This window comes from Klebsiella sp. CTHL.F3a (genome assembly GCF_019890895.1).
Taxonomy (GTDB): domain Bacteria; phylum Pseudomonadota; class Gammaproteobacteria; order Enterobacterales; family Enterobacteriaceae; genus Klebsiella; species Klebsiella grimontii.
On record NZ_CP082360.1, the window covers coordinates 284,021 to 399,363 of the forward strand.

The following is a 115,343-nucleotide window of genomic DNA, read 5'->3' on the forward strand; positions in this document are numbered from 1 at the left end:
ATTGGGCCAAACGTCAGCCCCATCAGGCTCAGGCCAATCAGCAGGAAGGCAAAGACCAGCAGCGGGTTACCGGAACCAAGCAGCGGTTTAAAGGCAAACAGCGCGAAGAGAATGATCAGGGTCGTGATCACAACCATGCTCTTACGACGACCAAATGCATCCGCCAGCAGGCCCGCAACCGGCACCATCACGCCAAAACCGATAACCGCCATCATCAGCATCCACAGCACTTCGTTACGCGGCAAACCGAGGCCAATCGGCGCGGCGGCGGTACTGAAGGTCATGGAGTAGACGGTCATGATGTAAAACAGCGTGTAGGTCGCCAGCATGATAAACGTGCCGAGCACCGTCACGCGGACGTGTTTGGTCAGCAGCGTGCCCAGCGGGATTTTGACCTGTTTCTTCGCGGCGGCAACCTTAGCGAATACCGGCGACTCGTGCAGCGAAACGCGGACGTACAGGCCGATAATCACCAGCACGGCGGAGAAGATAAACGGCATACGCCAGCCCCACTCCATAAACTGCTGGTCGGTCAGCAGCCAGGAGAGCAGCAGGAAGGTGCCGTTAGCGAAGAAGAAGCCAATCGGCGCGCCCAGCTGTGGGAAAGAGCCGTACAGCGCGCGTTTGCGCGGCGGAGCGTTTTCCGTCGCCAGCAGCGCCGCGCCGCCCCATTCGCCGCCAAGGCCGAGCCCCTGGCCAAAGCGCGCCAGCGCCAGCAGCACCGGCGCCATAATGCCAATGGTTTCATAGCCGGGCAGCAGGCCGATAACCACGGTGGAGATCCCCATCGTCAGCAGCGAGGCGACGAGGGTCGCTTTACGGCCTACGCGGTCGCCGAAGTGGCCAAAGACCGCTGAACCGATAGGGCGGGCGATAAAGGCGATAGCGAAGGTGGCCAGCGATTGTAGCGTCGCGGCGGCGGGATCGCCCTGCGGGAAGAAAATGTGCGGGAATACGATAACCGCCGCGGTGGCATAGATGTAGAAGTCGAAGAACTCGATGGCGGTACCAATGAGTGAGGCGACGACGACTTTATTGCGTGAGTTAACCGGTACGGTGTCCTGCGCGTTGTCGAGTGTTGTGGCTGTGGCTTGCATAGATCTTTCTTATTTTTTGCGAACGAAAGGCCATATAGCCACAGCCTTTGGGACATTTCAATCTGTAACAAGGGGCGAGAGAGGCGAAAAAAGAAGCAAAAAGTGAATAATTTCTGTGCCAGAAAAATAACTTCTATGAAATGCTTCACAAAATTCAAATAATGGTCGATAAAACCAGGTTTTGGTTAAATAAAAGTTACATGTTGGATTTATATGCTGAAATGCCAGGTTGGGCTGAATTTTGCGTCTTTTATTCAGCCCAGTGATGGTTTAGTCGTGGGCTTTGCCCGGCATCCGGCGGTCGTCTTTATATTCGGCGGTCGCAATCCATGCGGCGCAGAACAGCGTCAGGCGGGCGAAAAAATAGAAGAAGGCCATTATCCCCAACACCGACCCGAATGCCGCCCCAGAGGGAGATTTCACCAGCGCAGGTAGCGTCCAGGTCATGATGATTTTGATTATCTCAAAGCCGACGGCCGCAATCAGGGTGCCGCGAATCAGCGCCTTACGGCGAGGACGGTGGCGCGGGAGCCGCCAGAAAATCCAGAAAAACAGCAGATAGTTGGCGAAGATGGAAATCGCCAGGCCAATAAGCCGCCACGCCGGTTTCAGCCACTCAATGTAATCAAGATAAAGCGCCGAGATAATCATCTGCTGCGCCGAGCCGGCGATAGAGGTGATCGACAAGGTAATAACCAGCGCCACCAGCAGGCCGATCAGCGAGATAAAGTCGCGGAAATACTTTACCCAGATTTTCTCCTGATCCTGCGGCGTGCGCTCCCAGACATCGCGCGACTGGGCGCGAATGGCCTCACGCAGGTTGCCCATCCAGTTAATGCCGGAGTAGAGCGCCACCAGAAGACCCACGATCCCGACGGCGGTGCGCTGCTGTACGGCGGTGTTGATGGTATTTTTCAGCGTTGCGGCGAGTGTCGGATCGCTAACGTTCAGCAGGATTTTATCGAAAATGTCCTGTAGCAACGTGGGATGCGAGGCCAGCACAAAACCGGCGGCCGCAAAAGAGACCATCAGAATCGGGATCATCGATAAAAACGAGAAGTAGGTGATCGCCGCGCCAAACTGATTACCCAGCCTGTCGTTGAAGCGCTCTGCGGCGCGGATAATATGGGCGACCATATGGTTACGCTGAACTTTTTCCGCCGTTCCGGTGACGCTTTTCAGCGCCTGGTTGGCTTTTTTCGCCACGGTAGAGTCGTTTATCGCAGCCATCGCGCTTTTGTTTTTTTCCGGCTGCTGGCCCGGATCCTCGGTTGGGCGTTGAGCGTCGTTTTCCGGCGTCATAAATTATTTCTTCCTTTTTTACAGCGATATTCTTCAAAAATTATATACGTAAAATCGCGGATAAGGCGTACTGGAGCCACCCGTTGTATGAATCAGAGGGCGGTTGAAGCGCGCTCTTCTGCCATTGTGCGGAGCTACAGGAAGTTGATAACGTGATGTTATAGCTGGTTTTTCATTCTGATTCAGGCCTCATTCGGCATCCGGCAGAAAATATCGGCACGCTCTCAAATACGGATTTTTCATCAGGCGGACTAATCAACGTAGTTTTTCATCAGCCCGCCGAGCCACTCCATAAACAGATGTACCCGCCGCGAGAGATTACGCCGGTGCGGGTAAATGAGCGACACCGGCAGCGGTTCGGCGCGGTAGTGGGGAAGAATTTCGATCAGTTCTCCGCTGCGCAGCATTTCGCGAACGCCTACCCGTGGAACCTGAATAATCCCCAGTCCTGCCAGACACGACGCCTGATAGGTCTCGGTACTATTGACCGTAAGCACGCCGCCCACTTTAACCCAGCGAACCGCGCCATCGCTGACCACTTCAAATCCGAGAGGACGAACGCCCAGATTGCTGGCGTAGTGGATCAGCGCATGATCCGCGAGATCGTCCAGCGACTGCGGATAGCCAAAGCGCGTCAGATACTGCGGGCTGGCGCAGTTAATTTGCGTGAGCTTACCCAGCGGCCGCGCGATCAGCCCGGAATCTTTCAGCGTACCGACGCGTACCACGCAGTCAAAGCCCTCACGGACCACATCGACTAACCGATCGCTGCTGCTGAGCTCCAGTTCGATGCCCGGATACTGCTGCAAAAACGCCGGCAGCTGCGGAATGACCAGCTTTTTCGCGACTGCGACAGGCATGTCGATCCGCAGACGTCCGCTGATGCTGGAGGGGTCGAGCTGAAACATACCGTCGAGCTCATCAAGATTGCTCAGCAGGTCTCTGGCGCGTTCATAGTAAACCATGCCGTCCTGGGTTAGCTGCACCCGGCGGGTCGTGCGGTGCAGCAGGCGAGCGCCAAGGTGGCTCTCCAGCGCCTGAATCTGGCGCGATACGCTTCCTTTCGGCAGGCCAAGAGTGTCGGCGGCGCGGGAAAAACTTTCCAGCTCCGCTACCCTAATAAACAGCTGCATTGCGTGAATTTTATCCATCCCGGCGGCCTATTGTTGTTCAATAAGAAACAGTAAAACGTAATTTGCCATATTTATTGTTGTTATAGCAGCTAATAAGCTCTTCAACTATGCAAACGCAACCGAGAAGGGGTTTTCTGATGGCACAACGTATCGCTTTAGTCACCGGCGGCAGCCGTGGATTGGGAAAAAACGCCGCATTGAAACTGGCGGCGAAGGGAACTGATATTATTCTGACCTGGCGCAGTAACCGGCAGGATGCGCTGGACGTGGTGGCTGAAATTGAACGAACAGGCGTGAAAGCCGCGGCATTACCGTTAAACGTCGGTGATGTCGGCAGTTTCGACGCTTTTGCTCAGCAGGTGGCGGAGGTACTGCGGGAGCGCTGGAAACGGGATACCTTCGACTATTTATTGAACAATGCCGGAATTGGTCTGAATATTCCTTTTGCTGAAACCAGCGAAGCGCAGTTTGATGAATTAATGAACATCCAGTTTAAAGGGCCTTTCTTCCTCACCCAACGCCTGCTGCCGTTATTGCAGGACGGCGGGCGGATCCTCAATGTTTCCAGCGGGCTGGCGCGTTTTGCTCTCCCGGGCTACGCGGCCTATGCCTCAATGAAAGGGGCGATGGAGGTGCTGACGCGCTATCAGGCGAAAGAGCTGGGGGAACGCGGAATTTCGGTCAATATCATTGCGCCTGGCGCGATTGAAACCGATTTTGGCGGCGGCGTGGTGAGGGATAACGCCCAGGTTAATCAGCATATTGCCGCGCAAACGGCGCTGGGAAGAGTAGGGCTTCCGAATGATATTGGCGATGCCATCGCCGCGCTACTGAGCGATGACCTGCGCTGGATGAACGCTCAGCGCGTAGAAGTTTCAGGCGGGATGTTTTTGTGATTGAACGCCCCTCCATCAATGATGGCGGGGCAACGCGCATTTCATGCGTTTTCTTACTCCGTAACATACTTTCCTCACTTTGCCATCGCCTGCGTTTCCGGGTTCGTTTAAAATAGAGTAATTAATATTATGTTTTATTCTTTTCTTGCCTGGTAATTAAGGATTTCCTTAATTTAAATGTAATAATTATTGTGAATAAGTAATGGTATCAACAAGGCCTGTAACTATTCATTGTTATGATATTCAGTTAATCCTCTCTATCGGTAAAATGCCCCAGGCCAAACAGCGAGCGCTTATTTTACTTGCTGATATTCCCCTTCCCCCTGATTAAATCGGGCATTTCTTTGATGGAGAGAAATCCATGCAGGTAATTATGTTTGACAGGCAGTCGATATTTATTCATGGAATGAAAATTGGCCTTCAGCAATACATTCCTGAAATTGATCTTTTTGGCACCTGTCAGCCTGAACAGCTCTGGCAGACGCTGACGACGCACCCTGACGCGCTGCTCATTCTGGATGGTGATATGCACAGTGAGTTTTGCTGTTGGTTGTTGCAGGAAAAACAGCTTCGCTTCCCGCAATCTCAGGTACTGTTAATTGTTTCTGACAATAATAAGAACTGGCTACAGCGCGCGCTGTCTTACAATGTGCGGGCCATCGTGCAACGCGAGGAAGGTTTGCAAACTTTCGCTCAGGCGATCAACAGCGTACTGCAGGGGCTGCTCTGTTTACCGGGCGATTGGCTAATGACGGCGGATGCACGGGATAATAAATGGGTTCATTTAAGCCAGCGCCAGCGTGAGATTTTACAGCTGCTGGCCGCCGGTGATTCAAATAAAGAGATTAGCCGTACGTTAAATATTAGCGCCGGCACGGTAAAGGCCCACCTTGAGTCGCTCTATCGCCGGCTTGACGTGAAGAATCGTACCCAGGCGGCGATGATTTTTAATAGCATTAGCGAAACTTAATCGGTTCTGGCTTTGAATCGTGCGCACTCTTCGCGACGCTGTTCGCGTCCGCTGCGAATATTTTCCCATGCTTTAAGCGCCTCAGCGAACCGCTGCTGGTTAAGATGCGTCAAAACGAGATTAAGCGCCGGAGACGCTGGCCCGCAGCTAAAGGCTAAAGAGACCAGCGCATCATATTGCGCTTGATTAAGCGTAACCCGAAGGCTGCGCTTAAGCTCGCGCTGGCATTGCAGTAGATCCACGGTAAGTAAGGTCTCCGCGACCTCGCGCGTGAAGTGGCTGAACGTCTCGAAATCGTTGAGAACGTGGCCGTAGCCAATCACGCGCAGGCCGTTTTCGTCCCGATAGGGGACGAGCGATAATCCCTGGGCGCGCTTAATAAACTCGAGGCCCTGCAGGCTTAGCGGCGGTATCGTCGGGAACATTTATTGCCTTCCTCTGTTGTCGGCCTGCAGTGTAGAGGAAAAGTCCGTCGCGCCCTATTCGCCAGATGGCCCAGGCTAGTTGTAATCGCGGTGCAGCAGGCCAAAAAGCCAATCATTATGCCAGCGACCGTTGAGCCAGTAGCATTCGCGCAGCTCGCCTTCCTGATGAAAACCCACTTTTTGGAGCAGATTTTTTGACGCAAGGTTGCCCGCGGTGACGGTTGCCGTAAGCCGCCGGATGCCGCCCGTGGAGAAGGCGTAATCGCATAGCGCGCGCAGAGACTCATAGCCGTAACCCTGGCCCTGTGCATGGGGAGCGAACAGAAAACCCGCTTCAGCGCTGTCGGGGGCATGGTGATGATAACCGGTGAGGCCAAGGGGGGCGTGGGTATAGCGGTCGCGCACCACCAGGCACAGCCAGTGGGGCGCCCCCGGCGACCACGCGGGAAGCCGCGAATCAAAAGCGTCGCGAATTTCCGCTACCGGGCGAGGATCCGCGACGTAGAGCATGACCTCGGGGTCTTGCTGTAAGCTGAGAAAAAAGGGCCAGTCGTCAAGCTGCAGCGGCGAGCAGCGCAGGCGTGGGGTCATCAGTTCAGGCATGGCAGGGGTTCCGGCGAAAGTCGATGTCATGAACATAGCAGGACATCGACTCCTCGAATAGCGAGCTTTTACAAAGGCTCGCCGTACAGGCCGATAAGCCGGCGCACCACGCCGTTAGTCCAGCCGAACCCGTCCTGGAGGGGATATTCACCCCCTCCGCCTTCGTGGGGTGTGGCGCTGGCGATATGGTACTTTTCAATCAGCTTGTAGTGCTGTTTATAGTAATGATTCACCGTTTGCAGCCAGCTCTGCGCTATTTCATCGCCGAGCGGATCCTGGCCGTACATTTTAAAACCCTGTACCGCCATCCACTGCAGCGGCGCCCAGCCGTTGGGTTTATCCCACTGTTCGCCGCTTTCATATTCGGTCGCCATAATACCGCCCGGAGTGAGCAGGCGAGCGCGTACCGCGTCGGCGAGCCTGTCGGCCTGTTCATGGGTCGCCATGCCGACGTAGAGCGCGACGATGCTGGCGGCGGAAAACAGCGCCAGCTGCTCGCGGCGCCAGTCGTAATCGCGAAAACAGCCGCTTTCGTCATCCCACAGATAGCGGGTTACCGCCGCCCGGCGGTCGCTGGCCTTCTGGCGAAACGCGGCCTCTGTTTCCCGGTCGCCCTTGAGGCCGGAGAGGTTGGCGATGGTGTTCTCCAGCTTGAACAGAAAGGCGTTCAAATCGATGGGGATAAACTGGGTGGTGCGGATGCTCGCCAGCCGGGTGATATCCCGCAGCCAACGGCTGGAGTAATCCCAGCCGGACTCCGCCCCGGCGCGCAGGTCGCGATAGACCTCGTTTGGCGGGCGGCCGGAGTGTTTTGCCGTTTCGACATCTTCCCGCCATGACTCATCGCGCGGCGTATCGCGATCGTCCCAATAGCGGTTCAGCAGCGAGCCGTCCGGCATACGCACCACATGGCGGTAGGCCTGATTGGGGATCAGCGATTCCGCGCCGTCCATCCAGAAACTGTACTCCATCTGCAGATGGTCAAGGTACCGTTTAGCGCCGCGGACGCCATCTTCTTCAAACAGTTCAACCATCAGGGCAAACACCGGGGGCTGCGAGCGGCTGAGATAATAAGTGCGGTTGCCGTTGGGAATATGACCATAAATTTCAATCATCCACGCGAAGTTATCGGCCATACACTTCAGCAGATCTCCACGGCCGCTTTCCGCCAGCCCCAGCATGGTGAAGTAGGAATCCCAGTAGTAGGTTTCGCTAAAACGGCCGCCGGGAACAATATAAGACTGCGGCAGCGCCAGCAGCGACGACCAGGGAATATGATCCTGCGGCTCGCGGGTCAGCACGGGCCACAGGTTATCAATATGCTCTTTTAACGTTCGATTAGGATCGGAGACGTAATCCTCGGCGCGGCTATCCGGCAGCCAGAAGTGATCTTCAACGAACTGGCGGAGATCGAATCCGGGAGTGCGCCTTACGCGACGGTAGTGAATCAAAATATCCAGCGGGTCCTGCTTCGGCGCACAGTCGGGGAAGGTTTTGCTATCGGCGAAAATGCGTGACTTCTGGACGTGAGCGAACAGTTCCAGGTAGCGATCGGCAGGGGTCAGGGCATCCGAGGCGGGCAGCCCTTCGATGATCTCCGGTTCGGGTTCGGCGTCGAACATTTCATCCAGCTTTAACTCATACGGATCGGCTTCGTAGCACGGATCGTTTTCGATCCTGAGCTCATCGTCATCAACGTTGCGTAATTTCTGGCTGAACATAGTGGTACGGACCTCCGGATTGCGTCAGTAGAGGATGCCGGGCGCGCCCGACCTGTCTATTAAGCTTAGACATTCGCAGCGGGAAACGAAAAGAGAAGTGTGAGGTATATCACGCTTTTTTCTAAACCTTCAGCCCGGGGTTTGTGCTTTAACTATTTGACCTGGCGCATTAAAACCGTTTTAACCGCTTCGTATTGTGCCGAAAAATTCGGAGATTTCGTTTTGCAACAAAATCTAAATTTCCGGGCGCTTTAGCAATAAAGCTCTTACTCCCACGCGGCTTCCAGCATCTCCAGCAGCTGCTCGCTGGTTAGCACGACCGGGTTAGCCTTCATTGATGACGAGCTGCTGGCGGCGAGAGCCGCGGGTTCCAGCGCTTCGCGGGGGACGCCGAGCTCGCGCAGGTTACCCAGCCCGGCGCGCTGGCTCCATTCGCGCAGGCTCTCCCAGGCGTCGTTCGGGTCAACGTCCAGCCCCGCCGCCAGCCACTGGCGTACGTCGGCAAAACGCTGGCGGATTTTTTCGTCATTAACCTGGGTTTCATTGAGCGCCAGGCCGAAGGGGAGCAGGCTGCCGCAAAGCGCGCCGTGGGCGGCGTTGCTCAGACCGCCTAAGGGGCCTGCCAGACCGTGAATCACGCCGAGGCCGGCATTGGCTAACGCCAGTCCGCCGCACAGGCTGACCCATGCCATCTCATCGCGGCTATCCTGGCACTCTTTTAGCATCAGCGTTCTGAGCGCTTTGATGCCGCGTGGGATCGCCTCCCGGCAGAGAGCGTCGGTAAAAGGATTCGCCCGGGTGCATAGCCACGGCTCAATCACCTGGGTGATGGCGTCGAGACCGGAGGCGAGAGTCACCGCGCGCGGGGTATTGTCGGTGAGCGACGGGTCGACAATCGACAGGTCCGGCAGCATGCGGTCATCGCGCAGGCTGACCTTGCGCTGCTGCTCGGGGACGTTGATCACCGCGTTCTTTGTGACTTCCGCCCCGGTACCGGCCGTGGTGGGAATGGCGACGAACGGCAGCGGATTGGTTTCCAACAGCCGCCCGGAGCCCACCACTTCCAGATATTCGATAGCGGGCCCCTGAGCGGGAACCAGCGCCGCAATCGCTTTGCCCGCATCAATAACCGCGCCGCCGCCGAGGCTGACCACCGCGCCGACGCCTTTTTCCCGCGCCAGACGAACGCCCCGTTCAATATCCTGCAGGTCGGGTTCATGGGCGATAGACAGCGTGGTGACGTGCAACTGGTGAGCGTGGAGTTCGCTTAACAAAAACTCTGCGCGCTGCAGGCTGGCGCCGTGAACCAGCAGTATCTGCGCGGAGCGTCCAGCGAGCCAGGGCGCGGCGCTACGAGCAAGGCCGCGTCCAAAGCGGATATTGCCCGGTGTTAAAACGTTAAAAGAGGTCAACATGTCGGGTAACCTGTCCTGGAGAAAAATCGTGCAATCCACTATACACATTATCCGGGTGTACATGCGTCGCCGATGCAGTATTGTGAAACAACTATCTCTTTTGATTGAGGAATTGCTGAGAATGCTAAAAATACTGGGCAAACGCTCATCAATTAACGTGCGTAAAGTGCTGTGGACCTGCGAGGAAGCGGGACTTGAGTATCAGCAGGAGGATTACGGCAGCGGGTTTCAGTCCATCGAGACGCCTGAGTTTCGCGCCCTTAACCCGAACAGCCTGGTGCCCGTACTGCTGGATGATGACTTTGTGCTGTGGGAGTCGAACAGCATCTGCCGCTACCTGGCGCGCAAAGCCGGGCGGGAAGACCTGCTCCCTACGGCGCCGCGGGCTGCCGCCGAGGTTGAGCACTGGATGGACTGGCAGGCAACGGAATTTAACACGGCCTGGCGCTACGCCTTTATGGGGCTGGTGCGCAAGGACCCGCGCTTCCAGGACTCGGCGGCTATCAAAGAGAGTATCGCCGCCTGGACCCGCTGCGTGCAGATCGTTAATACGCAGCTGCAGCAAACCGGGGCATGGGTTGCCGGTCGCGAGTTTTCGCTGGCGGATATTGTCCTTGGCCTATCGGTGCATCGCTGGAAAATGACGCCGTTCGCGCATCCTGAAATGGCGGAAGTGGAGCGCTGGTATATGGCGCTGAATCAGCGGCCGGCGTTTAAGCGTCACGGCAATAACGGCGTGGCGTAGAGATAAAAAAAGAAGCTCCGGAGAGCTTCTTTTTCATGCGTGGTGCCCGTCTTAGCGCATCGTCACAAACTCTTCCGCGGCGGTTGGGTGGATCGCCACGGTATTGTCGAAGTCTTTCTTGGTTGCGCCCATCTTCAGCGCCACCGCGAAGCCCTGCAGCATCTCGTCCATCCCGAAGCCGATACCGTGAATACCGACAATCTTCTCTTCCGGGCCGACGCAGACCAGCTTCATGCGGCACGGCTGGCGGTGTGAAGTCACGGCGGTATACATGGCGGTGAAAGAGGATTTATACACTTTCACCGCTTCATCGCCGTACTGCTCGCGCGCCTGCGGCTCGGTTAAGCCGACGGTGCCGATAGGCGGATGGCTGAACACCACGGTCGGGATGTTGCTGTAGTCCAGATGTTCGTCCGGCTTGTTGTTAAACAGACGCTCGGAGAGACGACGGCCTGCGGCGACGGCGACCGGGGTCAGCTCGACGGCGCCGGTATTATCGCCGACGGCGTAAATACCCGGAACGCTGGTGTTCTGCAACTTATCGACGACGATATAGCCTTTATCGTTAGTTTCCACTCCGGTCGCGGCGAGGTTGAAGTTATCGGTCGCCGGTTCGCGACCGATCGCCCAAATCAGGCAGTCCACGGTCTGGCTGCGGCCATCTTCCAGTTCCAGGGTCAGGCTGCCGTCGGCGTTCTTCACTACCGCTTGCGGAATGGCGTTGGTGTGCAGCTGCGGGCCTTCGGCGTTCATCACCTCAACCAGCGTTTCCACGATCAGCGGATCGAAGCTACGCAGCGGCGCGTGTTTACGCACGAACAGGTGGGTCTCCGCGCCCAGGCCGTTAATCACGCCCGCCAGCTCAACGGCGATATAGCCCGCGCCGACAACCGCAACGCGTTTCGGCAGGGCCGGCAGTTCGAAGAAACCATCGGAATCAATCCCGTATTCGACGCCGGGAATGTTCGGATGGCTCGGGCGGCCGCCAGTGGCGATCAGAATATGATCGGCGGTTATCGTCTCGCCGTTGACTTCGATGGTTTTCGCATCGACAAAACGGGCGAAGCCTTTAATCACGTCGACCTTATTTTTGCCCAGCACGTTATCGTACGAGGTATGGATACGATCGATATAGGCGCTACGGCTGGCGACCAGCTTGTCCCAATCGAAATGATTGATCGTGGTATCAAAACCGTAATCCGGGCCATAAAGATGGATAGCTTCGCGAATCTGCGCCGCATGCCACATCACTTTCTTCGGCACGCAGCCGACGTTTACGCAGGTACCGCCCAGGTCTTTGGCTTCAATCAGCGCGCACTTCTGGCCGTACATAGCGGCACGGTTAATGGAGGCGATACCGCCGCTGCCGCCGCCAATGGCGATATAGTCATAATGCTTGCTCATGAGTCTTATCCTTAATGTCTGATTGGCGCGATTGTATACCTGAAATCAATAGTTTCCACCGATGACTGCGATTACTCAGGCACGATCCAGCTGACGGTGGTATGGCCGATACCGGTCGGCACCAGCTTTTTATGCAGCCACGGCAGAACGTTGTTCATCTGCTGCTCCAGCTTCCACGGCGGGTTGATGACGATCATCCCGGAGGCGGTCATTCCGCGCTGGTCGCTGTCCGGACGCACCGCCAGCTCGATTTGCAGAATTTTGCGAATGCCGGTGGCCTCTAACTCTTTGATCATGCGCTTAATCTGCGCCCGTAGCACCACCGGATACCACAGCGCATAGGTGCCGGTGGCAAAGCGTTTGTAGCCTTCATGAATACCGGTCACGACCGCCTGGTAATCGCTTTTGATTTCGTAAGGCGGGTCGATCAGCATTAGTCCACGGCGAGACACCGGCGGCAGCTTAGACTTCAGCTGCTGATAGCCATCGGTTTTTTCAACCCGGGCGCGGTCGTCTTTCTGAAACTCGGCGCGCAGTAGCGGAAAATCGCTGGGATGCAGTTCGGTCATCTGCAGGCTGTCCTGCTCGCGCAGCAGCTGGCGAGCAATCAGCGGCGAGCCGGGGTAGTAGCGCAGCTGGCCGCTACGGTTGAAGTGCTGAACGACGGAGATATACGGCTCCAGCTCGGCGGGCAGGTCATCCTGCTGCCAGATGCGGGCGATGCCTTCGAGATATTCACCGGTACGCTCGGCGTGTTCGCTGCTCAGCTGATAGCGGCCTGCGCCGGCGTGGGTGTCCAGATAAAGAAACGGTTTTTCTTTCTCTTTGAGCGATTCAATGATCAGGCTCTGAACGGTGTGTTTAAGAACGTCGGCGTGGTTGCCTGCGTGAAAGCTATGACGATAACTGAGCATGGATACGGTGATTCCGGGATTTAGACAAGATTACCGATAGTTTACCGCAGATCGGCCTGGATTACCGCCGCGCTGTTTCCATTCCGCTTAAAGCGTTGCAAAACATAACCGTGTCATAAAAGCGTCAAAGAGAAGGGCTAGCGTCACGTAAAGGCAAGGTAATGGTTTGAATAAAAGGAAAAATAATGAAACTGCACATCACGCTACTCGCATCGGCGTTAATGCTGGCGCTGCCGGCGCTGGCGAAAGAGGTTCCTTTGAATCAGGCGGCGGCAATCGCCAACGGCGTGACGCCAGCCGCCGCCAGCCCGGCGTTTGATGCGCTGGAGAGCCAAAGCCTGTCGCAGCTGCGCAACGCGCTGAAGGGCGATGCGGTAACTCTGACTCGCGACCAGCTCGAACACGCCAGACAGAATAAAACCCAGGCGGATACCGCATGGCTGAAGGCCAGCGGTTATGACTTCCAGGCAAAAGCCAACCAGCAGGCGGGTATTGCGCTGCTCTCGGCGTTCACTGCGTTGCCGAAGGCGGTAATTGAGCAAAATCTGGCGACGGTCACCGCCATCAATCGCGATGCCGTACAGACCTCCCGACATCAGGCGCTGGCGGATGCCGAGGGCATCAGCTATCTCTACTTCCTCAGCGATGCGCTGGGGCCGCGTCTCGGCAAAGCGTTCCTCGCCGCCTACGACAAAGGCGAGCTCGGTAAGGCGGCGGCGCTGATCAAAGCGTCTGAAGTGAGTACCGGGGCGGCGAAAAAACACTTTAACAACCCGCGCCCGTTCCTGATTCAGGGCAATACCATCCATCTGGTGCCGGACGATGTGGTCGTTAAGGACAATGAGCCCTATACCGCCGACGGCGGCTCGTTTCCGAGCGGGCACACCAACACTGGCTATACCGACGCTCTGCTGATGGCGGAGATGATCCCGGAGCGCTTCGACGCGCTAGTGACCCGCGGCGCCCGCTATGGCTATTCGCGCATCGTGCTGGGCGTGCATTATCCGCTGGACGTGATGGGTTCGCGGATGGTGGCGCAGCGCAACGTCGCCCACTATTTGAATGACGCGAAGTATCGCGGGCTGTTTAATGAGGCGCGCGACCAGCTGCGCGCCGCGCTGGAGAAGGAGTGCGGCACGACGCTGGCGGAGTGCGCGAAGGTGCCTGCAAAAGACGATCCGTATAGCGACCCGGCGATGAAGGCGTTTTATCGCTTTACCATGACCTACGATCTGCCGCAGCAGAAGGGCGAAAAACCGAGCCTGAAGGTGCCGCAGGGGGCTGAAGTGCTGCTGGAGGCTGCGTTACCGAATCTGTCCGCCGCGCAGCGTCGGGCGCTGATGGTCAAAACGGCGCTGCCCGCAGGGTATCCGCTCTCCGGTGAGAACGACGCTCAGCAGTTCTGGCAGCGGCTGAATCTGCCGGCGGCGTATCAGATGGCGAATAAAGCGCATTAAACGTAACGCGATTGGGGCTTGTCCCGGAGGCAGCGCTGTCGCACCTGTCCCGGCTACAAAGGCGATGCGGGGTTTACAGGAGCCGCTGTTCCGGTAGGCCCGGGCAAGCGTAGCGCCGCCGGGCGGTTTTATGTGGGCGTACCGGATGGGGTTGGTTTAAGGTCGATCTAGCTCTCTTTTGAGGATTTTACCGCAGGCAGAGCGCGGTTCATCGGTACCGGCAGCCAGGCGCGAATTAATAATCCGCCGCGTTCGCTGGAGCCAAGTTCCAGCTTACCGTTATGGTTATCGATAATGCGCTGAACGATAGCCAGGCCGAGTCCGGTTCCGCTAATCGTTCGGGCGCTATCGCCGCGCACGAACGGCTGGAACAAATGCTCACGCTGCTCCGGTTTAATCCCTGGACCGTCATCTTCTACCTGGAACCAGGCCCGGTTCCCCTCGCTGCCGCTGCTGACTTTAATCCAGCCGTTGCCATAGCGGGCGGCGTTGACCACCATATTCGCCAGCGCGCGTTTGATGGAGAGCGGATGCACGCGCAGTGGGATCTCGCCCGGCTGCAGATCGGTGGCGATCTCTCGCTCGTAGCCGCTCTCCGCCGCAATCACTTCCCCCAGCACCGCGTTAAGGTCCGTCAGCTCCATCGGCATCTCCTGACCGGTGCGCAGGTAGTCGATAAACTGTTCAATAATGGCGTTACACTCTTCGATATCTTTATTAATCGACTCGGCGAGGTAGCCGTCCTCTTCGCCCATCATCTCCGTCGCCAGACGAATACGCGTGAGAGGGGTGCGTAAATCATGGCTGACGCCGGCCATCAGCAGCGTACGGTCGTCCGCCAACTGCTTCACGCCAGCCGCCATATGGTTAAAAGCGCGGGTCACCGACCGCACTTCCGATGCGCCGTATTCGCGCAGCGGCGGGGGAATAATGCCTCGCCCGACCTGCAGCGCCGCGTGCTCCAGGTCGACCAGCGGTCGGTTCTGAATACGAATAAAGAGCCAGGCGCCGCCGATCGCCAGCAGCATGATGGCAAGGGTGTAGCGGAACAGCGGCGAGAAGTCGCCCTGGTGGATTTCGGTCAGCGGTACGCGCACCCAGATATTGGGGGAGAGCCAGGTTTTCAGCCACACCACGGGCGAGCTTTTATTCACTTCCACCCGCACTTCGGTCGGCCCGCCGAGCTGGTGCGCCATCTGCTGACTTAAGAATTCATAATGCTGCGCCCAGCGCAGGCCTGCGTCTTCCGCCGCTTCGTTGGAATAGAGCGAAATGCCCAGCTCGCGGTAAATCTCGCGGCGAAACGCCGGCGGCACCACCAGCTGGGTGCCGTCTTCCAGCTGCAGTTTATCGGTCATCAGCATACGCACTTCGTAGGCCAGAACCTTATTAAACTGCTGGAGACTGGGCAGGATCGCGAAATTCAGCACCACTAAATAGGTCGTCACCAGGCTGGCGAACAGCAGGGTGACGATCAGTAACAGGGTACGGGCAAACGAGCTTCGCGGCGAAAAGCGCACGCGTTTCATGCCTTAGAGCCGTCCGGGACGAAAACGTAGCCCAGGCCCCAAACGGTCTGGATATAGCGAGGATGCGCCGGGTCTTCTTCCACCATGCGGCGCAGGCGGGAGATCTGTACGTCGATGGAACGTTCCATGGCCGAATATTCACGGCCGCGGGCGAGGTTCATCAGCTTATCGCGGGATAAGGGTTCGCGCGGATGGCTCACCAGCGCTTTCAGTACCGCGAATTCACCGCTGGTCAGCGGCATAGGCTCATCTTCGCGGAACATCTCGCGGGTGCCGAGGTTCAGCTTGAACTTACCAAAGGCGATCACCGCCTCTTCCTGCGAAGGCGCGCCCGGCAGTTCGTTAGCCTGGCGGCGCAGCACGGCGCGGATACGGGCCAGCAGCTCGCGCGGGTTGAACGGTTTTGGGATGTAGTCGTCGGCGCCGATTTCCAGGCCCACGATACGGTCAACTTCTTCCCCTTTCGCCGTGACCATAATGATCGGCATCGGGTTGCTCTGGCTGCGCAGGCGGCGGCAAATGGACAGGCCATCTTCGCCCGGCAGCATGAGATCCAGCACCATGAGGTGGAAGGATTCACGGGTCAGCAGGCGATCCATCTGTTCAGCGTTCGCCACGCTACGAACCTGGAAGCCCTGCTCGGTCAGATAACGTTCGAGTAGCGCACGCAGGCGCATGTCGTCATCGACAACCAGAATCTTATAATTCTCTTGCATTGTTTATACTCCCAAAGGTTCACTGCAATTGTCAGTACGTATTCTCAAAAAAGCCCGGGTCGCCCACCAGCGAAATCTGGTATATATTCCAGGCTAAATTGTTACAAAGCATATTTAACAGCAGCTTAAGTATACATTTAAGCATAAGACACATTATTTATCCTGTTGCTATGATGACGTGCGACGAATTGTGCGCAGCATTGCACAAAGATCTGTAATCAGGAGCCGGAACCTTCGATGAAAACGCCGCTGATCACCCGTGAAGGGTATGAAAAACTGAAGAAAGAGATGGATACTCTGTGGCGCGAAGAACGTCCGGAAGTCACCAAAAAAGTGACCTGGGCGGCGAGCCTCGGCGACCGCAGTGAAAACGCCGATTACCAATACAATAAAAAGCGCCTGCGTGAAATTGACCGCCGGGTGCGCTACCTGACCAAGTGCCTTGAGCAGCTGAAAATCGTCGATTATTCGCCGCAGCAGGAGGGGAAGGTCTTTTTCGGCGCATGGGTGGAGATTGAAAACGATGCGGGCGAGACGAAGCGTTTCCGGATTGTCGGCTACGATGAAATCTTTGGCCGCAACGACTACATCTCCATTGATTCGCCAATGGCGCGCGCGCTGCTGAAAAAAGAGGTCGGCGATTTAGCTATCGTGAACACCCCCGCGGGCGAGGCGGCCTGGTACGTGAACGAAATTGAATACGTCAAAGCCAAATAGGCCCGGAACATTCCGAGAGGCTTTGGTCGCGGCTGGCATTTTAGCGTGTCAGTCCGTATAACTATCCCCCTGATTTTTGATCCTAAAGATGAATTAAACCGATGATGAATGATTCGCTCTGCCGCATTATTGCGGGTGAACTTCAGGCCAGAGCTGAACAGGTAGAAGCTGCCGTTCGCCTGCTTGATGAAGGGAACACCGTGCCGTTTATCGCACGCTATCGTAAAGAAGTCACCGGCGGTCTGGATGACACGCAGCTGCGTAATCTGGAAACCCGCCTCGGTTATCTGCGTGAACTCGAAGATCGCCGTCAGGCAATCCTGAAGTCCATCGGCGAACAGGGCAAACTGACCGAGGCGCTGGAAAAAGCCATCAACGGGACCTTGAGTAAGACCGAACTCGAAGACCTCTACCTGCCGTACAAACCGAAGCGCCGCACCCGCGGACAGATCGCCATTGAGGCAGGGCTGGAGCCGCTGGCTGAGCTGCTGTGGAACGAACCGTCCCACGACCCGGAAACCGAAGCCGCCAAATATATCGACGCCGATAAAGGCGTCGCGGACAGCAAAGCCGCTCTCGACGGCGCGCGCTATATCCTGATGGAGCGCTTTGCGGAAGACGCCGCCCTGCTGGCAAAAGTGCGTGACTATCTATGGAAAAACGCCCACCTGGTGGCGACCGTCGTCAGCGGTAAGGAAGAGGAAGGGGCGAAATTCCGCGACTACTTCGACCATCACGAACCGATCGCCACCGTGCCGTCGCACCGCGCGCTGGCGATGTTCCGCGGCCGCAACGAAGGCGTGCTGCAGCTCTCTTTAAATGCCGACCCGCAGTTCGACGAGCCGCCGAAAGAGAGCCATGGCGAGCAAATCATTATCGACCATCTCTGCCTGCGCCTGAACAACGCCCCGGCGGACAGCTGGCGTAAGGGCGTGGTGAGCTGGACGTGGCGCATCAAGGTGCTGATGCACCTCGAAACCGAACTGATGGGTACCGTACGCGAACGTGCGGAAGATGAGGCAATTAACGTCTTCGCCCGCAATCTGCACGACCTGCTGATGGCCGCGCCGGCCGGGCTGCGCGCCACCATGGGCCTCGATCCGGGTCTGCGCACCGGCGTTAAAGTCGCCGTTGTTGACGGTACCGGCAAGCTGGTGGCTACCGATACCATCTACCCGCATACCGGGCAGGCCGCTAAAGCGGCGGTGGCGGTTGCCGCGCTGTGTGAAAAGTACAACGTTGAGCTGGTGGCTATCGGCAACGGTACCGCTTCGCGTGAAACCGAGCGTTTCTTCCTCGACGTGCAGAAGCAGTTCCCGAAAGTGACCGCGCAAAAGGTTATCGTCAGCGAAGCGGGCGCGTCCGTGTATTCCGCCTCCGAGCTGGCGGCGCTGGAGTTCCCGGATCTCGATGTTTCCCTGCGCGGAGCGGTCTCTATCGCCCGTCGTCTGCAGGACCCGTTGGCCGAGCTGGTGAAGATCGATCCGAAATCTATCGGCGTCGGCCAGTATCAGCACGATGTCAGCCAGACCCAGCTGGCGCGTAAGCTGGACGCGGTGGTGGAAGACTGCGTGAATGCCGTCGGCGTCGACCTGAACACCGCTTCCGTCCCGCTGCTCACCCGCGTTGCCGGTCTGACCCGCATGATGGCGCAGAATATCGTCTCCTGGCGCGATGAGAACGGTCAGTTCCAGAACCGCCAGCAGCTGCTGAAGGTGAGTCGTCTGGGGCCGAAAGCGTTTGAGCAGTGCGCAGGCTTCCTGCGCATCAACCACGGCGACAACCCGCTGGATGCCTCAACCGTGCACCCGGAAGCGTATCCGGTGGTGGAGCGCATTCTGGCGGCGACTCAGCAGGCGCTGAAAGATTTGATGGGCAACAGCGGCGAACTGCGTAATCTGAAAGCCGTTGATTTCACCGATGAGAAATTCGGCGTGCCGACGGTGACCGACATCATCAAAGAGCTGGAAAAACCGGGCCGCGACCCGCGTCCAGAGTTTAAAACCGCCCAGTTCGCCGATGGCGTAGAGACCATGAACGACCTGCTGCCGGGGATGATCCTCGAAGGCGCGGTGACCAACGTCACCAACTTCGGCGCGTTTGTCGATATCGGCGTTCACCAGGACGGCCTGGTGCATATCTCTTCCCTGTCGAATAAGTTCGTTGAAGATCCGCACACGGTGGTCAAAGCGGGCGATATCGTGAAGGTCAAAGTGATGGAAGTCGACCTGCCGAGGAAGCGTATCGCGCTGACGATGCGTCTGGACGAACAGCCTGGCGACAGCAACGCGCGCCGCGGCGGCGGAAGCGATCGTCCTCAGGGTAACCGCCCGGCGGCGAAGGCCGCTAAACCTCGCGGTCGCGAAGCGCAGCCAGCGGGCAACAGCGCGATGATGGACGCGCTGGCGGCGGCAATGGGTAAAAAACGCTAGTCTCTTTCCGGCCCCTTTTCTGAGGGGCCGTTTCTCCTCTGCTCTTCGCCATATTGCGCAAACAAGCATCAGTATTTTCTTATAACCTCTTAATAAGCGCGAATTGCGGATAATGAGATTATTATTTTCATTTCATTAACCAATGACACCTTTATTAAACATTTGCTAAGCAGAAATAATGATTCTCGCTACGGCCTTGACAAAATAGAGTTTGCTCAATATCAACAAATGCTCAATTTCCTGTTTAAAAAAAGAATCGAGCGCATTATATGTATTGATGATAAAAACTATTCTCATTATCATTATTTCCATTGAATATTTTTTATTCTTCGTTGGCTACGGTCCCTGGCGCCGCGTTTCCGGCGCATACGGAAAACTCTCTTTTCAGTTGGCGATAAACAAGTAGGTCCTATGCAATTCACACCTGATAGTGCGTGGAAAATCACCGGCTTCTCCCGCGATATTAGTCCGGCATATCGGCAGAAGCTGCTGTCCCTCGGGATGCTGCCGGGGTCGTCTTTTAATGTGGTCCGCGTGGCGCCGCTCGGCGACCCTATTCATATTGAAACCCGACGCGTTAGCCTGGTATTACGTAAAAAGGATCTTGCGTTAATTGAGCTGGAAGCGGTTGCACAATAATGCCTGACCGGCACTAAGAGTATGAATATGAAAAAATTAACCCTTGGTTTAATTGGTAATCCAAATTCCGGGAAAACAACGCTGTTTAACCAGCTCACCGGCGCGCGCCAGCGTGTCGGGAACTGGGCGGGGGTGACCGTTGAGCGCAAAGAGGGTGGCTTCAACACCACCGATCATCAGGTCACGCTGGTAGACCTTCCTGGCACGTATTCCCTGACCACCATCTCCTCGCAAACCTCGCTGGATGAGCAGATTGCCTGCCACTATATTCTCAGCGGCGACGCCGACATGCTGATAAACGTGGTCGATGCCTCCAATCTGGAGCGTAACCTCTATCTGACGCTACAGCTGCTGGAGCTCGGCATCCCCTGCGTGGTCGCGCTGAATATGCTCGATATCGCGGAAAAACAGAACATCCGCATTGATGTCGACGCCCTGGCCGCCCGCCTCGGGTGCCCGGTGATCCCGCTGGTCTCCACCCGCGGGCGCGGTATCGAAGCCTTGAAAATGGCTATCGACCGCCATCAGCAGAATCAGGATATTGAACTGGTGCACTATCCGCGGCCGCTGCTGCGGGAGGCGGACAAGCTGGCGGAGATAATGGCCGCGGACATTCCGCCGCGCCAGCGCCGCTGGCTGGGTTTACAGATGCTTGAAGGCGATATTTATAGTCGCGCCTTCGCCGGAGACGCCGCCCACAAGCTGGACGTAGCCCTGGCGAATTTGAGCGAAGAGCTGGATGACCCTGCGCTGCACATCGCCGATGCCCGCTACCAAAGCATTGCCGCCATTTGCGATGCGGTCAGTAATACCCTCACTGCCGAGCCCAGCCGCTTTACCACAGCGATGGATAAAGTGATCCTCAACCGCTTCCTCGGCCTGCCGGTCTTCCTGTTCGTTATGTATCTGATGTTCTTGCTGGCGATTAATATTGGCGGCGCGCTGCAGCCTATTTTTGATGCCGGTTCCGTCGCTATCTTTATTCACGGCATACAGTGGATTGGCTACTCTCTTCACTTCCCGGACTGGCTGACGGTGTTTCTCGCCCAGGGGATTGGCGGCGGTATCAATACCGTGCTGCCGCTGGTGCCGCAGATCGGCATGATGTACCTGTTCCTCTCTTTCCTTGAAGACTCTGGCTATATGGCGCGGGCGGCGTTTGTCATGGACCGCCTGATGCAGGCGCTGGGTCTGCCGGGGAAATCCTTCGTGCCGCTCATCGTAGGTTTTGGCTGTAACGTCCCGTCGGTGATGGGCGCGCGTACGCTTGATGCGCCGCGCGAGCGTCTAATGACCATTATGATGGCGCCGTTTATGTCGTGTGGCGCGCGGCTGGCGATTTTCGCCGTCTTCGCCGCCGCCTTTTTCGGCCAGAACGGCGCGCTGGCGGTCTTCTCCCTGTACGTGCTGGGGATTGTGATGGCGATTGCGACCGGATTGATGCTGAAGCATACCATTATGCGCGGCGAAGCATCGCCGTTTGTGATGGAGCTACCGGTGTATCACGTTCCGCACGTGAAAAGCCTGCTCATCCAGACCTGGCAGCGCCTGAAAGGCTTCGTCCTGCGGGCAGGTAAAGTTATCGTCATCGTCAGTATCTTCCTCAGCGCGCTGAACAGCTTCTCGCTGAACGGTAAGATCGTCGATAACATCAACGACTCGGCGCTGGCGTCGGTCAGCCGGGTGATTACCCCGGTGTTTAAGCCGATTGGCGTACATGAGGATAACTGGCAGGCGACCGTCGGCCTGTTTACCGGCGCGATGGCGAAAGAAGTGGTGGTCGGGACGCTGAACACCCTCTACACCGCCGAAGATATCCAGAACGAAGCGTTTAATCCGCAGGCGTTTAACCTCGGCGATGAGCTACTGGCCGCGGTAGATGAGACCTGGCAGAGCCTGAAAGACACCTTTAGCCTGAGCGTGCTGGCCAACCCTATCGAAGCCAGTAAAGGCGACGGCGAAATGGCAACCGGCGCGATGGGCGTGATGGGCAGCAAATTCGGTAGCGCCGCTGCGGCGTACAGCTACCTGATTTTCGTCCTGCTCTATATTCCCTGCATCTCGGTCATGGGGGCGATTGCCCGTGAGTCGAGCCGTGGCTGGATGATGTTCTCGGTTCTGTGGGGGCTGAATATCGCTTACTCGCTCTCTACGCTGTACTACCAGACCGTCAGCTTTAGCCAGCATCCGCGCTATAGCCTGGTGTGCATTCTGGCCGTTGTGTTATTTAATATTGTGGTCTTCGGCCTGCTGCGCAGAGCACGTAGCCGGGTGGACGTCTCGCTGCTGGCGACGCGCAAAACGCCGTCGTCCTGCTGCCAGAGTCCGGCTGGCGATTGTCACTAAGGAGCGATGATGGCGTCGTTAATTGATGTGCGCGATATGCTGGCCCTGCAGGGGAGGATGGACGCAAAGCAGCTCAGCGCCCGCCTGCAAGCGCCGCAGCCGTTGATCGACGCGATGCTGAGCCGCCTGGAAGCGATGGGTAAAGCGGTGAAAGTGACCGAGGATGCCGATGGCTGCCTCTCCGGCAGCTGTAAAAGCTGCCCGGAAGGCAAAGCCTGCCTGCGGGAGTGGTGGTCGCTGCGCTGATGGGTATGTAAAGGTTGATTTCCCCGGATTGCGGCTTACGCCTTATCCGGGCTACACGCCTGTGCGGTTTGAGTCTGGTAGCCCGGGTAAGGCGTTTACGCCGCGACCCGGGAGATTCAATCATAGATTTGTACGGTTTTGGGGTGGGGAGCGCGTACAGTCTCACCGCGACGCCTCCGGGCCCAGGGCTGCAAGCGGGTCCTGAGACCCGCTTTCTGGCTTACTTGTAGACGTCCGCGTTAGCGTGAACCGTTTTCTCGTTCTTCTCGCCTGCAATCACCACGAAATAGGTGCCACCCAGCTCATCCGCTTTTTTCGACAGATCGCGCTTTGCATCCATCGGAGAGGTCGTTCTTGAGGTGGTAATAGAACCAATTTTGGTCAGGTTCATCTTAGCCACTTCGTCTTTTTGAATTTCCTTGGCGGCGAATGCGCCGAAGGACAGGGAGCCAATCACCAGAGATGCAACAATTCCTGTAACAAGTTTCATAGCCTCTACTCTCCATTAGGTTGTTTTTTTTAGGTCACGGGTCCGGCGTGAAATAGTCAACCCCCGCAACAACCTAAGTATTGCTGCACCTTGCGTTTTTACCACGTCCCGCTAAAAAAATTTATCGATCTCATGCTTCAGCTCAATCAGCGGAGCGCAAAACGTCTGCGGATGTGAAATGAATGGCGCATGGGCGGCTTTATCGAAGACAATCGACGTGCTTTTTGGCCACAGCGCATCGAGAACCGGGATGATTTTACGCGGCACCAGGCCATCCAGGCGACCGTACAGGCGCAAAAACGGCACGTCGAGGGTAGTCAACGGCTGGCGTAAATCGGCGGTTTTGAGGATCTCCAGCCCGCCGTTTAAAACCTCCGGCGACGGCATCGGTAGCGACAGTACCGTGCTCTTCAGCGCTCTCGCATCCTGACGCGCGCTTTCGGTACCCATGGTTTGCAACGCCAGAAAGCGTTCGACGGTGCGTTGAAAATCTTCGCTCAGCTGCTGCTGAAATCCGCTCAGCACGTCGGGCTTAATGCCGGGCCAGCTGTCGTGAGCGCTGAAGCAGGGGGAAGAGGCGACGGTGACCAGCGCCTGCACGCGATCGGGATGGGATAACGCGACCTGGCTGGCCACCAGCCCGCCGAGGCTCCAGCCTAGCCAGATCGCGCGATCCGGCGCTTTTTCCAGCACCCGCTGCGCCATCTCTTCCAGCGACATCGCGCCAAAGCCGCCGCTGCGGCCATAGCCAGGAAGATCGACGAGGTGCAGCGTAAAATGCGAAGCCAGCTGCGGCGTGATGCAATCCCACACTTTGGCATTCAGCCCCCATCCGTGCAGCAGCACAAGATGACAATTTCCTTCGCCCGTGGTCTGCCACGCGATCGTTTTCATCAGTTACTGTTCTCTTTCCACCAATATGAGGGGGAAATATGCTAACAGCACACAGCTTATGCTGGCTATGCCAAATGCCGCTAGCCATCGCCGACTGGGGGATCTGCTCGCGATGCGCGTCGGCGCTGCTGGCGTCTGAACCGCTGTGCCCGCAGTGCGGCCTGCCGGCCCAATCAAGCGCGCTGCCCTGCGGGCGCTGCCTGCAAAAACCGCCGCCGTGGCAGCGGCTGGTGACGGTGAATGACTATCGACCGCCGCTGAGCGGCCTGATTCACCAGCTGAAATTCAATAAGCGGCCCGAGCTGGCCCCGGCGTTGGCGCGTCTGCTGCTGTTGCGCATTCGCCTGCGTCGGGATCTTCCCCGCCCGGACCGGATAATTAGCGTGCCGCTCTGGCAGCGGCGCCAGTGGAAGCGGGGGTTTAATCAGAGCGACCTGCTGTGTCGGCCGCTATCCCGCTGGCTGGGCAGCGCCTGGCGTAGCGACGCGCTGACCCGTCGGCGCCGTACCGGCACCCAGCATCAGCTCAGCGCCAGATTGCGTAAACAGAATCTGAAAAACGCCTTTCAGCTTGAATTGTCGCTACAGGGTCACCATATCGCCATTGTGGATGATGTCGTCACAACCGGAAGCACCGTCGCCGAGATATCCCGCCTGCTTTTGCGAAACGGCGCCGCGACGGTTCAGGTATGGTGTATATGCCGTACCTTGTAGACCCCTGCTGATGGGCGTATTATAACCCAGTAAAATAGTCAACTATTAGGCCAACGCTATGATCCGTATTTCCGATGCTGCACAAGCGCACTTTGCCAAACTGCTGGCAAATCAGGAAGAAGGGACACAAATTCGCGTATTTGTGATCAATCCCGGCACCCCTAACGCCGAGTGCGGCGTGTCCTACTGCCCACCGGATGCGGTGGAAGATTCCGATACCGCGCTGAAGTTTGAACAGCTCACCGCTTATGTCGATGAACTTAGCGCGCCGTATCTGGAAGACGCTGAAATCGATTTTGTTACCGACCAGCTGGGCTCCCAGCTGACGCTGAAAGCGCCAAACGCCAAGATGCGCAAAGTGTCCGACGATGCCCCGCTGATGGAGCGCGTCGAGTACCTGCTGCAGTCGCAAATTAACCCGCAGCTGGCCGGTCACGGCGGGCGCGTCACGTTGATGGAAATCACCGAAGATGGCCTGGCGATCCTGCAGTTCGGCGGCGGCTGCAACGGCTGTTCGATGGTCGACGTGACGCTGAAAGAAGGGATCGAGAAGCAGATGCTAAACGAGTTCCCGGAACTGAAAGGCGTACGCGATCTGACCGAACACCAGCGCGGCGAGCACTCCTACTACTAATTATCCGCCCGGTTGCCTTTGCGCAGCCGGGCGGCTCCCCCATGTTACCGCGCAACATTCCCCGCTAAGCGACCCGGCAAAAACCCGGGAAAGAGTATGACTTAAGTCTCATATTTGAAATTTTCACCGCCCAGGTGATTCTCAAACTTCATATGTTACCCGTATCATTCACTTCAGGCGCCACAGATAAAAAAATAGCCAGCTATCCTTTCTCTGGGTAAGGATAAAGCCAGCTTCTACGGCGTCAGACATTTTTTGTTCCGGTCGGAACGGATGAAGTCAATGTTGAAACTATGACGTTACCCATAACAAATTAAGGCCAGGTAAATCATGCCATTAGTCATCGTTGCTATCGGGGTTGCCCTGTTATTGTTGCTGATGATCCGTTTCAAGCTGAACGGGTTTATCGCTCTGGTTCTGGTGGCACTTGCCGTCGGGCTCATGCAGGGTATGCCTCTGGATAAAGTTATCGTCTCCATCAAAAACGGCGTTGGGGGAACCCTCGGCAGCCTCGCGCTGATCATGGGCTTCGGCGCGATGCTCGGTAAAATGCTGGCGGACTGCGGCGGTGCGCAGCGTATCGCCACCACGCTGATTGCCAAATTTGGTAAACAACATATTCAATGGGCGGTTGTGCTGACCGGTTTTACCGTCGGCTTCGCCCTGTTCTATGAAGTGGGCTTCGTACTGATGCTGCCGCTGGTCTTTACCATCGCCGCATCCGCCGGTATCCCGCTGCTCTATATCGGCGTGCCGATGGCGGCCGCGCTCTCCGTGACGCACGGTTTCCTGCCTCCGCACCCGGGCCCGACGGCGATTGCCACTATTTTCCATGCCGACATGGGCAAGACCCTGCTGTTTGGTACGATTCTGGCGATCCCGACGGTTATCCTCGCGGGCCCGGTTTATGCGCGCTTCCTGAAAGGCATCGATAAGCCGATTCCGGAAGGGCTGCATAACCCGAAAACCTTCACTGAAGAAGAGATGCCGGGTTTTGGCGTCAGCGTCTGGACCTCGCTGGTCCCGGTTATCCTGATGGCGATGCGCGCCGTGGCCGAGATGGTTCTGCCGAAAGGCCACGCCTTCCTGCCGATCGCTGAATTCTTCGGCGACCCGGTGATGGCGACGCTGATCGCGGTACTGATCGCGATGTTCACCTTCGGTCTCAACCGCGGTCGTTCAATGGAGCAGATTAACGATACGCTGACCTCCTCGATCAAAATCATCGCCATGATGCTGCTGATCATCGGCGGCGGCGGCGCCTTCAAGCAGGTGCTGGTCGATAGCGGGATGGATAAATACATCGCCTCTATCATGCATGAATCCAATATGTCCCCGCTGTTTATGGCGTGGTCGATTGCTGCGGTTCTGCGTATCGCGCTGGGTTCCGCCACCGTTGCGGCTATCACCGCGGGCGGTATCGCCGCGCCGCTGATCGCCAGCACCGGCGTGAGCCCTGAACTGATGGTTATCGCCGTTGGCTCCGGCAGCGTTATCTTCTCCCACGTTAACGATCCGGGCTTCTGGCTGTTTAAGGAATACTTCAACCTGACCATCGGCGAGACCATTAAGTCGTGGTCAGTGCTGGAAACCATTATCTCCGTGTGCGGTTTGATCGGCTGCCTGCTGTTGGGTATGGTGGTGTAAGCCAGTTATCGCCTTAAAACGGGCCGGGTCGCCGCGATGCGAACCCGGCTTTTTTATGCGTGATGGCCACAACGGCCAGACTTATCGCAGTAATACCCGCCTGCGCGCGGCGCCTGACATTGAAATTCACCCAACTATCCCCCATTCTAGATCCCATGCTACAGCGCGGGACGCGCGCTTCATTCACCCTATTCAACAGGACTGCGCATATGACCAATCCATTACTGACGCCTTTTTCATTACCGCCATTTTCTGCAATCAAACCCGAGCACGTGGTCCCCGCGGTCACTAAAGCGCTGGATGACTGCCGGGCGGCGGTAGAGCGCGCGGTGGCGCAAGGGGCGCCGTATACCTGGGAAAATCTTTGCCAGCCGCTGGCGGAAGTGGACGATGTGCTGGGGCGCCTTTTTTCTCCGGTCAGCCACCTGAACTCGGTTAAAAACAGCCCGGAGTTGCGCGAAGCCTACGAACAAACCCTGCCGCTGCTCTCCGAGTACAGCACCTGGGTTGGGCAACATGAAGGTCTGTACAAAGCGTACCGCGATCTGCGCGACGGCGACCATTACGCCACCCTGAATACCGCGCAGAAAAAAGCGGTCGATAACGCGCTGCGTGATTTTGAACTCTCCGGTATTGGCCTGGCGAAAGAGCAGCAGAAACGCTACGGCGAAATCGCCGCTCGCCTCTCCGAGCTGGGCAATCAGTACAGCAACAACGTGCTCGACGCGACCATGGGTTGGACCAAGCTGATCGCCGATGAGTCCGAGCTCTCCGGGATGCCGGAAAGCGCGCTTGCCGCGGCGAAAGCCCAGGCTGAAGCCAAAGAGCAGGAAGGGTATCTGCTGACCCTGGATATCCCGAGCTATCTGCCGGTGATGACCTACTGCGACAATCAGGCGCTGCGTGAAGAGCTGTATCGCGCGTATTCCACCCGTGCCTCCGACCAGGGGCCGAACGCCGGAAAATGGGATAACGGCCCGGTGATGGCGGAAATTCTTGCCCTGCGCCATGAACTGGCGCAGCTGCTGGGCTTTGACAGCTATGCCGATAAGTCGCTGGCGACCAAAATGGCGGAAAATCCGCAGCAGGTGCTCGACTTCCTGACCGACCTGGCCAAACGCGCCCGTCCGCAGGGTGAGAAAGAGTTGGCTCAGCTGCGCGCCTTCGCCAAAGCCGAATGCGGCGTTGATGAGCTGCAGCCGTGGGATATCGCTTACTACAGTGAAAAACAGAAGCAGCATCTTTACAGCATCAGCGATGAACAGCTTCGCCCGTACTTCCCGGAAAACAAAGCCGTTAACGGCCTGTTCGAAGTGGTTAAGCGTATTTACGGCATTACCGCGAAAGAGCGTACTGACGTTGACGTCTGGCATCCTGAGGTGCGCTTCTTCGAACTCTATGATGAAAATAACGAGCTGCGCGGCAGCTTCTACCTCGATCTCTACGCCCGCGAACACAAACGCGGCGGGGCGTGGATGGATGACTGCGTCGGCCAGATGCGCAAGCTTGACGGCACGCTGCAAAAGCCGGTCGCTTATCTGACCTGCAACTTTAACCGTCCCGTCAGCGGTAAGCCGGCGCTGTTCACCCACGATGAAGTGATCACCCTGTTCCACGAATTTGGTCACGGTCTGCACCATATGCTGACCCGTATCGATACCGCTGGCGTCTCCGGCATCAGCGGGGTACCGTGGGATGCGGTCGAACTGCCGAGCCAGTTTATGGAAAACTGGTGCTGGGAGCCGGAAGCGCTGGCGTTTATCTCCGGCCACTACGAAACCGGCGAGCCGCTGCCGCAGGAGCTGCTGGAGAAAATGCTGGCGGCGAAAAACTACCAGGCGGCGATGTTTATTCTGCGCCAGCTGGAGTTCGGTCTGTTCGACTTCCGCCTGCATGCAGAGTTCAGCCCGCAGCAGGGCGCGAAAATCCTCGAAACGCTGGCGGAAATTAAGCAGCAGGTCGCGTTGATTCCTGGTCCGTCTTGGGGCCGCTTCCCGCACGCCTTCAGCCATATCTTCGCCGGAGGTTATGCGGCGGGCTACTACAGCTACCTGTGGGCCGACGTGCTGGCGGCGGATGCCTTCTCGCGCTTCGAAGAGGAGGGGATCTTCAATCGCGAAACCGGCCAGTCGTTCCTCGACAACATCCTTAGCCGCGGCGGTTCGGAAGAGCCAATGGTCCTGTTCAAACGCTTCCGCGGTCGCGAGCCGCAGCTGGACGCGATGCTTGAGCATTACGGTATTAAGAGTTAATCCTGTTGTGAAAATTTGTTTAATTGATGAAACGGGCGCCGGAGACGGCGCCCTATCCGTTCTGGCTGACCGCTGGGGGCTGGAGCAGGATGAAGACAACCTGATGGCGCTGGTGATGACGCCCGAGCATCTGGAGCTTCGCAAGCGCGATGAGCCGAAGCTTGGCGGCATCTTCGTCGATTTTGTCGGCGGGACGATGGCCCATCGGCGCAGGTTCGGCGGCGGCCGCGGCGAGGCGGTGGCGAAAGCGGTGGGCATCAAAGGCGACTACCTGCCGGATGTGGTCGATGCGACCGCCGGTCTGGGAAGGGATGCCTTTGTTCTTGCCTCCGTGGGCTGTCGCGTGCGGATGCTCGAGCGTAACCCGGTGGTTGCCGCGCTGCTCGACGATGGCCTGGCGCGCGGCTACGCCGATGCGGAGATCGGCCCGTGGTTGCAGGAGCGGTTGCAGCTGATCCACGCTTCCAGCCTGACGGCGCTGACCGATATCACCCCGCGTCCGCAGGTGGTCTATCTCGACCCGATGTTTCCGCATAAGCAGAAAAGCGCGCTGGTGAAGAAAGAGATGCGGGTATTTCAGTCGCTGGTGGGGCCGGATTTAGACGCCGATGGTCTGCTGGAACCGGCGCGACGGCTGGCGAGCAAACGGGTAGTGGTTAAGCGACCGGACTACGCGCCGCCGCTGGCGGACGTGGCGACGCCGAACGCGGTCGTGACCAAAGGCCACCGGTTTGATATATACGCCGGAACGGCGGTTGAGCCACAATCCGGGCATGTTTCTGACTGAAATAGCGTGCGTGCTTCCCCCGGGGGCGGCGCTCATCGCGCCTTGCCCGGGCTATGGGTTCGTGCGGTCTGGGGGGGGTAGCCCGGATAAGGCGTTAGCCGCAATCCGGGAAACCTTGTCGGCGGCCGCGTTTTTACGCGCTTTTTGTATTAATCATCCGGTTCAGCCACGGCACCATGATCGCCATGACCACCGTTACGCCCAGGGTCACCAGGCCAATTTTGCTGAAGACATCGGTATAAATCGGCAGCGTCTGTAGCGGGTCGGTAATATTGTCCGGTACGGCGGTGAAGGTCGCCACGTAGCCGCCCAGCAGGAACGCGGCGGCCTGCGTCAGGAACCACATCCCAAGAATAAAGCCCATCAGATGCTGCGGTACCAGCGCGGCGACCATCGCCAGCCCCAGAGCGCTAATCAGCAGTTCCCCCAGGCTCTGGAACAGATAGACCAGCACGATAAACCACGGCGAGGTCAGCCCCTGGGCATCGGCAAACCACATTCCCGCGGCGGCGGCCGTCAGAAAGCCTAGCGCGCACAGGAACATACCGAGGGTGAACTTCATCGGCATGGTCAAATCTTTGCCCTTATTACCCAAACGCGTATAGATAGCGGCGAGGATCGGACTGGCAACCACTACCCAGAACGGGTTTAGCGCCTGGAAACTCACCGGATTAATCGCGAAGCCGAGAATTTCATGGTGGACGTTGTTGATCGCAAAGAAGTTGAGTGAGGTGGGCATCTGCGCGTACAGAATATAAAACAGCACCGCTTCCAGCATCAGGATAAAGGCGACGAACATTTTGTTGCGTCCGGTCTTATCCAGCTTGAAGGCCTCGCGGAAGAAAAAAATCGTCACCACCACCGAGAGGATAATCAGCACCAGGTTGGCGATTTTGACGTTATGCATTAGCCAGGCGCAGAGAAAAATCATGACCACCGTTCCGGCCAGCACGTACAGCAGATTGCGCAGGCTTAGCGGCTTGCGGTCCGGCTCAGAGCCGATATCCTTCACCATTCCTCGACAGGCGAAGTAAACCAGCAGGGCGACGATCAGCCCTGCGCCGCACAGGTTGTAGGTCACCGCGTAGCCGAACTTATCGGCAATCACCGGCGCCAGCGAGAGCGACAGCAGCGAACCGATATTGATCGACATATAAAACAGCGTGAAGGCGCCATCCAGACGGGCATCTTTTGGCGGATAGCACTTAGATAGCAGGCTCGCCGGGTTGGCTTTAAATAGCCCGTTTCCCACCGCAATAGTCCCCAGCGCGATGAAAATCAAATTGGGTTGGTGCAGCGACAGGCCGGTCATAAAGTAGCCCGCTGCCAGCACAATCGCGCCCAGAACCAGCGTACGTTTCGTACCCAGCAGATGATCGCCGACATAGCCGCCGATGGAGATAAGGCCGTAGACCAGCGCGGCAAATGCGCCGAAGGTAATAAACGCCTGCTCCTGAGAAAAACCAAGCTGTTTAACAAAGAATACAGCCAGGATGCCCTGTACGCCGTAATAGCCAAATCGCTCCCATAGTTCCACAAAAAAGATCATGAAGAATGGGCGAGGTTGCTGCAGCAAGCCTGTCGGTGCGGTTGAATTCATCTTTCTTCGCCTTTAAGTCCTGTCCGGAAAAGTATGAACGCGTATGCCAAAACGCGCTGAAAAAGCTTTATTTTGCGTAATGATATGATGTTCATGGCTGTTAACAAATTATTATATGGGTAAATTGCCGGTGAAATGGTTGATCAATCTGGCATTGTGGTGATTATGTGGATGTATGTGCTTTTTCTGCGGTGGGTGAGGCGAGAAACAAAAACGCCCGCGTTAGCGGGCGTTGGTCATCAGCGAATTAAATAACGTCCTGTTATTCGTCTTCTTCGTCGCGCAGTGGGACAATCAGCATATCAACGTGAACGGTGTTGATAAGCTGACGCGCTGAGGACATTAGTTTGCTCCAGAAGTCCTGATGGTGACCACAAACCACCAGGTCCATATCATATTTTTTAATCGCATCAACCAGAACCTGGCCGAGATCGCCGCTGCCGCTGAGGGTCTCAGTGATCGGGTAGCCCGCGTTAGTCGACAGCTCGCTTAACGCGTGATGAGTCTCTTCAGAGATGCGTTTCTGCATGTCGCCCAGATTGACGTCAATAAGGCCGGTGTAGAGATCGGAGTAATTCACATCCACGTGGATCAGGGAAACTTTTGCATTGTAGGGACGGGCCATAGAAACGGCTTTTTCTACCAGTACTTTGCTTTCCGGGGACAGGTCTACTGCAATAAGAATATGTTTGTAAGCCATAGTGTTACTCCTTCCATAAGTTGTCGATGACCGTTGGACCTGACAGCCAGCGCTGCCGCTTCGCCCGCGTCCTGCGTGCTACATTCGCGGGGGCTAGTCCTTAAGGACCTAATTGTAGAAGATATTTCTACCTTATAGCGCCCCTCGCGATCCGTCAATCCACCTTGTTCAGCGAATAGTTAAACAAATATATCCGACTTATGCATTGATAATGATTAACGTTGTGGTAAAAAAATTAACTGATCTCCTACACTATTTAATGAGCCGGTCGGATAAATAAACGTGATCGGAATCGCACTCTTTTACTGTACAGTCGGTTTGCTATTGGGGAGCGGTAGTCCCGGAGGGAGCCTCCGAGGACGGGTCGCCGGGGAGGAGGTATGATCAGCACTATTGCGCTGTTTTGGGCCCTGTGTATCGTATGTGTAGTGAATATGGCACGCTACTTCTCGTCGCTGCGTGCATTGCTTGTTGTGCTACGTGGTTGTGACCCTTTGCTCTATCAATATGTCGACGGCGGCGGTTTTTTTACGTCGCACGGACAGCCCAGCAAACAGATGCGCCTGGTGTGGTACATCTACGCTCAGCGCTACCGCGATCACCATGACGATGAGTTTATCCGCCGCTGCGAGCGGGTTCGTCGGCAGTTTATCCTCACCAGCGCGCTATGCGGCCTGGTGGTGGTCAGCATGATTGCCCTGGCTATCTGGCACTAGCTTTACGGCAGGCAAAAAAAACGGGCCAGTTTCCTGACCCGTTTGTCTCTCTTCTGACTGATACCCGCTTAGATAAACTGCAGCGAGAGCCAGTACAGCGCACCGGACAGCAGAATCGCTGCCGGCAGGGTGAGCACCCAGGCCATCAGGATGCTGGTGACGGTTTTCTTCTGCAGACCGCCGCCATCAACGAGCATCGTCCCCGCTACCGAGGAGGAGAGCACGTGGGTGGTGGAAACCGGCATCCCGGTATAGCTTGCCAGACCAATCGATACGGCTGCGGTCATTTGAGCTGACATACCCTGCGCGTAGGTCATCCCTTTCTTACCGATTTTCTCGCCGATAGTGGTCGCCACGCGACGCCAGCCGATCATGGTGCCGATTCCCAGCGCCAGAGCAACCGCCATAATAATCCAGATTGGCGCATACTCGATGGTGCTCAGCATATCGGTTTTCAGCTTCTTCAGCAGACGCTTATCGTCAGCATTCACCTCCGGCAGTTTAGCCACTTTATCGGTGGTGTCGGAGATGCAGAGCATAATACGGCGCAAATGGCTACGCTGCTCAACGGAGAGCGTGTCGTAGCTTTCGGTGCCGGCCAGCATCGTCTTCACGCGGTCAAGCGCGTTGATGGTGTTTGCCGGGTGGCAGTGAAACTCGCCGTTAGCGGCTGCCCCTGCGTCCGGAGACGGAATGAGCTGCTCGGCGCCGGTCGCTTTCTTCAACAGCTCAGGGCGCTGCTGGAAGAAGGTTTCCACATTGTTGACCGCATCGCGGGTACGGGTGATTTCGTAGCCGGAAGCGTTCATATTGACCACGAAGCCCGCCGGAGCAACGCCGATCAGAACCAGCATCACCAGGCCAATGCCTTTCTGGCCATCGTTCGCGCCATGGGAGAACGCGACGCCAATGGCGGACAGAATCAGCGCAATACGCGTCCAGAATGGCGGCTTTTTCTTGCCGTCTTTCTTTTCACGCTCGGCTGGGGTCAGGTGGATACGGGCGCGTTTTTTGGTTCCGCTCCAGTAGCGACGCAGAATGAAAATCAGGCCGCCCGCCACAACCAGACCCACGATTGGCGAGATGATCAGCGAGCCAAAAATACCCATGACTTTCGGGATGTTCAGCGCATCTACCACCGACGTGCCGGTCATCAGCGCATTGGTTAAACCAATACCGATGATCGCGCCGATCAGAGTGTGCGAGCTGGAGGCCGGAAGGCCGAAGTACCAGGTGCCGAGGTTCCAGATGATTGCCGCCAGCAACATGGAAAAGACCATGGCGAGGCCATGCGCTGAACCCATGTTAAGCAGCAGGTCGGTCGGCAACATATGCACGATGGCATAGGCTACGCTGAGACCGCCCAGCAGAACGCCGAAGAAGTTAAAAAGAGCCGCCATCGCCACAGCAAGCTGCGACCGCATTGCGCGTGTGTAAATCACAGTTGCAACAGCGTTTGCGGTATCATGAAAACCATTGATCGCTTCGTAAAAAAGCACGAAAGCCAGAGCAAGCAATAATAATAGCCCGGTATGTAAATCCAGACCGGCAAATAAATGTAGCATAGGACGTTACGCCATTTTGAGGACATGAACGCGGCGCATTATCAGTGACTTTCGCGGCGCGGGCAAAGTGAAATATAGACTTTTTTTGATTTTCTTCCTGTTTAAGTTTTACCTTGTTGGGAGTATTCCTATATCTTTCAATAAGGTACATAAATCTGTTTTTTTCAGGCTGGTGCGACCAGAATGAAAAATTTACAATTCCCGACAATCGGGATATGAGGAATGTTGTGTGGAAAGGTTTGATGCCATCGTAATCGGCGCCGGAGCGGCGGGAATGTTTTGTGCGGCGCAGGCGGGGCAGGCAGGTTGCCGGGTACTGTTGCTCGATAATGGCAAAAAGCCCGGGCGTAAGATCCTGATGTCCGGCGGTGGCCGTTGTAACTTTACTAACATGTATATCGAACCCGCGGCATATCTCAGTCAAAACCCGCATTTTTGCAAATCTGCGCTGGCGCGCTACACCCAGTGGGACTTTATCGATCTGGTTGGCAAATACGGTATTGCCTGGCATGAGAAAACTCTGGGCCAGCTTTTCTGCGATGATTCCGCCGAGCAAATCGTTAACCTGCTGCTGGCCGAGTGCGAAAAAGGCGGCGTGCAAATTCGTCTGCGCAGCGAAATTATCGGCGTTGAACGGGATGATGAGGGCTACACGCTACAGCTTAACGGCGAGACGGTGGCGGCGAAAAAGCTGGTGGTTGCCTCTGGCGGACTGTCTATGCCGGGCCTCGGCGCCTCGCCGTTTGGCTATAAGCTTGCCGAGCAGTTTGGCCTGAAGGTGCTGCCGACCCGAGCGGGCCTGGTGCCGTTCACCTTGCATAAGCCGCTGCTTGAACAGCTGCAGGTGCTTTCCGGGGTGTCGGTACCCTCGACCATCACGGCGGAAAATGGGACCGTCTTCCGGGAAAATCTGCTCTTTACCCACCGCGGGCTGTCCGGACCGGCGGTACTGCAAATTTCCAGCTACTGGCAGCCGGGAGAATTCGTCAGCATCAATCTGCTGCCGGATTGCCATCTTGATGACTTCCTTAACGAGCAGCGTGCGGCGCATCCCAATCAGAGCCTGAAAAACACCCTCGCGATGCAGCTGCCGAAGCGGTTGGTTGAATGCTTACAGCAGCTGGGCCAACTTCCGGATGTCACCCTGAAACAGCTTAACGTTCGCGAGCAGCAGGCGCTGGTTGAGACGCTGACCGCATGGCGCGTCCAGCCGAATGGTACCGAAGGCTATCGCACGGCGGAAGTGACCCTCGGCGGTGTCGATACGAATGAGCTCTCTTCGCGCACCATGGAAGCCCGAAAGGTGCCCGGTTTGTACTTTATCGGCGAAGTGATGGACGTCACCGGCTGGCTGGGAGGCTATAACTTCCAGTGGGCGTGGGCATCAGCCTGGGCTTGCGCGCAGGCTTTAGCGGAACAGAAATAACCGCTTGCTCTGTATCCGCGGACCCGGCTCCGCCTTATCCGCTGATATTGTGCTGCTTTAATTTGCGCCACAGGGTCGTGGGACTGATGCCGAGCATCACCGACGCTTTGGTTCTGTCCCCGTCGGTTTTTTCGATGACATGGGTAATCAGCCGTTTCTCTTGTTTCTTTAATAAATCGGTTTCATCTGATGTCACGCCCGTGGCCGGGAAGTGAGAGCTCTCGTTGTCGCCATCCGGTGAAATTTGACCGATCTGCAGCAAAACGTCTTTGCTCACTCGATCGATGTCCAGCAGGACGATGAGCCGGTAGATAACCGCCTGAAGTTCACGAATGTTGCCAGGCCAGCTATAGCGATGCAAAAAATCCACCGCGTCGGGGGTGAATGTGATTTGCTTACCTTGCTGATAAAGCAGGTTCTGAATCAACAACATGATATCGCCCGGTCGTTGGCGTAAGGCCGGTAGACTCAACTCAAGAATATTAATTCTATAGTACAGATCCCGCCTGAACTCACCGCTGGCGACGAGCTGGCGCAGATCCTTATTGCTGGCGGTGATCAGGCGAAAATCGGCGGTGATCAACGTATCGCCCCCGAGACGAGAGAATTGCTTCTCTTGTAACACGCGCAGCAGCTTAACCTGTACCGATAACGGCGCTTCGCTGATTTCATCGATAAACACCGTGCCGTTCATCGCCATTTCAAACACCCCCGGTTTTCCGCCCTTACGTGCGCTGGTAAATGCGCCGTCGGCATAGCCAAAGAGTTCGCTTTCCAGAATACCCTCAGGGATGGCCGCGCAGTTAATCGCGATAAAAGGGCTATGGCTTCTGGCGCTATGGTTATGAATACTTTGGGCGAAAAGCTCTTTGCCTGTGCCGGTATCGCCTAAAATATGAATGGGAAGTTCGTGGCGGGCGCACAGTTTAGCTTTTTTTATGACATCGCGTATCGCCGGAGACTGGCCAATAATGTCGTCGAAAGACCAGGTTGTGGAAAAACCGCGGAGCTTACTTTTTTTGCTGATACTATTTTGCCAAAGCGAGCTTTCCTGGCTTAACCCCGTAATAACGGCATAAGATATTTTTGGGTTAGAAAAATGGCGCACGGAAATATGAATCGTTACGCCGTTAATGTCTATAGCCTGCTCTTTGATGTCTAATTCATTAATAATGCTGGCATAAATCTCTTTAAAGGCTTCTTTTTTGAATAGTTTATCTCCGGCTTGACATTGAAATAATTCAACACCGGTGGCATTGATATTTATAATTTCACCAAGCTGATCAATGCACATAATACCTTCACGCGCCTGATTCAAGGCTGAATGGCTCATGATTAGCTTGCTGTTTTCTCGATTAATGTATTTCAATAAACTATGAGATTCATTGATGGCCTGTTCAATGGAAATGTTATCGGTATCACCCATGATTGCATTGAGGTGATATTTTTGCGCCATTTCAGCAACGGTCAGGCCGCCGATTACGGTATGATAATTATTCTCCGAAAGATTCTTTATAACATTTTCAATATCGTGATGGTTGTAAACCTGACAAATTTTAAACTCTTCATTGGTCATGTTTTGGTAATGGCGCAAGGCGCTACAAAATTGCGGGAAGCCAACGGCGGCAATTTTTTGCGATTTGCTGTTGGCTTCTTGTAAGATGCGATAAACGCCATGAAAATCATGGGCGATTTCAACGACAGGGATAGTAATGTTGCTACGCAAGAGTGCGGCGGTACCGCCCCGGCTAATAATTATCTTAGTGCCGGATTGAATCATCTCATGGGCTTTGTCGAGAACATCTGAATAACGAAATTCATAGACGGGGATGTCGAGCTTTCTTTCAATAAGGACATTCATAATTCTTTGGGTTATTGTCCTGGAAACTGAAAAGATAACAATTTCATTATTATTCATGCATTATTCTCGCAGGCATCAGAGTAGGCAAGCCTTAGTATATGATGAGACCGAGGAGAAGCAATGAGGGAAGTCATGTTATGAGTGATTCAGAATAAAAGCCCTACGCCGATGTAGACGTAAGGCTTCATAATTAGCGATTAGAAGCGCAGGCGGCGATAGACGATTTGACCATTACACAGAGTTGCGCAGTTATCAATGTAACGGTCCCCTTCAATTTTAACGCCCTGAGTATCTTCAAAAACAATCTTCTCTTTTCGCAGCTTAACAATGGAAATATCAGCACAAGCACCGGGCGCCAGGGTACCAATTTGTCCCTGCATTTTCATTAAGCGCGCCGGCGTAGCGGTTACCGCGCGAACGATATCGAAGAAGGACATTCCCATGTTGAGATATTTCGACATGACGTGGAGCAGACTGTAGACCTTATCCGTCCGTAAGCTATTTCTCAGGGTGAGATCGGTACTAATGATATCCGGATAGAATCCCTGCTCCATGGCGGTTCTGGCAACGTGAAAATCAAAGTGGGCCACGCCGTTTGAACAGTCGAAGATAACCCCCCGGGTCTGCGCCTCTTTTATCGCCGCATAGACCTCGCCCTGTTCATTAAGAATCGAGTGGCCGGTACCGTGGAAGCAGTGTGCGTAAATATCATCGGCATTAAAATAACGGATCAGTTCATCGGCACAGAGAAGCGAGTCCGTGACGTGAACGCAAATCGTGGTATCCAGTTTACGCGCCAGGGAGACGGTAGAGAGAAGCGGGTCGCTGGCGTACTGTTTCCCTTTGGCGATATCCTGGCTGTAGCGTAGTTTCAAGCCGAGAATATTGTCTCTATTGCCATTTAGGGTTTGGGCTATCTTCTCTTCGTTGTAATTTGCCGGGTTGGTATTTTCCAGATAACCGGTCGGCCCGCCCCCAAGGGTGGAAAGCCCGACGTTGACCACGTTCAAATAGCTTTTGATTTTCACCATGGCAGGATGAATCACGCTGTTGCGAAAAAGCTGATAATTCACCCAGCCGCTGCTGCCGGCATCGACCATGCTGGTGACCCCGTTGGGCAAGCATACGATATCAGGGTTGACGCTGATGGCGGTTCCGCCGTGAAAAACATGACCATGGAAGTCGATTAAACCAGGCAGCACGATACAACCCGCGGCATCAATCACCGTTTCGGCCTGCAAATCGTCAACGGCATTTAAGTCCACGATGCGATTACCGATAACGCCAATATTGCGATTAATATAATCATGGCCTTCGAGATCGGCGACCAGACCGTTTTTAATCAGAATATCCAGTTTCATTTTTTGCTCCTGTTAAATGCCGATAAACTTCCAGTAGGGGATACCGATCAGGAAGAAGATTAATACGTTGACCACCACCATGATGGTGCCCAGCATCCAGAACGTTTTTTGCGGGACATAGCCGCTGGAGAACGTAAATACGCCAGCGCCGTTGCCGTAGTGCGTAAGCAGTGCGCCGTATCCTGCGGAGAAGGCCAGAGAAAGCGCCACGTACATAGGATGCGCCTGGGTCGTCATTCCCAGGGTAAAGAGTACCGGATAGAAAGAGACGACGAACGCGCTATTCGAGACAAAGAAATAGCGGACAGCAAGGCTGATAAAGACCAGGACGGCAATCGCGCTGATTTCATTCAGGTGCGACAGGTCGAGATAGTTTTTGATAACGTCCACCAGAAAGACGTAGAAACCGCCTTTTGATAGGGCAACCGCACATCCATAAAACGCGCCATACCAGACGAAAGTTTGCCAGGCCGATTTTTCACTCACCACGTCATTCCAGCTCAGCACGCCGAAAAGCAGCAGACAGGCGAGAAACGCCAGGCCGACGGGAATAAAGGCGATACCGGTGATGGAACCCGTCATCCAGCCGAGCACGCCCAGAACAAAGAACACGATCAGCAGCTTCTCTTCGCGTTTTACCGGACCCAGTTCACGCAGACCCTTCTCGGCAATTTCATTGACGTTATCGATAACTTTCAGTTCCGGCGCGTAGATTTTATACAGTATCCACGGCGCGAGCAGCAGCACCAGTCCGGCAGGCACCACGGCAGCTTTAAACCAGGTCATCCATTCGAGATTCACTTTCATGATCTCATTGGCCAGCGAGACGGTAATCGAGTTAGTCGCCATCCCCGTCAGAAACAGGCTGGAGGTTCCCATTGAGACGACGTACATCAGGATGGTCAGATAGGCGCCGATTTTCCGGCTACCGTCGTCGGGCTTAGAGCCCAGCGCTTCGGCGATGTTCCTGAAGATGGGATAGGTGATGCCTCCCGAACGGGACATATTTGAACCCGTTGCCGGGGCCAGTACGGTATCCGTTACCATCATCAGATATCCCAGGGTGAGGGTATTTTTACCGTAGCGTTTTAGCAGCAGATAGGCGATACGTTTACCCAGTCCGGTGATAACAAACGCTTTGCAAATAATAAAGGCGCTGATAATAAACCAGACCATAGGGCTGCCAAAACCGGCAAACAGGGGAGCAGGGTCGAGAACCAGAGAGGCAAACCCGAGAATAATCAGCATAATGACCGCATCGGTAAACGGGCGCAAAACCAGCCCGCACAGCATCGCCAGATAGATGCCAACCATATGCCAGGTCGGTGCGGAGACGCCTTCCGGGTGCGGTATTATCCAAAATAAAACGGGGAAAAAGATAATGGGCAAGAGTTTTAAATAAAGCATTTTTATTACCTTTGCTTTAATGCCGCGGCCCTTCAGGGCACCGCGGCCTGATATTATTTAATCAAATTAACGATACATGTCGTCGATAAACTCAACGCCTGTCTCATCCAGTGATTTTTTGACCCAAAGGCGATTCGCGGTGCCGTTTTTGGCGGCCTCTACTTTGCTGGCATCGAATTTTGCATACTCTTTGGCTTTATTCAGTACGGCTTCTGCGTCGCCGAGGGGGATTACAATCACGCCATCCGCATCGCCGACGATCAGGTCGCCCGGACAAACCGCGACGCCGCCAACGGCGATCGGCGTGTTCACCTCTCCCGGACCTTGTTTAAACGGGCCCGCGGGATTGGAGCCGGTGGCGAACAGCGGAAAATCGAGAACCGACAGCGCATCGATATCGCGGATAGGTCCATCCAGCACGATACCGGCGACTTTCTTCATGCAGTGGGCATAGGCCACCATGATCTCGCCCATCAACGCTCGCGAGCGGTCGCCTTCGTTGGAGACCACAATCACATCGTTCTCACCCGCCATATCCAGCGCGGCGTGCAGCATCAGGTTATCGCCCGCGCGAACTTTTACGGTGATGGCGAAGCCCGCCATAATCGGTTTTTTCGGCGAAGAAATACGTTTAATTCCGTTACCCAGTACGGCAATGCGGTTCATGGTGTCAGCGATATTCGCCGCCGGGAGCTGTTCAAATTCTTTAAGGAGATCGACGCTGCAGGCTGGACGTTTTAAAAAAATGCGGTTACCAATAGTCATGTTCTTTCTCCTTAAAAACCCGGGACCGGCCAGGACGGCTTCTTACCGGATAAGACTTCATCAATGCCAATAGCGGAATGGAGCGATGCTCTGTCGGTCGCTTCGATAGTGGCGGCGCCAATGTGCGGGGCAATCACGATATTGCTTAGCGAGAAAATCGGATCGTTGGCATCAAACGGCTCTTTCTTTAAAACATCCACGCCCGCCCCGGCGATAGCGTGGGTGCTCAAGGCGTGATACAGCGCTTTTTCATCGACCAGCTTTCCGCGTGCGGTATTAATGAAGTAGGCGGTGGGCTTCATCATGGAAAACTGTTTCTCACCGACAAAATCAGTGGTTTCCGCGGTTGTTGGGCAGTGCAGAGAAACAAAGTCGCTTTCTTTGAAAATACGGTCAAAATCGTCGGTAAGCTCTACGCCTTCGGGGATCTGCTGCTGAGTTTTATACGGATCGTAGGCGATAACTTTCATATTAAAGCCATGCAGCGCTTTTATTGCCACGCGTGAACCGATATTTCCCACGCCAATCAGGCCCAGCGTTTTACCATCCAGTTCCACTTTTGGCGTGCGCAGTTTTGCCCAGTAATAATCTTCAAGCATCTTTTCCTGTACCAGCTTAAAATTACGCGAGCAGTGCAGCATATAAAATATGGCCAGTTCGGCAACGGACATACTATTAGCAATGGGCGCATTTAATACGACTACGCCATGACGTTTAGCGGACTCCAGATCGACCGTATCGTAACCAGCACCATGTCGTGCAACGACTTTCAGCTTTTTAGCCGCCTCAAATACGCGATCGGACATTTTTGAAAGGCGTACGATAATACCGTCGCAATCCCCAATGTCGCGAATGATATCTTCTTCTTCCATCCCTGAGCCGTTAATCAGCTGATAACCGCGGCTTTCCAGATATTCTCTTCCTTCCGCCATGATTTCCTGCGGGAGTAAAATTTTGTAGGTCATTTAACTATCTCCAGTGTTGATTACGTGGAGGTAATTGCATGGGGTGTGCCATAAATTAATATTGTGCGAATTAAATTTTCAACTACATGATAAATATTCAGTTTTTTTATTTTTGTTTTTGCGGCTGAGTGATGCTCTTCACATATTAAGATAGTGCTGTGGGTTGGGATATTTAATTTTGAAATGGTTGAAATGCAAAATTAAATGAGGCGGCTATTCGCCTCACATTTTCTGTTGTTGATGCAAAGTAAAGGTTTGTTTGTATCCATTGACATTGTTCAGCGGACAACTTAAAACGTCAGGGTGACGTTTTCTCAAGGGGAATTATTGCCAGTGAATAAACTACAGCTGGAGATATTCATGCTTATGGTTCAGGAGGGGAATATTCATTGCGTATCTCAGCGGCTAAGTATTGAACCCTCTTCGATAACAACCAGCATTTGTGCGCTTGAAAATGCGCTGGGTTTCAATCTTATTAAGCGCGGCAGGAATATCAGAAAAGTTATCTTAACGGAAAAAGGGCACGCGTTTTATCGACTTGCCCCAGAGTTACTGAGATTGCTTAATGTGATTGCGGATATTCGGGCAGGAATAAAACAGCCCGGCAAATCTTTCCCGCCGGGCAAGATAATCAGTTCAGCCCAAGGAAATACTGGGCGATTTTGAAGTAGATAATCAGTCCGGTACCATCGATAAGGGTGGCGATAAACGGCGCTGAAACTACCGCCGGGTCGATACCGACGCGTTTGAGCGTCAGGGGGATCACCGACGATACCACCGCGCTCCACAGGGTAATACAAACCAGCGTCAGGCTGACGATCAGGGTGATCTCCATGCCGATGCCCATCATCCAGGCGCGCAGGCAGCCCGCCAGACCGAGCGTAATGGCGATCAGCAGCGAGGTTGAGACCTCTTTACGGATCACGCGCCCCATATCGCGCAGCCGCACTTCCCCGAGCGCCATGGAACGCACGAGGGTGGAGGTGATCTGCGTCCCGCTGTTGCCGCCGGTACCAATCAGCAGCGGAATGAAAAAGGCCAGCGCGATAGCTGACTCCAGCGCCTCTTCAAAATGCTGTAACACGCTGCTGGTGTAGGCTTCGGCGACAAAGAGCAGCAGCAGCCATACCGAACGTTTTTTCCATAGCGCCCACGGGCTGGTTTCCAGATAGGGCTTTTCCAGCGGCAGCGTTGCCCCCTGGCGCTGAGCATCCTCGGTCACGTCATCCTCCAGCAGATGCGCAATCTCTTTTTCCATCAGGCAGCCGACCAGCTCGCCCTTTTCGACCACCGGCACGAGATCGAGCCCGCGCTCGGCCAGTTCGGCGACCACCTGTGGACGCGGGTCGTCAGGCCTGACGCGAAACAGGCAGCTATCCATTAAATAACGAATGGATTGTGCGGCATCGCTCTCCTGCAGCAGCTTTTTTATCGATAAGCTGCCGCGCAGTTTTTTTCCGGCGACGACAAAAACCTGGCCGGGGATCTCATCGCTGGCCAGCTGAGAAACAAACAGCTCGCGGGCTTCATGCACGCTAAGATGTTCCGGCAGGGTGATGAAATCGGTACGCATGTACTGGACGATCGCGTCGCCGTCGAAAGCCGAGGTGGCGTGGTGTGCGGCGCGCAGTTGAATGGAAGACATGGTGTAATTCCCTATAAAAAATCACTCATAGGGGCGAACAAGACAGGATGAGCACAGGCAGATCCCTACGTCCTGGTTTTAGCACTGCACAACGTATCTGTCCGGCATGAACGCCGTCAGAAGTTACCTTGGCAACACCTTGATTCGATGGAAGCCTGTATTTCCCTGAGTGGTCTCTCTCGATACCAACAGGGCGGTAACTTATGTTTATGCAGGAGCCTCGCCATAACGAGATCGTTAAATGAGACGTGATTATTAGCGAAGTGAAATAATTAACCAAACGTATAATTCATGTTGTTTATTAATCGTTGAGAAAAACCGCTACGAGGCGCATGGGCCAACGAGCCAGCATGATAGCGTTAGCTCCGCTCGCGAGTTAAAAAGCCGTTTATCGCCGCGCACAGTTTATGAGTGGGGGGATTCCTTCTCCGTCGGCAGGCACTGCAAATGGCCGTGGCGCACGCCGCGCTGGGCGATAACGTCATCGGCAAAATGCTGAACGTCGCCCATATCGCCTTTCAACACGGCGATTTCGAGACAATCATCGTGGTTGATATGGACGTGAAGGGTGGCGACCGAGAGATCGTGGTGGTGATGCTGGGTGGAGACTAAACGGCTGGCGAGATCGCGTTTCTCATGCTCATAAACATAGGAGAGGACCGCGAAGCCTTGGGTACCTTGCTCCTGAGTGGTTTCCTGGGCCAGCGCGCCGCGCAGAATATCGCGGATGGCTTCGGAGCGATTGTGATAGCCACGGCGCTGGCTGAGGTTATCCAGCATGTCGAGTAAATCGTCATCGAGAGTAATCGTGATACGTTGCATCTGTTTTAAACCTTATTGCGGCGCACGGGAAAGGCAGGAAGTACCGCATTTTGTAACATGCGGCCGGCACTGGAAGAAAACGTTAATTTATCGCCCACGGCCTGTATCTCAACGATTTGCCCCTCATCCATCACCATCACCCGCTGGCAAAAGCGCTCCACCAGACGTAAATCGTGGGTGATAAACAGGCAGGCGGTGCCAAACTGCTGCTGGAGTTTTTTGAGCAGACCAATGACGTCCGCCTGGAGCACCAGGTCGAGGTTAGAAACCGCCTCGTCAAGGATCAGCAGCTTCGGTTCTACCGTCAGCGCGCGCGCAAGGCAGACGCGCTGCAGCTGTCCGCCGCTCAGCTGCGGGGGGCGTTTATCCAGCACGCTATCGTCGAGATCCACCGCTTTGAGCATTGCGCTTGCCCGGGCCAGCTGCTCCGATTTGGTCAGCGACAGCAGATGACGCATGGGTTCGCGCAACATTTCGCGTACCGTTTTACGCGGATTCGCCGCGCTGATGGCGTCCTGGAATACCATCTGAATATCCCGCCGGAACGCCTTTTGCTTAGCGCGATTGAGCCGGGAGAGCGGTTCTCCCCGCCAGCAGACGCTGCCCTCAGTGGGCGATTCCAGGCCGACGAGCAGGCGCGCCAGGGTACTTTTCCCGCAGCCGCTGCGTCCCAGCAGGGCTACGGTTTCGCCGCTTTTCAGCGCCAAAGATACCTCTTTTAGCACCTTTAAATCGGTATATTGATGGGTAATCGCGGATACGCTCAGTAATGTCATCAGGCCAGCTCCAGACCATAGAGGGCGAGATGCGCCGCCACCAGACCGCGGGTGATGCTGTGCTGCGGAGCGCTGAATATTCTTTCCACATCGCCCTGTTCCACGATGCTGCCGCTATCCATCACCGCCACATCGTCCGCCAGCCGCGCCACAACACCCATATCGTGGGTGACCAGCAGCATCCCGGGCCCGCGCTTTTGCATAATGCCTGCCAGCAGATCGAGAATGCGCGCCTGGGCCACCGCGTCCAGATCGGTGGTCGGTTCATCGGCAATGATAAACGGCGCCTCGCATAGCAGCGCCATGGCAATCATCATCCGCTGCAGCATGCCGCCGCTCATCTCGAACGGATAAAGCTTCAGGACGCGCCGCGCCTCCTCCAGCCCAACGGCTTCCAGCACCGCGATAAGCGCGGCGTCGTCTGCGGGTTTACCCAACGCCCGGCAGGTCTCCCGCGCGTGGGCCGCCATGGTGTGCAGCGGATTAAAGGCGCTGCGCGGGTTCTGCATAATGGTGGCGATTTTGCTGCCGCGCAGTTCGCCGGGAGAAACCGTCTGGCCGTCGGCGAGAATTGTTCCCGCCGTTTGCCGCACGCCGGGAGGCAGAATGCCCAGCGCCGCCGCGCAGGTTAGCGATTTTCCGCTGCCGCTGCCGCCAACCAGCGCCAGCACGCGCCCGCGTTTGAGCGTCAATGATACGCCGTGCACCAGCGGACACTCGGCCTGTAAGACGATGTTTTGCAATGTAATTTGTTGCGGCATTAGTGGGCGTGCTCCGCGATAAGATGAGGATCCAGGCGATCGCGGAGCGCGTCGCCCACCATGTTGAAGGCCATGACGGTGATAAACAGCGCCAGTCCCGGCCAGAACATTTGCAGCGGCTGGGTCCAGATATACTGGCGGGCGTCGTTAATCATCACTCCCCACTCGGCGGTGGGCGCGGTGACGCCGAGGCCGAGGAACGACATCCCGGCGACGTGCAGCATCATATGCCCGATATCCAGGGTCGCCAGCACTAGCAGCGACGGAATGACCGCCCCGGCCAGATGGTCGACAAATACCCGTACGTGGCCCGCCCCGGAAAGCCGCGCGGCGAGCACAAATTCGCGCTGGCGCAGGGAGATCGTCAGGCTGCGCACCATCCGCGCATACCATGCCCAGTGCGACAGGGCGATGGCGATAATCACGTTGGTCAGCCCGGTTCCCAGTACTCCTACCATAAAGAAAGAGAGGATTGAGGTCGGGAAGGTCATAAACATATCCGCGACGCGCATGGTGGCCTGATCGACGCGGCCGCCGATAAGCCCGGCGCTGCCGCCGACGATGAGCCCCAGCGCCAGCACCAGCAGCAGGCATGCCATCACCGAGCCAAGCGATACGCGGGTCGCCGCCAGCAGGCGCGAGAAGATATCGCGCCCCAGATGATCGGTGCCGAGCCAGTGCTGTCCGCCAGGCGGCAGCAGGCGCGAAGGCAGATCGATGGCCTGCGGATCGTACGGCAGCCACCACTGGCTGGTGAGCGCAACGATCGCCAGCAGGGCGATGATGAGCAAGGATATGCGGACTGACCCGCGTGAAGAGAAGAAGAAGTTCACGAGCGCGCTCCTTCATGGCGGCGAATGCGTGGGTCCAGCGCGGCGTTCAGCAGGTCAACCATCAGGTTACAAACCACAAAAACGATCACCATCATCAGGGTAAAACACTGAATGACCGGGTAGTCGCGGTTAAAAATCGCCGAGACGGCGTAGCGGCCCACGCCGGGCCAGGCAAAGATATTTTCGATAATCATCGTGCCGCCAATCAGCTCGCCGATGTGCATTCCCACGGCGGTAATCATCGGCAGCGAGGCGTTGCGCAGAATATGGCGACGCTCGGTTTGCTTAGCGTTCAGGCCGCGCAGTCTGGCCCAGGTTACGTGACGCTGTCCGGCGACTTCCAGCATGCTGGCGCGCAGCAGACGGGCGTTGATCGCCAGCGACATAAAGGCAATCGACACCGCAGGCAGAATGATGTGCTGCCAGCCGCCATAGCCCATCGCCGGCAGCCATTGCAGGTAAACCGAAAAGAACATCACCAGCAGGAAAGCCAGCCAGAAGTTGGGCATCGACACGCCGAGAAAGGCGATGATCCGCACAATAAAATCCGGCAGGCGGTCGCGGTGCCGCGCCGCCCAGATGCCGAGCGGCACGGAGGTGAGGAGGATCAGCACCAGCGCGGCCCCCGCCAGCTGCAGCGTGGCGGGCAGGAAGCTCAGCATATCGTCCAGCACCGGGCGCTGGGTGGCGAACGAAACGCCAAAATCCAGCTGCAGCGCCCGCCACAGCCAGCCGCCGTACTGGACGATAAGCGGCCGATCCAGCCCCAGCATCGCGCGGGTCGAAGCCACCATTTCCGGCGTCGGCGGCAGGTTTGACAGGCGCAAATAGTCCAGCGCCGGGTCACCGGTGCCCAGGCGGAGCATTAAAAAGATAATCACCGAGGCGGCGAAGATCATCGGTATCAGCAGCGCAACCCGCCGCAGCGCGTAACGTAACATCAGGGTTTCACCGGCTTAATCTGTTCAAACGGAATCTCAGACGCGATCGGCGCATAGGGGATCGCGCCCAGCTCCGGTCTGGCGACCACCATCATCGAGACGTAGCTGATGGGTAGGTAGACCGCATCGTTGTGCAAACGCGTGAGAATGTCGCGATACAGCGCCTGACGCCGCGTTTTGTCGGTGGTTTCCAGCACCTCGCCAATTTCTTTATCAATAATCGGTTTGTCGGCTAATCCCTGTTGCGCCTGAAAATCGGCGTGCGACGGCACGCGCATCGAACTCATAAAGGCGTGCGGATCGTAGGGTGCGCCCCAGGTACGGTTGAAAATCATGCCGAAGCGACCATCGCGCTGGCGGGCATAAATACTGCTCTCTTCCTCGCCGACCAGCGCCACGTCCACGCCAATCTGGCGCATATCGGCCTGAATGATTTCGGCCATCGATTTGCTCAGCGCGTCGGTGCCGATAAACGACAGTTCAACGTGCAGCGGTTGGCCGTTTTTCTCGCGAATATCTTTTCCCGCAGGCAGTACCCAGCCCGCGTTTTCCAGCAACGCCTTCGCCTGCTGCGGATCGTACCGACGCGGCTTCAGGCCAATATCGGCATAGGGCACGGTAGGAGCGAACAGCGTATCGGCAACCTGCTGAGTGCCGTACAGGGCGTTATCAATCAACGCTTTTTTATTCACCGCAAAGTTCAGCGCTTCGCGCACCGGGAGCTCATTAGTGGGGGCCCTGGCGGAGTTCAACGCCAGCATCACCGTCTCTATCGGCTGGGAAAGCTGGGTACGGTAGGCCGGGTTGTGGCTGAAGCGGGCAAAGGTGTCGAGCGGCAGCAGCCCTTCGTTGCCGTAGAGCAGATCAATATCGCCGGTTTCAAACGCCACCGCGCGGGTGGTCGGGTCCGGGATCACCTTGACGGTGATCTTTTGAATTTGCGGCTTTTCACCCCAGTAGCGGTCATTACGCACCAGCACGTCATACTGATTGAGTTTTGATTCCTTCAGTACCCATGGACCGGTGCCAATCGGCGCTTTAATGCCGCGCAGGGTCTCATTGTCTTTGAACTGCGACGGAGCGATAAAGCGGAAAGGGCGCGGCAGCGACAGCTCCTGTAAGAACGGGTAATAGGCGCTTTTCAGGGTGATTTGCAGATGGCTTTTGTCGAGCGCGTTGACATCGACGATCTGATTGACCAGCTCCAGCCAGGCGTGGCGCTGGCGGTTATCGAGCACCACGCGGAAGTTCTCCACGGCGGCATGAGCGTCAAACGCTTCGCCGTTGGAGAATGTTACATTATCGCGCAGGGTGAAGGTCCAGACTTTGCCATCCTCCGAGTGCGTCCAGCTCGTGGCCAGCCAGGGCTTCACCGAGCCATCCGCCTGATACTTCACCAGCGGTTCATACACCATGCTTTGGGCGTACATCTGATTGGGCGTGTAGAGGTGCGGGTTGAGCGGTCCCACGTTAACCGGCCATGCGGTGGTGATATCATTCGGCGCGGCACGGGCCAGCAAACAAACGCAGGCGAGTAGCGCCAGCAGCGTGGTGCGGATAATAGACAAGGCTTTTTCTCAGCGACAGGAAAGTATGACGATTTTAATGATTCATCATACTTTCGGCGTAAGCTGGATCAATATAGCGCCTGAAAGTATAAGAAAAAGATATAGTTCCTTTGGCTGTATGAGTTTACGAACCCGCCTGCAGCCTGGCTAAACGCAGCGCAAAGCCGGGAAGCATCAGCTTCGGCACATTTCCCGGAGGCGATGCTGCGCATCTGTCCGGGCTACCAGATCCGCAGACGGCGGGGAACCTGTAGAACCTGTAGCCCGGCTAAGCGCAGCGCGAGCCGGGTAAACAAGCCCATCAGGGCGTTCTGAACAGATCCAACAGCGTGGCGACCTGCTCATCAATGGGCGTTAAATCACGCTTCACGATCAGGTGAAGCGGCGTTGCCCGCCGCACGCCGTGTCCTAACGGTAGCGCCTTCAGTACCCCCTCTTGAAGCTGTGGGCGAATCCGCTCTTCCGGCAGCCAGCCGAACCCGACCTGATACAGCACCGCATCGATAGCGGCATCAATAGTGGAGAAGGTCCACGCGTCGCGGGCGGACTGCGGATCGTTGCTGCGGTCGGCGATGCGCACCAGCGGCCAGGGAGTAAGCGCGTTATCGTCCAGCGGCCCTTCAAGGGCGGATAGCGGATGATCGCGATGGGCGACGGCGACAAAATCAATATTCATCAGCCATTCGCCGCGGCCGGTAATATCCTGACGGCGTGTCAGCACCATCACGTCCGCCTCGCTGCGGGCCGGATGCTCTTCCTCAACGTTTTCCAGCACTTCGGTCAGCCTGACCTGGGTTTGCGGGTAGCGCTGCTGAAACTGGCGCAGAATGGCGAATAGCCGCTGGCGTGGGAAAATGCTGTCGACCACCAGATCCAGCCGGGTCCGGGCGCCGTCTCGCAGGGTGGCGGCATGGGTTTCGACGTAAGAGAAGGCCTGCAGTAGCGGCTTAACCTGACCGAGCAGCAGCTCGCCTGCCGGGGTCAGCACCGCGCGGCGGCCCGATGGCGTCAGCAGCGTGACGCCCAGCCGTTCCTGCAATAGCGCGAGATTATAGCTCACCGACGACTGGCTGCGGTGGGTCTCGTCCGCCGCCTTTGCGAAGCTACCCAGCTCGACAACTTTCTCCAGCAGCGCCCATTGTTCCAGCGTAGTCTTGTGCATAATCCATCTAAAAAGTGAATGAGTTTAATCCAAACATAGCGTTATTCATCCATTTTTTAAAGCAGTATGCTTGTTCTCAACAAACAAAGGAGAACAGATTATGAGCACATTCGACAAACATGACCTGAGCGGTTTTATCGGCAAACATCTGGTTTATACCTATGATAATGGCTGGAACTACGAAATTTACGTTAAAAACGGCACCACTTTGGATTATCGTATTCACAGCGGTATCGTCGCGAATCGTTGGGTGAAAGATCAGCAGGCTTACATCGTTCGCGTCGGCGAAAGCATCTACAAAATTTCCTGGACCGAACCGACCGGTACCGACGTGAGCCTGATCGTTAACCTCGGCGATAAACTGTTTCACGGCACCATCTTTTTCCCGCGCTGGGTAATGAATAACCCGGAGAAAACCGTCTGCTTCCAGAACGATCATATTCCGCTGATGGTCTCTTATCGTGAAGCCGGTCCGGCTTATCCGACAGAAGTGATTGATGAGTTTGCTACCATCACTTTTGTGCGCGATTGCGGCGCGGATAATGACGAAGTGATTAATTGCCCGGCTAACGAATTACCTGACAACTTTCCTGCCAACCTGTAATCATTTTGAAATAGTTTCGTGATTCGACTGGATTTTTTATATTTGCTGAACCATGTTTAAAGGCTGTTTATGAGAATCTGGTTGAGCATCCGTTTACTTTTCAGCAATGCGTTCCCGCTATTTCGCCGTCCGGCGGGAACGCTATAGCGCCTTTTTCTGCGATAAATTCCACTCTATCTCAATGATTTTTAACGAAATCATTATGCATATCTAATTAATATTAATTTCTTAATATTATCCTAAGCAAAGCTGACTAAATTTAATAACATCTGAATACAAAATAATGAAATGCGCCCTCGGGCTGATTTCGCTTTCATTTTCATTTTGTTTAGGTCAGCAGGTGCAGGATATTTCTTATCGACCCGGTTTTTCGCGGGTCATTCACAGAACAGGAACATGATGAGCGATTTTTTGCCGTTTTCGCGCCCGTCGATGGGCGACGCAGAGCTGGCTGCGCTGCGTGAAGTTTTGCAATCGGGCTGGATCACCACTGGACCGAAAAATCAGGCGCTGGAAGAGGCGTTCTGCACGTTAACCGGCAACCGTCACGCCATCGCCGTCAGTTCGGCGACCGGCGGCATGCACGTCACGCTGATGGGGCTGGGTATCGGTGCGGGCGATGAAGTGATCACCCCTTCCCAGACCTGGGTCTCCACGCTGAACATGATCTGCCTGCTCGGCGCGACCCCGGTGATGATCGATGTCGATCCCGATAACCTGATGATTACCCCCGAAGCGGTTGAAGCGGCAATCACCCCGCGAACCAAAGCAATTATCCCTGTGCACTACGCTGGCGCACCGGCGGATATTGACGCTATTCGCGCGATTGGCGAGCGTCACGCTATTCCGGTGATTGAAGATGCCGCCCACGCGGCGGGGACGTACTACAAAGGCCGTCACGTCGGCTGGCGCGGTACCGCCATTTTCTCATTCCATGCGATCAAGAATATGACCTGCGCCGAAGGCGGGCTGGTGGTGACCGATGATGACGAGCTGGCCGCGCGCATTCGCAGCCTGAAGTTCCACGGCCTCGGCGTTGACGCTTATGACCGCCAGACTCTGGGCCGCGCCCCGCAGGCAGAGGTGATTTCGCCGGGCTTTAAATACAATCTCGCGGATATCAACGCCGCGCTGGCGCTGGTGCAGCTGGACAAGCTCGCCCACGCCAATCAGCGTCGCGCCGCCATCGCGCAACGCTATCTGCGCGAGCTGGCGGATACGCCCTTCAGGCCGCTGGTGGCACCGTCGTGGGAGCATCAGCACGCCTGGCACCTGTTTATTATCCGCGTTGATGAAGCCACCTGCGGCATCAGCCGCGATGCGCTGATGGAAAGACTGAAGGCCATGGGCATTGGCACCGGCCTGCACTTCCGTGCGGCCCATACGCAAAAGTATTACCGCGAGCGTTTCCCTGAAGTTTCATTACCGCATACGGAATGGAACAGCGCGCGCATTTGTTCCATTCCGTTGTTCCCGGATATGACCGATGACGATGTCACTCGGGTCATTTCCGCACTGCACCAGCTGTCAGGACGTTGATATGTTTAGCTATCCTCCCGTGAAAAAGGTCTCGGTCGTTATTCCTGTGTATAACGAACAGGAGAGCCTGCCGGAGCTTATCCGCCGCACCGACACCGCCTGCGCGACGCTCGGACGGCAATATGAAATTCTGCTGGTCGACGACGGCAGCAGCGATGACTCGGCGCGGATGCTCACCGAAGCCGCCGAGGCCGAAGGCAGCCACGTGGTGGCGGTCCTGTTGAACCGCAACTACGGCCAGCACTCGGCGATTATGGCGGGTTTCAGTCACGTTACCGGCGACCTGATCATTACCCTTGATGCCGACCTGCAAAACCCGCCGGAAGAGATCCCGCGCCTGGTCGAGAAGGCCGACGAGGGCTACGACGTGGTCGGTACCGTGCGCCAGAACCGCCAGGACACCTTCTTCCGTAAAAGCGCCTCGAAGATGATCAACCGCCTGATCCAGCGCACCACCGGTAAAGCGATGGGCGACTATGGCTGCATGCTGCGCGCCTATCGCCGCCATATCATCGACGCGATGCTCAACTGCCATGAGCGCAGTACGTTTATCCCGATTCTGGCGAACACTTTTGCCCGCCGGGCGGTTGAGATCCCGGTGATGCACGCCGAGCGCGAATTCGGCGATTCCAAATACAGCTTTATGCGCCTGATTAACCTGATGTACGACCTGGTGACCTGCCTGACCACCACGCCGCTGCGCCTGCTGAGCCTGTTCGGCAGCGTCATCGCTCTGCTGGGCTTCGCCTTCGGCCTGATGCTGGTTGTGCTGCGTCTGGTGTTTGGTCCCCAGTGGGCGGCGGAAGGGGTGTTCATGCTGTTCGCGGTGCTATTTATGTTTATCGGCGCCCAGTTCGTCGGGATGGGCCTGCTCGGGGAGTATATCGGCCGCATCTATAACGATGTCCGCGCCCGCCCCCGCTACTTTATTCAACGTGTTGTTCGCCAGCCGGAAACGGCATCTCAAGAGGAAGATCGTTCATGAAAGCCGTAGTCTTCGCTTATCACGATATGGGTTGTGCAGGTATTCAGTCTCTGCTGGATGCCGGTTATGACATCGCCGCTATTTTTACCCATCCGGATAACCCTGGCGAAAACCATTTTTTTGGCTCCGTGGCGCGTATTGCCGCTGAGCAAGGCATCCCGGTATGGGCGCCGGAAGATGTGAATCATCCGCTGTGGATCGAACGTATCCGTGAGATTAAACCGGACGTGCTGTTCTCGTTCTACTACCGCAACCTGCTGTGCGATGACATTTTGAATATTGCGCCGCAGGGGGCTTTTAACCTGCATGGTTCACTGTTGCCGAAATACCGCGGCCGCGCGCCGCTGAACTGGGTGCTGGTGAACGGTGAAAGCGAAACTGGCGTAACGCTGCACCGTATGGTTAACCGCGCGGATGCCGGCAATATCGTGGCGCAGAAAAGCGTCGCGATCGGCGCGGATGACGCGGCGCTGGCGCTGCACCGTAAACTCTGCGCCGCAGCGTCGGATCTGCTGGCACAGGCGCTACCCGCCATCCGCGACGGTAAAACCGAAGAGCGCGTCCAGGATGAAAGCCAGGCGACTTACGTCGGTCGCCGTACGCCGGAAGACGGTCGCCTCGACTGGGAACATTCGGCCCAGACGCTGCACAACCTCGTCCGTGCGGTCTCCGATCCGTGGCCGGGCGCGTTCGGCTACGCCGGCGCAAACAAGTTTATCGTCTGGAAATCCCGCGTGCGCCACGATCTGGCCGCCGCCAAAGCAGGGACGGTGCTCTCCGTTGCGCCGCTGGTCGTCGCCTGTCAGGAAGGGGCGTTAGAAATCGTTACCGGGCAGACCGAGCGCGGCGTTTATATGCAGGGTACCCAGCTGGCGCAGGCGCTTGGCCTGGTTGCCGGCGCGGTGCTGAGCAGCAAACCGGTGGTGGCGATTAAGCGCCGTACCCGCGTGCTGATCCTCGGGGTGAACGGCTTTATCGGCAACCACCTGACCGAGCGCCTGCTGCAGGACGACAACTACGAGATTTACGGCCTGGACATTGGCTCCGACGCTATCAGCCGCTTCCTCGACAACCCGCGCTTCCACTTCGTTGAAGGCGATATCAGCATCCACTCCGAGTGGATCGAGTACCACATTAAGAAGTGCGATGTGGTCCTGCCGCTGGTGGCGATTGCCACGCCAATCGAATATACCCGCAACCCGCTGCGCGTATTTGAGCTGGATTTCGAAGAGAACCTGAAGATTATCCGCGACTGCGTGAAATACGATAAGCGCATCATCTTCCCGTCGACCTCGGAAGTGTACGGCATGTGTACCGACAACAACTTTGATGAAGATACCTCCAATCTGGTGGTCGGGCCGATTAACAAACAACGCTGGATCTACTCGGTTTCCAAGCAGCTGCTGGACCGCGTGATCTGGGCCTACGGCGATAAGAACGGCCTGAAGTTTACTCTGTTCCGCCCGTTTAACTGGATGGGGCCGCGCCTCGATAACCTTAATGCCGCGCGCATCGGTAGCTCTCGCGCCATCACCCAACTGATCCTCAACCTGGTCGAAGGTTCGCCGATCAAGCTGATTGAAGGCGGTAAGCAGAAGCGCTGCTTTACCGATATCAGCGACGGTATCGAAGCGTTGTTCCGCATCATTGAGAACAAGGACGGCCGCTGCGACGGGCAGATCATCAACATCGGCAACCCGGATAACGAAGCGAGTATCAAAGAACTGGCGGAAATGCTGTTGGCCTGCTTTGAACGCCATCCGCTGCGCGACCGCTTCCCGCCATTCGCCGGATTCCGCGAAGTGGAAAGCAGCGATTACTACGGTAAAGGCTACCAGGACGTCGAACATCGTAAGCCGAGCATTCGCAACGCGAAGCGCTGCCTGAACTGGGTGCCGACGGTGGAAATGGAAGAGACCGTGGAACATACCCTGGACTTCTTCCTGCGTACGGTTGAACTGACGGACAGCGGCAAATCATGAAACAGGTCGGCTTACGCATAGATGTCGATACCTTTCGCGGTACGCGGGACGGGGTCCCGCGACTGCTGGCTCTGCTGAGCCAGCACGGGATTCAGGCAAGCTTCTTTTTCAGCGTCGGGCCGGACAACATGGGGCGTCATATCTGGCGCCTGGTAAAGCCGAAGTTTCTGTGGAAGATGCTGCGCTCAAAGGCCGCGTCGCTATACGGCTGGGATATCCTGCTGGCCGGCACCGCCTGGCCAGGGCGCAGGATCGGCGCGGGTAATGAAGAAGTTATCCGCGCCGCCGCGCAGGAGCATGAAGTTGGCCTGCACGCCTGGGATCACTATAGCTGGCAGGCGTGGAGCGGCGTCTGGCCGCAGGAAAGGCTGACGCTGGAGGTTGAACGCGGGCTGCTGGAGCTGGAGCGGATTATCGGTCGCCCGGTAACCTGTTCCGCCGTTGCTGGCTGGCGCGCCGATCAGCGGGTGATCAAAGCCAAAGAGGCTTTCGATTTCCTCTATAACAGCGACTGCCGGGGGACCGGGCCTTTTCTGCCGCAGCTGGGGAACGGGGCGCCGGGGACCGTGCAGATCCCGGTGACCTTACCGACCTGGGATGAAGCGGTGGGAAACGCGGTGGATATTGCGGGCTTCAACCGCTATCTGCTGGACTGCATCCACCGCGACGCGGGGACGCCGGTCTATACCATCCATGCTGAAGTGGAAGGCATCGCCTTTGCGGATCAGTTTGATGAACTGCTGACCATGGCCGCACAGGAAGAGATCCAGTTTTGCCCGCTAAGCCAGCTTCTGCCCGCCGACTTTAGCGTGCTGCCGCGAGGGAAGGTGGTTCGTGGTGAACTGGCCGGCCGGGAAGGCTGGCTTGGACGTGAACAATTACTCAATTCGGGTGTTTGATGAAAAGCATTCGCTACGGCGCCTCTCTGGTCGCCCTTTTTGTCCTCTACTATTTACTGCCGCTCAACTTCCGCCTGCTCTGGCAGCCTGATGAAACCCGCTACGCGGAGATCAGCCGCGAAATGTTGGCGACCGGCGACTGGGTAGTGCCGCATTTCCTCGGGCTGCGCTACTTTGAAAAACCGATTGCCGGCTACTGGATCAACAGCATCGGCCAGTGGCTATTCGGCCACAATAATTTTGCCGTCCGCTTTGGGGTGGTGTTTTCCATTACCGTCACCGCGCTGCTGGTCGCCTGGCTGGCATGGCGTCTTTTCCGCGATAAACGCGTCGCGATCCTGTCGCCGGTGATCTTCCTGAGCGCGCTGCTGGTCTACGGTATCGGCACCTACGCGGTGCTCGACCCGATGATCACCATGTGGATGGCGCTGGCGATGTGCAGCTTCTGGGGCGCGGCGCAGGCCCAAAGCCACGGCGGCAAAATTCTCGGCTATGTTTTACTCGGCGTGGCCTGCGGGATGGGGGTGATGACCAAAGGCTTCCTCGCGCTGGCGGTGCCGGTGGTCGGGGTACTGCCGTGGGTGATTGCGCGTAAGCGCTGGCGCGAAGTGCTGACTTACGGCTGGCTGGCGGTGGGCGTCTGCGCGCTGGTGGTGCTGCCGTGGGGGCTCGCCATCGCCAAACGCGAGCCGGACTTCTGGCGCTACTTCTTCTGGGTGGAGCATATCCAGCGTTTCGCGGAAAAAGATGCCCAGCATAAAGCGCCGTTCTGGTACTACATTCCGTTCCTGATTGCCGGCAGCCTGCCGTGGCTGGCGCTGCTGCCGGGGGCGCTCAAGCGCGGCTGGACCGAACGCGATGAGTCGCGCGGCGCGCTCTATTTGCTCGGATGGGTGGCGATGCCGTTCCTGTTCTTCAGCATTGCTAAGGGTAAACTGCCAACCTATATCCTGCCCTGTTTTGCTCCCCTGTCGATTCTGATGGCGCGCTACGCGCTGGACGCCGCGAAGGCGGGGGCGAAGGCGCTGAAAATTAACGGCGCGATCAACCTGGCCTTTGGCCTGATTGGCCTGGTCGCCGTGCTGGTGGTTTCGCCGTGGGGCTTTATGCACAAGCCGGTATGGAGCCATATTGAGCTCTATAAATGCCTGCTGGCTGCGCTGATATTTGGCTGCTGGGCGCTGATGGGCTGGCTGGCGATGAAGGACAACGGCCGCCGCTGGACCCTCGCCTCCTGCTGCCCGCTCGGGCTGGCGCTGCTGGTGGGCTTCGCTATCCCGGATCGGGTGATCGACAGCAAGCAGCCGCAGTTCCTGGTGGATATCGTCAGCGAATCGCTGACCCCGAGCCGCTACGTGTTGACCAATAACGTCGGTATCGCCGGCGGGCTGTCGTGGGAGCTCAAGCGCAGCGATATCATTCTGTTCGACAAGCAGGGCGAGCTGAAGTACGGTCTCTCCTGGCCGGACGCGCAGCGCCAGTTTGTCGATCAGGCGCATTTTGCTGACTGGCTGGCGACACACCGCCAGCAGGGCCCCGTCTCGCTGGTTCTGCTGATGGACAAAGGAGAAAGTATGGCTGATTTAGCGCTACCGAAACCAGATAGCTCCTACGAGCTAGGGCGCGTGGTGTTTATCCAGTATCTGCCGCAATGAGCGTGTGGATCTGTCTGGTTTTCGCCAGCCTGCTGAGCTGCGCTGGACAGCTGTGCCAGAAACAGGCCACCCGCCCATCCAAATCCGGGCGGCGCGGGCGCCATATCCTCGGCTGGCTGGGTTTAGCGCTGCTCGCTCTGGGCTGCAGTATGCTGCTGTGGCTTAGCGTGCTGCAGTCGATCCCGGTCAGTATCGCCTACCCTATGCTAAGCCTGAACTTTGTCTGGGTGACCCTGGCGGCGTGGGGGATCTGGCGCGAGCCGGTCGCGCGTCGCCACTGGATTGGCGTGGGGCTCATCGTCGTCGGGATCGTTATTCTGGGGAGCCGTATCTGATGGGCTTAATCTGGGCGTTATTCAGCGTCGGCCTGGCGAGCGGCGCGCAGCTGCTGCTGCGCAGCGCGATGGTCGAGCTCCCGCCGTTGACGGAGATATTCACCTTCCTCAACCATCTGCTGCATCTGCGGGCGGGCACGTTTGGCCTGGCGTTTGGGCTTATGGGTTACCTGCTGTCGATGGTCTGCTGGTACTTCGCCCTGCATCGACTGCCGCTGGCGAAAGCCTACGCGCTGCTGAGCCTGAGCTACATCCTGGTATGGGCCGCCGCCATCTGGCTCCCCGGCTGGCATGAGCCTTTCCACTGGCAATCGCTGCTGGGCGTGCTGCTGATTGTCGCCGGGGTGCTGACGATCTTCTGGCCGGTGAAGCGGCAGGGCTAGCCCGGTAGCCTGCTTTTGGGGCGACCGGGCCCGAGCAGGATGGCTAACTTACTGCCGCCCCTGGTGGTCTCCATCCATATTTTACACACGCTGGTTAACGGTACCGACAGCAGCATTCCCACCGGGCCAAGCAGCCATCCCCAAACCAGCAATGAGAGGAAAACCACCAGCGTAGACATGCCCAGCCGGTGGCCCATCATGCGGGGTTCGAGAATATTGCCGATAATCATGTGCACGACTAAAAAGAGCGCGCCGACCAGCAGACACTCATAATACCCGTTAAAAAGTAACGCCTGGATCATCGGCGGGACGGCGGAAATCACCGAGCCAATGTTAGGCACATAGTTCAGCAGAAAAGCCAGCACGCCCCACATCAGCGCAAACTGTACCCCCATCAGCATCAGTCCTAACCAGACAATCACCCCTGTCCACAGGCTGAGCAGCGTTTTCAGCGCCAGATAATGCGAAACGCCTTTTAACGCCCGGTGAAGACCGGCGATGTGGATTTGCGGGTTGTTGAGGGCAAAACGGAGCTTATAGGGCACATGACGGACTTCAAAAAGCATAAATACTACCGTCATCACCAGCAGAACGACGCTGGCCATAGCGCCGGACAGCCCGGTCATCAGGGTGGTCGTGAACGTCATCAGCTTGTCAGAGTCTATGCGTTGTAGCATACGCTCCGGGGACATGTGAATATGCAAAAACGGCAGCGCCTCCTGCAATCGCAGGACTTTTGCCGTCAGCTCTTTATTATATTTTGGCATCATGGCGACAAATTCGTTAACCGACGCGGCCAGTACGCCAATTAACGCGGTGAGCACGATCAGCATCACCACCACCACGATAGTAATGGCTGCCGGGCGACGCACGCCGCGGCGAATAAACCAGGTGACCAGAGGGTTGAGGACAATGGCGAAGAACAGCGCCAGTAATAACTGCACGATGATATCTGCCGCGGCGTGAATACCGGCGAGGATAACCACCAGTGACGCCAGTTTGAGCAGAATATGCATGCCCGTTTTATCGGGCTGAGGGGTTGTCATTCACTCTTCCTTTCTATGATTTTCATTAAGAGCCCACTCCATTAGGGCTATTTTACTTGCCATTTTGAACACGGGCAGTGCTCGACAAAATACGAAAGTATTTTGAACGCCCTTCAGGGCGGCCCGGAGGGCGAGCGTAGCGAGTCAATCCTCACGTACTCCGTGTACGCTCCGGTTTCTGTGCGCTGTCCGTGTTCAAACTGCCTGCGACAATAACGCCTGGTGGGATAGACTCTAAGTGTAGCGGCTGGCTTGCTGCCAGGAATCCTAATCTGGCTGCTGATTTATAACGTGTGGCGTGGTAGAAATGAAACACAGTTGTAAAAATCTGGTGGAACCCGATGCCCGAAACCGTCGCTGAACCGGCGCTCAATGGATTGCGCCTCAATCTGCGGATTGTCTCTGTCGTGATGTTTAACTTTGCCAGCTATCTGACCATTGGCCTGCCGCTGGCGGTATTGCCCGGCTACGTTCATGATGTGATGGGGTTTAGTGCCTTTTGGGCCGGGCTGGTGATTAGCCTCCAGTACTTCGCTACGCTGCTCAGCCGCCCGCACGCCGGGCGTTACGCCGACCAGCTGGGGCCAAAAAAGATCGTCATTTTCGGCCTGTGCGGCTGCTTTTTGAGCGGACTCGGCTATCTGCTGGCGGCGCTCTTCGGCGGTTTGCCCGTGGTTAGCCTGGCGCTGCTGTGCCTTGGGCGCATAATTCTCGGCATCGGGCAGAGCTTCGCGGGAACCGGCTCCACGCTGTGGGGCGTCGGGGTAGTCGGTTCGCTGCATATCGGGCGGGTTATCTCCTGGAACGGCATTGTCACTTACGGGGCGATGGCGATGGGTGCGCCGCTCGGCGTGCTCTGTTACTCGCTGATGGGCCTGCACGGGCTGGCGTTGACTATTATGGCGGTCGCGCTGGTGGCGGTGCTGTGCGCGTTGCCGCGGGCAGCGGTGAAAGCGGGCAGGGGTAAAGCGATGTCGTTTCGCGCGGTGCTGGGGCGCGTCTGGCTCTACGGCATGGCGCTGGCCCTGGCTTCGGCGGGTTTTGGCGTTATCGCCACCTTTATCACCCTGTTTTATGATGCTAAAGGCTGGGACGGTGCCGCCTTCGCCCTGACGCTGTTTAGCTGCGCCTTTGTCGGCACCCGGCTGTTGTTCCCCAACGGAATTAACCGCCTCGGCGGGCTGAACGTGGCGATGATCTGTTTTGTCGTCGAGATTATTGGGCTGCTGTTAGTAGGCCTGGCGGAGACGCCGCTGCTGGCGAAAGTCGGCACCTTCTTTGCCGGAGCCGGTTTTTCGCTGGTGTTCCCGGCGCTTGGCGTGGTGGCGGTGAAGGCCGTGCCGCAGCAGAACCAGGGGGCGGCGCTGGCAACCTATACGGTATTTATGGATCTCTCGCTGGGGATCACCGGTCCGCTTGCCGGGCTGCTGATGGCGTGGGCGGGCATTTCATCGATCTATCTGGCGGCGGCGGGGCTGGTCGCGGCGGCGCTGCTGCTGGGATGGCGGTTAAAAAAACGGCCCCCGGTCGCTGAACCGGAGGCCGCGGCGTCAGGCCAGTAGTTACTGGATGACGAGGGTGTTGATAATGTTTTCCGCTTCGGTCTGCGCCTGCTGCTGATTATCCGCTGGCAGCGTGATCTGTAGCGTCAGCAGTTTGTCATCAACCTTACCGAGCAGGACGGAAGACCAGGCGGTCTGGCCCTTGGCGGAGATGATGCTGTCCAGCTGTTGCAGGGTGTGGCCTTTGATCTCAATGGATTTATTGCTCACCACCTGCAGCTGCGGGTCGCGGCTGCGCTGCTGCTCTTCCAGACGCTGGCTCATGACGGCCAGATCTTCATTGGTGCTGTCGCCAACAATCACGATCACCGCTTTCTGGCCGGTAGCGTCAGAATAGACGTGCATATTGTTGGCCTGGGTGCCCAGCTTGCCGCTCTGGTCGGTCATACCGGCTGGCAGGGAGAAGCTCAGTTTGCCATCCAGCAGACTAATAGGTTGCCCGCTGGCGTTGCTTTCCGCAGCCGCCCCGGCAGTCGGCGTTTTTGTATCGCTGTTATCACAGGCCGCAAGACCCACAACCAGCAGGCCAATACCGACATATTTAACCAAATTGCGCATTGACATCTTCCTTTCGATAAACGGCCACTAACGGCTCATTCGCTTATCTTATCACATCGTTTCACGAGTACTCTTAACCTGGCTGCAATGCGGATAAATCAGATTTATCTGCCAGCTTTTTCAGCAGCATATTCAACAACATGCCGTACATCGGCAGGAAGAATACGATGCTAATCAGCACCTTGAAGCAGTAGTCGACGATGGCGATTTCACCCCAGTGCGCCGCCATAAACGGATCCGGGCTGCGCCAGAAGGCGATAAAGAAGAAGGCCAGCGTATCGCTGACGTTACCGAAAAGAGTGGATGCCGTGGGCGCTAGCCACCAGCGGCGGTTCTGACGCAAGCGGTTGAAGACGTGGACGTCGAGGATCTGCCCCAGCGCGTAGGCCATAAAGCTGGCGGCGGCGATACGGGCGACAAACAGATTAAAGCTGGTTAATGCGGCAAAGCCCTGCCACTCGCCCATATAGAACAGCGCGGAAACCCCGTAGGAGATGAGCAGCGCCGGAATCATCACCGCGAGGATAATGCGTCGCGCCAGCGGAGCGCCGAAAATCCGCGCCGTCAGGTCGGTGGCGAGGAAAATAAACGGAAAGCTGAACGCGCCCCAGGTGGTATGAAAACCAAAGATGGAGATCGGCAGCTGCACCAGATAGTTACTGGAAGTGATGACCAGCAGATGGAAAAGCGATAGCCAGATCAGCGCTTTTTTACGCTGTACGGTAGTAAACGGACTCATATTGTGACCTTTTTATGCCCGTTATTCTTCAAGCTGCAGATGCGTTAACTTTCCTCGCTCATCCCAGTCACTTACTGATGTAAGCTGCTGGAAATTCGCTGCGTCGTCGCCTTTCTGCAACTCGAATGATTTAGGGCCAGAGAGTTGGGGTGAGGGAACCCAATAAAAACGGCTGCATGATACTGCGTTGCGAGCGTATTGCAATGGTTGTTTTTCGCGCAAACGTTAACCTGGCTTGCGTACTGGCGAACTGGGGGTAAACTAGGGCCGTTTTGTTAATGTGAGATGAAAATGAGCGAACTATTCTCCAGCCCTGATCATACGCTTGATGCGCAGGGGCTTCGTTGCCCGGAACCGGTGATGATGGTGCGTAAGACTGTGCGTACCATGCCGGTGGGCGAGACGCTGCTAATCGTGGCCGACGATCCGGCGACGACCCGCGATATTCCCGGTTTCTGCCGCTTTATGGAGCATGAACTGCTGGCGCAGGAAACCGAGGCGCTGCCGTACCGCTATTTGATCCGTAAAAGCCACTGATCCGCTTCAGGTTTCCCCGGATTGCGGCTGGCGCCTGATCCGGGCTACAACAAACCAGACCGCACTAACCTGTAGCCCGGGCCAGGCGCGTCAAGCGCCGTCCCGGGACTCGCCCTTACTTCTTACGTAACAGCCGCAGCGCGTTAGCGGTGACCAGCACCGTCGCCCCGGTATCCGCCAGCACCGCCAGCCACAGGCCGGTCAGTCCAAGCAGGGTGGTGACGAGGAAAATCCCCTTCAGACCCAGCGCGATAGCGATGTTCTGCCGGATATTGGCGTGGGTGGCGCGCGCTAGCGAAATCATTTGCGCCAGCCCGGTCAGGCGGTTATGGGTCAATGCCGCATCAGCGGTCTCCAGGGCGACGTCGGTGCCGCTGCCCATGGCGATGCCAATCGTCGCCGCTTTCATCGCCGGCGCATCGTTGATTCCGTCGCCGACCATGGCCAGCGGCGACTCGGCGTTGAGCGCGATCACCGCCTGTACTTTATCCGCAGGCAGCAGCCCGGCGCGGAACGCCAGCCCCAGTTCGCTGGCGATGGCCGCCGCCGCGCGCGGATTGTCGCCGGTCAGTATGACTCCCTGAACGCCTAACTGATGGAGCTCATCCACCGCCTGGCGGGCATCGTCGCGCAGCGTATCGCGCAGCGCCAGAATCCCCAGCAGCGTCTCATCGCGCATCACCAGCACCACGGTTTGTCCGGCGCTCTCCAACTGTTGAATACGTTCATCGTACTGCGGATCGTTATTTTTCCCGGCGGCGCAAATCAGCACCTGACGACCTTCGACCTGCGCCTCAATGCCGGAGCCGGCCAGCGCGCGCTGGCCGCTGGCCAGCGGAATCACCAACTGACGCTGCTCCGCCTCACGTACGACGGCCTGGGCTAACGGGTGGCTGGAGCCTTGCTCCACGGCGGCCGCCAGCGCCAGCAGATCGTTTTCGCCAATGTTCGCGGTCGCCATCACGGCGGTGACGCGCGGCTGGCCTATAGTCAAGGTGCCGGTTTTATCAAACGCCACCTGGCGCACGCGGCCCAGTTGCTCCAGCGCCGCGCCGCCTTTAATCAGCGCGCCGCGACGCGCCGCCACCGCCAGCCCTGAGGTAATCGCCGCCGGGGTGGAGATCACCAGCGCGCACGGACAGCCAATCAGCAGCAGCGTTAAACCTTTATAGATCCACGGCAGCCATGCGCCAGCAAACAGCAGCGGCGGAACAAGGGCTACCAGCAGCGCGACGACCATAATCGCCGGGGTATAGATGCGGCTGAAGCGATCGATAAAGCGCTCAATCGGCGCGCGGCGCTCCTCCGCTTCTTCAATCAGCTTAAGAATGCGATCGATGGCGCTGTCGCCCGGTTCGGAGAGCACCGTCAGCTGTACCAGACGATCGACGCTGGTGGCGCCGGCCGCTACGCGTTCCCCGGCGTTACGCTCCACCGGTACGGATTCACCGGTTAGCGCGCTCTCATCGAAGCTGGCGAAGGGCGAGAGCAACTGGCCATCGGCGGGCAGACGGCCCCCGGCGGCCACTTCAATCACGTCGCCGGGGCGCAGGTCGCGCTGGGCTACGGTTTCGCGTACGCCGTCTCGCACGCGGATTGCCGTGTCGGGTTTCAGCGCCATCAACGCGCTGACGCCTTGACGCGCGCGGCTGGCGGCCCAACCCTCAAGGCGTTCGCCGATTAAGAACAGCAGTAGCACCATCGCCGCTTCGGCGGTGGCGCCGATAAACAGCGCACCGATGGCGGCGACGCTCATCAGGGTTTCGATGGCGAACCAGCTTCCGCTTTTGATCAGGCGTATTGCTTGCCGGGCGACCGGCCATAGGCCGACAAGGGTGGTTGCGATGAAGGCGATTTCGCCCAGAGGAGGGTTAAACTGCTCCAGCCCCCAGCTGAGGGCCATCATTGCGACCAGGGTGATGAGCGGCAGATTCTCGCGCAGCCACGAGGTGGAGTCCTCTGTCCGGGGCGCGTTTTCATCCCGCAGCTGATAGCCCGCGGCGCGCACGGCGCTTTCGATCTGCGGACCAACGTCGCCCTCGGCGTTGACCAGCAGCTTTTCGGTGGCGAACAGCACCTGAACCTGGCTTACTCCCGGCACCTGGCGAACGGCGGTTTCAACCTTGCGGGCGCAGGCCGCGCAATCCATGCCTTCTACCAGCCAGCTAAAGCGAGCGTGACTGAACGCGTCGTTTTCAGCGGCGGTTTCGCTGCTGCAGGCGTGGTCCGCGCAGCAGCTTTCCGCAGGCTGTGCGGCAGGGGTAAATTTTAACGATGAGAATTGTGGGACTTTTTTATCCTGCGATTCTGGAGCCGACATAGGACCCTCCGGGTAATGATAATTTTCTCATTACCCGCAGGATACACTCTGGAGTCGACTCCAGAGTCAAGCGCTTAATTACAAATAGAGTGCGCGGACGATCAGGAAGTGCCCGGCGAAGTAAAACGCCGAGGAGATCGCGTTGTCAGCGCGGAAGCGGCGGCGATAATGGCTGATGAGCCAGACCGCGTTGCCGAGCAGCAGGAACGCGGCGCCAACGAAACCGGACAGCGCGGTGTCCGTCGGGCGAGCGAACCACAGCTCGCCAGCCAGCCAGACCATCACCAGCGTCATCGCGATAAAGGTAAACACCGGCATTCGCATCTCTTCCAGGCGCGTCCAGATGATGGCCAGCAGCAGCGCGCCGAGGATCAGCAGCACCAGCGGCAGCGGCCAGAAGAACGATAGCGTCAGCTGGCTGGCAAACCAGATGGTGTAGAGCAGATGGGAGAGAAAGAACGCCCCCACGGCGTACATCACCCGCTGCCGGGGCAGTAGGGTCAAGGCGTCGCCGACCAGCGAAGCGCAAAGCCCGGCCAGCACCAGATAGCTGATGGCGTTAAACATCGGCGCTTGCCAGGCCAGTAACAGAAGCAGGATCAGCGTGACGGGTTTAAATACCCAGCGACGCCAGGCTGGCCCACGATAGGACGCATCGACGTAAAGCCATGCGGAGAAACAGACAGCAATAAATGACCAAAGCATAGTAAGTCCCTGTATCTGTTATCATTAAGTAAGTGATTGTACTTACAGTACTGAATCTCAGTGTAGTGGTTTGCAGAGGAAGATGACAATGATAATCAAGCCACAGTATGCTTATTCCTGATAATTCCTGGGGGCAAGGTGAATGAGTAAGGTTCCGCTGTTTTTTATGGTTGCCGTTGCCATCATTGCGGTTGCCGCGTCGTATCGCTATGCGCAGCAGCGCCGCGAAAAAATGGAGAATGACGCCGCGCCGCTGTTGCAAAAACGGGTGGTGGTGAGCAATAAGCGGGAGAAGGTGATTAACGATCGCCGTTCGCGCCAGCAGACGGTGACGCCTGCCGGCAGCGAGATGCGTTATGAAGCCAGCTTCAGGCCGGAAAGCGGCGGAATGGAAATGGTTTTTCGTCTGCAGGCGCCGCAGTATCATGCGTTAAGCGTCGGCGATAAAGGCGTCCTGAGCTATAAAGGTTCGCGGTTTATGGGCTTTGCGCCAGATCCCTGAACCTTTTCCCGGCGTTACTTCTTCTTCAGGGTCGCCTTGAGTTTTTTCTGCCAGGCGACCAGTTCGAACACGCCGAAGATGAAAATACGGACCTGTTCGAAACGCCCCAGCGGCGGCATCTCTTTCGTCTGCGTCGCCTTGAGCAGCGTCAGCTGCAGGCCGTGCATCAGAATCATAAAGATTAGCGCCACGTTAACGAAGATATTCAGTGGCTTTGGGAACGGTTGAAACAGATTCAGCAATAAAAACGCCCACACGCACAGCATCAGCAAGCGGCCAAAATTAATCAGCATGGTTTTCTCCTTGGGCCTCACGTTGATAGAGACGGTAGGCGACCTGTCCGGCCACTTTTTCACGATAGACGTGCCAGTTCTCCGGCACCGGCGGTAAGCCGTTTTCGACTTCACTCTCGATGTAGATGAGCGCTTCATCGCTAAGCCAGCCGTTGTTTTCCAGCAGTTTCAGCGTCTCTTCAAGCAGCCCCTTACGAAACGGGGGATCGACAAACACAATATTGTGCGGTGCGCCCGCCTGAGCGAGAAACGCTAAAGTATTGGTGTTCACGACCTTAGCGTTGCTGGCTTTGAGGGTCGCCAGGTTTTTTTGCAGCTGCTGCGCGACGCCGCGCTCCATTTCCAGCAGCGTGGCGTTGGCCGCATAGCGGGAGAGGGCTTCAAGGCCCAGCGCGCCGCTGCCGGCGAAGCAGTCGAGGCAGTTAGCGTCAACGATCGACGGCGCCAGCCAGTTAAATAGCGTTTCGCGTACCCGGTCGGTGGTCGGGCGCAGACCCGGGCTCTCCGGCACCGGTAATTTACGGCCCCGCCATTGCCCGCCGATAATACGGATCTGGCCGCTGCCTGCGTGGTTTGGTTTCTTCATCTCTTTGCTCAAGTCTCAACTTCCGGGCTGCTATTCTAACGATCGGCAGCGGTTGACGAAACCTTAATCCGGGGGCGGTGATGCGAGTTAAGTTAAGTGGTAGACTATCCGACTAATTTCATCATTTTTCAGCTTCCGCTGCCAACAGGCCGAAGCTGTGCCATGAATTAACAGCGAGGAGTGTAGTCGCAAATGGCGAAAGACAAAAAACGTGGCTTCTTTTCCTGGCTGGGCTTTGGCCAAAAAGAACAGGCGCAGGAAAGCGAAACAGAACAAAAAGTAGAAGCCCAGCAAGAGGTTGCAGAACCGTCTGCGGAAAGTGAAGCGCCTGTCGCTGCGCCGGAAACGGTCGACGCGCCTGCGACGGAGAAACCGGACGCCGAAGCCTTTGCCGCCGAGGTGGTTGAGGTGACCGAGCAGGTCGTGGAGAGCGAACAACCGCAGGCGGTTGTCGAATCCCCGGTCGTTGAAGCAGTTGCGGAGCAGCCTGCGGTTGAAGAAATTGTCGCTGAGCCGCTGATTGAAGAGGTCATTGCCGAGCCGGTAGCGGCTGAAGCCGTCGCTGAACAGACGCCGGAAGCGGTCATTACCGAACCGGAAACAGCAGTTATTGAAGAAACCGCCGTTGACCAGCCGGAACCAGACGAAACGGCAGAAGAGGCTGAGGCCGATATCACCGATGAAGAGCTGGAAGCGCAGGCTATGGCGGCGGCCGATGCGGCAGAAAACGCTAAGGAAGTGGTGCCGGACGAAACCGTCGTGACGCCGTTAGAGCAGGAAAAACCGACCAAAGAAGGTTTCTTCGCCCGCCTCAAACGCAGCCTGGTAAAAACCAAACAAAACCTCGGTTCCGGATTTATCAGTCTGTTCCGCGGTAAGAAAATCGACGATGATCTGTTTGAAGAGCTGGAAGAGCAGCTGCTGATTGCCGACGTCGGCGTGGAAACCACGCGTAAGATCATCACTAATCTGACCAACGACGCCAGCCGTAAGCAGCTGCGCGACGCCGAGGCGCTGTACGGTCTGCTGAAAGAAGAGATGGGCGATATTCTGGCGAAAGTGGATGAGCCGCTGAACGTTGAAGGCAAAACGCCGTTTGTGATTCTGATGGTCGGCGTCAACGGCGTCGGTAAAACCACCACCATCGGTAAGCTGGCGCGTCAGTTCGAGCAGCAGGGCAAGTCGGTGATGCTGGCGGCGGGCGATACTTTCCGCGCGGCGGCGGTAGAGCAGCTTCAGGTTTGGGGGCAGCGTAACCATATTCCGGTGATTGCCCAGCATACCGGCGCGGACTCGGCATCGGTCATTTTCGATGCCATCCAGGCGGCGAAGGCGCGCAATATTGACGTCCTGATTGCCGATACTGCGGGCCGTCTGCAGAATAAATCGCACCTGATGGAAGAACTGAAGAAGATTGTCCGCGTCATGAAAAAACTCGATGTCGATGCGCCGCATGAAGTTATGCTGACCATTGACGCCAGCACCGGGCAGAACGCGATTAGCCAGGCCAAACTGTTCCACGAAGCGGTTGGACTGACCGGTATCACCTTGACTAAGCTGGATGGTACCGCCAAGGGCGGGGTTATCTTCTCGGTTGCCGATCAGTTCGGTATTCCGATTCGCTACATCGGTGTTGGCGAACGTATTGAAGATCTGCGTCCGTTTAATGCGGGCGACTTTATTGAGGCACTTTTTGCCCGAGAGGATTAAAAATGATTCGCTTTGAACAAGTCAGCAAAGCCTATCTCGGTGGGAGACAAGCGCTGCAGGGGGTGACTTTCCACCTGCAGGCGGGCGAGATGGCGTTTCTGACCGGCCATTCCGGCGCGGGGAAAAGTACCCTGCTGAAGCTTATCTGCGGTATCGAACGGCCCAGCGCCGGCAAAATCCTCTTCGGCGGCCATGATATCAGCCGCCTGAAGAGCCGCGAGGTGCCGTTTTTGCGCCGTCAGATTGGCATGATTTTCCAGGACCATCATCTGCTGATGGACCGTACCGTTTACGATAATGTGGCGATCCCGCTGATTATCGCCGGCGCCAGTGGCGATGATATCCGTCGTCGCGTCTCGGCGGCGCTGGATAAAGTCGGGCTGCTGGACAAAGCGAAAAACCTGCCGATTCAGCTTTCAGGCGGTGAACAACAGCGCGTGGGCATCGCCCGCGCGGTGGTCAATAAACCCGCGGTCCTGCTGGCGGATGAACCGACCGGTAACCTCGATGAGGCGCTGTCGGAAGGGATCTTACGTCTGTTTGAAGAGTTTAACCGCGTTGGGGTGACGGTGCTGATGGCGACGCATGACCTGGGGCTTATATCCAGTCGTCCGTACCGCGTCCTGTCCCTCAGCGAGGGGCATATGCATGGAGGCCACATCGGTGAATAAGCGCGAGGCAATGAACCACATTCGCCGATTCGGCAATCGATTCGACCGTTTCCGCAATGCGGGCGGGGCGGGTGGTAGCGGCGGACGCAATGGGTCGAAGCGGCCAAAAGCCGCGCCGAATCCGGCTTCCCGTAAGAGCAACGTATTCAATGAGCAGGTGCGCTACGCCTGGCACGGCGCGGTACAGGATCTGAAAAGTACGCCGCTGGCGACGTTCCTGACGGTGATGGTGATCGCCATTTCGTTGACCCTGCCGAGCGTGTGCTACATGGTCTACAAAAACGTCAGCACCGCAGCGTCGCAGTATTACCCCACGCCGCAAATCACCGTTTATCTGGAAAAAACGCTGGATGACGATGCGGCTGCCCGGGTAGTCGGCCAGCTGCAGGCGGAGCAGGGCGTCGAGAAGGTTAACTATCTGTCGCGCGATGAAGCCCTTGGCGAATTCCGCAACTGGTCTGGCTTTGGCGGCGCGCTGGATATGCTGGAAGAGAACCCGCTGCCGGCGGTAGCGATCGTGGTGCCGAAGATTGATTTCCAGAGCGTTGAGGCGCTGAACACGCTGCGCGACCGCGTGAGCCACGTTCAGGGCGTTGATGAAGTGCGTATGGATGACAGCTGGTTTGCGCGCCTCTCGTCGCTCACCGGGCTGGTCGGACGCGTGTCGGCGATGATCGGCGTACTGATGGTGGCGGCGGTCTTCCTGGTGATCGGCAACAGCGTACGTCTGAGCATCTTCGCCCGTCGCGATACCATTAACGTGCAGAAACTGATTGGCGCGACCGACGGCTTCATTCTGCGTCCGTTCCTTTACGGCGGAGCGCTGCTGGGGTTCTCCGGCGCGTTTCTGTCGCTGATCTTGTCGGAAATTATGGTCATGCGCCTGTCGTCGGCGGTTACCGAAGTGGCGAAAGTCTTCGGCACGCAGTTTGAACTCAGCGGCTTAGGCTTTGACGAGTGCCTGCTGATGCTGATTGTTTGCTCGATGATTGGCTGGGTCGCCGCCTGGCTGGCAACCGTTCAACATTTACGTCACTTTACTCCCGAGTAGTAAAAATCTGGTATAATCTTTCCCTGCACTGAATATCTCTCTGCAGGGAAAGAGTCCCTGTCGACGCTTCCCTAAACTTCATGACCATGTCACATTTTGTGCGTAATCTATTCACATCATTGCATGGAACTTGTGGATAAAATCACTGTCTGATACTAATGTGAGTGATATTCTCGTTGCTCATCAATGCTGGCATGTTTGTTGCTCCGTTGTGAGGACAGAATGATGCCAGAAGATATCGATTGAGAGGATTTGAATGACCAAAGATATGCAAACTTTAGCCTTAGCCCCCGTTGGTAACCTGGAATCGTACATCCGGGCTGCTAACACTTGGCCGATGTTATCGGCTGATGAAGAGCGGGAGCTTGCTGAAAAGCTGCATTACCAGGGCGATCTGGAAGCAGCGAAAAAGCTGATCCTGTCTCACCTGCGCTTTGTTGTTCATATTGCTCGTAACTACTCGGGCTATGGCCTGCCGCAGGCAGATCTGATTCAGGAAGGCAACATTGGCCTGATGAAAGCCGTGCGCCGTTTTAACCCGGAAGTGGGCGTGCGTCTGGTTTCCTTCGCCGTGCACTGGATCAAAGCGGAAATTCATGAATACGTGCTGCGTAACTGGCGTATCGTGAAGGTCGCGACCACGAAAGCACAGCGTAAATTGTTCTTTAACCTGCGTAAAACCAAGCAGCGTCTGGGCTGGTTTAATCAGGATGAAGTCGAAATGGTTGCCCGCGAGCTGGGCGTGTCGAGCAAAGACGTGCGTGAGATGGAGTCACGTATGGCGGCGCAGGACATGACCTTTGACATGTCTTCGGATGATGAGTCCGATAGCCAGCCGATGGCGCCGGTACTCTATCTGCAGGATAAAACGTCTAACTTTGCCGACGGCATCGAAGACGATAACTGGGAAGAGCAGGCGGCGAACAAGCTGACCGACGCGATGCAGGGTCTTGACGAACGTAGCCAGGACATCATCCGCGCCCGCTGGTTGGACGAAGACAACAAGTCCACGCTGCAGGAGCTGGCAGACCGCTACGGCGTGTCGGCTGAACGTGTGCGCCAGCTTGAAAAGAACGCCATGAAAAAACTGCGCGCCGCTATCGAAGCCTAATCTGAGCGCCAGTCCCCCGATAACGCCCCACATTACGTTGGGGCGTTTTGTTTTTCTGCCTCCGCCAGCGCCTGTGGGCAGTGCATTTTCAGACACTCAAGCAGGATGTTGAACGCCGGCTCCATCTGCGTTTCCGGCTGCGAAGCAAAGCCCATCAACAGCCCTTTCTTGCGTTGCGTTGTCAGGTAATAGCGTGACAGCGGACGCACTAAGATATTGCGCGCGTTGGCGTCGCGGGCAATCGCCACGTCATCCGCCTCATCCGGCAAATTCAGTATTAGATGCAGTCCGGCATTATCGCTGAAGTCCGACAGCGCGTGCGGCCCGCAGTGCCGCTGAATCAGCTCGGTCAAAAAGACGCGGCGGCGGCTGTAGAGCAGGCGCATGCGGCGAATATGCGCCGAGTAATGACCGGCGTTGATAAATTCCGCCAGCGCCAGCTGGATAAGCGAATGGCCGCCGCGATAGAGCTCGGCATGGGCGTTTTTGAGTTCAGCCGCCAACGGTCGAGGTAGCACGACGTAGCCAAGCCGCAGTCCCGGGTAGAGCGTTTTACTGAACGTACCGACGTAGACCACCGGCGCTTCGGGGACTAAGCCCTGTAGCGCCGGGATCGGCTGGCCGGAAAAGCGAAACTCGCTGTCGTAATCATCTTCCACAATCCAGCTGTCGTGCTGATGGGCTAGCGTAAGCAGGCGCTGTCGGCGCTCAAGGCTCATTACCGCGCCGAGGGGATACTGATGGGATGGCGTAACGAAGATCAGCCGCGGGGCTTCGGCTATGCTTTCGGGCGGGCACAGGCCGCTGGCATCAACCACCACGGGCTCGGCCCGCACTTCATTCATCGCCAGCACATGGCGAATGCCCCAGTAGGACGGTTCCTCCACCCAGGCGAGATCGCCGCGGTCGCACAGCATGCGGGTAATCAGGTCGATCGCCTGGTGGATCCCTTCGGTGATAAGAATTTGATCTGCCTGACACTGAACGCCGCGCGCTACTCTCAGATAGTCCACCAATGCGTGCTGTAGCTCGGCCGTTCCGCCGTTACAGCTGTAGCTGAGCTGTTCCGGTTTTGGACGGCGGCTGATACGCGCCTGGATTTTACTGAACAGCGGATGGGGAAACGCGTTGACGTCCGGTACGCCGGGGATAAACGCCCCCCACTGACGCGGGCTGGCGCTGACCTGTCCCAGCAGATGCTGGCCGCGCCTGGAGATAGGCGCGCTGGCTGCGGGCGCCGGGCTGCTTTCACTGGCGCTGCTGGCGGGAAGGAACATATCGGGCAGCGTTTTCGCGACGAATGTTCCGCTGCCGCGGCGGGATACGACGTACCCCTCGGCCAGCAATTGTTCGTAAACTGTTAAAATTGTGTTACGAGACATTCTCAGCTCCCCCGCCAGATCCCGCGACGGCGGCAGGCGACTATGGGGCGGTAGAGAACCATCCAGAATGGCGTGGCGAATCGCCTTGTAAAGGCGCTTGTGCAGGAGCGGATCGGTTTCTTTCTGCAATCTGACCAGCACCATGTCTGCGATGAGCGAACGCAATTGGATCCCTCAGATAATCTGAATTGGTACTCGATTATAGGGCCAAATCCTGTGTAAATAAACGACATAGTTTCGGATTTGTTGCGATAACGTGACACACATGACAGGAGATTCCCGGTGAAAAGTTCAGAACTGAATCAGCGTCGCCAGCAGGCGACTCCGCGCGGTGTAGGGGTAATGTGCAGCTACTTTGTTGAGAAAGCAGAGAACGCTACGCTGTGGGATATTGAAGGGAATGAGGTGATTGATTTCGCCGCCGGCATTGCGGTGCTGAATACCGGCCATCGGCACCCTAAAATCATTGCCGCCGTTGAACAGCAGCTGCAGGCCTTTACCCATACTGCTTATCAGATTGTCCCGTACGAAAGCTACGTCACGCTGGCCGAGCGGATTAACGAGCTGGCGCCGATTGACGGTCAGGCAAAAACGGCGTTCTTTACCACCGGGGCGGAAGCGGTTGAAAACGCGGTGAAAATTGCGCGCGCTTATACTGGTCGTCCGGGTCTGATTACCTTTGGCGGCGGATTCCACGGCCGTACTTTCATGACCATGGCGCTGACCGGCAAAGTGGCGCCTTATAAGATTGGTTTCGGCCCGTTCCCGGGCTCGGTTTATCACGCCGTCTACCCTAATGCTGCCCATGGCATTACCACCGCTGACGCGATGAAAAGCCTGGATCGTATTTTTAAAGCCGATATCGCGGCCGACCAGGTGGCGGCGATTGTTCTGGAGCCGATTCAGGGCGAAGGCGGCTTTAACGTCGCCCCGCCTGAGTTTATGCAGGCTCTGCGCGCGCTGTGCGATACCCACGGCATTCTGCTGATTGCCGATGAAGTACAAACCGGCTTTGCACGCACCGGCAAGCTGTTTGCGATGCAGCACTATGATGTGAAACCTGACCTGATGACGATGGCTAAAAGTCTGGCCGGCGGTTTCCCGCTCTCCGGCGTGGTCGGTCGCGCGGAGGTGATGGATGCACCTGCGCCGGGCGGCCTGGGCGGTACCTATGCCGGTAACCCACTGGCGGTCGCGGCTGCGCATGCGGTGCTGGACGTGATTGAAGAAGAGCAGCTGTGCCAGCGCGCTGAGCGCTTAGGCAGTCATCTGAAAGAGGTGCTGAATCAGGCACGTCAAAGCTGCCCGGCCATTGCGGACGTACGCGGCCAGGGGTCGATGGTGGCGGTGGAGTTTAACGATCCGCAAACCGGCGAGCCGTCGCCGGAGATCACTCGTCAAATCCAGCAAAAAGCCCAGGAGAACGGACTGCTGCTGCTAAGCTGCGGCGTCTACGGCAACGTCATTCGCTTCCTCTATCCGTTAACGATTCCGGATGCGCAGTTTACGAAGGCGCTGGATATTTTGGCCCGCGTGCTGAAGGGCTAGTCAGTCTTACATCCATCTGCGGCGGTAGGGAAGCCCAACAGAAACAGGAAGCCGCAGTCTGGTTATTCATGCTCAGCGTGAGTGGTATTTCACCCTGATATCACCTTTTTTCCGGCAGCGCATGTTGCCGGAATAAAACGGAAAATATTATGTCTGACAACTCCACCTTTTCTTCGGTTCTGACGAGCCGGGAACGTACCGCTGTACCTGCAAAATCCCTCAGTTTCATCGAAGGCGTGTCGATGATCGTCGGCACCAATATCGGTGCTGGGGTGCTATCCATCGCCTATGCCTCAAGCAAAGCGGGCTTTCTGCCGCTGCTGTTTTGGCTCGTTGTTGTCGGTAGCCTGACGACTATTACCATGCTCTATGTCGCAGAGTCGACGCTGCGTACCCGCAAGCATTTACAGCTCAGCGGCCTGTCGCAGCGCTATGTTGGCCGCTTCGGGGCATTGATGATGTTCCTCTCCGTTTGCGTCAACAGCGTCGGCGCGCTGACGGCTTATATGACCGGCAGCGGTAAACTCCTGCATTCGTTATTCGGCATCTCGCCTGCCCTGGGCAGCGCACTGTTTTTTATTCCGGCGGCCGGGGTGCTTTATCTTGGCCTGAAGGCGATTGGCCGGGGTGAGAAATTCATCAGTATCGGCATGGTCGTTATGATAACCATTTTGGTTGCCGCGACGTTGCTGAAAGAAACCGCGAGCGTGAGTTATTTACTTGAAGGTAACTGGCTGTATATGGTGCCAGTGTTTAATGTGGTCGCGTTCTGCTTCTCCGCGCAGTATATCGTGCCGGAAATGGCGCGCGGTTTCGCCGATAAACCGGAGAAACTGCCGAAGGCCATTATGGTGGGGATGGTGTTAACCTTTTGCCTGCTGGCCCTGGTCCCGCTCTCGGTGATTGCATTAAGCGGGCTGGATAATATTTCTGATGTGGCGACCATTTCATGGGGAAGGGCGCTCGGCGAGTGGGCCTTCTTCTCGGCAAACCTCTTTGCGCTCTGCGCGATGCTGACCTCCTATTGGGGACTGGGTGGAAGCTTCCTGACCAATATCTTCGATCAGTTTCGCCTGGGCAACGACGAGCAGCCGTTCAAACGCTTTAAGGTGCTGCTCGTGGTCGCCGTGCCGCCTTTTATTCTGGCCTACAGCGGGATGGTGTCCTTCGTGAACGCGCTCTATTTTGCCGGGGTATTTAGCGGGGTGATTTTGTCCATCATGCCGATCCTGATCCTGAAAGGTTCACGGCGGCAGGGGGATATCACTCCCGGTTGGACCTGCCCGGCGCTGATAACGCACCCATTCATCCAGATCTTCATCGTATTGCTCTATCTTTGCAGCGCCGTCTACGCCATCGCTTCTGCCTTTGGCTATCTGCCCGCGGGCTGGTAGTCGCGTTGCTCATGCCACCGCGTTCGGTTTATTCCGGCGCGGGTTTTTATTTGTCACTTATCTGTTACATACTCCGCAATTTTATCGTTTCCAATTCTCCTGAATGACGGTATGTTTAGCATAGTGTGCTGCAAAAGCGCAGGCAGCAGACCCTAATCTAACTATCATATGCTTTTCTTATGTGTCTAATTAGAATAATGCGCTAACAAACAACATCACAACAAATGCAAAAACCATAATAATGGGGAGCCTCAGGATGAATATGAAGGGTAAAGCGTTACTGGCAGGATGTATTGCCTTAATCATGAGCGGTACGGCAATGGCCGAAGATATCAAAGTCGCCGTCGTTGGCGCGATGTCCGGTCCGGTAGCGCAGTACGGCGATCAGGAATTTACTGGCGCTGAGCAGGCCATTGCCGATATCAACGCCAAAGGCGGCATCAAAGGTAATAAGCTGCAGATGGTAAAATACGACGACGCCTGTGACCCGAAACAAGCGGTTGCCGTCGCTAACAAAGTGATTAACGACGGTATCAAATACGTTATCGGCCACCTGTGCTCTTCTTCCACCCAGCCGGCGTCTGATATCTATGAAGATGAAGGCGTGCTAATGATCACCCCGGCAGCAACCGCGCCGGAGCTGACGGCTCGCGGCTATCACCTGATTCTGCGCACTACCGGCCTGGACTCCGACCAGGGGCCAACCGCCGCCAAATATATTCTGGAAAAAGTGAAGCCGCAGCGCATCGCGATTGTCCACGACAAGCAGCAGTACGGCGAGGGTCTGGCCCGCGCGGTGCAGGACAACCTGAAGAAGGGCGGCGCCAACGTGGTGTTCTTTGACGGCATTACCGCCGGTGAGAAAGACTTCTCAACCCTGGTGGCGCGTCTGAAGAAAGAGAACATCGACTTCGTCTACTACGGCGGCTACCACCCGGAGATGGGGCAGATCCTGCGTCAGTCTCGCGCCGCTGGCCTGAAAACGCAGTTTATGGGACCGGAAGGGGTAGCGAACGTGTCCCTGTCTAATATCGCGGGCGCTTCTGCGGAAGGTATGCTGGTGACCAAGCCGAAAAACTACGACCAGGTTCCGGCTAACAAACCCATCGTAGATGCGATCAAAGCGAAGAAACAGGATCCAAGCGGCGCGTTCGTGTGGACCACCTATGCCGCGCTGCAGTCGCTGGAAGCAGGTCTGAATCAGTCTGACGATCCGGCAGAAATCGCCAAATATCTGAAAGGGGCAACGGTTGAGACCGTGATGGGGCCGCTCACCTGGAACGAGAAGGGCGATCTGAAGGGCTTCGAGTTCGGCGTGTTTACCTGGCATGCTAATGGTACGGCGACCGACGCCAAATAATTTAACCTGCGCCTTTCACGCCGCAGATGCGTTGTCTGCGCCCCTCAACCCCGGTCACTTACTGATGTAAGCTCCCGGGGAATTCGGGTCTTGACGCCTTCCTGCAACGCGAAATGCTGGGTTAAATGAAAGGGTCTTTCACGCCGCAGATGCGTTGTCTGCGCCCCTCAACCCCGGTCACTTACTGATGTAAGCTCCCGGGGATTTCGGGTCTTGACGCCTTCCTGCAACGCGAAATGCTGGGTTAAATGAAAGGGTCTTTCACGCCGCAGATGCGTTGTCTGCGCCCCTCAACCCCGGTCACTTACTGATGTAAGCTCCCGGGGATTTCGGGTCTTGACGCCTTTCTGCAACGCGAAATGCTGGGTTAAATCCGTTGATCCTTTCCTCTTCGCATAGGCGAGGATAAACGTAAAAGCAAAAAGGCAACGTAAGTTGCCTTTTTAGTCGATAGCCCGGGTAAGGCGTTACGCCGCAACCCGGGGAATGCGCCGGGGTTGATGCATTGGTGCGGTTTCTTCCCGGGTCACGCTGTGCTTACCCGGGTTACAGTCTGGTGCGGTCTGGTTTTTTGGAGCCCGGATAAGGCGTTCAGCCGCAATCCGGGAATGTTCGGCCTTCTTTCGCCGATTTATTGCTTTTTTACCCAACCGCCGGTTTGCGCGTTAAAGCCCAGCGCCTGCATAAACGCCGCCATCACGCCGCGGTCTTCCACGTCGGCATCCGCGATGCGCCAGCTGCCGATCTCTGGATTATCCCTTAGCACCTCTTCCACTAAATATTGTCCGACGCCGCGACGGCGGGTCACTTCACGCACGCACAGCGCGCCGAGCTCACCCTCAACGCCGTTCAGCGTTACGCGAACCGCTGCCAGCAGGCGCTCATTAAAGCGGGCGGCATAAATACGATGGTTCTCATCCAGCGCCAGCGCCGCGAGATCCTGCGACGGCCAGATTTTACCTAAGTCGATGCGATCCTGATCGCTGAAGTGCTGTAAACGAATAATGGTCAGTTTCATACGCGAGGGTCCAGTCAAAACAGAGTCGTTAGTGTATCCAAATTCCCTGCCAGGCGGAGCGCCGTTTTTTGCCTGTTCATCAGGGGATTCGTTTTCCTGGAAGGTGCTGGGTAGAGCAATTCATCATGGATCGAAAAATAAGCAGAATTTTAACCTGATATGTAGCGTTTTATTCCGCCTTATGTATCGTTATTTTATGCTGTTTACTGGACTTTTTTTGTTTATCTTCCGGTAAATACAGAATATTATCTTTGCTTAATCGCCTGAAAAATAGAGATTTTACTCTGTATTCAGGCAAAAAACCTCGCTAAACCATTAAAGATAATGGTAAAAGTAGCGTTGTTTAATAAAAGTACAGAATGCTTTTTAACCATAAAAATACAAAATATTTACACCACATCACGAACGGGGTTCTGCAGCATGAAAAGGAACGCGAAAACGGTTATCGCGGGGTTAGTCGCACTGGCGATGTCCCAGGCGGCTTTTGCCAAAGATATTAAGGTCGCCGTTGTTGGCGCGATGTCTGGCCCGGTAGCCCAGTGGGGCGATATGGAATTCAACGGCGCACGCCAGGCGATCAAAGATATTAACGCCCAGGGCGGCATCAAGGGCGATAAGCTGGTTGCCGTGGAGTACGATGACGCCTGCGACCCGAAACAGGCTGTTGCGGTGGCGAACAAAATCGTCAATGACGGCATTCAGTACGTTATCGGCCACCTGTGCTCTTCTTCCACTCAGCCGGCATCCGATATCTATGAAGATGAAGGCATTCTGATGATCTCCCCGGGTGCGACCAATCCGGAGCTGACCCAGCGCGGCTATCAATACATCATGCGTACCGCCGGTCTGGACTCTTCGCAGGGGCCGACCGCCGCAAAATACATCATGGAAAACGTCAAACCGCAGCGTATTGCTATCATTCATGATAAGCAGCAGTACGGCGAAGGTCTGGCGCGTTCTGTCCAGGAAAGCCTGAAAAAAGGCGGCGCGAATATCGTCTTCTTCGACGGCATTACCGCCGGCGAAAAAGACTTCTCCGCGCTGCTGGCGCGTCAGAAAAAAGAGAATATTGACTTCGTTTACTACGGCGGCTACTACCCGGAAATGGGCCAGATGCTGCGCCAGGCGCGCTCCGTGGGCCTGAAAACCGTGTTTATGGGCCCGGAAGGCGTGGGTAACGCGTCGCTGTCCAACATCGCGGGCGATGCGGCGGAAGGCATGCTGGTCACGATGCCGAAACGCTATGACCAGGACCCGGCCAACAGCGCTATCGTTGACGCGCTCAAAGCAGAGAAGAAAGACCCGAGCGGTCCGTATGTCTGGATCACCTACGCCGCCGTGCAGTCTCTGGCGCAGGCGATGGACCGGGCCGGAAGCCAGGCGCCGCTGGATTTAATCAAAGATCTGAAAGCTCACGGCGCGAAAACCGTGATTGGGCCGCTGAATTGGGACGAAAAAGGCGATTTGAAGGGATTTGAGTTTGGTGTCTTCCAGTGGCACGCGGACGGGTCATCCACCCTCGCGAAATAAGCCATAAGACAAGTTATCCCACCGCCCGCGCAAAGCGGGCGGGTAGAAAAAGGTTACCTTATGTCCGAGCAGTTTCTCTATTTTCTGCAGCAGATGTTTAACGGCGTCACGCTGGGAAGCACCTACGCGCTGATTGCCATCGGCTATACCATGGTTTACGGCATTATCGGCATGATCAACTTCGCCCACGGCGAGGTCTATATGATTGGCAGCTACGTCTCCTTCATGATCATTGCCGCCCTGATGATGATGGGCATTGATACCAGCTGGCTGCTGGTTGCCGCCGGATTCGTCGGCGCTATCGTCATTGCCAGCGCCTACGGCTGGAGTATCGAACGCGTGGCCTACCGGCCCGTGCGCAGCTCCAAACGCCTGATTGCGCTGATCTCCGCCATCGGGATGTCTATCTTCCTGCAAAACTACGTCAGCCTGACGGAAGGTTCGCGCGATGTCGCGCTACCAAGCCTGTTTAACGGCCAGTGGACGGTGGGCAGCAGCGACAATTTCTCCGCGACCATTACCACCATGCAGCTGGTTATCTGGGTAGTGACGTTTATCGCTATGCTGGCGCTGACGCTGTTCATCCGCTATTCCCGTATGGGGCGCGCCTGCCGCGCCTGCGCTGAAGACCTGAAAATGGCCAGCCTGCTCGGGATTAACACCGACCGCGTAATTGCGCTGACGTTTGTTATCGGCGCGGCAATGGCGGCGGTTGCCGGCGTTCTGCTCGGTCAGTTCTACGGCGTGATCAACCCGTACATCGGCTTTATGGCCGGGATGAAGGCCTTCACCGCCGCGGTTCTTGGCGGTATCGGCAGTATTCCTGGGGCGATGATCGGCGGGCTGATCCTCGGTATCGCCGAAGCGCTCTCTTCTGCCTATCTCAGCACGGAATATAAAGACGTGGTCTCCTTCGCGCTGCTGATCCTGGTTCTGCTGGTGATGCCTACCGGTATCCTGGGTCGTCCGGAGGTAGAAAAAGTATGAAACCGATGCATTTTGCGATGGCGCTGCTGTCCGCGGTGATGTTCTTTATCCTCGCGGGCGTCTTTATGGGCGTGCAGCTGGAGCTGGACGGCACCAAACTGGTGGTGGATACCGCCGCCGATATCCGCTGGCAGTGGATCTATATCGGTACCGCAGTGGTCTTCTTCTTCCAGTTGCTGCGTCCTGTTTTCCAGAAAACCATTAAGAACGTCTCTGGGCCGAAGTTTATTCTGCCGGCTATCGACGGTTCGACGGTAAAACAGAAGCTGTTTCTGATCGCCCTGCTGGTTATCGCCGTGGCGTGGCCGTTTATGGTGTCGCGCGGGACGGTGGATATCGCTACCCTGACGATGATCTATATCATCCTCGGCCTGGGACTCAACGTGGTGGTGGGGCTTTCCGGCCTGCTGGTGCTGGGCTACGGCGGTTTCTACGCCATCGGCGCCTATACCTTCGCGCTGCTGAACCACTATTACGGTCTGGGCTTCTGGACCTGCCTGCCGCTGGCGGGGCTGGTTTCGGCAGCGGCGGGCTTCCTGCTTGGCTTCCCGGTTCTGCGCCTGCGCGGCGACTATCTGGCGATTGTGACGCTCGGTTTCGGTGAAATCGTGCGCATCCTGCTGCTCAACAACACCGAAATAACCGGCGGTCCGAACGGTATCAGCCAGATCCCGAAACCGACGCTGTTCGGTCTTGAATTTAGCCGCAGCGCCCGCGAAGGCGGCTGGGATACGTTCAGCAATTTCTTCGGCGTGAAGTACGACCCCTCCGATCGCGTGATTTTCCTCTATCTGGTCGCTTTGCTGCTGGTGGTGTTAAGCCTGTTCGTGATTAACCGCCTGCTGCGGATGCCGCTGGGCCGCGCGTGGGAAGCGCTGCGCGAAGATGAGATCGCCTGTCGCTCGCTGGGCCTCAGCCCGACGCGCATCAAGCTGACCGCCTTTACCATCAGCGCCGCGTTTGCCGGTTTTGCCGGAACCCTGTTCGCCGCCCGTCAGGGCTTCGTCAGCCCGGAATCCTTTACCTTCGCCGAGTCGGCCTTTGTGCTGGCGATTGTGGTTCTCGGCGGTATGGGTTCGCAGTTCGCGGTGATCCTGGCGGCGGTTCTGCTGGTCGTCTCGCGCGAGCTGATGCGTGATTTCAATGAATACAGCATGCTGATGCTGGGTGCGCTGATGGTACTGATGATGATCTGGCGTCCGCAGGGGCTTCTGCCGATGACCCGTCCACAGCTGAAGCTGAAAAATGGGCAGGCCAAAGAAGGAGAGCAGGCATGAGTCAGCCATTATTATCCGTAAACGGTCTGATGATGCGTTTTGGCGGCCTGCTGGCGGTCAACAACGTGTCGCTGGAGCTGCGCGAGCGGGAAATCGTTTCGCTTATCGGCCCTAACGGCGCGGGCAAAACCACCGTCTTCAACTGCCTGACTGGTTTCTATAAGCCAACCGGCGGCACCATTATGCTGCGTGACCAGCATCTGGAAGGGTTGCCGGGGCAGCAGATCGCCCGCATGGGCGTCGTGCGAACTTTCCAGCACGTGCGTCTGTTCCGCGAAATGACGGTGATTGAAAACCTGCTGGTGGCGCAGCATCAGCAGTTGAAAACCGGGGTTTTCTCCGGCCTGCTGAAGACGCCATCCTTCCGCCGCGCCCAGAGCGAAGCGCTCGATCGCGCCGCGACCTGGCTTGAACGTATCGGCCTGCTTGAGCACGCCAACCGGCAGGCCAGCAACCTGGCCTACGGCGACCAGCGTCGTCTGGAGATTGCCCGCTGTATGGTGACTCAGCCGGAAATCCTGATGCTGGATGAACCGGCGGCGGGGCTGAACCCGAAAGAGACCAAAGAGCTGGACGAACTGATCGCCGAGCTGCGCAGCCATCACAACACCACTATCCTGCTGATTGAGCACGATATGAAGCTGGTGATGGGCATTTCCGACCGTATTTACGTGGTAAACCAGGGCACGCCGCTGGCCAACGGTACGCCGGAAGAGATCCGCAACAACCCGGATGTGATCCGCGCATACCTTGGTGAGGCATAAGATGGAAAAAGTGATGTTATCTTTTGACAACGTCAGCGCGCACTACGGCAAGATCCAGGCGCTGCACAACGTCAGCCTGCATATCAATCAGGGAGAGATTGTCACCCTGATTGGCGCGAACGGCGCGGGGAAAACCACCCTGTTGGGCACCCTGTGCGGCGACCCGCGCGCCTCCAGCGGACGCGTGGTGTTCGACGGTAAAGATATTACCGACTGGCAGACGGCGAAAATCATGCGCGAAGCGGTGGCGATTGTTCCGGAAGGGCGTCGCGTCTTCTCGCGGATGACGGTGGAAGAGAACCTGGCGATGGGCGGTTTCTTTGCCGACCGCGACCAGTTCCAGACCCGCATCAAGTGGGTCTATGAGCTGTTTCCGCGCCTGCATGAGCGTCGGGTTCAGCGGGCGGGCACCATGTCCGGCGGCGAGCAGCAGATGCTGGCCATCGGTCGCGCGCTGATGAGCCAGCCGCGCCTGCTGCTGCTGGATGAGCCTTCGCTCGGTCTGGCGCCGATCATCATTCAGCAAATCTTCGACACCATTGAACAGCTGCGCGAGCAGGGGATGACCATCTTCCTCGTCGAGCAGAACGCCAACCAGGCGCTGAAGCTGGCCGACCGCGGCTACGTGCTGGAAAACGGCCACGTGGTGCTGGAGGATACCGGCGACGCGCTGCTGGCTAACGAAGCGGTACGCAGCGCCTATCTGGGCGGTTAGTGAAGTCAAAACGCCCGGCGTCTGCCGGGCGTTTTGCTGGATCCCTACAGCTCCAGAGAGCGCTTCCACAACATAAAATCAAACTGTTCGAGCGCATCCGCTTTAGTGCGCCAGGTTCCGCTGGCGGTGGCGATGATTTTCTCAAACAGGCCGTCGGCGATATCCGCCAGCGGCGTACCTTCGATAATCGGCCCGCAGTCATAATCAATAATATCCGGCATCTTTTTTGCCAGCGCGGAGTTGGTTGAAACCTTAAGCACTGGAACGATAGGGTTCCCCGTCGGCGTACCTAACCCGGTTGAGAAGATCACCACATTGCATCCCGCCGCGACCAGGCCCGTTACCGCGTCCACATCGTTGCCCGGCGTGCAGACCAGCGAAAGGCCGCTTTCTCCCATCGGTTCGGCATAGTCGCATACCGCGCTTACCGGCGCCCTGCCGCCTTTTTTCGCCGCGCCGGCGGATTTGATGGCGTCAGTGATCAGCCCATCGGCAATGTTTCCCGGGCTGGGGTTATCGGCGATGGTGGTGCCGAAGAAGTTCGCGACATGCTCATAGTTTTTCATCAGCGACAGAAACTTCTCTTTCAGCTCGCGGGTCGCGCAGCGCTGAACGATATCCCCTTCCGCGCCGCACAGCTCCGGGAATTCCGCCAGCCCCGACGCGCCGCCGAGGGCGACAAGACGATCTGACACTTCGCCCATCGCCGGGTTTGCGCTGATCCCCGAGAAGCCGTCAGAGGCGCCGCACTTCACGCCGATTTTGAGGTGGGAGAGCGGGACGTCCTGCCGCTCGGCGACAGGGGCTTCGCGGATCGCGTTATAGGTTTCGGTCAACGCATCCTGCATCATTTTTTCTTCGCTACTCCAGTCCTGCTGCCTGAAGTAAATAATCGGTTTGCTGAAGTTCGGGTTACGCTTCGCCAGCGCGGCGTTGAAATCGACAATTCGCGCTTTTTCACAGCCCAGGGCAAAGACCGTCACCCCAAGAACGTTGGGATGATCGGAATAGGCGGCCAGCACGTCGCACATGGTCATGCTGTCCGAAGTGGCACCGCCGCAGCCGGAGTTGACGGTAATACAGCGGATGCCGTCAAGATGCGGGAAGGGTAGATGCTGGGTATCGTTTAAGGCCCCCGCCGAGGTCACCTGGCGAGCAAAATTTTTCAGGCCATTATTTGCGTAGCCGAGGGCATCGTTTAGCGCATCGGTGACGCGCTGAACGTTGCGGTTTTCACAGAATACCAGCGGAATGACCAGCCAGTAGTTCGCGGTGGCGACCCGGCCATCTTCGCGAACGATCCCCTTAAACGTCCGCTGCTGCCAGGCGGAAACATCCGGCTGCTGCCAGTCATAGGGCGCGACATCGTCAAGTGAAACCGGGGCCGCGTAGTGTTTGATATTCTCCGTGGTAATGGCTTCGCCGCGGGTAATAGGCCGCGTCGCTTTGCCGACCGGTACGCCGTACAGCGACACGATATCGCCGGGCGCAATATCCTCGGTGGCGAATTTATGTTTGGCTTTGACATCGCTACGCAGAATGTAGGCTTCATCGTTCCAGTTCACCTGCTGCTCTTTGCGCAAGTCCTGCAGCGCAACGATCAGGTTATCGGTAGGGTCAATTTTTAAGATGGTCTGCATGTTATTTATCCTTTGTTATACGCGCGTCAGGACTTAGTGGTGGGAGACCGCAACGCCGTTTGTCGCTTTTCTGCCCGCGAGGGCGGCAATCAGCAGCGCGCAGCAGACGGTGATGAGCGACAGGGCGACCAGACCCGCCGAATCGTTGCCAAAGAAGGCATCGACCTCAACGCGAATCAGCGGCGCGAGGAAGCTGCAAAATGCGCCCATGGTGGTGCAAAAGCCGATACTGGCGGCCAGCGCTGAGCCTGACACAATCTGCGCCGGGAAAGTCCAGAAGATAGGTTGCACGGAGAGGAAGCCGATGGCCGACAGCGAGAGCGCGGCAATGGCGAGTACCGGGCCGGACCAGGCGGAAACAAACAGCCCCAGCGCCGCCGCCAGCATACAGATGACCGAAATCAGGACCCGGCGGGCCGGCATTTTGTCCGCCAGACGCGGAATGTAATAGACGCCGACGGCGGAGCAGGCCCACGGAATGGCGGCGACCAGCGACTCCTTAAAGCCGAGCGTGGAGCCCATTAGCGAGGCGACTTGCGAAGGCAGGAAGAACATCAGCCCGTAAACGCTGATCTGGATGGTGCCGTAGATCAGCGCCAGGTGCCAGACTTTCAGGCTTTTCAGGGCAGTGCCGACGCTGCTGGTTTCCGTCTGCCGCTGCTCCTGCTGAAGCTGGGCAATCAGCGCCTTTTTCTCTTCGTCGTTGAGGAAGCGAGCTTTGGCCGGCGTATCGTCGAGCCAGAACCAGGCGAAGATCCCCATGATGACCGCCGGAATGCCTTCAATAAAGAACATCCAGAACCAGCCGGGTTTACCGAGGAAGCCGTGCATTTCCAGAAGCGCCCCGGAAATGGGTGAGCCTAAGGTTAACGCCAGCGGTACGCCGAGCACGAAGATACCGACGACGGAGGCGCGAACTTTATTGGGAAAGTAGATGGAGGCCAGCAGCAGGATACCGGGATAAAAACCGGCTTCGCCTAATCCTAGTAAAAATCGCAGGATGATAAACTGGGTTTCCGTCTGCACCAGTCCGGTGAGGGCAGAGAGTACGCCCCACAGCGCGGTGGTAATGCTTAGCCATTTCTGCGCGCCGATTTTATTCAGAATCAGGTTAGCGGGAATACCAAACAGCGCATAGGCGGCGAAAAAGATCCCCGCGCCGAGGGCAAAAGCGGAATTGGAGAGCCCAATATCCACCTGCATCGCCTCTTTGGCGAATCCCACGTTCACCCTGTCGATAAAGGCGATGAAGTACAAAATAAACATCAGCGGCACCAGGCGCTTCCATGATTTGGTAATCGCGGAATTGAGGGCCGGATTGTCGTAAGCTGTGATGGTTTTCATAATACCTCCACGTAGGGGTCAGGCATTAATTTCAATACCCGCACGGGAAAGTATCCGCAGAATACTTTCGGTCTGGCAGGTGGCGAGCGAGCTAAACGGTGGCGTGCAGCGGTCGGACTGAATAATTCCGCGCAGCTGTAATGCTTTTTTAAATGTTGGAATGAACGGATCGTTAATCGCGTAAATATCCATTAACCCATCCACTTTTTGCTGATACCGCGAAATTTGCTGCAAATCGTTATCGTTAAATGCCTGCATCCAGTCGCGGAATAGCTCAGGGCAAATATTGGATAACCCGCCAATACATCCATCGCCCCCCGCCAGAACATTGTGCGCGAAGTTATTGTCATAACCGGCATAGACTTCAAAATACGGCAGCTCAGATTTTACCTGGCGAATCACCTGCGACGTATGATTGGTGTCCGGAATAGTATCTTTAAGACCGATAATGTTTGGGAACTCTCTGGCGAGTCGTAAACAGACCTCCGGCGAGACGGAATAGCCGGTGCGCTCCGGAAAGTTATAGATGAATATTTTGGCGGCGGTGCGGCGAGCGATCTGGCTATAAAAGGTATAAATGCCTTCATCAGTCAGGCGGAAGTACCACGGGCTGATAATCATGACGCCATCCAGCCCGCACTCATCGGCGTAGTTTGCCAGCTCTACGCATTCGTCGATATCCATGCGGCTGGTTCCCGCATAGGCCTTTATTTCCTCGCGCGGGAACTCTGCCGCCATTTGAATTATCTGACGGGATGTTTTCATATCCAGCGAGAAAAACTCGCCGGTACTGCCCATGACGACAAATCCCGATACGCTGTTTTTAATGAAATCGTACAGGCGGAAATTTCCGTCAGGATCCAGCCTACCCTGCTCATCAAAAACCGTTATTGCCGGGGTGATGTAACGACTTTGCATATTTAACCTCTCCGTTTGTTCGTATATACAAACAGTGTTTGTATTTGCGATTGGGCATAAGTAAACACGCCATCGATGTGAAGTCAAATGGCGCAAAAGACGTACGGATAATTGATTAAATCAATGAATTGATGGGAAAATAGGCAGGATCGTCCGGCGCTACGGTGAATTATTAAATATCGGTATTGTGTGGGTAATCACAATTCCGCTGGCGCCGTTGGCGAATAAATCAGTAATTTTTGATATCCGGCAGCTTGTTCAGCACGCTCTCAATACGACCCTTTGCCTCTTTTAACGCGCGAATGACCTGCTGTGTTTTCTCATCGCTGGCGCGGAAGTAGGGCAAGGAGACGCTGATCGCCGCCAGAATGATGCCTTTCTGCAGCAGCGGCACCGCGAAGCAAATAGTGTCATCGTTGATTTCCCGATCGTCCATGGCATAACCGTTGACGGCGACCCGTTCCAGCTGCTGGCGAAGCTGAGCCATATTCGTCACGCTGCGGGCGGTAACGGAGGGAAAACCTTGCGGATAGAGCTCGAGAATCTCTTCGTCGCGGTGCTTATGCAGCAGCGCCTTGCCCAGCGCGGAGCAGATCGCCGGAAGACGCGTTCCTACCCTGGAGACCAGCTGCACGGTTTGGTCACCCTGGACTTTATCAACATAGAGCACCCAGGCGTCATCCAGAATGCCGAGCTGACAAACTTCATTGCATTCGTTGACCACCGCGTGCATTTCGCTATTGATCGTTTTCAGCCAGAACTCTTTTTCCACCGTTGAGCTGGCCAGCACCGCGCATGAGATCCCCAGCGTGTAAATACCGTTGCGATCGTCGTGGCTGATATATTTCCGGTACTGCAGTGATTTGAGGATCGGGAAAATGGTTCCCTTTGAAATATCCGTCTTGAACGATAGCTCGGAAAGCGTCATTCCGTCCGCGTTGGCTAAGGTTTCCAGAATGAGTAAAACGCGCTCGGTAGGTTTATGCAGCGTCTTCATATTTTTCCTTGTGACGGCTCGCCGGAGAGTGCTCTTTAACGAACCCTATTTAACTACAGATCCCTGATTATCTGTAGTCTGCGCGGGCGCTCTTTTTCGCTTTGCCATTTCCCTGCCACTTTTTTTTCACCGTTTCATCATGTTTTTGCCAATTTATTGTAATATTTTTGTAATGCAATAGTTATTTTTCTGTCATTCGAGCATGTCATGTTACCCCCGCGAACATAAAACGCGTGAAATCGCGCATCCGGAACAACAAGAGAGATAACCGATGATATCGTTACGACATACAGCTTTAGGACTGGCGCTCAGCCTGGCATTTGCCGGACAAGCCCTGGCGGTAACCACTATCCCGTTCTGGCATTCGATGGAAGGGGAGTTGGGGAAAGAAGTTGATTCACTGGCGCAACGTTTCAACGCTGCCAACCCGGACTACAAAATTGTTCCGGTGTACAAAGGCAACTATGAACAGAGCCTGAGCGCCGGCATCGCCGCCTTCCGTACCGGCAACGCGCCGGCTATTTTGCAGGTGTATGAGGTTGGCACCGCGACGATGATGGCCTCTAAGGCGATAAAGCCGGTCTATCAAGTGTTCAGCGATGCGGGCATTCAGTTTGATGAAACGCAGTTCGTGCCTACCGTCTCCGGTTATTACACCGACTCCAAAACCGGCCATCTGCTCTCCCAGCCGTTTAACAGCTCCACGCCGGTGCTGTACTACAACAAAGACGCCTTTAAAAAAGCCGGTTTAGACCCAGAGCAGCCGCCAAAAACCTGGCAGGATCTGGCGGCGTATACCGCGAAGTTGAAGGCCGCAGGGATGAAGTGCGGCTACGCCAGCGGCTGGCAGGGCTGGATCCAGATTGAAAACTTCAGCGCCTGGCACGGCCTGCCGGTGGCGACTAAAAACAACGGCTTCGACGGTACCGATGCGGTACTGGAGTTCAACAAGCCGGAGCAGGTGAAGCATGTCGCCCTGCTTGAAGAGCTGAACAAGAAAGGTGACTTCAGCTACTTCGGGCGTAAAGACGAATCCACCGAGAAGTTCTATAACGGCGACTGCGCCATTACCACCGCTTCCTCCGGCTCGCTGGCGGATATCCGTCAGTACGCGAAGTTCAACTATGGCGTAGGGATGATGCCGTACGACGCCGACGTGAAGGGCGCGCCGCAAAACGCCATTATCGGCGGGGCCAGCCTGTGGGTGATGCAGGGTAAAGACAAAGAAACCTATACCGGCGTCGCCAAATTCCTCGATTTCCTGACTAAGCCGGAAAACGCCGCCGAATGGCATCAGAAAACCGGCTATCTGCCGATTACCACCGCCGCCTATAACCTGACCCGTGAGCAGGGCTTCTATGATAAGAACCCCGGAGCGGATATCGCGACGCGCCAGATGCTGAACAAGCCGCCGCTGCCGTTCACCAAAGGTCTGCGCCTGGGCAATATGCCGCAGATTCGTACCATCGTGGATGAAGAGCTGGAAAGCGTATGGACCGGGAAGAAAACGCCTCAGCAGGCGCTGGACGCGGCCGTTGAGCGCGGTAATCAGCTGCTGCGCCGTTTTGAGCAGTCAACCAAGTCGTAATCTTATAGCCAGCCCCTCATCCTAACCCTCTCCCCGGCCGGGAGAGGGGACCGCCCGGAGCCGTTTTTTCACTCTTGTCCGTTTAGGGAGAGGGCCGGAATGAGGGGAAACCAACTCAGAGTTTAACTATGTCATCATCCCGTCCGGTGTTCCGCTCGCGTTGGCTGCCCTATGTGCTGGTCGCGCCGCAGCTGGTCATCACCGTCATCTTTTTTATCTGGCCCGCGGGCGAAGCGCTGTGGTATTCGCTGCAGAGCGTCGATCCTTTTGGGCTCTCCAGCCAGTTTGTCGGCCTGGATAACTTTTTAGCCCTCTTTCAGGACCCGTACTACCTGGACTCCTTCTGGACCACCATTAAGTTCAGTACGATGGTTACCGTCAGCGGTCTGCTGATCTCGCTGTTTTTCGCCGCGCTGGTGGATTACGTGGTGCGCGGCAGTCGCTTCTATCAGACGCTGATGCTGCTGCCTTATGCCGTTGCGCCCGCAGTCGCGGCGGTGCTATGGATCTTCTTGTTCAACCCGGGACGCGGGCTAATTACCCATCTCCTCGGCGAGATGGGCTACGATTGGAACCACGCGCAGAACAGCGGCCAGGCGATGTTCCTCGTGGTTTTCGCCTCGGTGTGGAAGCAGATTAGTTACAACTTCCTGTTCTTCTTCGCCGCGCTGCAATCTATTCCCCGCTCGCTGGTAGAAGCCGCCGCGATTGACGGCGCCGGTCCGGTTCGCCGCTTCTTCAGGCTGGCGCTGCCGCTGATCGCCCCGGTGAGCTTCTTCCTGCTGGTGGTGAACCTGGTATACGCCTTCTTCGATACCTTCCCGGTTATCGATGCCGCAACCGGCGGCGGGCCGGTTCAGGCGACGACAACGCTGATTTATAAGATCTATCGCGAAGGTTTTGCCGGGCTCGACCTTTCCGCTTCCGCCGCCCAGTCGGTGGTGCTGATGTTCCTCGTCATCATTCTGACGGTGGTGCAGTTCCGCTACGTTGAACGAAAGGTGCGCTACCAATGATTGAGAATCGACGCGGGCTGACGATTTTCAGCCACACCATGCTGATTTTAGGGATCGCGGTCATTCTGTTTCCGCTGTATGTCGCCTTTGTCGCGGCGACGCTGGACAGTAAAGCGGTCTTTGATACGCCGATGACGCTGATTCCCGGCGGCCATCTGCTCGAAAACATGAAATTTATCTGGGTGAACGGCGTAGGGGCCAATAGCGCGCCGTTCTGGCTAATGATGCTCAACAGCTTCATCATGGCCTTCGGCATCACGGTAGGCAAAATTACGGTCTCGATGCTCTCCGCTTTCGCCATCGTCTGGTTTCGTTTTCCGCTGCGTAACCTGTTCTTCTGGATGATTTTCATCACGCTGATGCTGCCGGTTGAGGTGCGTATTTTCCCGACGGTGGAAGTGATCGCCAACCTGAAAATGCTCGACAGCTATGCCGGGCTCACGCTGCCGCTGATGGCCTCGGCGACCGCGACCTTCCTGTTCCGCCAGTTTTTTATGACCCTGCCGGACGAGCTGATAGAGGCCGCACGTATCGACGGCGCATCGCCGATGCGCTTCTTCCGCGACATCGTGCTGCCGCTGTCGAAAACCAACCTGGCGGCGCTGTTCGTCATCACCTTTATCTACGGCTGGAACCAGTATCTGTGGCCGCTGCTGATCATTACCGACGTGAATCTCGGCACGGCGGTCGCGGGCATCAAAGGGATGATCGCCATCGGCCAGGGCACCACGCAGTGGAATCAGGTGATGGCGGCGATGCTGCTCACGCTGATTCCTCCGGTTGTCATCGTTTTAGCCATGCAGCGCGCGTTTGTGCGTGGTCTAGTGGATAGTGAGAAATAAAATGGCAGGACTTAAGCTACAGGCAGTAACCAAAAGCTGGGATGGCAAAACCCAGGTGATCCAACCGCTGACGCTGGACGTCGCGGACGGCGAATTTATTGTGATGGTGGGCCCCTCGGGCTGCGGAAAATCAACCCTGCTGCGCATGGTAGCGGGCCTGGAACGGGTCACCAGCGGCGATATCTGGATTGACCGCAAGCGCGTCACCGAAATGGAGCCGAAAGACCGCGGCATTGCGATGGTGTTTCAGAACTACGCCCTCTATCCGCATATGAGCGTGGAAGAGAATATGGCGTGGGGCCTGAAAATTCGCGGTTTAGGTAAAGGATTAATTGCTGAGCGCGTCCAGGAAGCGGCGCGCATTCTGGAGCTGGACGGCCTGCTGAAGCGCCGTCCGCGCGAACTCTCCGGCGGCCAGCGTCAGCGCGTGGCGATGGGGCGGGCTATCGTGCGCGACCCGGCGGTATTTCTGTTTGATGAGCCGCTCTCCAACCTCGATGCCAAACTGCGCGTGCAGATGCGTCTTGAGCTGCAGCACCTGCATCGTCGGCTGAAAACCACCTCGCTGTACGTGACCCACGATCAGGTGGAGGCGATGACCCTCGCGCAGCGGGTGATGGTGATGAATAAAGGCGTCGCCGAGCAGATTGGCACACCGGTCGAGGTGTACGAAAAGCCAGCCAGCCGCTTTGTCGCGAGCTTTATCGGCAGTCCGGCAATGAACCTGCTGGAAGGCCGGGTCAGCGACGACGGTAGCCGCTTCGAGCTTGCGGGTGGGATGCTTTTACCGATCAACAGCGAGCATCGCCGCTACGCCGGGCGTAAGATGACGCTGGGTATCCGTCCGGAACATTTTGCATTAAGCTCCCAGGCGGAAGGTGGCGTACCGCTGGTGATGGATACGCTGGAAATTTTAGGCGCCGACAACCTCGCCCACGGGCGCTGGGGCGAGCAGAAGCTGGTGGTCCGGCTGCCGCACCAGCAGCGACCGCAGGCGGGCAGTACCCTGTGGCTGCATCTGCCGCAGGAAAGTCTGCACCTTTTTGATAGTGAAACAGGACAACGCGCATGAGTCACTGGCCTTATCCTCATATCGTCGCCCACCGCGGCGGCGGTAAACTGGCCCCGGAAAATACCCTGGCGGCTATCGATACTGGCGCTCGTTACGGCCATACGATGATTGAGTTTGACGCTAAGTTATCGAAAGACGGGCAGATTTTTTTACTGCACGATGACAATCTCGAACGCACCAGCAACGGCTGGGGCGTGGCGGGTGAATTGGCGTGGAACGATCTGCTGAAAGTGGATGCCGGCAGCTGGTATAGCGGCGAGTTCAAAGGCGAGCCGCTGCCGCTGCTGAGCGAGGTCGCGGACCGCTGCCGTCAGCACGGTATGAAGGCGAATATCGAAATCAAACCGACAACCGGTACCGGTCCGCTGACCGGTAAAGCGGTAGCGCTGGCGGCGCGTGAGCTGTGGCAGGGCATGACCCCGCCGCTGCTCTCGTCGTTTGAAATCGATGCCCTGGAAGCCGCGCAGGAAGCCGCCCCCGAGCTGCCGCGAGGGCTGCTGCTGGATGAGTGGCGCAACGACTGGCGCGAACTAACCGCGCGCCTCGGCTGTGTCTCTATTCATCTCAACCATAAGCTGCTGGATGAAGCGCGCGTGGCGAGCCTGAGGGCCGCGGGTCTGCATATTCTGGTGTATACCGTTAACAAACCGCAGCGCGCCGCCGAGCTGCTGCGTTGGGGCGTGGACAGCATCTGCACCGATGCGATTGACGTCATCGGTCCCAACTTCCCGGGGTAATCTGCACCTGCGCCAGGCGGCCCTTACGGGGTCGTCTGGCGTTGCAGCATTCCACCGTTGGTGTTTGGCAGAGGCTGCTGCCGGTTCAGGTTGTCATTCTGCTGTACCCGCAGCCGGTCGTTATTCAACTGCGTCTGAAGATGCTGCTGCTGCGCGCGCGACTGGCTTTGAATACCCTGCTTAAGATTGTTTTGCTGCTGCATTTGCTGGGTTTGCATCTGATTTTGCATTCGCTGCTGGCTGGGCACCACGTACCCCGGCTGATTGGGGTTATTGTCGATATTGATTGGCTGCGCCAGAGCGCTCAGCGGCAGCAGCGCCGCCAGATATAACATAGCTTTCATTGTTCTCTCCTCCCTTTCATGGGATCTCTTAAGTTTACCCTCTTTCCGGCACAACAATGATTTTTTAAGACTTATCATCCAGGATTATGGGTAAATAAAAACATCATTCAGGAGTATGACAATGATAAAAACAACGCTCTGGCGTCAGGTGGTCATCGCTGCGTTGCTGGCGGGCGGCAGTTTTAGCGTCGCGGCAAATCCCGCTCCTCCGCCTGTGTCTTATGGTGTAGAGGAAGATGTTTTTCATCCGGTCCGCGCGCAGCAGGGGATGGTGGCCTCGGTGGACGCGCTGGCAACGAAGGTAGGCGTGGATATTCTGCGTCAGGGCGGCAACGCGGTGGATGCCGCCGTGGCGGTGGGCTACGCGCTGGCGGTCACCCATCCGCAGGCCGGTAATATCGGCGGCGGCGGCTTTATGATGCTGCGAACCAAAGATGGCAATACCACGGCGATCGACTTCCGCGAGATGGCGCCGGAACAGGCTACCCGGGATATGTTTCTCGACGATCAGGGCAACCCGGACAGTAAGAAATCGCTGACCTCGCATCTGGCTTCCGGTACCCCGGGCACCGTCGCCGGCTTCTCCCTTGCGCTGGAAAAATACGGCACGATGCCGCTCAACAAAGTGATTCGCCCGGCGATTAAGCTGGCCGAAGAGGGCTTCACGGTCAACGATGCGCTGGCCGACGATCTGAAAACCTACGGTAGCGAAGTGATCCCCGACCATGCCAACAGCCGGGCTATCTTCTGGAAAAACGGCGAGCCCCTGAAAAAGGGCGATAAGCTGGTGCAAAAACAGCTGGGTAAAAGCCTGGAACTGATTGCCGAGCTGGGACCGGACGCGTTCTATAAAGGCGCGATTGCCGACCAGATTGCCGCTGAGATGAAGAATCACGGCGGGCTTATCACCAAAGCGGACCTGGCGAATTACAAAGCGGTCGAACGTACGCCGGTGAGCGGCGAGTATCGCGGCTATCAGGTGTTCTCGATGCCGCCGCCTTCATCCGGCGGCATTCATATCGTGCAGATCCTGAATATTCTGGAAAACTTCGATATACATAAGTACGGCTTCGGCAGCGCCGATGCCATGCAGGTGATGGCGGAAGCCGAAAAGCACGCCTATGCTGACCGCTCGGAATACCTTGGCGATCCGGACTTCGTCAAAGTGCCGTGTCAGGCGCTGACCAGCAAAGCATACGCCAAATCAATTGCTGAACAGATTGATATCAATAAAGCGAAGCCGTCGAGCCAGATCCGCCCCGGCAAGCTGGCGCCGTATGAAAGCAACCAGACCACCCATTTCTCGGTGGTGGATAAAGACGGTAACGCCGTTGCGGTGACCTATACGCTGAATACGACCTTTGGCACCGGCATCGTGGCGGGGAACTCCGGCATTCTGCTGAATAATCAGATGGATGATTTCTCGGCTAAACCCGGCGTGCCGAACGTCTACGGGCTGGTGGGCGGTGACGCCAACGCCGTCGAGCCGAAAAAGCGTCCGCTGTCGTCGATGTCGCCAACGATTGTGGTGAAAGATGGCAAAACCTGGCTGGTGACCGGTAGCCCCGGCGGCAGCCGCATTATCACTACCGTACTGCAGATGGTGGTGAATACCATCGATTTCGGAATGAACGTCGCGGAAGCCACCAACGCCCCGCGCTTCCATCATCAATGGTTGCCGGATGAACTGCGGGTGGAGAAGGGATTCAGCCCGGATACGCTGAAGCTGCTGGAGAGTAAAGGGCAGAAAGTGGCGGTGAAAGAGGCGATGGGCAGCACCCAGAGTATTATGGTTGGCCCGGACGGCACGCTGTACGGCGCATCCGATCCGCGTTCCCCGGATGATTTAACGGCAGGGTATTAGGTGTACCCTTACTCCGACCCTCTCCCTGCCGGGAGAGGGTTAGTTGAGCATTATCCCTTCAGCCGCGCCATAAAGTAGGCATCGACATATTCGCCGTTGCGCAGGGCATACTTTCTCCCCGTCCCTTCAATTTCAAAGCCTAATTTCTGATACACCGCCACCGCGGGAGCGTTATCCACAAACACCGTCAACTCAATACGGTCAACGCGCAGCCAGTTGTCGCACATGTCGATCATGGTGCGAATCAGCTCACTGGCAACGCCGCGATTGTGCCATCGTGAATCCACGCAAATGCCGAAATCGGCGACGTGGCTCCGGCGCGGGCGCTGGATAACCTCAATGGCGAGGTGTCCCACGACCTGGTCATCTATGCTGGCGACCAGCTGTTTGACGCCCGGTCGGTCGGTTAGTCGCTCGTGCCACATATGGCTGGAAGGATGAGGAACCTGTAGCGTATTGTGATATACCTCCGGCTGAGCATGGATCTGACGGATTGCGTCGTAATCTTTGGCTTCGGCATGGCGTATCACGATGTCGCTCATTCTTCATTTTCCTTTTTAGGTTAAGTGTCCCTTTAAAGATCACTGACTTTAAAAAAGGGATCAACGCCTATTTTTTGCAAAAAGGAGTAGACAAGTGCGAATGAGAATGATTATTATTGCTCTGCATTCAGGGAGACCCTTGCGGAAAGCCTGAAAGCACGACATTGCTCACATTGCTTCCAGTATTACTTTAGCCAGCCGGGTGCTGGCTTTTTTTTTGCTTTTTTCCGCCGCACCCGGATGGCTGCTACTGCGCCTCAACCTTATCTTTGGTTTCAATAGCGGTATCGGCGATAAACCCTACGACGTTGCTCTTTTCTGCCGCCGGCAGCAGCTCTGCCTGGCCGGAAAAAACGCCGCCCTTTTTGATGGCCAGCGTGCGGTAGGCCAACGTGCCGGTCACGTTGCCATTCTTATCGATTTCAATCGTTTCGCTGCGGCACTGGCCGATGACGCAGCCGTCAATAATCAGCTCGCGGCAGGTGATATTCCCCTCTACCAGACCGCCGGTCATGATCTTTATTTGGCTCTCTCGCGCGTCGATATTGCCGCTTACGGTGCCGTAAATATCGACGTCTCCCTCGGCGATAATGTTTCCGTCAAAGCGGATACCGCCGGCGATAACCGTGGTGGCCGGTTTTCGGGCCATGGCGGAGGGAGATTCACCGTTGAGTACCGCCGTATTCACCGCCGGCGGCGTAGATTCAATGATTTTGTTCTTTTTAAACATATGGTTAATCCGCTGATATTGAAAATGAAAAACGAAGGAGGATAAGGCGAAAGAGCCCGATAGCCAGGCCAGATACGTGGATTCGAAGCACCAGGCCATCAGGCCAAGCAGCCAAAAGAGAAGGGCGCTATTTAAGGCGATATATTTGCTTTCCATGCGAACGAGATGGCTACTCCTTTAGTCATCGTATTTTGGGAAACGGTGAGCGCGCTGGATAAAAAACGTTCTTTTCCCGAGGGGTCCTCTTATCCAGAATTTAGCCAGCAGGGTCAATAAATTTGAGCGCTAAATTTAACATTTAAGAATTTGGCACACTCATTGAAGGGGTTAAGTTTGCAGCCAGCTTGCGCTATGGTTAACAGCAGAGACCTTAAATAAGGATAGCGTTATGACTTTGCACTGCGCATTTATTGGATTCGGCAAAAGCACCACCCGCTACCATCTTCCCTATGTCCTGCACCGAAAAGAACGCTGGCATGTGGCGCATATCTACCGCCGCAGCGCAAAGCCGGAGGAACAGGCTCCGCAGTATTCGCACATCCACTTCACCAGCGACCTCGAGGAAGTGCTTAACGACCCGCAGGTCAAACTGGTGATTGTCTGCACCCACGCGGACAGCCATTTTTCCTATGCGAAACGGGCGCTGGAGGCGGGCAAAAATGTGCTGGTCGAAAAGCCCTTTACCCCGACGCTTGAGGAGGCAAAAACGCTATTCGCCCTGGCGAAAAGCAAGGGACTGACGGTTACGCCGTACCAGAATCGTCGCTTCGACTCCTGCTTCCTGACCACGAAGAAGGTGATTGAGAGCGGAAAACTTGGCGAGATCGTCGAGATTGAAAACCATTTCGACAACTATCGTCCGGTAGATGGAGGAAAACCCGGGCTGCCTCAGGACGGCACATTCTACGGCCTGGGCGTCCATACCCTGGACCAAATTATCTCCCTGTTCGGTCGCCCGGACCATGTCTCTTATGACATCCGTAGCCTGCGCAATAAGGCCAACCCGGACGATACCTTTGAGGCCCAGCTGTTCTACGGCAACCTGAAGGCGATCGTCAAAACCAGCCATCTGGTGAAGCTGCCCTACCCAAAATTCATCGTCCATGGTCATAAAGGTTCGTTTATTAAATACGGTATCGACCAGCAGGAGACCAGCCTTAAGGCCAATGTTATGCCGGGCGAGCCGGGATTCGGCGCGGATGAGACGGTTGGTCTGCTGGAGTACGTCAATGAGGCGGGGGAAACCGTACGGGAAGAGATCCCGCTTGAAACCGGCGACTATGGGCGAGTCTATGATTCGCTGTATGAAACCCTCATTAACGGTCAGCCAAATTTCGTCAAGGAATCTGAAGTTCTCACAAACCTGGAGATCCTCGAACGCGGCTTTGAACAGCCATCACCTGCCACGATTACCCTTACCCGATAAGCCATCATGGCTCCTCTGTACTCGTTCATATTTTTTGAACAGAGGAGTCAATTTTCACCCTCTATGATCGTTTGGCGATTGGGTCCACACTGAGTCCATCGAAAACATACGGGGGTGCAACATGATCTACTTACGTAAAGCTAACGAACGCGGCCACGCTAACCACGGCTGGCTGGATTCCTGGCATACTTTCTCTTTCGCTAACTATTACGACCCTAACTTTATGGGCTTCTCGGCGCTGCGGGTGATCAATGACGACGTGATTGATGCCGGCCAGGGCTTCGGTACCCATCCGCACAAGGACATGGAAATCCTGACCTACGTGCTGGAAGGGGCCGTTGAACACCAGGACAGCATGGGGAATAAAGAGCAGGTTCCGGCGGGCGAGTTCCAGATCATGAGCGCGGGTACCGGAGTTCGTCACTCTGAGTACAACCCAAGCGCCACGGAAAAACTGCATCTGTACCAGATCTGGATTATGCCGGAAAAAAATGGCATCACGCCGCGCTACGAACAGCGCCGCTTTGACGCCGCGCAGGGCAAACAGCTGGTACTGTCGCCGGATGCTCGTGAAGGTTCGCTGAAGGTGTACCAGGATATGGAGCTGTACCGCTGGGCGCTGCTGAAAGATGAGCAGTCGGTGCACCAGATTGCCGCTGAACGTCGGGTGTGGATCCAGGTGGTGAAAGGTGAAGTCACCATCAACGGAACGAAAGCTACCACCAGCGATGGCCTGGCGATTTGGGACGAGCAGGCGATTTCCGTACACGCCGACAGCGATAGCGAAATTCTGCTGTTCGATCTGCCGCCCGTCTGATCGTTCTCCGATCGGGTCTAAATAAATTGCGCAACCTTCCCGGATGTTAGGGAAGGTTGCGCTTTGTCCGTGATAAACTGGGGAAATGTTTCCCCGTTGATCGCAGTCAGGACGATGAAAAAGAAAAGACCCGTACTTCAGGATGTAGCCGATCTTGTCGGCGTGACCAAAATGACGGTCAGTCGCTATTTACGTAACCCGGAACAGGTTTCCGAAGCGCTGCGTGGCAAGATAGCCGTTGCTCTCGATGAACTGGGTTATATTCCTAATCGCGCCCCTGACATCCTCTCTAATGCCACCAGCCGCGCCATTGGCGTGCTGTTGCCCTCGTTAACCAACCAGGTTTTCTCAGAAGTGCTGCGCGGTATTGAAAGCGTGACCGACTCTTTCGGTTACCAGACGATGCTGGCGCACTACGGCTATAAGCCGGAAATGGAAGAAAAACGTCTGGAATCCATGCTTTCCTGGAACATTGACGGTCTAATCCTCACCGAACGAACCCACACGCCGCGCACCCTGAAGATGGTCGAAGTCGCGGGGATCCCGGTCGTGGAGCTGATGGACAGCCAGTCGCCGTGTCTCGATATCGCCGTCGGCTTTGATAACTTTGAAGCGGCCCGGCAGATGACCGCGGCGATTATCAATCATGGCCACCGTCACGTTGCCTATCTTGGCGCACGTCTTGATGAACGTACTATCATCAAACAGAAGGGGTACGAGCAGGCGATGCTTGATGCCGGGATGACGCCCTACAGCGTGATGGTTGAGCAGTCTTCCTCTTATTCTTCGGGGATTGAGCTGATGCGCCAGGCGCGTCGTGAATATCCGCAGCTTGACGGCATATTCTGTACCAACGATGACCTTGCGGTCGGCGCGGCGTTTGAGTGCCAGCGTCTGGGGCTGAAAATCCCTGACGATATGGCGATTGCCGGTTTCCACGGCCACGATATCGGCCAGGTGATGGAGCCGCGTCTGGCCAGCGTGCTGACGCCGCGTGAGCGGATGGGGCGGATTGGCGCAGAGCGTTTGCTGGCGCGTATTCGCGGTGAAGCGGTGACGCCTAAGATGTTAGATTTAGGTTTCACATTGTCACCGGGCGGATCTATTTAAACTGACAAATTTGAAGTAGATCACACATATTCACATCTGGCACGAATGGTTATTGCTTCTCCACAACTCCGGCATGACAATGTTACCGATAACAGTTACCCGTAACAATTAACCTGTACGCCAGTGTTCCACGCCGTTAAACGCTGCCAGGCTGCGCGTATGTGTCCAGTGGGAGGAAGCTTTGAGCACGACTAACCATGATCACCACATCTATGTCCTGATGGGCGTTTCCGGCAGCGGCAAATCCGCTGTCGCCAGCGAAGTGGCGCATCAACTGCACGCCGCGTTTCTCGACGGTGACTTTCTGCATCCGCGCAGCAACATCAACAAGATGGCTTCCGGCGAACCGTTAAATGACGATGACCGCACCCCATGGCTGCAGGCGCTGAACGATGCCGCGTTTGCCATGCAGCGTACCAATAAAGTGTCGCTGATTGTCTGCTCCGCGCTGAAAAAGAGCTATCGCGACATCCTGCGTAAAGGCAACCCGAACCTCTCTTTTATCTATCTTAAAGGCGATTTCGAAGTTATCGAACAACGTTTGAAGGCGCGTAAAGGCCATTTCTTTAAAACCCAGATGTTGGTTACGCAGTTTGAAACGCTGCAAGAGCCGGGCACGGATGAAAACGATGTTTTAATCGTCGATATCGACCAGTCATTGGAAGGCGTGGTCGCCAGCACCATTGAGGTGATCAACAAAGGCAGTAAATAGTGAGTACATTAACGCTTGTTTTAACAGCAGTCGGCTCCGTTTTGCTGCTGCTGTTTTTAGTGATGAAGGCGCGTATGCATGCCTTCGTGGCTTTGATGGTGGTTTCTATTGGAGCAGGGCTTTTTTCCGGCATGCCGTTGGACAAGATCGCGGCGACAATGGAAAAAGGCATGGGCGGCACGCTGGGCTTTCTGGCTATCGTCGTCGCGCTAGGGGCAATGTTCGGGAAGATCCTGCATGAAACCGGCGCGGTCGACCAGATTGCCGTCAAAATGTTGAAATCTTTCGGCCATAGTCGCGCCCACTATGCGATAGGCCTGGCCGGCCTTATCTGCGCGCTGCCGCTGTTTTTCGAAGTGGCGATCGTGCTGCTGATCAGCGTGGCGTTCTCGATGGCGCGTCATACCGGTACCAACCTTGTGAAGCTGGTGATCCCGCTGTTTGCCGGGGTGGCCGCCGCCGCGGCGTTCCTGCTGCCGGGGCCTGCGCCGATGCTGCTGGCATCACAGATGCACGCCGACTTTGGCTGGATGATCCTGATTGGCCTGTGCGCCGCGATCCCGGGGATGATTATTGCCGGGCCGCTGTGGGGTAACTTTATCAGCCGCTACGTTGAGCTGCATACGCCTGACGATATCAGCGAGCCGCACCTCGGCGAAGGCAAAATGCCGTCCTTCGGCTTCAGTCTGGCCTTAATTCTGCTGCCGCTGGTGCTGGTTGGCCTGAAAACCATCGCTGCGCGTTTTGTGCCGGAAGGCTCTACCGCCTACGAATGGTTTGAGTTTATCGGCCATCCGTTTACCGCAATTCTGGTTGCCTGCCTGGTGGCGATCTATGGCCTGGCGGTACGTCAGGGGATGGCCAAAGATCGGGTGATGGAGATTTGCGGTCATGCGCTTCAGCCAGCGGGCATTATTCTGCTGGTGATCGGCGCGGGTGGCGTGTTCAAACAGGTGCTGGTCGACTCCGGCGTGGGGCCGGCGCTCGGCGAAGCGCTGACCGGGATGGGCCTGCCGATTGCGATCACTTGCTTTGTGCTGGCGGCGGCGGTACGTATTATTCAGGGCTCCGCGACCGTGGCCTGCCTGACGGCCGTCGGTCTGGTCATGCCGGTTATTGAACAGCTGCACTACAGCGGCGCGCAGATGGCGGCGCTCTCCATCTGCATCGCCGGCGGCTCTATCGTCGTCAGCCACGTTAACGACGCGGGCTTCTGGCTGTTCGGTAAGTTTACCGGCGCGACCGAAGCGCAAACGCTGAAGACCTGGACGATGATGGAAACTATCCTCGGCACCGTCGGGGCGATAGTCGGTATGATTGCGTTTACGCTGTTGAGTTAACCGACAAAGTGAAACACCCGGCGGAGCGAGGCGATGCCGGGTTAATTTCCCCGCTCTACTTATATCGAAAACCCTTAGCTTTACCCCTCTTCCGATCTGCCACTACCAGAAATACGACAAACATCATATGGCTCATAAACCCATGCCACGCCTGGATTTAACCAGTTTGGTCAGCGAGAATAAAACAACCGAATTTCTGCTGCAATCCATAACCCGGATCAATAAAATAGCGGCGGAAAATATTCCCTTCACAATGTAAATTCCCTGATAATTATTCGGGTATTCCGGGGTGCCAGTGACGGCGGCCATCAGGCAAAATTAGCTGCGTTACTGATTGCCTCGCAATCATTGATTAATTTCACTTGCGACTTTAGCTGCATTTTGTAATGTGAAGGACTAACCAGTAGGAAACTGGCCTGGAACAAACAGCACACACCTCGCAGGAATACGTTATGAAAAATGTTGGTTTTATCGGCTGGCGCGGAATGGTCGGCTCTGTCCTCATGCAACGCATGGTTGAAGAGCGCGATTTTGACGCCATTCGCCCTGTTTTTTTCTCCACCTCTCAGCTGGGGCAGCCTGCTCCATCTTTTGGTGGCAGTACCGGTGGCACGCTTCAGGATGCGTTTGATCTGGAAGCGCTGAAGGCGCTGGACATTATTGTCACGTGTCAGGGCGGCGATTACACCAACGATATTTACCCGAAGCTGCGTGAAAGCGGCTGGCAGGGCTACTGGATTGACGCGGCCTCTTCGCTGCGCATGAAGGACGACGCCATTATCATTCTTGACCCGGTGAACCAGGACGTCATTACCGCAGGTCTGAACAACGGCGTGAAAACCTTTGTTGGCGGCAACTGTACCGTTAGCTTGATGCTGATGTCTCTCGGCGGCCTGTTTGCTCAGGATCTGGTCGAGTGGGTGAGCGTGGCAACTTATCAGGCGGCTTCCGGCGGCGGCGCGCGTCATATGCGCGAGCTGCTGACCCAGATGGGCCAACTGCACAGCCACGTTGCTGCTGAGCTGGCGGATCCGGCCTCCGCGATCCTGGAGATTGAACGCAAGGTCACCTCTTTGACCCGCAGCGGCGAACTGGCGGTGGACAACTTTGGCGTTCCTCTGGCGGGCAGCCTGATCCCCTGGATCGACAAGCAGCTGGATAACGGCCAGAGCCGTGAAGAGTGGAAAGGCCAGGCGGAGACCAACAAAATTCTCGCGACCGCCTCACCGATTCCGGTAGACGGCTTGTGCGTTCGCGTTGGCGCGCTGCGCTGCCATAGCCAGGCGTTCACTATCAAGCTGAAAAAAGAGGTTTCTATTCCGACCGTTGAGGAACTGCTGGCCGCGCACAACCCGTGGGCCAAAGTGGTGCCGAACGATCGTGATATCACTATGCGTGAGCTGACCCCGGCTGCCGTCACCGGCACCCTGACCACCCCGGTGGGCCGCCTGCGTAAACTGAACATGGGGCCGGAGTATCTGTCGGCCTTCACCGTGGGCGACCAGCTGCTGTGGGGGGCCGCCGAGCCGCTCCGCCGCATGCTAAAACAGCTGGCGTAGTCGTCACAAGATGGGAAAAGGGGTGTTGAAACACCCCTTTTTTTTGCGTAATACAAGGAGTAAACGCGAATGTTAGATTTTTCCCAACGGAGGTAACTCAGCCTTGGCTATGCTTTAAGTAAGGAGTCACGCTGTCTCCTTACCTGAAGGTGGGACGGAGCAGGGGGACGCATAACGTGCTGCGCCGTTCAGGTCAAAAAAAGTCGCCGGATACAGGAAAGGGCGACACCTACAACAGGATGAAACCATGTCTAATCGTATTGATAAGGACGTGATTAATGCGCTTATCGCCGGCCATTTTGCGGATCCTTTTTCCGTGCTTGGCATGCATTACGCCGACGCCGGGCTGGAAGTTCGTGCATTATTACCCGATGCCACCGATGTGTGGGTCATTGAACCAAAAACCGGACGCAAAGTCGGCAAGCTAGAATGCCTCGACTCGCGCGGTTTCTTCTGCGGCGTTCTGCCGCGCCGCAAAAATCCTTTTCGCTATCAGCTGGCCGTCACCTGGCACGGGCAGCAGAACCTGATTGATGACCCGTATCGTTTTGGTCCGCTGTTGCAGGATCTCGATGTCTGGCTACTGTCGGAAGGCACGCATCTGCGTCCTTATGAAACGCTGGGCGCGCATGCCGACACCATGGACGGGGTGGTCGGCACGCGCTTCTCGGTCTGGGCGCCTAACGCCCGCCGGGTATCGGTTGTCGGCCAGTTTAACTACTGGGACGGCCGCCGTCATCCGATGCGCCTGCGCAAAGAGTCCGGCATCTGGGAGCTATTTGTTCCCGGCGCGCTGAACGGTCAGCTGTATAAATTCGAGCTTATCGATGCCCATGGCAATCTGCGGGTGAAATCTGACCCTTACGCTTTTGAAGCGCAAATGCGCCCGGAGAGCGCCTCGCTTATCTGCGGGCTGCCGGAAAAGGTCGAGCAGCCGCCGGAGCGCAAGCAGGCGAATCAGTTTGATGCGCCGATATCGATTTATGAAGTACACCTCGGCTCCTGGCGCCGCCACACCGATAATAACTTCTGGTTAAGCTACCGCGAGCTTGCCGACCAGCTGGTCCCGTATGCCAAATGGATGGGCTTTACCCACCTCGAACTGTTGCCGGTTAACGAGCATCCGTTTGACGGCAGCTGGGGCTATCAGCCGACCGGGCTGTACGCGCCCACCCGTCGCTTCGGCACCCGGGAGGATTTTCGCTACTTTATCAACGCCGCGCACGCCGCGGGGCTTAACGTTATTCTGGACTGGGTGCCCGGTCATTTCCCGGCGGATGATTTTGCTCTCGCTTCGTTTGACGGCACCTCGCTGTATGAACACAGCGACCCGCGCGAAGGCTATCACCAGGACTGGAATACCCTGATCTACAACTATGGCCGCCGCGAGGTCAGCAACTACCTGGTTGGTAATGCGCTGTACTGGATCGAGCGCTTTGGCATTGACGCGCTGCGGGTCGATGCGGTGGCGTCGATGATTTATCGCGACTACAGCCGCAAACAGGGCGAGTGGGTACCGAACGAGTTCGGCGGTCGGGAAAACCTGGAGGCGATTGAGTTTCTGCGTAATACCAACCGCGTGCTGGGCGAACAGACGCCGGGCGCGGTGACGATGGCGGAAGAGTCGACTGATTTTCCCGGCGTTTCTCGTCCTTCCTCAACCGGCGGGCTGGGTTTCTGGTTTAAATGGAACCTCGGCTGGATGCACGACACCCTCGACTATATGAAGCTGGACCCGGTGCATCGTCGACATCATCACGACAAGATGACCTTCGGCATGCTCTACAACTACACCGAAAACTTTGTCTTGCCGCTCTCTCATGATGAAGTGGTACACGGCAAAAAATCGATTCTCGACCGCATGCCGGGCGACGCATGGCAGAAGTTCGCCAACCTGCGCGCCTACTACGGCTGGCTGTTTGCCTTCCCGGGTAAAAAGCTGCTGTTTATGGGCAATGAGTTTGCTCAGGGGCGTGAGTGGAACCACGATGCGAGCCTCGACTGGCATCTGCTGGAGGGCGGCGACAACTGGCACCACGGCGTCCAGCGGCTAGTCCGCGACCTCAATCATACCTATCGTCACCACAAAGCGCTGCATGAGCTGGATTTCGACCCTTACGGCTTTGAATGGCTGGTGGTGGACGATCATGAGCGCTCAGTGTTTATCTTTGTTCGTCGCGACAAGGCGGGCAATGAAATCATCGTCGCCAGCAACTTCACTCCGGTGCCGCGTCATGAGTACCGATTTGGCATCAACCAGCCCGGCCGCTGGCGTGAAGAGCTGAACACCGACTCCATGCACTACCACGGCAGCAATACCGGCAACGGCGGGGTCGTTGAAAGCGAAGCGATCGCCAGCCACGGTCGTGAACACTCCCTCTCCATTACCCTACCGCCGCTGGCGACGGTGTGGCTGGTGCGGGAGGCGCAATGATCGCACTCACGGCAGGAAAGCCCGCGCCTTTAGGGGCCAGCTACGACGGTAAAGGCGTGAATTTCGCGCTCTTTTCCGCCCATGCGGAGCGGGTGGAACTCTGCGTGTTTGACGACCAGGGCAATGAGCGGCGCGTCGACATGCCCGCGCGCAGCGGCGATATCTGGCACGGCTGGCTCGCCGATGCCGGGCCTGGCTTACGCTACGGCTATCGCGTCCACGGGCCCTGGGACCCGGCGCAGGGACACCGCTTCAATCCGGCCAAACTGCTGCTCGACCCCTGCTGCCATAACGTGGAGGGCGGGCTGCCTGACGATGAGCGTCTACACGGCGGCGACTTCGCTCCCGACAACCGCGACAGCGCAGCGATAGCGCCGAAGTCGCGGGTGATCGACCTGCATTACGATTGGCGCGGCGATAAGCCGCCGCGCACGCCGTGGGGCCAGACGGTGATTTATGAAGCCCACGTCAAGGGGCTGACGTATCTGCACCCCGATCTGCCGGAGAATATCCGCGGCACCTATAAAGCGCTCGGTCACCCGGTGATGATCGATTACTTCCGCACGCTTGGCATTACTGCACTAGAGTTAATGCCGGTGGCGCAGTTCGCCAGCGAACCGCGCCTTCAGCGGATGGGGTTAAGCAACTACTGGGGCTACAACCCGCTGGCGATTTTCGCCCTCGATACCCGCTACGCCAGCGTGACGGAACAGGCGTTAAATGAGTTTCGCGATGCGGTTAAAGCGCTGCATGCAGCGGGCATTGAAGTGATCCTTGACGTGGTGCTCAACCATAGCGCGGAGATAGACCTGGAAGGGCCGACCTTCTCGCTGCGCGGAATCGATAACCGTAGCTATTATTGGATCAGGGAAGACGGTGATTACCACAACTGGACCGGCTGCGGGAACACCATCAACCTCAGCCACCCCGGCGTGGTGGAGTATGCCCGCCAGTGCCTGCGCTTTTGGGTCGATGAGTGTCACGTTGACGGCTTTCGTTTCGACCTGGCTTCGGTGATGGGGCGGACGCCGGCGTTTCGTCAGGATGCGCCGCTGTTTGAGGCCATCCGTAACGATCCGCATCTTGCGGAGGTGAAGCTGATCGCGGAACCCTGGGATATCGGTCCCGGCGGCTACCAGGTGGGGAACTTTCCGCCGCTGTTCGCCGAGTGGAACGACCATTTTCGCGATACCGCGCGTCGTTTTTGGCTGCAGCAGAACGTCTCGCTGGGCGACTTCGCTCAGCGCTTTGCCGCTTCCAGCGACGTCTTTCAGCGTCATGGACGAGCGCCTGCGGCGGCGGTGAATCTGGTCACCGCCCATGATGGTTTTACCCTGCGCGACTGCGTTTGTTTCAATCAGAAACATAATGAAGCGAACGGGGAGGAGAATCGCGATGGGACTAACAATAACTACAGCAACAATCATGGTATAGAAGGATTAGAAGGGAGTCTTGCCGTGATTGAACGGCGTCGTGCCAGCGTTCACGCTCTCCTTGCGACGCTGCTGCTGGCGCAGGGAACGCCGATGCTGCTGGCGGGTGACGAACACGGTCACAGCCAGCATGGCAACAATAATGCTTACTGTCAGGACAATGCGTTGACCTGGCTGGACTGGAACCATACTAACCGCGGGCTGACCGCGTTCACCGCCGCGCTAATTCATCTGCGCCAGCGTATTCCGGCTTTAACCGAGAATCGCTGGTGGCAGGAGGGAGACGGCCGCGTTCGCTGGTTAAACCAACATGCGCAGCCGCTGTCCGCCGATGAATGGCAGCACGGTGCGCCGCGTATGCAGATCATATTGTCCGATCGCTGGCTGATGGCGCTCAACGCCACCGCCGAGGTGGCGGAGATGGTTTTACCTGCGGGGGAATGGCGCGCCATTCCACCTTTCGCCGGAGAGGATAATCCGGTCACTATGGCTGTCTGGCATGGGCCCGCGCACGGAGTGTGCGTATTTCAAAGGTCGTAACCTCGGGGCTTCCGGTTGGTCTCGAAGCGGCGGCGCGGCGAGAAGGGCAGGCAAGCTGGGGAGTAAAAAAGGAGTTAATTATGGTTGGGGTAGAAAAGAACGATCCGTTGATGCTGGCGCGTCAGTTGCCGATCAAATCCGTTGCGCTGATCCTTGCTGGGGGACGTGGTACCCGTCTGAAGGATCTGACCAATAAACGCGCGAAACCTGCTGTCCATTTCGGCGGCAAGTTCCGCATTATCGATTTTGCGTTATCTAACTGTATTAACTCAGGCATTCGCCGTATCGGCGTCATCACCCAGTATCAATCGCATACTCTGGTGCAGCATATCCAGCGCGGCTGGTCGTTCTTCAATGAAGAGATGAACGAGTTTGTTGACCTGCTGCCCGCTCAGCAAAGGATGCAGGGGGAAAACTGGTATCGCGGCACGGCGGACGCGGTGACGCAGAACCTCGACATCATTCGTCGCTACAAGGCGGAGTACGTCGTTATCCTCGCGGGCGACCATATTTACAAACAAGACTACTCGCGGATGCTTATCGATCACGTCGAAAAAGGCGCGCGTTGCACCGTCGCCTGTATGCCGGTGCCTATTGAAGAAGCACGGGCGTTCGGGGTGATGGCGGTGGACGAGAGCGATAAGATTATCGATTTCGTCGAAAAGCCGGCTAACCCTCCGGCGATGCCGGGCGATGCCAGCAAATCGTTGGCGAGTATGGGTATCTATGTCTTTGATGCGGATTACCTTTATGAGCTGCTGGAAGACGACGATAACGACGAAAGCTCCAGCCACGATTTTGGTAAAGACATCATCCCGAAAATCACCAAAGCTGGCATGGCTTATGCACATCCTTTCCCACTCTCCTGCGTGCAGTCCGATCCGCAGTCTGAACCCTACTGGCGCGATGTGGGGACCCTGGAAGCTTACTGGAAAGCCAACCTCGATCTGGCTTCGGTGACTCCGGAGCTGGATATGTACGATCAGAACTGGCCGATTCGCACCCATATGGAGCCTTTGCCACCGGCAAAATTCGTTCAGGACCGCTCGGGTAGCCACGGGATGACCCTGAACTCGCTGGTCTCCGGGGGCTGTATTATCTCTGGTTCGGTGGTCGTGCAGTCGGTGCTGTTCCCGCGCGTGCGGGTGAATTCATTCTGTAACATTGATTCGGCAGTTTTGTTGCCAGAGGTTTGGGTTGGCCGTTCGTGCCGCCTGCGTCGCTGCATTATTGACCGCGCTTGCGTGATCCCGGAAGGTATGGTTGTTGGGGAGAACGCGGAAGAAGATGCACGCCGTTTCTACCGCTCGGAGGAAGGTATCGTGCTGGTCACCCGCGACATGCTGCGGAAATTGGGGTACCCACAGGAGCGCTAATGCAGGTATTACATGTATGTTCAGAGATGTTCCCGCTGTTAAAAACCGGTGGACTGGCGGATGTGATCGGCGCGCTGCCTGCAGCGCAAATCGCAGGGGGCGTCGACACACGCGTGCTCCTGCCCGCGTTTCCCGATCTCCGTCGCGGCGTAACGGATGCGCAGGTGGTGACGCGCCGGGAGACCTTTGCCGGGCGCATCACCCTGCTGTTCGGGCACTTTAACGGCGTGGGCATCTATTTGATTGATGCCCCGCATCTCTACGATCGGCCAGGGAGCCCTTACCACGATACCAATCAGCACGCTTACACCGACAACGTGCTGCGCTTTGCGCTACTGGGATGGGTAGGCAGCGAGATGGCCTGCGGCCTGGATCCTTTCTGGCGCCCTGATGTTGTTCACGCCCACGACTGGCATGCGGGCCTGACGCCGGCCTATCTGGCGGCGCGCGGTCACCCAGCTAAGTCGGTCTTTACGGTGCATAACCTGGCCTACCAGGGGATGTTCTACTCGTGGCATATGAACGACATTGAACTGCCGTGGTCGTTTTACAACGTTCATGGACTGGAATTTAACGGCCAGATCTCCTTTCTGAAGGCCGGCCTCTATTACGCCGACCACATTACGGCGGTCAGTCCAACCTATGCCCGTGAAATCACCGAGCCGCAGTTCGCTTATGGGATGGAAGGGCTGCTGCGTCAGCGTCAGCACGAGGGCCGCCTCTCCGGGATCCTCAACGGGGTGGATGACCATATCTGGAATCCGGAAAGCGACCTGCTGCTGGCCGCGCGCTATGACCGCGATAGGCTGGAAGAAAAAGCGGAGAATAAACGCCAGTTGCAAATCGCCATGGGTCTGAAGGTGGATGACAAAGCGCCGCTGTTTGCCGTTGTCAGCCGTCTGACCAGCCAGAAAGGGCTGGACCTGGTGCTTGAAGCGCTGCCGGGCCTGCTTGAACAGGGCGGCCAGCTGGCGCTGCTGGGGGCGGGCGATCCGGTGCTGCAGGAGGGATTCCTTGCCGCCGCGGCCGAACATCCGGGTAAAGTCGGCGTACAGATTGGTTACCATGAAGCCTTCTCGCACCGCATTATGGGCGGTGCCGATGTGATTCTGGTGCCGAGCCGTTTTGAACCGTGCGGCTTAACCCAGCTGTACGGACTGAAGTATGGCACGCTACCGCTGGTGCGGCGTACCGGCGGCCTGGCGGATACCGTTTCCGACTGCTCGCTGGAGAACCTCGCCGATGGTCTGGCTACCGGCTTTGTTTTTGAAGACAGCAACGCCTTGTCGCTGCTGCGGGCGATTCGACGCACGTTTGTTCTGTGGTCGCGCCCATCGCTCTGGCGCTACGTCCAGCGTCAGGCGATGAATATGGATTTTAGCTGGCAGGTTGCCGCGAATTCTTACCGCGAACTTTATCAACGCTTGCTGTAACCAGGAGCCAAAGCTATGAATGTACCTTTTAGCTACTCATCACCCACCCTGAGCGTTGAGGCGTTAAAGCACTCTATTGCTTATAAGCTGATGTTTATCATCGGCAAAGATCCGGCTATCGCTAACAAGCATGAATGGCTCAACGCCACGCTGTTCGCCGTTCGCGATCGCATGGTTGAGCGCTGGCTGCGCTCAAACCGTGCGCAGCTTTCTCAGGAAGTTCGCCAGGTTTACTACCTGTCGATGGAATTTTTGATTGGCCGTACGTTGTCCAACGCGCTGTTATCGCTCGGCATTTATGAAGATGTGAACAGCGCGCTGGAAGAGATGGGGCTGAACCTTGAAGAATTAATTGATGAAGAAAACGACCCGGGCTTAGGTAACGGCGGTCTTGGTCGTCTGGCGGCCTGCTTCCTCGATTCGCTTGCGGCGCTGGGGTTACCGGGCCGCGGCTACGGTATCCGCTACGACTACGGGATGTTTAAGCAGAATATTGTCGATGGGCGGCAGAAAGAATCCCCGGATTACTGGCTGGAGTATGGCAACCCGTGGGAGTTCGAGCGCCATAATACGCGTTACAAAGTGCGCTTCGGCGGCCGTATTCAGCAGGAAGGTAAATACTCCCGCTGGGTGGAGACCGAAGAGATTATTGCAGAAGCCTATGACCAGATTATCCCTGGCTTCGACACCGACGCTACCAACACGCTGCGCCTGTGGAGCGCCCAGGCCAGCAGCGAGATCAACCTCGGTAAATTCAACCAGGGCGACTACTTCGCGGCGGTGGAAGATAAAAACCATTCCGAGAACGTGTCGCGGGTGCTCTATCCGGATGACTCGACCTATTCAGGACGCGAGCTGCGCCTGCGGCAGGAGTACTTCCTCGTATCGGCGACGGTGCAGGACATCCTCAGCCGCCACTACCAGCTGCATAAAACCTACGCCAACCTGGCAGACAAAATCGCGATTCATCTCAACGACACGCATCCGGTGCTGTCGATTCCGGAGCTGATGCGCCTGCTGATTGACGAGCATAAGTTCAGCTGGGATGAGGCGTTCGAGGTGACCTGCCAGGTCTTCTCCTATACCAACCATACCCTGATGAGCGAAGCGCTGGAGACCTGGCCTGTCGAGATGCTGGGTAAAATCCTGCCGCGTCATTTGCAGATTATCTTCGAGATCAACGACTATTTCCTGAAGACCCTGCAGGAGCAGTACCCCAACGATACGGCGATGCTGGGCCGGACGTCGATTATCGACGAGTCCAACGGTCGTCGCGTACGTATGGCGTGGCTGGCGGTGGTGGTGAGCCATAAGGTCAACGGCGTGTCGGAGCTGCACTCCCGGCTGATGGTCGAGTCGCTGTTTGCCGAATTTGCCAAAATCTTCCCGATGCGCTTTACCAACGTCACGAACGGCGTGACGCCGCGCCGCTGGCTGGCGCTGGCGAATCCGCCGCTATCAAAAGTACTGGATGAAAATATCGGCCATAACTGGCGCACGGATTTGAGCCAGTTGAAGGAGCTGGAGCAGCATATTGACTATCCGAAAGTCAACCAGGCGGTGCGCCAGGCTAAGCTGGAAAACAAGCAGCGGCTGGCGAACTACATTGGTCAGCAGCTTAATGTGGTAGTGAATCCGAAGGCGCTGTTTGATGTGCAGATCAAGCGTATTCACGAGTACAAACGTCAGCTGATGAACGTGCTGCACGTGATTACTCGCTACAATCGCATTAAGGCCAACCCCGACGCCGAGTGGGTGCCGCGGGTGAATATCTTCGCCGGAAAGGCGGCTTCGGCTTACTACATGGCCAAACATATTATTCATTTAATTAACGACGTCGCGGCGGTGGTGAATAACGATCCGCAGATTGGCGATAAGCTGAAAGTGGTGTTTATCCCTAACTACAGCGTCAGCCTCGCGCAACTGATCATTCCGGCGGCGGATCTCTCCGAGCAGATTTCGCTGGCGGGAACGGAGGCCTCCGGGACCAGTAATATGAAGTTCGCGCTTAACGGCGCGTTAACCATCGGTACTCTGGACGGCGCTAACGTTGAGATGCAGGAGCACGTAGGGGCGGATAATTTCTTTATCTTCGGTAATACGGCGGAAGAGGTGGAGGCCCTGCGTGCCGACGGCTACAAACCGCGTGATTACTATGAGCAGGATGAAGAGCTGCACCAGGCGCTGACGCAGATCGGCACCGGCCTGTTCAGCCCATCGGAGCCGGGCCGCTATCGCGATCTGCTGGATTCGCTGATTAACTTTGGCGACCACTACCAGGTGCTGGCGGATTTTCGTAGCTACGTGGATTGTCAGGATAAGGTGGATGAGCTGTATCTTCACCCGGAAGAGTGGGCCAACAAAGCGATGCTCAATATCGCCAATATGGGCTACTTCTCTTCTGACCGCACGATCAAGGAGTATGCCGACCATATCTGGCATATCGATCCAGTACGTCTGTAGCGGGTTAGCCATAACAAAACGGGGCCACCAGGCCCCGTTGCTATTTACAGTTTTACGACGCTAACGACAGTTCAGACTTTCCCGCGTGCTGCGCCAGCCACTCGCTGATGCGCGCCTGCTGCTCGGCATTCAGCCACATACCTTGTTTGGTCCGGCGCCAGATAGCGTCGTCCAGACGGCGTACCCACTCGTGTTCTACCAGATAGCGCAGCTCGGCTTCATAAAACTCGTGGCCGAAATCTTCGCCCAGATCGGCAAGTGAAGTCGCTTCGCCGAGGATCCATTCGCTATTGCTGCCGTAAGTCCGCGCATAGTGGCGG

103 protein-coding genes and 1 riboswitch (2 of these 104 running past the window's edge) are annotated in these 115,343 nt (G+C 56.6%); of the genes, 57 read left to right on the forward strand and 46 right to left on the reverse strand.

The features are described 5' to 3' along the window. From K7H21_RS01280 to K7H21_RS01290, 3 genes are all read right to left on the reverse strand, one after another. A protein-coding gene (locus tag K7H21_RS01280; RefSeq protein ID WP_004126314.1) for an MFS transporter crosses the window boundary here: on the reverse strand, positions 1–1,097 show its 5' portion. The gene continues 226 nt to the left of window position 1, outside the view; the window shows 1,097 of its 1,323 coding nt (coding positions 1–1,097); the start codon lies at positions 1,095–1,097; its stop codon lies off the left edge, out of view. Between the two features lie 270 nt (positions 1,098–1,367). After that, positions 1,368–2,399 (reverse strand): inner membrane protein YhjD, encoded by a 1,032-nt coding sequence (yhjD, locus tag K7H21_RS01285; RefSeq protein WP_004126313.1) that lies wholly within the window; start codon positions 2,397–2,399, stop codon positions 1,368–1,370. A 251-nt stretch (positions 2,400–2,650) separates the two neighbouring features. Then, on the reverse strand, positions 2,651–3,550 hold the full coding sequence (locus K7H21_RS01290; protein ID WP_004126311.1) for a LysR family transcriptional regulator: 900 nt from the start codon (positions 3,548–3,550) through the stop codon (positions 2,651–2,653). Positions 3,551–3,669: 119 nt separating this feature from the next. Between K7H21_RS01290 and K7H21_RS01295 the strand changes: the two genes are divergently transcribed. Both K7H21_RS01295 and K7H21_RS01300 read left to right on the forward strand, forming a co-directional pair. Next, complete coding sequence (locus tag K7H21_RS01295; RefSeq protein ID WP_223035522.1) at positions 3,670–4,428, forward strand: SDR family NAD(P)-dependent oxidoreductase; 759 nt, start codon at positions 3,670–3,672, stop codon at positions 4,426–4,428. A 361-nt stretch (positions 4,429–4,789) separates the two neighbouring features. Then, positions 4,790–5,398, forward strand: coding sequence for a response regulator transcription factor (locus tag K7H21_RS01300; protein ID WP_004126308.1), 609 nt, complete (start codon positions 4,790–4,792; stop codon positions 5,396–5,398). Here K7H21_RS01300 and K7H21_RS01305 read toward each other — a convergent pair. From K7H21_RS01305 to K7H21_RS01320, 4 genes are all read right to left on the reverse strand, one after another. After that, the gene (locus K7H21_RS01305) at positions 5,395–5,823 is read right to left on the reverse strand and encodes a lysozyme (protein ID WP_004126306.1); all 429 of its coding nucleotides are present in this window, start codon (positions 5,821–5,823) and stop codon (positions 5,395–5,397) included. The genes K7H21_RS01300 and K7H21_RS01305 overlap by 4 nt on opposite strands. Before the next feature lie 75 nt (positions 5,824–5,898). Continuing rightward, the gene (locus tag K7H21_RS01310) at positions 5,899–6,426 is read right to left on the reverse strand and encodes a GNAT family N-acetyltransferase (protein ID WP_049114759.1); all 528 of its coding nucleotides are present in this window, start codon (positions 6,424–6,426) and stop codon (positions 5,899–5,901) included. Positions 6,427–6,494: 68 nt separating this feature from the next. Next, positions 6,495–8,147 (reverse strand): alpha,alpha-trehalase, encoded by a 1,653-nt coding sequence (locus tag K7H21_RS01315; protein WP_123828686.1) that lies wholly within the window; start codon positions 8,145–8,147, stop codon positions 6,495–6,497. Between the two features lie 266 nt (positions 8,148–8,413). Continuing rightward, complete coding sequence (locus tag K7H21_RS01320) at positions 8,414–9,562, reverse strand: iron-containing alcohol dehydrogenase (protein WP_195729325.1); 1,149 nt, start codon at positions 9,560–9,562, stop codon at positions 8,414–8,416. Between the two features lie 121 nt (positions 9,563–9,683). On the opposite strand from K7H21_RS01320, the gene K7H21_RS01325 reads away from it, so the two are divergent. Beyond that, positions 9,684–10,307 (forward strand): glutathione S-transferase family protein, encoded by a 624-nt coding sequence (locus K7H21_RS01325; protein WP_223035523.1) that lies wholly within the window; start codon positions 9,684–9,686, stop codon positions 10,305–10,307. Positions 10,308–10,358: 51 nt separating this feature from the next. On the opposite strand, the gene gorA is transcribed toward K7H21_RS01325, so the two are convergent. Both gorA and K7H21_RS01335 read right to left on the reverse strand, forming a co-directional pair. Then, positions 10,359–11,711, reverse strand: a complete 1,353-nt coding sequence (gene gorA, locus K7H21_RS01330; protein WP_087828574.1) for a glutathione-disulfide reductase — start codon at positions 11,709–11,711, stop codon at positions 10,359–10,361. 71 nt (positions 11,712–11,782) lie between these two features. Continuing rightward, complete coding sequence (locus K7H21_RS01335; RefSeq protein WP_223035524.1) at positions 11,783–12,625, reverse strand: 23S rRNA (adenine(2030)-N(6))-methyltransferase RlmJ; 843 nt, start codon at positions 12,623–12,625, stop codon at positions 11,783–11,785. Between the two features lie 185 nt (positions 12,626–12,810). Here K7H21_RS01335 and K7H21_RS01340 point away from each other — a divergent pair, with 185 nt between their 5' ends. Then, entirely contained in the window at positions 12,811–14,082 is a 1,272-nt protein-coding gene (locus K7H21_RS01340) for an acid phosphatase (protein ID WP_142445845.1), read from the forward strand. 167 nt (positions 14,083–14,249) lie between these two features. Here the strand turns inward: K7H21_RS01340 and envZ are convergent, their stop codons facing one another. After that, entirely contained in the window at positions 14,250–15,611 is a 1,362-nt protein-coding gene (gene envZ / locus K7H21_RS01345; protein WP_004126293.1) for a two-component system sensor histidine kinase EnvZ, read from the reverse strand. Further along, complete coding sequence (gene ompR / locus K7H21_RS01350; protein ID WP_001157751.1) at positions 15,608–16,327, reverse strand: osmolarity response regulator transcription factor OmpR; 720 nt, start codon at positions 16,325–16,327, stop codon at positions 15,608–15,610. Before ompR ends, envZ begins: the two co-directional genes overlap by 4 nt. Positions 16,328–16,564: 237 nt before the next feature. On the opposite strand from ompR, the gene greB reads away from it, so the two are divergent. The 5 genes from greB to feoC all read left to right on the forward strand — a co-directional run bounded on the left by greB (position 16,565) and on the right by feoC (position 22,707). Beyond that, positions 16,565–17,044 carry a transcription elongation factor GreB gene (gene greB, locus K7H21_RS01355; protein ID WP_004106676.1) on the forward strand — a complete coding sequence of 160 codons (480 nt, stop codon included), beginning with the start codon at positions 16,565–16,567 and terminating at the stop codon, positions 17,042–17,044. 101 nt (positions 17,045–17,145) lie between these two features. Next, complete coding sequence (locus K7H21_RS01360; RefSeq protein ID WP_004126291.1) at positions 17,146–19,476, forward strand: Tex family protein; 2,331 nt, start codon at positions 17,146–17,148, stop codon at positions 19,474–19,476. 411 nt (positions 19,477–19,887) lie between these two features. Beyond that, entirely contained in the window at positions 19,888–20,115 is a 228-nt protein-coding gene (gene feoA, locus K7H21_RS01365; RefSeq protein ID WP_004126281.1) for a ferrous iron transporter A, read from the forward strand. 27 nt (positions 20,116–20,142) lie between these two features. After that, positions 20,143–22,461 (forward strand): Fe(2+) transporter permease subunit FeoB, encoded by a 2,319-nt coding sequence (feoB, locus tag K7H21_RS01370; protein ID WP_004126277.1) that lies wholly within the window; start codon positions 20,143–20,145, stop codon positions 22,459–22,461. 9 nt (positions 22,462–22,470) lie between these two features. Beyond that, complete coding sequence (gene feoC / locus K7H21_RS01375; RefSeq protein WP_004126276.1) at positions 22,471–22,707, forward strand: [Fe-S]-dependent transcriptional repressor FeoC; 237 nt, start codon at positions 22,471–22,473, stop codon at positions 22,705–22,707. Between the two features lie 220 nt (positions 22,708–22,927). On the opposite strand, the gene K7H21_RS01380 is transcribed toward feoC, so the two are convergent. Both K7H21_RS01380 and bioH read right to left on the reverse strand, forming a co-directional pair. Continuing rightward, positions 22,928–23,197: a YdgH/BhsA/McbA-like domain containing protein gene (locus K7H21_RS01380; RefSeq protein WP_004106665.1), complete on the reverse strand. Its 270-nt coding sequence runs from the start codon at positions 23,195–23,197 to the stop codon at positions 22,928–22,930. A gap of 111 nt (positions 23,198–23,308) precedes the next feature. Further along, positions 23,309–24,091 carry a pimeloyl-ACP methyl ester esterase BioH gene (gene bioH, locus K7H21_RS01385; RefSeq protein WP_004126275.1) on the reverse strand — a complete coding sequence of 261 codons (783 nt, stop codon included), beginning with the start codon at positions 24,089–24,091 and terminating at the stop codon, positions 23,309–23,311. A 38-nt stretch (positions 24,092–24,129) separates the two neighbouring features. On the opposite strand from bioH, the gene gntX reads away from it, so the two are divergent. From gntX to rsmJ, 5 genes are all read left to right on the forward strand, one after another. Further along, on the forward strand, positions 24,130–24,804 hold the full coding sequence (gene gntX, locus K7H21_RS01390; RefSeq protein WP_112165980.1) for a DNA utilization protein GntX: 675 nt from the start codon (positions 24,130–24,132) through the stop codon (positions 24,802–24,804). Positions 24,805–24,862: 58 nt separating this feature from the next. Further along, positions 24,863–25,438 carry a Fe-S biogenesis protein NfuA gene (nfuA, locus tag K7H21_RS01395; protein ID WP_004126273.1) on the forward strand — a complete coding sequence of 192 codons (576 nt, stop codon included), beginning with the start codon at positions 24,863–24,865 and terminating at the stop codon, positions 25,436–25,438. Positions 25,439–25,768: 330 nt separating this feature from the next. Next, on the forward strand, positions 25,769–27,085 hold the full coding sequence (gntT, locus tag K7H21_RS01400) for a gluconate transporter (protein WP_004126272.1): 1,317 nt from the start codon (positions 25,769–25,771) through the stop codon (positions 27,083–27,085). A gap of 209 nt (positions 27,086–27,294) precedes the next feature. Continuing rightward, a complete protein-coding gene (prlC, locus tag K7H21_RS01405) occupies positions 27,295–29,337 on the forward strand; it encodes an oligopeptidase A (protein WP_004126271.1) in 2,043 nt (680 codons plus the stop codon). 7 nt (positions 29,338–29,344) lie between these two features. Further along, positions 29,345–30,124, forward strand: a complete 780-nt coding sequence (gene rsmJ, locus K7H21_RS01410) for a 16S rRNA (guanine(1516)-N(2))-methyltransferase RsmJ (protein WP_004126270.1) — start codon at positions 29,345–29,347, stop codon at positions 30,122–30,124. A gap of 133 nt (positions 30,125–30,257) precedes the next feature. On the opposite strand, the gene dtpB is transcribed toward rsmJ, so the two are convergent. Together dtpB and uspA are read right to left on the reverse strand one after the other, a co-directional pair. Further along, positions 30,258–31,724, reverse strand: coding sequence for a dipeptide/tripeptide permease DtpB (gene dtpB / locus K7H21_RS01415; RefSeq protein ID WP_049123330.1), 1,467 nt, complete (start codon positions 31,722–31,724; stop codon positions 30,258–30,260). A gap of 262 nt (positions 31,725–31,986) precedes the next feature. After that, positions 31,987–32,424, reverse strand: a complete 438-nt coding sequence (gene uspA / locus K7H21_RS01420) for a universal stress protein UspA (protein WP_004126268.1) — start codon at positions 32,422–32,424, stop codon at positions 31,987–31,989. A gap of 380 nt (positions 32,425–32,804) precedes the next feature. Between uspA and uspB the strand changes: the two genes are divergently transcribed. After that, on the forward strand, positions 32,805–33,140 hold the full coding sequence (gene uspB / locus K7H21_RS01425; protein ID WP_004126267.1) for a universal stress protein UspB: 336 nt from the start codon (positions 32,805–32,807) through the stop codon (positions 33,138–33,140). Positions 33,141–33,208: 68 nt separating this feature from the next. Here uspB and pitA read toward each other — a convergent pair whose 3' ends face one another. After that, positions 33,209–34,705 (reverse strand): inorganic phosphate transporter PitA, encoded by a 1,497-nt coding sequence (gene pitA, locus K7H21_RS01430; RefSeq protein ID WP_004126266.1) that lies wholly within the window; start codon positions 34,703–34,705, stop codon positions 33,209–33,211. Between the two features lie 229 nt (positions 34,706–34,934). On the opposite strand from pitA, the gene K7H21_RS01435 reads away from it, so the two are divergent. Further along, positions 34,935–36,131, forward strand: a complete 1,197-nt coding sequence (locus K7H21_RS01435; protein ID WP_032741979.1) for a BaiN/RdsA family NAD(P)/FAD-dependent oxidoreductase — start codon at positions 34,935–34,937, stop codon at positions 36,129–36,131. Positions 36,132–36,165: 34 nt separating this feature from the next. Here K7H21_RS01435 and K7H21_RS01440 read toward each other — a convergent pair whose 3' ends face one another. From K7H21_RS01440 to K7H21_RS01460, 5 genes are all read right to left on the reverse strand, one after another. Further along, positions 36,166–38,049 carry a sigma-54-dependent Fis family transcriptional regulator gene (locus K7H21_RS01440; RefSeq protein WP_004126264.1) on the reverse strand — a complete coding sequence of 628 codons (1,884 nt, stop codon included), beginning with the start codon at positions 38,047–38,049 and terminating at the stop codon, positions 36,166–36,168. Between the two features lie 140 nt (positions 38,050–38,189). Continuing rightward, positions 38,190–39,353, reverse strand: a complete 1,164-nt coding sequence (locus tag K7H21_RS01445; RefSeq protein ID WP_004126263.1) for a metallo-dependent hydrolase — start codon at positions 39,351–39,353, stop codon at positions 38,190–38,192. A gap of 12 nt (positions 39,354–39,365) precedes the next feature. Further along, positions 39,366–40,760 (reverse strand): DASS family sodium-coupled anion symporter, encoded by a 1,395-nt coding sequence (locus tag K7H21_RS01450; protein ID WP_004126262.1) that lies wholly within the window; start codon positions 40,758–40,760, stop codon positions 39,366–39,368. 66 nt (positions 40,761–40,826) lie between these two features. Further along, a complete protein-coding gene (locus tag K7H21_RS01455; RefSeq protein WP_004126241.1) occupies positions 40,827–41,525 on the reverse strand; it encodes an RraA family protein in 699 nt (232 codons plus the stop codon). Between the two features lie 11 nt (positions 41,526–41,536). Next, positions 41,537–42,490: a hydroxyacid dehydrogenase gene (locus K7H21_RS01460; protein ID WP_004106636.1), complete on the reverse strand. Its 954-nt coding sequence runs from the start codon at positions 42,488–42,490 to the stop codon at positions 41,537–41,539. A 360-nt stretch (positions 42,491–42,850) separates the two neighbouring features. Between K7H21_RS01460 and K7H21_RS01465 the strand changes: the two genes are divergently transcribed. Next, a complete protein-coding gene (locus tag K7H21_RS01465; protein ID WP_004126236.1) occupies positions 42,851–43,156 on the forward strand; it encodes a LysR family transcriptional regulator in 306 nt (101 codons plus the stop codon). Here K7H21_RS01465 and K7H21_RS01470 read toward each other — a convergent pair. The 8 genes from K7H21_RS01470 to K7H21_RS01505 form a co-directional block, all read right to left on the reverse strand. Then, entirely contained in the window at positions 43,122–44,135 is a 1,014-nt protein-coding gene (locus tag K7H21_RS01470; RefSeq protein ID WP_004126233.1) for a magnesium transporter, read from the reverse strand. The genes K7H21_RS01465 and K7H21_RS01470 overlap by 35 nt on opposite strands. Before the next feature lie 56 nt (positions 44,136–44,191). Continuing rightward, positions 44,192–44,375: riboswitch (M-box (ykoK) riboswitch) on the reverse strand. A gap of 165 nt (positions 44,376–44,540) precedes the next feature. Continuing rightward, complete coding sequence (gene nikR, locus K7H21_RS01475) at positions 44,541–44,957, reverse strand: nickel-responsive transcriptional regulator NikR (protein ID WP_142471494.1); 417 nt, start codon at positions 44,955–44,957, stop codon at positions 44,541–44,543. Positions 44,958–44,962: 5 nt separating this feature from the next. After that, on the reverse strand, positions 44,963–45,733 hold the full coding sequence (gene nikE / locus K7H21_RS01480; protein WP_004126231.1) for a nickel import ATP-binding protein NikE: 771 nt from the start codon (positions 45,731–45,733) through the stop codon (positions 44,963–44,965). Next, positions 45,733–46,494: a nickel import ATP-binding protein NikD gene (gene nikD / locus K7H21_RS01485; RefSeq protein ID WP_004126230.1), complete on the reverse strand. Its 762-nt coding sequence runs from the start codon at positions 46,492–46,494 to the stop codon at positions 45,733–45,735. Before nikD ends, nikE begins: the two co-directional genes overlap by 1 nt. Then, complete coding sequence (gene nikC / locus K7H21_RS01490) at positions 46,494–47,327, reverse strand: nickel ABC transporter permease subunit NikC (RefSeq protein ID WP_049113783.1); 834 nt, start codon at positions 47,325–47,327, stop codon at positions 46,494–46,496. Before nikC ends, nikD begins: the two co-directional genes overlap by 1 nt. Then, on the reverse strand, positions 47,324–48,268 hold the full coding sequence (gene nikB, locus K7H21_RS01495; RefSeq protein ID WP_049113782.1) for a nickel ABC transporter permease subunit NikB: 945 nt from the start codon (positions 48,266–48,268) through the stop codon (positions 47,324–47,326). The genes nikC and nikB overlap by 4 nt, the downstream gene beginning before the upstream one ends. Then, positions 48,268–49,836 carry a nickel ABC transporter substrate-binding protein gene (gene nikA, locus K7H21_RS01500; RefSeq protein ID WP_223035525.1) on the reverse strand — a complete coding sequence of 523 codons (1,569 nt, stop codon included), beginning with the start codon at positions 49,834–49,836 and terminating at the stop codon, positions 48,268–48,270. Before nikA ends, nikB begins: the two co-directional genes overlap by 1 nt. A gap of 301 nt (positions 49,837–50,137) precedes the next feature. Then, positions 50,138–50,998, reverse strand: a complete 861-nt coding sequence (locus tag K7H21_RS01505) for a LysR family transcriptional regulator (protein WP_223035526.1) — start codon at positions 50,996–50,998, stop codon at positions 50,138–50,140. Positions 50,999–51,095: 97 nt separating this feature from the next. Here K7H21_RS01505 and K7H21_RS01510 point away from each other — a divergent pair, with 97 nt between their 5' ends. The 8 genes from K7H21_RS01510 (at position 51,096) to arnF (ending at position 59,380) form a co-directional block, all read left to right on the forward strand. Then, a complete protein-coding gene (locus tag K7H21_RS01510; RefSeq protein ID WP_025106840.1) occupies positions 51,096–51,602 on the forward strand; it encodes a phenolic acid decarboxylase in 507 nt (168 codons plus the stop codon). A gap of 399 nt (positions 51,603–52,001) precedes the next feature. Beyond that, positions 52,002–53,141, forward strand: coding sequence for a UDP-4-amino-4-deoxy-L-arabinose aminotransferase (gene arnB / locus K7H21_RS01515; RefSeq protein ID WP_004126209.1), 1,140 nt, complete (start codon positions 52,002–52,004; stop codon positions 53,139–53,141). A gap of 1 nt (position 53,142) precedes the next feature. Then, the gene (gene arnC, locus K7H21_RS01520; RefSeq protein ID WP_004126208.1) at positions 53,143–54,126 is read left to right on the forward strand and encodes an undecaprenyl-phosphate 4-deoxy-4-formamido-L-arabinose transferase; all 984 of its coding nucleotides are present in this window, start codon (positions 53,143–53,145) and stop codon (positions 54,124–54,126) included. After that, positions 54,123–56,108, forward strand: coding sequence for a bifunctional UDP-4-amino-4-deoxy-L-arabinose formyltransferase/UDP-glucuronic acid oxidase ArnA (arnA, locus tag K7H21_RS01525; protein WP_004126207.1), 1,986 nt, complete (start codon positions 54,123–54,125; stop codon positions 56,106–56,108). Before arnC ends, arnA begins: the two co-directional genes overlap by 4 nt. Next, on the forward strand, positions 56,105–57,007 hold the full coding sequence (arnD, locus tag K7H21_RS01530; protein WP_004126206.1) for a 4-deoxy-4-formamido-L-arabinose-phosphoundecaprenol deformylase: 903 nt from the start codon (positions 56,105–56,107) through the stop codon (positions 57,005–57,007). Before arnA ends, arnD begins: the two co-directional genes overlap by 4 nt. Further along, positions 57,007–58,662 carry a lipid IV(A) 4-amino-4-deoxy-L-arabinosyltransferase gene (arnT, locus tag K7H21_RS01535; RefSeq protein ID WP_223035527.1) on the forward strand — a complete coding sequence of 552 codons (1,656 nt, stop codon included), beginning with the start codon at positions 57,007–57,009 and terminating at the stop codon, positions 58,660–58,662. The genes arnD and arnT overlap by 1 nt, the downstream gene beginning before the upstream one ends. Next, entirely contained in the window at positions 58,659–58,997 is a 339-nt protein-coding gene (arnE, locus tag K7H21_RS01540) for a 4-amino-4-deoxy-L-arabinose-phosphoundecaprenol flippase subunit ArnE (RefSeq protein ID WP_004126204.1), read from the forward strand. The genes arnT and arnE overlap by 4 nt, the downstream gene beginning before the upstream one ends. Then, positions 58,997–59,380, forward strand: a complete 384-nt coding sequence (gene arnF / locus K7H21_RS01545) for a 4-amino-4-deoxy-L-arabinose-phosphoundecaprenol flippase subunit ArnF (RefSeq protein WP_004126203.1) — start codon at positions 58,997–58,999, stop codon at positions 59,378–59,380. The genes arnE and arnF overlap by 1 nt, the downstream gene beginning before the upstream one ends. Here arnF and K7H21_RS01550 read toward each other — a convergent pair. Then, positions 59,377–60,426 (reverse strand): AI-2E family transporter, encoded by a 1,050-nt coding sequence (locus K7H21_RS01550; protein ID WP_087828578.1) that lies wholly within the window; start codon positions 60,424–60,426, stop codon positions 59,377–59,379. The two genes, arnF and K7H21_RS01550, sit on opposite strands and share 4 nt — an antisense overlap. Positions 60,427–60,767: 341 nt before the next feature. Here K7H21_RS01550 and K7H21_RS01555 point away from each other — a divergent pair, with 341 nt between their 5' ends. Further along, complete coding sequence (locus K7H21_RS01555; RefSeq protein WP_154902607.1) at positions 60,768–61,988, forward strand: MFS transporter; 1,221 nt, start codon at positions 60,768–60,770, stop codon at positions 61,986–61,988. On the opposite strand, the gene K7H21_RS01560 is transcribed toward K7H21_RS01555, so the two are convergent. Both K7H21_RS01560 and K7H21_RS01565 read right to left on the reverse strand, forming a co-directional pair. Next, positions 61,989–62,546: a DcrB family lipoprotein gene (locus tag K7H21_RS01560; RefSeq protein WP_004126200.1), complete on the reverse strand. Its 558-nt coding sequence runs from the start codon at positions 62,544–62,546 to the stop codon at positions 61,989–61,991. Between the two features lie 73 nt (positions 62,547–62,619). Next, entirely contained in the window at positions 62,620–63,285 is a 666-nt protein-coding gene (locus K7H21_RS01565) for a 7-cyano-7-deazaguanine/7-aminomethyl-7-deazaguanine transporter (protein ID WP_223035528.1), read from the reverse strand. Positions 63,286–63,576: 291 nt separating this feature from the next. On the opposite strand from K7H21_RS01565, the gene tusA reads away from it, so the two are divergent. Beyond that, complete coding sequence (tusA, locus tag K7H21_RS01570) at positions 63,577–63,822, forward strand: sulfurtransferase TusA (protein WP_004106582.1); 246 nt, start codon at positions 63,577–63,579, stop codon at positions 63,820–63,822. A gap of 115 nt (positions 63,823–63,937) precedes the next feature. Here tusA and zntA read toward each other — a convergent pair whose 3' ends face one another. Together zntA and K7H21_RS01580 are read right to left on the reverse strand one after the other, a co-directional pair. Then, a complete protein-coding gene (zntA, locus tag K7H21_RS01575) occupies positions 63,938–66,142 on the reverse strand; it encodes a Zn(II)/Cd(II)/Pb(II) translocating P-type ATPase ZntA (RefSeq protein ID WP_049122719.1) in 2,205 nt (734 codons plus the stop codon). Positions 66,143–66,220: 78 nt separating this feature from the next. Beyond that, the gene (locus tag K7H21_RS01580; protein ID WP_004126194.1) at positions 66,221–66,847 is read right to left on the reverse strand and encodes a lysoplasmalogenase; all 627 of its coding nucleotides are present in this window, start codon (positions 66,845–66,847) and stop codon (positions 66,221–66,223) included. Positions 66,848–66,989: 142 nt separating this feature from the next. On the opposite strand from K7H21_RS01580, the gene K7H21_RS01585 reads away from it, so the two are divergent. Continuing rightward, entirely contained in the window at positions 66,990–67,349 is a 360-nt protein-coding gene (locus tag K7H21_RS01585) for a DUF2500 domain-containing protein (RefSeq protein ID WP_004126192.1), read from the forward strand. 14 nt (positions 67,350–67,363) lie between these two features. On the opposite strand, the gene K7H21_RS01590 is transcribed toward K7H21_RS01585, so the two are convergent. Together K7H21_RS01590 and rsmD are read right to left on the reverse strand one after the other, a co-directional pair. Next, positions 67,364–67,642 carry a DUF1145 family protein gene (locus K7H21_RS01590; protein WP_004126191.1) on the reverse strand — a complete coding sequence of 93 codons (279 nt, stop codon included), beginning with the start codon at positions 67,640–67,642 and terminating at the stop codon, positions 67,364–67,366. After that, positions 67,632–68,228 (reverse strand): 16S rRNA (guanine(966)-N(2))-methyltransferase, encoded by a 597-nt coding sequence (gene rsmD / locus K7H21_RS01595; RefSeq protein ID WP_004126189.1) that lies wholly within the window; start codon positions 68,226–68,228, stop codon positions 67,632–67,634. The genes K7H21_RS01590 and rsmD overlap by 11 nt, the downstream gene beginning before the upstream one ends. Positions 68,229–68,420: 192 nt before the next feature. Here rsmD and ftsY point away from each other — a divergent pair, with 192 nt between their 5' ends. The 4 genes from ftsY to rpoH all read left to right on the forward strand — a co-directional run bounded on the left by ftsY (position 68,421) and on the right by rpoH (position 72,771). Then, complete coding sequence (gene ftsY, locus K7H21_RS01600) at positions 68,421–69,938, forward strand: signal recognition particle-docking protein FtsY (protein WP_112165956.1); 1,518 nt, start codon at positions 68,421–68,423, stop codon at positions 69,936–69,938. 2 nt (positions 69,939–69,940) lie between these two features. Beyond that, positions 69,941–70,609 carry a cell division ATP-binding protein FtsE gene (gene ftsE / locus K7H21_RS01605; RefSeq protein WP_004106557.1) on the forward strand — a complete coding sequence of 223 codons (669 nt, stop codon included), beginning with the start codon at positions 69,941–69,943 and terminating at the stop codon, positions 70,607–70,609. Next, positions 70,602–71,660, forward strand: coding sequence for a permease-like cell division protein FtsX (ftsX, locus tag K7H21_RS01610; RefSeq protein WP_032742212.1), 1,059 nt, complete (start codon positions 70,602–70,604; stop codon positions 71,658–71,660). Before ftsE ends, ftsX begins: the two co-directional genes overlap by 8 nt. Before the next feature lie 256 nt (positions 71,661–71,916). Then, positions 71,917–72,771 (forward strand): RNA polymerase sigma factor RpoH, encoded by an 855-nt coding sequence (rpoH, locus tag K7H21_RS01615; protein ID WP_004106554.1) that lies wholly within the window; start codon positions 71,917–71,919, stop codon positions 72,769–72,771. A 32-nt stretch (positions 72,772–72,803) separates the two neighbouring features. Here the strand turns inward: rpoH and pdxR are convergent, their stop codons facing one another. Beyond that, on the reverse strand, positions 72,804–74,318 hold the full coding sequence (gene pdxR, locus K7H21_RS01620) for a MocR-like pyridoxine biosynthesis transcription factor PdxR (RefSeq protein ID WP_049112323.1): 1,515 nt from the start codon (positions 74,316–74,318) through the stop codon (positions 72,804–72,806). 117 nt (positions 74,319–74,435) lie between these two features. On the opposite strand from pdxR, the gene K7H21_RS01625 reads away from it, so the two are divergent. The 3 genes from K7H21_RS01625 (at position 74,436) to K7H21_RS01635 (ending at position 78,455) form a co-directional block, all read left to right on the forward strand. After that, entirely contained in the window at positions 74,436–75,701 is a 1,266-nt protein-coding gene (locus K7H21_RS01625) for a 4-aminobutyrate--2-oxoglutarate transaminase (RefSeq protein ID WP_004126179.1), read from the forward strand. A 149-nt stretch (positions 75,702–75,850) separates the two neighbouring features. Further along, complete coding sequence (locus K7H21_RS01630; protein ID WP_004126177.1) at positions 75,851–77,095, forward strand: aromatic amino acid transport family protein; 1,245 nt, start codon at positions 75,851–75,853, stop codon at positions 77,093–77,095. Positions 77,096–77,351: 256 nt separating this feature from the next. After that, positions 77,352–78,455 (forward strand): branched-chain amino acid ABC transporter substrate-binding protein, encoded by a 1,104-nt coding sequence (locus tag K7H21_RS01635; RefSeq protein ID WP_087828580.1) that lies wholly within the window; start codon positions 77,352–77,354, stop codon positions 78,453–78,455. A gap of 631 nt (positions 78,456–79,086) precedes the next feature. Here K7H21_RS01635 and panM read toward each other — a convergent pair. Continuing rightward, complete coding sequence (gene panM, locus K7H21_RS01640; protein ID WP_004126174.1) at positions 79,087–79,473, reverse strand: aspartate 1-decarboxylase autocleavage activator PanM; 387 nt, start codon at positions 79,471–79,473, stop codon at positions 79,087–79,089. A 420-nt stretch (positions 79,474–79,893) separates the two neighbouring features. Here panM and livK point away from each other — a divergent pair, with 420 nt between their 5' ends. Genes livK through livF form a run of 5 tightly spaced genes read left to right on the forward strand, consistent with a single transcriptional unit; the run spans position 79,894 to position 84,746 of the window. Continuing rightward, complete coding sequence (livK, locus tag K7H21_RS01645; RefSeq protein WP_223035529.1) at positions 79,894–81,003, forward strand: high-affinity branched-chain amino acid ABC transporter substrate-binding protein LivK; 1,110 nt, start codon at positions 79,894–79,896, stop codon at positions 81,001–81,003. A 60-nt stretch (positions 81,004–81,063) separates the two neighbouring features. Then, positions 81,064–81,990, forward strand: a complete 927-nt coding sequence (gene livH, locus K7H21_RS01650; protein ID WP_004106541.1) for a high-affinity branched-chain amino acid ABC transporter permease LivH — start codon at positions 81,064–81,066, stop codon at positions 81,988–81,990. Further along, positions 81,987–83,267 (forward strand): branched chain amino acid ABC transporter permease LivM, encoded by a 1,281-nt coding sequence (gene livM / locus K7H21_RS01655; RefSeq protein WP_004126168.1) that lies wholly within the window; start codon positions 81,987–81,989, stop codon positions 83,265–83,267. The genes livH and livM overlap by 4 nt, the downstream gene beginning before the upstream one ends. Further along, the gene (livG, locus tag K7H21_RS01660) at positions 83,264–84,031 is read left to right on the forward strand and encodes a high-affinity branched-chain amino acid ABC transporter ATP-binding protein LivG (RefSeq protein WP_004126165.1); all 768 of its coding nucleotides are present in this window, start codon (positions 83,264–83,266) and stop codon (positions 84,029–84,031) included. Before livM ends, livG begins: the two co-directional genes overlap by 4 nt. A gap of 1 nt (position 84,032) precedes the next feature. Continuing rightward, positions 84,033–84,746, forward strand: a complete 714-nt coding sequence (livF, locus tag K7H21_RS01665; protein WP_004126158.1) for a high-affinity branched-chain amino acid ABC transporter ATP-binding protein LivF — start codon at positions 84,033–84,035, stop codon at positions 84,744–84,746. Positions 84,747–84,790: 44 nt separating this feature from the next. On the opposite strand, the gene K7H21_RS01670 is transcribed toward livF, so the two are convergent. The 4 genes from K7H21_RS01670 to K7H21_RS01685 all read right to left on the reverse strand — a co-directional run bounded on the left by K7H21_RS01670 (position 84,791) and on the right by K7H21_RS01685 (position 89,645). Next, complete coding sequence (locus K7H21_RS01670) at positions 84,791–86,386, reverse strand: UxaA family hydrolase (protein ID WP_223035530.1); 1,596 nt, start codon at positions 86,384–86,386, stop codon at positions 84,791–84,793. Between the two features lie 33 nt (positions 86,387–86,419). Next, positions 86,420–87,730: an MFS transporter gene (locus K7H21_RS01675; protein ID WP_112165950.1), complete on the reverse strand. Its 1,311-nt coding sequence runs from the start codon at positions 87,728–87,730 to the stop codon at positions 86,420–86,422. A gap of 18 nt (positions 87,731–87,748) precedes the next feature. Then, the gene (locus tag K7H21_RS01680; protein WP_004126143.1) at positions 87,749–88,648 is read right to left on the reverse strand and encodes a dihydrodipicolinate synthase family protein; all 900 of its coding nucleotides are present in this window, start codon (positions 88,646–88,648) and stop codon (positions 87,749–87,751) included. Between the two features lie 229 nt (positions 88,649–88,877). Continuing rightward, positions 88,878–89,645, reverse strand: a complete 768-nt coding sequence (locus tag K7H21_RS01685) for an IclR family transcriptional regulator (RefSeq protein ID WP_049115481.1) — start codon at positions 89,643–89,645, stop codon at positions 88,878–88,880. Positions 89,646–89,916: 271 nt separating this feature from the next. On the opposite strand from K7H21_RS01685, the gene ugpB reads away from it, so the two are divergent. The 5 genes from ugpB (at position 89,917) to ugpQ (ending at position 94,900) form a co-directional block, all read left to right on the forward strand. Then, the gene (ugpB, locus tag K7H21_RS01690; protein ID WP_004126137.1) at positions 89,917–91,233 is read left to right on the forward strand and encodes a sn-glycerol-3-phosphate ABC transporter substrate-binding protein UgpB; all 1,317 of its coding nucleotides are present in this window, start codon (positions 89,917–89,919) and stop codon (positions 91,231–91,233) included. 128 nt (positions 91,234–91,361) lie between these two features. Beyond that, positions 91,362–92,249: a sn-glycerol-3-phosphate ABC transporter permease UgpA gene (gene ugpA / locus K7H21_RS01695; RefSeq protein WP_004126134.1), complete on the forward strand. Its 888-nt coding sequence runs from the start codon at positions 91,362–91,364 to the stop codon at positions 92,247–92,249. Further along, on the forward strand, positions 92,246–93,091 hold the full coding sequence (gene ugpE / locus K7H21_RS01700; RefSeq protein WP_004116045.1) for a sn-glycerol-3-phosphate ABC transporter permease UgpE: 846 nt from the start codon (positions 92,246–92,248) through the stop codon (positions 93,089–93,091). Before ugpA ends, ugpE begins: the two co-directional genes overlap by 4 nt. Position 93,092: 1 nt before the next feature. Continuing rightward, positions 93,093–94,163 carry a sn-glycerol-3-phosphate import ATP-binding protein UgpC gene (locus K7H21_RS01705; RefSeq protein WP_004126131.1) on the forward strand — a complete coding sequence of 357 codons (1,071 nt, stop codon included), beginning with the start codon at positions 93,093–93,095 and terminating at the stop codon, positions 94,161–94,163. Further along, the gene (gene ugpQ / locus K7H21_RS01710; RefSeq protein WP_142470196.1) at positions 94,160–94,900 is read left to right on the forward strand and encodes a glycerophosphodiester phosphodiesterase; all 741 of its coding nucleotides are present in this window, start codon (positions 94,160–94,162) and stop codon (positions 94,898–94,900) included. Before K7H21_RS01705 ends, ugpQ begins: the two co-directional genes overlap by 4 nt. A 23-nt stretch (positions 94,901–94,923) precedes the next feature. Here ugpQ and K7H21_RS01715 read toward each other — a convergent pair whose 3' ends face one another. Then, positions 94,924–95,244 carry a DUF2756 family protein gene (locus tag K7H21_RS01715; protein ID WP_004126126.1) on the reverse strand — a complete coding sequence of 107 codons (321 nt, stop codon included), beginning with the start codon at positions 95,242–95,244 and terminating at the stop codon, positions 94,924–94,926. Between the two features lie 121 nt (positions 95,245–95,365). On the opposite strand from K7H21_RS01715, the gene ggt reads away from it, so the two are divergent. After that, positions 95,366–97,108, forward strand: coding sequence for a gamma-glutamyltransferase (gene ggt / locus K7H21_RS01720; RefSeq protein ID WP_223035531.1), 1,743 nt, complete (start codon positions 95,366–95,368; stop codon positions 97,106–97,108). Positions 97,109–97,158: 50 nt separating this feature from the next. Here ggt and yhhY read toward each other — a convergent pair whose 3' ends face one another. Together yhhY and K7H21_RS01730 are read right to left on the reverse strand one after the other, a co-directional pair. Beyond that, the gene (yhhY, locus tag K7H21_RS01725) at positions 97,159–97,650 is read right to left on the reverse strand and encodes an N-acetyltransferase (protein ID WP_004126120.1); all 492 of its coding nucleotides are present in this window, start codon (positions 97,648–97,650) and stop codon (positions 97,159–97,161) included. Between the two features lie 247 nt (positions 97,651–97,897). Further along, positions 97,898–98,536: a bactofilin family protein gene (locus K7H21_RS01730; protein ID WP_004126117.1), complete on the reverse strand. Its 639-nt coding sequence runs from the start codon at positions 98,534–98,536 to the stop codon at positions 97,898–97,900. Between the two features lie 232 nt (positions 98,537–98,768). On the opposite strand from K7H21_RS01730, the gene K7H21_RS01735 reads away from it, so the two are divergent. The 11 genes from K7H21_RS01735 (at position 98,769) to glgP (ending at position 115,023) form a co-directional block, all read left to right on the forward strand. Beyond that, positions 98,769–99,806: an oxidoreductase gene (locus tag K7H21_RS01735; protein WP_004126116.1), complete on the forward strand. Its 1,038-nt coding sequence runs from the start codon at positions 98,769–98,771 to the stop codon at positions 99,804–99,806. A gap of 121 nt (positions 99,807–99,927) precedes the next feature. Continuing rightward, entirely contained in the window at positions 99,928–100,623 is a 696-nt protein-coding gene (locus K7H21_RS01740; RefSeq protein ID WP_024359821.1) for a pirin family protein, read from the forward strand. A 114-nt stretch (positions 100,624–100,737) separates the two neighbouring features. Further along, positions 100,738–101,733 (forward strand): gluconate operon transcriptional repressor GntR, encoded by a 996-nt coding sequence (gene gntR, locus K7H21_RS01745; RefSeq protein WP_223035532.1) that lies wholly within the window; start codon positions 100,738–100,740, stop codon positions 101,731–101,733. Between the two features lie 181 nt (positions 101,734–101,914). Further along, positions 101,915–102,445 carry a gluconokinase gene (gene gntK / locus K7H21_RS01750; protein WP_004126110.1) on the forward strand — a complete coding sequence of 177 codons (531 nt, stop codon included), beginning with the start codon at positions 101,915–101,917 and terminating at the stop codon, positions 102,443–102,445. After that, positions 102,445–103,785, forward strand: a complete 1,341-nt coding sequence (gene gntU, locus K7H21_RS01755) for a gluconate transporter (RefSeq protein WP_004126107.1) — start codon at positions 102,445–102,447, stop codon at positions 103,783–103,785. The genes gntK and gntU overlap by 1 nt, the downstream gene beginning before the upstream one ends. Positions 103,786–104,237: 452 nt before the next feature. Beyond that, positions 104,238–105,344 carry an aspartate-semialdehyde dehydrogenase gene (asd, locus tag K7H21_RS01760; protein ID WP_004126104.1) on the forward strand — a complete coding sequence of 369 codons (1,107 nt, stop codon included), beginning with the start codon at positions 104,238–104,240 and terminating at the stop codon, positions 105,342–105,344. Positions 105,345–105,591: 247 nt separating this feature from the next. Beyond that, the gene (gene glgB, locus K7H21_RS01765) at positions 105,592–107,778 is read left to right on the forward strand and encodes a 1,4-alpha-glucan branching enzyme (protein WP_004126099.1); all 2,187 of its coding nucleotides are present in this window, start codon (positions 105,592–105,594) and stop codon (positions 107,776–107,778) included. Beyond that, on the forward strand, positions 107,775–109,751 hold the full coding sequence (glgX, locus tag K7H21_RS01770; protein WP_223035533.1) for a glycogen debranching protein GlgX: 1,977 nt from the start codon (positions 107,775–107,777) through the stop codon (positions 109,749–109,751). The genes glgB and glgX overlap by 4 nt, the downstream gene beginning before the upstream one ends. A gap of 80 nt (positions 109,752–109,831) precedes the next feature. Next, on the forward strand, positions 109,832–111,127 hold the full coding sequence (glgC, locus tag K7H21_RS01775; RefSeq protein WP_004126094.1) for a glucose-1-phosphate adenylyltransferase: 1,296 nt from the start codon (positions 109,832–109,834) through the stop codon (positions 111,125–111,127). Continuing rightward, the gene (glgA, locus tag K7H21_RS01780; protein ID WP_004126091.1) at positions 111,127–112,560 is read left to right on the forward strand and encodes a glycogen synthase GlgA; all 1,434 of its coding nucleotides are present in this window, start codon (positions 111,127–111,129) and stop codon (positions 112,558–112,560) included. Before glgC ends, glgA begins: the two co-directional genes overlap by 1 nt. A 15-nt stretch (positions 112,561–112,575) precedes the next feature. Continuing rightward, complete coding sequence (gene glgP / locus K7H21_RS01785) at positions 112,576–115,023, forward strand: glycogen phosphorylase (protein ID WP_004126089.1); 2,448 nt, start codon at positions 112,576–112,578, stop codon at positions 115,021–115,023. 52 nt (positions 115,024–115,075) lie between these two features. Here the strand turns inward: glgP and glpD are convergent, their stop codons facing one another. Continuing rightward, positions 115,076–115,343, reverse strand: the 3' portion of a protein-coding gene (glpD, locus tag K7H21_RS01790) for a glycerol-3-phosphate dehydrogenase (RefSeq protein WP_004126088.1). Its footprint extends 1,241 nt past the window's final position; the window shows 268 of its 1,509 coding nt (coding positions 1,242–1,509); the start codon falls outside the window, past its right edge — the gene reads right to left on this strand; the stop codon is at positions 115,076–115,078.

What these genes read in the sequence shown, in the direction of transcription:
- yhjD (WP_004126313.1), bottom strand. Translation starts at nt 2,399, where the DNA reads ATGACGCCGGAAAACGACGCTCAACGCCCAACCGAGGATCCGGGCCAG.
- K7H21_RS01290 (WP_004126311.1), bottom strand. Translation starts at nt 3,550, where the DNA reads ATGGATAAAATTCACGCAATGCAGCTGTTTATTAGGGTAGCGGAGCTG.
- K7H21_RS01295 (WP_223035522.1), top strand. Translation starts at nt 3,670, where the DNA reads ATGGCACAACGTATCGCTTTAGTCACCGGCGGCAGCCGTGGATTGGGA.
- K7H21_RS01300 (WP_004126308.1), top strand. Translation starts at nt 4,790, where the DNA reads ATGCAGGTAATTATGTTTGACAGGCAGTCGATATTTATTCATGGAATG.
- K7H21_RS01305 (WP_004126306.1), bottom strand. Translation starts at nt 5,823, where the DNA reads ATGTTCCCGACGATACCGCCGCTAAGCCTGCAGGGCCTCGAGTTTATT.
- K7H21_RS01310 (WP_049114759.1), bottom strand. Translation starts at nt 6,426, where the DNA reads ATGCCTGAACTGATGACCCCACGCCTGCGCTGCTCGCCGCTGCAGCTT.
- K7H21_RS01315 (WP_123828686.1), bottom strand. Translation starts at nt 8,147, where the DNA reads ATGTTCAGCCAGAAATTACGCAACGTTGATGACGATGAGCTCAGGATC.
- K7H21_RS01320 (WP_195729325.1), bottom strand. Translation starts at nt 9,562, where the DNA reads ATGTTGACCTCTTTTAACGTTTTAACACCGGGCAATATCCGCTTTGGA.
- K7H21_RS01325 (WP_223035523.1), top strand. Translation starts at nt 9,684, where the DNA reads ATGCTAAAAATACTGGGCAAACGCTCATCAATTAACGTGCGTAAAGTG.
- gorA (WP_087828574.1), bottom strand. Translation starts at nt 11,711, where the DNA reads ATGAGCAAGCATTATGACTATATCGCCATTGGCGGCGGCAGCGGCGGT.
- K7H21_RS01335 (WP_223035524.1), bottom strand. Translation starts at nt 12,625, where the DNA reads ATGCTCAGTTATCGTCATAGCTTTCACGCAGGCAACCACGCCGACGTT.
- K7H21_RS01340 (WP_142445845.1), top strand. Translation starts at nt 12,811, where the DNA reads ATGAAACTGCACATCACGCTACTCGCATCGGCGTTAATGCTGGCGCTG.
- envZ (WP_004126293.1), bottom strand. Translation starts at nt 15,611, where the DNA reads ATGAAACGCGTGCGCTTTTCGCCGCGAAGCTCGTTTGCCCGTACCCTG.
- ompR (WP_001157751.1), bottom strand. Translation starts at nt 16,327, where the DNA reads ATGCAAGAGAATTATAAGATTCTGGTTGTCGATGACGACATGCGCCTG.
- greB (WP_004106676.1), top strand. Translation starts at nt 16,565, where the DNA reads ATGAAAACGCCGCTGATCACCCGTGAAGGGTATGAAAAACTGAAGAAA.
- K7H21_RS01360 (WP_004126291.1), top strand. Translation starts at nt 17,146, where the DNA reads ATGATGAATGATTCGCTCTGCCGCATTATTGCGGGTGAACTTCAGGCC.
- feoA (WP_004126281.1), top strand. Translation starts at nt 19,888, where the DNA reads ATGCAATTCACACCTGATAGTGCGTGGAAAATCACCGGCTTCTCCCGC.
- feoB (WP_004126277.1), top strand. Translation starts at nt 20,143, where the DNA reads ATGAAAAAATTAACCCTTGGTTTAATTGGTAATCCAAATTCCGGGAAA.
- feoC (WP_004126276.1), top strand. Translation starts at nt 22,471, where the DNA reads ATGGCGTCGTTAATTGATGTGCGCGATATGCTGGCCCTGCAGGGGAGG.
- K7H21_RS01380 (WP_004106665.1), bottom strand. Translation starts at nt 23,197, where the DNA reads ATGAAACTTGTTACAGGAATTGTTGCATCTCTGGTGATTGGCTCCCTG.
- bioH (WP_004126275.1), bottom strand. Translation starts at nt 24,091, where the DNA reads ATGAAAACGATCGCGTGGCAGACCACGGGCGAAGGAAATTGTCATCTT.
- gntX (WP_112165980.1), top strand. Translation starts at nt 24,130, where the DNA reads ATGCTAACAGCACACAGCTTATGCTGGCTATGCCAAATGCCGCTAGCC.
- nfuA (WP_004126273.1), top strand. Translation starts at nt 24,863, where the DNA reads ATGATCCGTATTTCCGATGCTGCACAAGCGCACTTTGCCAAACTGCTG.
- gntT (WP_004126272.1), top strand. Translation starts at nt 25,769, where the DNA reads ATGCCATTAGTCATCGTTGCTATCGGGGTTGCCCTGTTATTGTTGCTG.
- prlC (WP_004126271.1), top strand. Translation starts at nt 27,295, where the DNA reads ATGACCAATCCATTACTGACGCCTTTTTCATTACCGCCATTTTCTGCA.
- dtpB (WP_049123330.1), bottom strand. Translation starts at nt 31,724, where the DNA reads ATGAATTCAACCGCACCGACAGGCTTGCTGCAGCAACCTCGCCCATTC.
- uspA (WP_004126268.1), bottom strand. Translation starts at nt 32,424, where the DNA reads ATGGCTTACAAACATATTCTTATTGCAGTAGACCTGTCCCCGGAAAGC.
- uspB (WP_004126267.1), top strand. Translation starts at nt 32,805, where the DNA reads ATGATCAGCACTATTGCGCTGTTTTGGGCCCTGTGTATCGTATGTGTA.
- pitA (WP_004126266.1), bottom strand. Translation starts at nt 34,705, where the DNA reads ATGCTACATTTATTTGCCGGTCTGGATTTACATACCGGGCTATTATTA.
- K7H21_RS01440 (WP_004126264.1), bottom strand. Translation starts at nt 38,049, where the DNA reads ATGAATAATAATGAAATTGTTATCTTTTCAGTTTCCAGGACAATAACC.
- K7H21_RS01445 (WP_004126263.1), bottom strand. Translation starts at nt 39,353, where the DNA reads ATGAAACTGGATATTCTGATTAAAAACGGTCTGGTCGCCGATCTCGAA.
- K7H21_RS01450 (WP_004126262.1), bottom strand. Translation starts at nt 40,760, where the DNA reads ATGCTTTATTTAAAACTCTTGCCCATTATCTTTTTCCCCGTTTTATTT.
- K7H21_RS01455 (WP_004126241.1), bottom strand. Translation starts at nt 41,525, where the DNA reads ATGACTATTGGTAACCGCATTTTTTTAAAACGTCCAGCCTGCAGCGTC.
- K7H21_RS01460 (WP_004106636.1), bottom strand. Translation starts at nt 42,490, where the DNA reads ATGACCTACAAAATTTTACTCCCGCAGGAAATCATGGCGGAAGGAAGA.
- K7H21_RS01465 (WP_004126236.1), top strand. Translation starts at nt 42,851, where the DNA reads ATGCTTATGGTTCAGGAGGGGAATATTCATTGCGTATCTCAGCGGCTA.
- K7H21_RS01470 (WP_004126233.1), bottom strand. Translation starts at nt 44,135, where the DNA reads ATGTCTTCCATTCAACTGCGCGCCGCACACCACGCCACCTCGGCTTTC.
- nikR (WP_142471494.1), bottom strand. Translation starts at nt 44,957, where the DNA reads ATGCAACGTATCACGATTACTCTCGATGACGATTTACTCGACATGCTG.
- nikE (WP_004126231.1), bottom strand. Translation starts at nt 45,733, where the DNA reads ATGACATTACTGAGCGTATCCGCGATTACCCATCAATATACCGATTTA.
- nikD (WP_004126230.1), bottom strand. Translation starts at nt 46,494, where the DNA reads ATGCCGCAACAAATTACATTGCAAAACATCGTCTTACAGGCCGAGTGT.
- nikB (WP_049113782.1), bottom strand. Translation starts at nt 48,268, where the DNA reads ATGTTACGTTACGCGCTGCGGCGGGTTGCGCTGCTGATACCGATGATC.
- K7H21_RS01505 (WP_223035526.1), bottom strand. Translation starts at nt 50,998, where the DNA reads ATGCACAAGACTACGCTGGAACAATGGGCGCTGCTGGAGAAAGTTGTC.
- arnB (WP_004126209.1), top strand. Translation starts at nt 52,002, where the DNA reads ATGAGCGATTTTTTGCCGTTTTCGCGCCCGTCGATGGGCGACGCAGAG.
- arnC (WP_004126208.1), top strand. Translation starts at nt 53,143, where the DNA reads ATGTTTAGCTATCCTCCCGTGAAAAAGGTCTCGGTCGTTATTCCTGTG.
- arnA (WP_004126207.1), top strand. Translation starts at nt 54,123, where the DNA reads ATGAAAGCCGTAGTCTTCGCTTATCACGATATGGGTTGTGCAGGTATT.
- arnD (WP_004126206.1), top strand. Translation starts at nt 56,105, where the DNA reads ATGAAACAGGTCGGCTTACGCATAGATGTCGATACCTTTCGCGGTACG.
- arnT (WP_223035527.1), top strand. Translation starts at nt 57,007, where the DNA reads ATGAAAAGCATTCGCTACGGCGCCTCTCTGGTCGCCCTTTTTGTCCTC.
- arnE (WP_004126204.1), top strand. Translation starts at nt 58,659, where the DNA reads ATGAGCGTGTGGATCTGTCTGGTTTTCGCCAGCCTGCTGAGCTGCGCT.
- arnF (WP_004126203.1), top strand. Translation starts at nt 58,997, where the DNA reads ATGGGCTTAATCTGGGCGTTATTCAGCGTCGGCCTGGCGAGCGGCGCG.
- K7H21_RS01550 (WP_087828578.1), bottom strand. Translation starts at nt 60,426, where the DNA reads ATGACAACCCCTCAGCCCGATAAAACGGGCATGCATATTCTGCTCAAA.
- K7H21_RS01555 (WP_154902607.1), top strand. Translation starts at nt 60,768, where the DNA reads ATGCCCGAAACCGTCGCTGAACCGGCGCTCAATGGATTGCGCCTCAAT.
- K7H21_RS01560 (WP_004126200.1), bottom strand. Translation starts at nt 62,546, where the DNA reads ATGCGCAATTTGGTTAAATATGTCGGTATTGGCCTGCTGGTTGTGGGT.
- K7H21_RS01565 (WP_223035528.1), bottom strand. Translation starts at nt 63,285, where the DNA reads ATGAGTCCGTTTACTACCGTACAGCGTAAAAAAGCGCTGATCTGGCTA.
- tusA (WP_004106582.1), top strand. Translation starts at nt 63,577, where the DNA reads ATGAGCGAACTATTCTCCAGCCCTGATCATACGCTTGATGCGCAGGGG.
- zntA (WP_049122719.1), bottom strand. Translation starts at nt 66,142, where the DNA reads ATGTCGGCTCCAGAATCGCAGGATAAAAAAGTCCCACAATTCTCATCG.
- K7H21_RS01580 (WP_004126194.1), bottom strand. Translation starts at nt 66,847, where the DNA reads ATGCTTTGGTCATTTATTGCTGTCTGTTTCTCCGCATGGCTTTACGTC.
- K7H21_RS01585 (WP_004126192.1), top strand. Translation starts at nt 66,990, where the DNA reads ATGAGTAAGGTTCCGCTGTTTTTTATGGTTGCCGTTGCCATCATTGCG.
- K7H21_RS01590 (WP_004126191.1), bottom strand. Translation starts at nt 67,642, where the DNA reads ATGCTGATTAATTTTGGCCGCTTGCTGATGCTGTGCGTGTGGGCGTTT.
- rsmD (WP_004126189.1), bottom strand. Translation starts at nt 68,228, where the DNA reads ATGAAGAAACCAAACCACGCAGGCAGCGGCCAGATCCGTATTATCGGC.
- ftsY (WP_112165956.1), top strand. Translation starts at nt 68,421, where the DNA reads ATGGCGAAAGACAAAAAACGTGGCTTCTTTTCCTGGCTGGGCTTTGGC.
- ftsE (WP_004106557.1), top strand. Translation starts at nt 69,941, where the DNA reads ATGATTCGCTTTGAACAAGTCAGCAAAGCCTATCTCGGTGGGAGACAA.
- rpoH (WP_004106554.1), top strand. Translation starts at nt 71,917, where the DNA reads ATGACCAAAGATATGCAAACTTTAGCCTTAGCCCCCGTTGGTAACCTG.
- K7H21_RS01630 (WP_004126177.1), top strand. Translation starts at nt 75,851, where the DNA reads ATGTCTGACAACTCCACCTTTTCTTCGGTTCTGACGAGCCGGGAACGT.
- K7H21_RS01635 (WP_087828580.1), top strand. Translation starts at nt 77,352, where the DNA reads ATGAATATGAAGGGTAAAGCGTTACTGGCAGGATGTATTGCCTTAATC.
- panM (WP_004126174.1), bottom strand. Translation starts at nt 79,473, where the DNA reads ATGAAACTGACCATTATTCGTTTACAGCACTTCAGCGATCAGGATCGC.
- livK (WP_223035529.1), top strand. Translation starts at nt 79,894, where the DNA reads ATGAAAAGGAACGCGAAAACGGTTATCGCGGGGTTAGTCGCACTGGCG.
- livH (WP_004106541.1), top strand. Translation starts at nt 81,064, where the DNA reads ATGTCCGAGCAGTTTCTCTATTTTCTGCAGCAGATGTTTAACGGCGTC.
- livM (WP_004126168.1), top strand. Translation starts at nt 81,987, where the DNA reads ATGAAACCGATGCATTTTGCGATGGCGCTGCTGTCCGCGGTGATGTTC.
- livG (WP_004126165.1), top strand. Translation starts at nt 83,264, where the DNA reads ATGAGTCAGCCATTATTATCCGTAAACGGTCTGATGATGCGTTTTGGC.
- livF (WP_004126158.1), top strand. Translation starts at nt 84,033, where the DNA reads ATGGAAAAAGTGATGTTATCTTTTGACAACGTCAGCGCGCACTACGGC.
- K7H21_RS01670 (WP_223035530.1), bottom strand. Translation starts at nt 86,386, where the DNA reads ATGCAGACCATCTTAAAAATTGACCCTACCGATAACCTGATCGTTGCG.
- K7H21_RS01675 (WP_112165950.1), bottom strand. Translation starts at nt 87,730, where the DNA reads ATGAAAACCATCACAGCTTACGACAATCCGGCCCTCAATTCCGCGATT.
- K7H21_RS01680 (WP_004126143.1), bottom strand. Translation starts at nt 88,648, where the DNA reads ATGCAAAGTCGTTACATCACCCCGGCAATAACGGTTTTTGATGAGCAG.
- K7H21_RS01685 (WP_049115481.1), bottom strand. Translation starts at nt 89,645, where the DNA reads ATGAAGACGCTGCATAAACCTACCGAGCGCGTTTTACTCATTCTGGAA.
- ugpB (WP_004126137.1), top strand. Translation starts at nt 89,917, where the DNA reads ATGATATCGTTACGACATACAGCTTTAGGACTGGCGCTCAGCCTGGCA.
- ugpA (WP_004126134.1), top strand. Translation starts at nt 91,362, where the DNA reads ATGTCATCATCCCGTCCGGTGTTCCGCTCGCGTTGGCTGCCCTATGTG.
- ugpE (WP_004116045.1), top strand. Translation starts at nt 92,246, where the DNA reads ATGATTGAGAATCGACGCGGGCTGACGATTTTCAGCCACACCATGCTG.
- K7H21_RS01705 (WP_004126131.1), top strand. Translation starts at nt 93,093, where the DNA reads ATGGCAGGACTTAAGCTACAGGCAGTAACCAAAAGCTGGGATGGCAAA.
- ugpQ (WP_142470196.1), top strand. Translation starts at nt 94,160, where the DNA reads ATGAGTCACTGGCCTTATCCTCATATCGTCGCCCACCGCGGCGGCGGT.
- K7H21_RS01715 (WP_004126126.1), bottom strand. Translation starts at nt 95,244, where the DNA reads ATGAAAGCTATGTTATATCTGGCGGCGCTGCTGCCGCTGAGCGCTCTG.
- ggt (WP_223035531.1), top strand. Translation starts at nt 95,366, where the DNA reads ATGATAAAAACAACGCTCTGGCGTCAGGTGGTCATCGCTGCGTTGCTG.
- yhhY (WP_004126120.1), bottom strand. Translation starts at nt 97,650, where the DNA reads ATGAGCGACATCGTGATACGCCATGCCGAAGCCAAAGATTACGACGCA.
- K7H21_RS01730 (WP_004126117.1), bottom strand. Translation starts at nt 98,536, where the DNA reads ATGGAAAGCAAATATATCGCCTTAAATAGCGCCCTTCTCTTTTGGCTG.
- K7H21_RS01735 (WP_004126116.1), top strand. Translation starts at nt 98,769, where the DNA reads ATGACTTTGCACTGCGCATTTATTGGATTCGGCAAAAGCACCACCCGC.
- K7H21_RS01740 (WP_024359821.1), top strand. Translation starts at nt 99,928, where the DNA reads ATGATCTACTTACGTAAAGCTAACGAACGCGGCCACGCTAACCACGGC.
- gntR (WP_223035532.1), top strand. Translation starts at nt 100,738, where the DNA reads ATGAAAAAGAAAAGACCCGTACTTCAGGATGTAGCCGATCTTGTCGGC.
- asd (WP_004126104.1), top strand. Translation starts at nt 104,238, where the DNA reads ATGAAAAATGTTGGTTTTATCGGCTGGCGCGGAATGGTCGGCTCTGTC.
- glgB (WP_004126099.1), top strand. Translation starts at nt 105,592, where the DNA reads ATGTCTAATCGTATTGATAAGGACGTGATTAATGCGCTTATCGCCGGC.
- glgX (WP_223035533.1), top strand. Translation starts at nt 107,775, where the DNA reads ATGATCGCACTCACGGCAGGAAAGCCCGCGCCTTTAGGGGCCAGCTAC.
- glgC (WP_004126094.1), top strand. Translation starts at nt 109,832, where the DNA reads ATGGTTGGGGTAGAAAAGAACGATCCGTTGATGCTGGCGCGTCAGTTG.
- glgA (WP_004126091.1), top strand. Translation starts at nt 111,127, where the DNA reads ATGCAGGTATTACATGTATGTTCAGAGATGTTCCCGCTGTTAAAAACC.
- glgP (WP_004126089.1), top strand. Translation starts at nt 112,576, where the DNA reads ATGAATGTACCTTTTAGCTACTCATCACCCACCCTGAGCGTTGAGGCG.